The organism is Streptomyces sp. GESEQ-4 (assembly GCF_017948455.1).
GTDB lineage: Bacteria > Actinomycetota > Actinomycetes > Streptomycetales > Streptomycetaceae > Streptomyces.
Map to the genome: position 1 here is coordinate 112,052 of NZ_JAFFSU010000007.1, position 115,343 is coordinate 227,394.

Here is a 115,343-nt window from a genome sequence, read left to right on the forward strand (position 1 = left end):
CTCGACGGCGTGTACGCCAACGAGTTGGTGCCGTCCGAGCGGAACATTGCGATGGTCTTCCAGAACTTCGCGCTGTACCCGAGCATGACCAGCCGCGACAACATCGGCTTCCCGCTGCGCATCGAGGCGCCCGGCGCGGACCCCCGCCCGCGCGTGGACGCCACCGCCCGCATGCTGGGCATCGAGGACCTGCTCGACCGCTTCCCCGGCCAGCTCTCCGGCGGCGAACGCCAACGCGTCGCCATGGGCCGCGCCATCGCCCGGCACCCCTCCGCGTTCCTGATGGACGAACCGCTGTCCAACCTCGACGCCAAACTCCGCAACCACCTGCGGGCCGAAATATCCGCCCTCACCCGCGAGTTGGGCGTCACCACGGTGTACGTCACCCACGACCAGGCCGAGGCCATGTCGCTCGGCGACCGGGTCGCCGTCCTGCGCGGCGGCCGCCTCCAGCAGGTCGGCACCCCGCGCTCGGTGTACGCGCTGCCCCGCAACGTCTTCGTCGCCGCTTTCATCGGCATCCCGCGCATCAACCTGCTGCGCGGCCTGGTGCGCGCCCCGCTCGACGGCGCGATGACCATCAGCCTCGGCAAGCAGTATCTGCGGCTGCCCGAACCCCTGTCCCAGGACCACCAGTTGCTCCGTGTCCAGCAGGGCCGGGAGGTCATCGTCGGCCTGCGCTCGGAGGCGGTACGCATCGCCAAACCGGCGTCCGCCCGGCCCGGTGAGGCCGTGCTCACCGGTCTGGTCGAGCATGTCGAGTTCCAGGGCCACGAGGTCCTCGTCCACTTCAACACCGGCTCCCAGCCGGCCGTCGTACCCGATCTGGAGGCCCCGCGCCCGGCCCGCCCGGCCCGCCCGGTCCGGCGCCGGCGCCGCGAGGGCGGCACGGTCCTGGACCGCATCCGCGAGCGCGCGGGCGCGCGGCGCGCGGGACCGGTGGTGGTCCTGGACCACCCGGCGGACGCGGCCCCCGACCCGGCGCCGCCCGAGGGCCGGCTCCCCGGCGACCTCATCGTCCGCACCACTCCGGACATCGAACTCCGGCACGGTATGCAGGTCCCCCTCCTCGTCGACATCGCCCACCTGTTCGTCTTCGATCAGCACGGCGAGCGGATCTGCCCGGCTCCGGCGCGTTTGCCGGACTTGGACGAGTGAGGCCCGCGACGATGGGTGCATGAATCTCCAACTCACCCGCACCCAGGCCGCGTTCGCCGTGGCCGGGCTGCTGCTCGCCGTCGGCGCTCCGACCGCCTACGCCACCTTCGACGAGGGGACCTCCGCCGTGCCGCCGCGCGGAGAGCCGTACATCGAGACCCAGCTCTTCTTCGGCACCGCGCGCCCGGACGGCGGTCCGGCCGTCACCGACAGGCAGTTCATGGCCTTCATCGACAAGGAGGTCACGCCCGGCTTCCCGAACGGGCTGACCGTGCAGAGCGGGCGCGGGCAGTGGAAGGACATGAGCGGCACGATCGAGAAGGAGCGGTCGTACGAGCTGATCCTGCTGTATCCGGTGGCGGAGGCGGGCCCGAGCGACCGGAAGATCGAGGAGATCCGCCGGGACTACGAGAAGGCCTTCGGCCAGGAGTCGGTGGGCCGGGTCGACGACCGGGCCCGGGTCGACTTCTGACCGGTCCGTAAGCTCAGGCCCCCCTGGCGAGCAAAAACTAACATCGCTAGTTTGGTGCTCGGAGCACATGGTCCCGCCCGGGAGGAAGCACGATGAAGGCACACGACGGCATGTACATCGACGGCGGCTGGCGCCCCGCCGCCGGTCAGGACGCGATCGAGGTGGTGAACCCGGCCGACGAGCAGGTCATCGGCCGGGTCCCGGCCGGTATCGCCGAGGACGTCGACACCGCCGTACGGGCCGCCCGCGCCGCCCTCCCGGGCTGGGCCGCGACCCCGCCCGCCGAACGGGCCGCGCGCCTGACCGCCCTCCGGGACGTCCTCGTGGCCCGCAAGGACGAGATCGCCGAGACGGTCACGGCCGAGCTCGGCTCGCCGCTGAAGTTCTCCGAGAACGTCCACGCGGCCGTCCCGATCGCGGTCGCGGGCTCGTACGCCGAGCTGGCGGCGACGTACGCCTTCGAGGAGAAGGTCGGCAACTCGACCGTCTTCCACGAGCCGATCGGCGTGGTCGGCGCGATCACGCCCTGGAACTATCCGCTCCACCAGATCGTCGCCAAGGTCGCCCCGGCGCTGGCGGCGGGCTGCACGGTCGTGCTGAAGCCCGCCGAGGACACCCCGCTCGTCGCGCAGCTCTTCGCCGAGGCGGTCCACGAGGCAGGGGTTCCCGCCGGTGTCTTCAACCTCGTCACCGGCCTCGGCCCGGTCGCGGGCCAGGCGCTCGCCGAGCACCCCGGCGTCGACCTGGTCTCCTTCACCGGCTCCACGGCCGTCGGACGGCAGATCGGTGCGACGGCGGGCGCGGCCGTCAAGAAGGTCGCCCTGGAGCTGGGCGGCAAGTCCGCCAACGTCATCCTCCCGAGCGCCGACCTCGCCAAGGCCGTCAACGTCGGCGTCGCCAACGTCATGTCCAACTCCGGCCAGACATGCAGCGCGTGGACGCGGATGCTGGTCCACCGGGAGCAGTACGACGAGGCGGTGGAGCTGGCCGCCACCGCCGCCGCCAAGTACGGCGAGCGCATCGGCCCCGTCGTGAGCGCCAAGCAGCAGGCGCGGGTGCGCGGTTATATCGAGAAGGGTGTCGCGGACGGCGCGCGGATCGTCGCGGGCGGCGCGGAACCCCCGTACGAGCAGGGCTACTTCATCGCGCCCACGGTCTTCGCCGACGTCACCCCCGACATGACCATCGCCCAGGAGGAGATCTTCGGGCCGGTGCTGTCGATCATCCGGTACGAGGACGAGGACGACGCGCTGCGGATCGCCAACGGCACGGTCTACGGGCTCGCCGGCGCCGTGTGGGCGGGCGACGCGTCGGAGGCGGCGGCCTTCGCGCGCCGCATGGACACCGGGCAGGTCGACATCAACGGCGGACGTTTCAACCCCCGTGCCCCCTTCGGCGGTTACAAGCAGTCAGGTGTGGGCCGGGAACTCGGTGCGCACGGCCTGGCCGAGTACCTCCAGACCAAGTCCCTGCAGTTCTGAGGAGCCCGCACATGGTTCGCGCCGCCGTCCTTCCCGCCATCGGCTCCCCGCTGGAGATCACCGACATCGACCTGCCAGACCCCGGCCCGGACCGCATCCGCGTCCGCCTCGCCGCCGCCGGCGTCTGCCACTCCGACCTGTCCCTGTCCAACGGCACCATGCGGGTACCGGTCCCCGCCGTCCTCGGCCACGAAGGCGCCGGGACGGTCGTCGCCGTGGGCGAGGGGGTCACCCACCTCGCACCCGGCGACCACGTCGTCCTCAACTGGGCCCCGTCCTGCGGCAGTTGCCACGCCTGCTCGCTCGGTGAGGTCTGGCTGTGCGCCAACGCGCTGAACGGCGCCGCCGACGTCCACGCCCGGCGCACATCCGACGGCACCGACCTCCACCCCGGCCTGAACGTGGCCGCGTTCGCCGAGGAGACGGTCGTCTCCGCGTCCTGCGCCCTCCCGCTCCCCGAGGGCATCCCGCTCACCGACGCGGCCCTCCTCGGCTGCGCGGTCCTCACCGGCTACGGCGCCGTCCACCACTCGGCACGCGTCCAGCCGGGGGAGACGGTGGCGGTGTACGGCGTCGGGGGAGTGGGCCTCGCGGCACTCCAGGCGGCCCGTATCGCGGGCGCGTCGAAGATCGTGGCGGTCGATGTCTCCCTGGAGAAGGAGGAGTTGGCGCGGGCAGCGGGCGCCACCGACTACGTCGTCGCCTCCGACACCACGGCCCGCGAGATCCGCGCACTCACCGGCAAGCAGGGCGTCGACGTCGCCGTCGAGTGCGTGGGCCGTGCGACGACCATCCGCACGGCCTGGGACTCCACCCGCCGCGGCGGACGCACCACGGTCGTGGGCATCGGCGGCAAGGACCAGCAGGTCACCTTCAACGCCTTGGAGATCTTCCACTGGGGCCGCACCCTCTCCGGCTGCGTCTACGGCAACTCGGACCCCGCGAAGGACCTCCCGGTCCTCGCCGAGCACGTCCGCGCGGGCCGCCTGGACCTGGGAGCGCTGGTGACGGAGCGGATCGCGCTGGACGGGATTCCGGCGGCGTTCGAGAACATGCTGGCGGGGAAGGGCGGACGGGCGCTGGTGGTGTTCTGAGGCAGCGGTGAGCCCGGAGCCCCCTGGGTGCTCCGGGCAACCTTCGCGCACAACCGTTGACGGCATACCGTCCGGTCAGTACGTTCGCCGCCAACGTCCCCAGCACCCACCGGAGTGTGCACGCATGGACATGGCCCCCTCCGCCCACCCGCTCCCCACGACCACCGTCCCCACGGTCAACCGCCGCCGCGTAGCCACGGCGGCAGCGCTCGCCTCGGCCGTCGAGTGGTACGACTACTTCGTCTTCGGCATCGCCGCCGCCCTCGTCCTCGGCGACCTGTACTTCCCCGCCGGCAACTCCACCGCCGGAGTACTCGCCTCCTTCGCCACCTTCGCGGTCGGCTTCCTCGCCCGCCCCCTCGGCGGCATCGTCGCGGGCCAGCTCGGCGACAAGCGCGGCCGCAAACCCATGCTGGTCCTCGCGCTCACCCTGATGGGCGTCGCCACCACCGGCATCGGCCTGCTCCCGACGTACGAGACGATCGGCGTCGCCGCCCCGATCCTCCTGGTCCTCCTCCGCGTCGCACAGGGCGTCGCCGTCGGCGCGCAGTGGGGCGGCGCGATGCTGCTGGCCACCGAGTACGCCCCCGAGGGCAAGCGCGGCGTCTACGGCAGCGTCGTCCAACTCGGCGTCCCCATCGGCGTGGTGACCGCCAACACCGTCTTCCTGCTGGCCGGCGCCTTCACCTCCGAGTCGGCGTTCGCCGCCTGGGGCTGGCGCATCCCGTTCCTGATCGGCCTGTTCGTGCTCGCGCTCGCCTGGTACATCCACACGCGCGTCGAGGAGACCCCCGAATTCCGGGCGGCCGAACGGGAGTTGAGCGAGCAGGAAAAGTCGGAGCAGAAGCAGAACTCCCCGCTGCGCACGATCCTCCGCAACCACCTCGGCACAGTCCTCCTCGCCGGCGGCTCCTTCGCAGTGAACACCGCGACCTTCTACATCCTCATCACCGGCGTCCTCGACTACACGACCCGCGAACTCGACATGAAACGCAGCGCGGTCCTCACGGTCTCCCTCTGCGTCAGCCTCACCCAGCTGATCCTCATCCCCGCGTCCGCCGCCCTGTCCGACCGCGTCGGCCGCATCCGGGTCTACGCGTTCGGCGCGGCCGGCATCGCGCTGTGGGCCGTACCGCTGTTCCTGCTGATCGACACGGGTTCGCTGCTGTGGCTGGCAGTCGGCACGTTCGTCGCCAGCTGCTTCCTCAGCATCATGTACGGCCCCCAGGCCGCCCTGTTCGCCGAGCTGTTCACGGCCGAGATGCGCTACACCGGCGCCTCCCTCGGCTACCAGATCGCGGCCGTGTGCGGCGGCGGACTCGCCCCCTTCGTGATGGTGCTGCTCCTGGAAGCCACCGGCACGTCGATGGCGGTGTCCGCCTACATCATCGGGCTCTCCGTCATCGCCCTGCTGTCCATCAAGGTCCTTGCGGACAGGGCGCGTTCACGTTGATTCCGAGGCCCGCTCGGGCTGCGACGCCGGCGGCACCGCCTCCGGCGTCGCAGCCCGAGCGCGCGACCGCGACACCGCCACCCCGGCCAGGCACAGCGCCCCGCCCGCCAGCGTGAGCAGCTTCGGCACCTCGCCGAGCGCCAGCCACGACATCAGGACGACCAGTGCGGGGACGGCGTACGTAGTGGCGCCCATCTTGCTGGCCGTCGTACGGGACAGGGCGTAGGCCCACGTCGTGAAGGCCAGCGCGGTCGGGAACACGCCGAGATAGACCATGTTGAGCGTCGCCGACAGCGGCGCGTCCGCCGCGTCCGACACCAGCTGCCCGGCGAACGGCAGACAGGCCACCGCCCCGACCAGACACCCGAACGTCGTCACCTGGAGCACACTGGCATGCCCGAGCGTCGGCTTCTGCGCCACGACCCCGCCCGCGTAACCGACAGCCGCCAGCAGACACAGCACCACGCCGAGCACCGACGATCCGCCCCCGCCCGACATCGACAGCCCCACGGCCACCGCACCCGCGAACGACACCGCCATGCCCGCCAGCAGCCGCGGCGGCATCGCGTCACCGAGCAGCCGCGCGGCAAGCAGCGCCACCAGGATCGGCCCGATGTTCACGACCAGGGCGGCCGTCCCCGCATCCACCTGCTGCTCGCCCCAGTTGAGGGCGACCATGTAAAACCCGAACCACAACACCCCCGATATCGCGATCCCGGGCCACGCCGCCCGCGGCGGCCACCCCTCCCGCCGAACCAGACAGAAAATCCCCAACGTGAGGCCTCCCGCCAACAGCCGCCCGAGCGCCAGCGCACCCGGCGAGTACGACTCCCCGGCGCTGCGGATGGACACGAAGGCGGAGGCCCAGAGAACGACGGTGACGGTGGCGGCTCCGGCGGCGAGGAGATCGGTACGGCGGGCGGGGGAGGGGTTCATCATGCTCCAGAGGCTAGGAGGGGAGGACGGGGGAGGCTCGCGAATTTCGGACGGTGAGATGGGGGTGTCAGGGGCGGCCTGGGGGGCCTTGGTTCACACGGGTCACTGCAGCGCCCCGTTAGGGGCGCGGGGAACTGCGCGACCAGCCCCCACAAACCCGCACTCGCCAGACGACAGCAGCCACCTCACTGCAATGCCCCCGCCTCAATACCGAGCAATTCACCAAGCACCCGCTCCCCCGACGGAGTCACTTTCACAGCCCGCTCGGACCCGATCCGCACACACCAGCCGGCGTCCAACGCATGACGGCACAACGCCGCCCCCGCCACGCCCGCAAGATGGGATCGGCGTTCCGTCCAGTCGAGGCACCCACGGGCCAGCGGACGCCGTCCCTTGCGGTCGAGTCCTATGCCGACCGACTCGAACCACCGCAGCCCCGCCTCCGTGACCGCGAACCCGGTGTCCTGGCTGAGCAGTCCGCGCTCGAACAGCGCGTCGGTGAGCGTGATGCCGAGCCGCCCGGCGAAGTGGTCGTAGCAAGTGCGGCCGCGGGCCATCGCGGACCCGGCGGTCGACTCCCGGAGGGTACGCGGGCGCGCTGCCGCATCCGGCGAGACCTGTGCGGCCAGCTCCTCCAGCAGCTCCGCGACCTGTGGATCGGCGAGACGGACGTACCGATGCCGCCCCTGCCGCTCCTCCGCGAGCAGTCCGCCCGCGACGAGCCTGCCCAGGTGCCCGCTCAGCGTCGACGCGGCGACACCCGCGTGCCGGGCCAGCTCACCCGCGGTCCACGCCCGCCCGTCGAGCAGCGCGAGCAGACACACGGCCCGCGTTTCGTCGGCGACGAGTCCGGCCAGCCGGGCCAGTTCGGGGGCGCGGGCGTCCTTGGTGGTCATGCGTTCCAGGATGGGCCACTGATACTTCGGCCTGGACCGAACTGTGGGGTCGGGTGTCGTCTGCGGGTTTGTTGTGGCTGGTCGCGCAGTTCCCCGCGCCCCTAACGGGGCGCTGATGCTCAGGTCGTTTGTTTGATCTGCTCGTACTGGTGCACCAGGCCGTCCAGCAGTGCCGTCAGTCCCGTCTCGAAGGCCCGTTCGTCGATCTTCTCCTGCTGTTCGGCGAGGAGGTGCGCCTGGCCCAGGTGGGGATAGTCCGCGGGGTCGTACGCGCTCGCGTCGTCCACGAAGCCTCCGGCGAACGAGCCGAGGGCGGAGCCCATGATGAAGTACCGCATCAGCGCGCCGATCGAGGTGGCCTGCGCGGGGGGCCAGCCGGCCTCGACCATCGCGCCGTAGACGGCGTCGGCGAGGCGCAGTCCGGCGGGGCGGCGGCCGGGGCCCTGGGCCAGGACCGGGACGATGTTCGGGTGGTCGCGCAGGGCGGCCCGATAGGAGACGGCCCAGTCGTGCAGGGCGGTCCGCCAGTCCCGGACGTCCTCGAACATCGACAGATCGACCTGGGCGCTCACCGAGTCGGCGACCGCCTCCAGGATCTCGTCCTTGGTCCGGAAGTGGTTGTAGAGCGAGGGCCCGCTCACGCCCAGCTCGGCGGCGAGCCGGCGCGTCGAGACCGCGGCAAGCCCCTCCGCGTCCACGAGCGCCCGTGCAGCGTCGACGATCCGGTCGGTGCTGAGGAGGGGCTTGCGCGGTCGGGCCATGGCGCACATAGTAGGGCTGCGAGAGGGAAACTAGCAGTGCTAATTTAAATGTACGTCCTTCAAGTAGGGCCGACTTAGGGGTGACTTCGGCATGAACCTGGAGCTCAGCGAGGAGCAGACCGCTGTCCGGCAGCTCGCCCGGGACTTCGTGGACCGCGAGATCACCCCGAACGTCGTCGCCTGGGACCGCGCGGAGGACGTCGACCGGGCCATCGTGAAGAAGCTCGCCGAGGTCGGCTTCCTGGGGCTGACGATCGACGAGGAGTACGGCGGCAGCGGCGGCGACCATCTCGCGTACTGCCTGGTGACGGAGGAACTCGGCCGCGGCGACTCCTCCGTGCGCGGCATCGTGTCGGTCTCCCTCGGCCTGGTCGCCAAGACCATCGCCGCCTGGGGGAGCGAGGAGCAGAAGCGCCGCTGGCTGCCGGGGCTGACCTCCGGCGCGTACGTCGGCTGCTTCGGCCTCACCGAGCCGGGCACCGGCTCCGACGCCGGCAACCTCGCCACACGCGCCGTCCGGGACGGCGACGACTACGTCATCAACGGCACCAAGATGTTCATCACGAACGGCACTTGGGCCGACGTCGTCCTGCTCTTCGCCCGCTCCACGGACGCACCCGGCCACAAGGGCGTCTCCGCGTTCCTCGTACCGACCGCCACGCCCGGCCTCTCCCGCCGCACCATCCACGGCAAGCTCGGCCTGCGCGGCCAGGCCACCGCCGAACTCGTCCTCGAGGACGTCCGCGTCCCCGCCTCCGCCATGCTCGCGCCCGAGGGCAAGGGCTTCTCGGTCGCCATGTCGGCGCTGGCCAAAGGGCGGATGTCGGTGGCGGCGGGCTGCGTCGGCATCGCGCAGGCCGCGCTGGACGCGGCGGTGCGGTATGCGACCGAGCGGGAGCAGTTCGGCAGGACCATCGCGCACCATCAGCTCGTACAGGAACTGATCAGTGACATGGCGGTCGACGTCGACGCCGCCCGGCTGCTGACCTGGCGCGTCGCCGACCTCGTCGACCGCGGCCTGCCCTTCGCCACCGAGTCCTCCAAGGCCAAGCTGTTCGGCTCGGAGGCCGCCGTCCGCGCCGCCAACAACGCCGTCCAGGTCTTCGGCGGCTACGGCTACATCGACGAGTATCCGGTGGGCAAGCTGCTGCGCGACGCCCGCGTGATGACCCTCTACGAGGGCACCAGCCAGATCCAGAAGCTGGTGATCGGGCGGGCGTTGACGGGGGTTTCGGCCTTCTGAGTACGTCTCCGTACGTCTCTGAGTACCTCGGCGGATGTGGTGCGCCGCACGTCAGCCGACCCTTGTCCCCATGAGTGACACAGCGGGCAAGCAGCAGAACACGGCCGCCTTCTACGGGCAGGCGGTCGCCTCCTTCGTCGTCGCCATGGCCGCCACGGCGATCGGCATCTTCAAGCTGGAGGCCGACGTCTGGGTGCGGGCGTTCCTGGCGATCGCCGTCCTGTACCTCGTCACCTCCGCCTTCACCCTCGCCAAGGTGATCAGGGACCGGCAGGAGGCGGAGAACCGTGCGTACCACCCGTTCGAAAAGCTCTGAGCGGGCACGCTAAGCGCTCGCTCACCTTGAGCGGTATGGTGGTGGCCTTGTCGGTGAGAGGGGCGAACGAGCGATGAGTGCGGCGCAGGAGACGGTCGGCGGCGAACCGCAGGCGTGGGGCGAGGTCACGCCGGACGCGGCCCGGCGGCTGCTGATCGCCGCCGTGGAGGCCTTCGCCGAGCGCGGCTACCACGCCACCACGACCCGTGACATCGCGGGCCGCGCCGGTATGAGCCCGGCCGCGCTCTACATCCACTACAAGACCAAGGAAGAGCTGCTCCACCGCATCAGCCGGATCGGCCATGAGAAGGCGATCGACATCCTGCGTACGGCGGCGCAGCGCCAGGGCAGCCCGGCGGAGCGACTCGCCGATGCCGTGAGCTCCTTCGTGCGCTGGCACGCCGGGGGGCGCACCACCGCGCGGGTCGTGCAGTACGAACTCGACTCGCTCGGCCCCGAGGCCCGCGCGGAGATCGTCGCGCTGCGCCGGCAGTGCGACGCCGAGGTGCGCGGGATCATCGAGGACGGCGTGGCCGCGGGCGACTTCGACGTCCTCGACGTGAAGGGCACCACGCTCGCGGTGCTCTCGCTCTGCATCGACGTCGCCCGTTGGTTCAGCATCGACGGTCCGTGGACCCCGGACGAGGTCGGCGCGCTCTATGCCGACCTCGTGCTGCGGATGGTGGGGGCGAAGTAGCTCCCTGTGCGCCTCAGAGGTAGTAGCGGGACACCGACTCGGCGACGCACACCGGCTTGTCCCCGCCCTCGCGCTCCACGGTGAAGGCGACGGTCACCTGCACGCCCCCGGTCACCTCGTCGACGCCGCTGATCGTGGCGGTGGCGCGCAGCCGTGATCCGACCGGCACCGGCGCGGGGAAACGAACCTTGTTCGTCCCGTAGTTGACGCCCATCTTCACGCCTTCGACCTTGATGAGCTGGGGCCCGAAGAGCGGAAGCAGCGACAGCGTGAGATACCCGTGGGCGATGGTGGTGCCGAAGGGCCCGGTCGCCGCCTTCTCCGGGTCGACGTGGATCCACTGGTGGTCGCCCGTGGCCTCGGCGAACAGGTCGATCCGCTTCTGGTCGACCTCCAGCCAGTCGGTGTATCCCAGCTGCTCGCCCACCGCCGCCTTCAGTTCGTCGGCGGACGTGAAGATCCTCGGCTCTGCCATGTCCCGGCCCTCTCGCGTCGCAATGTGACCTGCCTAAGCAACTGCTTAGCATGGTAGGTGACGGTTCCCCTGTCAACGCACAGGAGCTCTCCGGACGCCGGGCGCCGCGGCGGGTCTTCGATGGGTAATCTTCGAGGGGTGCCCCAGATTCACGAGAAGGTCCACGAGCTCACGGTCGGCCAACTCGCCGCCCGCAGCGGCGCCGCGGTGTCCGCCCTACACTTCTACGAGTCCAAGGGCCTGATCACCAGCCGCCGTACCTCCGGCAACCAACGCCGCTACACCCGCGACACCCTCCGCCGAGTCGCCTTCGTCCGCGCCGCCCAACGCGTCGGCATCCCCCTCGCCACCATCCGCGAGGCCCTGGCCGAACTCCCCGAGGAACGCACCCCTACCAAGGACGACTGGGCCCACCTTTCCGAGGCCTGGCGCTCCGAACTCGACGAACGCATCAAGCAACTCAACCGCCTCCGCGACCACTTGACCGACTGCATCGGCTGCGGCTGCCTCTCCCTCGACACCTGCGTCCTCTCCAACCCCGACGACATCTTCGGCGAACACCGCACGGGCTCCCGCCTACTGGTGGAACGACGCGGCAGGAACGAGGAGTAACGGAGCAGGACAGCCAGCTGTGGGCAGGCTGGCGCGGGGCCGCAGCCTCGCCAAGCTGCGGCCCCCGTCCCGCCACCCAAGCTGCGGGCATGCGTGCCGCCTGGGGCGGCACGGGTGGGCGCAGGCGGCACCCCGTCAGCGCCGGGCTGCGCGTCCCACCTCACGGCGCCCAGCCCCGCGGCACCCCGTCAGCGCCGGGCCGCGCTACCCACCCCCGCCCAGCCCCCACCCCGGGTGCCACTAAGCCCACAATCACCCGGCACCGCTAAAGACCGGCACCGCTAAAGACACGCCCCGTACTCCCGAACCCCCGCCACCACCAACTCCGCATTGGATCGCGCCCGCCCCCCGTCCGGCAGGACAACCGTGTCCTCCATCCCGATCCGCGTAGCCAGCCCCAACCGCCCCGCCAGCCGCAGCACAGGCCACGCACCCCCGTCCTCCCCATGGAGCAACACCGGCCGGTCATGCGCAGAACCCAGGTCGGCCAACAGTGCCCGCGCGCTCTCCTCGGCCGTGTCCGGCGACGGATCCGTCACCTCCGCCAGCACTCGCAGGACCTGACCCCGGAGTGGCGAGCGCGCGAAGCGGCTCGCCGCGTCCGTCCCGGACCAGATCCCCGCCTCCACGCCGACCCCCCGCTCGATCAGCACGGCGGCGATCTCCTCGGCGCCCGGCTCATGCCAGTTGACCGAGGCGTGATCGGGCAGCACCGTCCACGCACGCACGCGCTCCAGCCGGGCCACCGGATCAGGCTCGGCCCACGCACCGGTGGTCACCCCGACCGGCACTGGCACCGGCACCCGCGCCCGTATCGCATCGAGCGTCGCCGCAACCACCCGCGGCGACAAGGAATCCTGCCCGCAAGGTGTCTTGGGATGAACATGAACGTCCGTCGCGCCGGCCGCGACGGCGAGCGCGGCCGACTCGGCCATCGCCTCCGGTGACAGCGGCACTCCGGCACCGTCGGCGGCCCCCCGGGGCCCGTTGAGACACACCTGCACCATGCCTAGATGGTGCCAGCCACCACTGACAACGCCCGTCGGCGCCGCAACTTGGCACCGCAGCTCATCACCCCAGCCCGGCACCGCAGCTCACCGCGTTCAATCGGGGGTGCGGCATCCCCGGCGCACCCCCGCCGTACCTATGCGGACGCGGACACCAGCAGCCGTCCGCGCCTGGCCGCGGCCAGCGCCTCCGGCGTCAGCACCGGACGCGGCACCACGATGCCGCAGTCCGTGCATACCGGGCCCGACGAGGGTTCATGGGCCAGGTTGTACTTCCAGATCAGACGCGCTCCGCCGCACACCGGGCAGTCGGACCCCGGTTCGCGTTCCAGGGCGGAGATCAGTCGGCGCAGTACCTCGGCCAGGGGCTCTCGCGGGTGGACCCGCGGATCGTCGCACCAGGCGACTCCGAAACCGCCCCAGGTCAGCCGGTGCCAGTCATCAACGCTGCCCGGCCTGCGCAGTCCGTCGTGCTTTTCCTTCTTGCGCCGCTCGGCGAACCCGACCTCGTAGGCCAGCCACACCGAACGCGCCTCTTCCAGCTCGTCCAACGCGGCCACGAGCCGCGCTGGATCGGGCGAACGGTCCTCGGGACCGAACCCTGCCCGGGAGCACAAATGGTCCCAGGTCGCCCTGTGCCCGTACGGAGCGAACCGCTCAAGGCACTTGCGGAGCGAATAGCGCCGTAGCGCCAGATCGCACCGTGGATCTCGCACCTGTCTCGCCAGACTCCGGAAACCGGCCATCGCCCTGCACCTCCGTCACACCTGCACCTGTACTTCGGTTACTTCGGCGTCGTCGTTCGGACGTTGTCGAATAGACGTATCGACACGCGATTCGGCTCCATCCTTTTTTCATGACCTCCAGAAGTTGACGCATGTTCACCTTCCATCGAGGGGATACCGGCGGTAACGTCCGGGCCCACCCCCGTCGGTAGGAGCTGCACATGGCACGGCGCACCCCACGCACCGCACTCGACACACTGAGAACTCCCCGTAGATTCCCCGGGTTCCTGAAGTCGGCTTCCGTATGCGTCCTGATTGCCGGTCTTTTGTCCCCGCTTTCCCAAGCGGCGGCGGCCGAGACCGCGGAGATCGACACGTCGGCGGCGGTCACCGACCATTGCGGCAGCCAGTGCTCCGAGATCCTCCCGGCCGGCCAGAACGGCAACGCCACCCTCGCCCAGATCATCCTGAACCAGGCCTTCGGCACCCAGCCCGCACACGCCGAGGACCAGCTCGGCCCGTACGCCAAGCTGGCCACCGGCTACTCCGGCCTCACCAACTCCACGATCAACTCGTTCTTCAACGACGCGTCGTTCGGGGTCCCCGCCGATCAAGTCGCCTCCACCGTCAAACCCGCCGGCCGCGGCGATGTGACGATCGTCCGCGACAAGAAGACGGGTGTGCCGCACATCACCGGTACCACTCGATACGGCACGGAGTTCGGAGCCGGCTATGCGGCAGCCGAGGACCGGCTGTGGCTGATGGACGTCTTCCGGCATGTCGGACGCGGCCAGCTGACCCCCTTCGCGGGCGGCGCGGCCTCCAACCAGGGCCTGGAGCAGCAGTTCTGGCGCACCGCGCCCTACACCGAGGCTGACCTCCAGGCGCAGATCGACAACGCGGTCGCCAGCAACGGCGAGCGCGGCCAGCAGGCCCTCGCCGACGTCAAGGCCTACATCGCCGGCATCAACGCCTACATCGACGCCTCCGACAAAGGCCGCTATTTCCCCGGCGAGTACGTCCTGACCGGCCACAAGGACTCCGTCACCAACGCCGGCACGATCCAGCACTTCAAGCTCACCGACCTGGTCGCGCTGGCCTCCGTCATCGGCGCCCTGTTCGGCTCCGGGGGCGGCGGCGAGGTCAACAACGCGCTCTCGCTGCTCGCCGCCCAGGAGAAGTACGGCGTCGCCGAGGGCACCAAGGTCTGGGAGTCCTTCCGCGAGCGCAACGACCCCGAGGCCGTCCTCACCCTCCACGACGGCAGCTTCCCGTACGCCTCGAAGCCCGACGACCCGCAGGGCGCCGCGATACCCGACGCCGGTTCGGTGGCCGAGGAACAGCTGGTGTACGACCGTACGGGCAGCGCCTCGACATCGAGTGCCGCCAGCACGTCGAGCACCGCGACCGACACCGCGCTCTCCTCCGCCAAGCGCGGTATGTCCAACGCCCTGGTGGTCAGCGGCGAGCACACCGCCAGCGGCAACCCGGTCGCCGTCTTCGGGCCGCAGACCGGCTACTTCGCGCCCCAGCTGCTGATGCTCCAGGAGATCCAGGGCCCCGGTCTCAGCGCCCGCGGCGCCTCCTTCGCCGGCTTGAGCATGTACGTCGAACTGGGCCGCGGCCAGGACTACGCGTGGAGCGCCACGACCTCAGGCCAGGACATCATCGACAGCTACGCCGTCGAACTGTGCCAGGACGACTACCACTACATGTACCGCGGCACCTGTACGGCGATGGAGAAGGTCGAGCAGAAGAACGCCTGGAAGCCGACCACCGCCGACGGCACGGCGGCGGGCTCGTACACGATGCGCGTCTGGCGCACCAAGTACGGCCCCGTCCAGTACCGCGCCACCGTCGACGGCAAGAAGGTCGCCTACACCACCCTGCGCTCGTCCTTCCTGCACGAGGCCGACTCGATCATCGGCTTCCAGATGCTCAACGACCCGGGCTACGTCGACAGCCCGCAGACCTTCCAGCGCGCGGTGCAGCACATCAACTACACGTTCAACTGGTTCTACGTCGACTCCGAGCACACCGCGTACTACAACAGCGGCAACAACCCGGTGCGGGCCACCGGCGTCGACGCCGAGTTCCCGGTGTGGGCGCGGCCGGCGTACGAGTGGAAGAACTGGAACCCGGCGACGAACACCGCCGACTACACGCCGCCGTCCGCGCACCCGAACTCCATCGACCAGGACTACTACATCTCCTGGAACAACAAGCAGGCCAAGGACTACACGACCGCGCCCTGGGGCGGCGGCTCCGTGCACCGCGGCAATCTGCTGGAGGACCGGGTGAAGAAGCTGGTCGCCGCCGGTGGGGTCACCCGGGCCTCGCTGACGAAGGCGATGGCCGACGCCGGGCTCGCCGATCTGCGGGCGGAGAACGTGCTGCCGGATCTGCTCAAGGTCGTCAACAGCTCGACGGTGACCGATGCCACGGCCAAGGCGGCGGTCGACAAGCTGTCCGCGTGGGTGACGGCGGGCGGCGGCAAGCGCACGGAGACGTCGGCCGGTTCGAAGACATACGCCCATGCCGACGCGATCCGCATCCTGGACGCGTGGTGGCCCCTGCTGGTGAAGGCCGAATTCGAACCCGGCCTCGGCAGCGAGCTGTACGGCGCCTTCACCGCCAACCTGCCGATCGACGAGACCCCCTCGGCCGCCCACGGCCCGACCGGCGCCCATGCCGGAAGCGCCTTCCAGTACGGCTGGTGGAGCTATGTCGACAAGGACATCCGGGCAGTGCTCGGTGAGAGTGTGCAAGGGCCGCTCGCCAAGAAGTACTGCGGCGGCGGCAGCCTCAGCGCCTGCCGGGACACCCTCATCAGCACGCTGAAGGAGGCGGCCGGCAAGACCCCGGCCCAGGTCTACCCCGGCGACGACCTGTGCGCGGCCGGCAACCAGTGGTGCGCCGACTCGATCAACCAGCGCACGCTGGGCGGCATCAAGCACCCCAACATCAGCTGGCAGAACCGGCCGACGTACCAGCAGGTGGTCGAGTTCACGTCACACAGGTGAGTTGAGGGGCGGCGGGTCAGGCGACACGGCCCGCCGCCAGCACCACCTGCGCCAACTCCCGGTGCGCGATGTCGCTGTGCGCGCCGGCCGGTGGGCCGCCGCGTTTGACCACGGCGGCCGCGTCGACGTTCACACACCCCGACGCGGGCAGCTTGCCCTTCTTCAGCGCGTCGGCGAGCTTCAACGCGCGCGTGCCCGGCACCGCCCGCATCCCCTTGTGTCCCATCGCCCCCCACTTGTCGCCGAGCATCCCCCCGACATTCAGGCCGAGGACCGTCCGATCGTCGTCCGCCATGCGTGAGGCCAGCGGATACATCGTGCCGAGGGCCGAGTCGTGGTGGGAGTGGCAGCACACCATGGGACCGTCGATGCGGTTCTGCTGGCCCTGGAGCACGCCTCCCGCGCGCGCGTCGTGCGGGAGCCGAGCAGCGAACGCGTAGTGCGAGAAGGCCCCTTGGAGCAGCGTCACCGACTTCACCGTGCGCACCCCCTCGGGCAGCCCGCGCAGCGCGAACGACACCAACCGCCCGCCGAAGCTGTGCCCGACGAGATGCACGCGCGCGTGCGGTACGTCCTTGGCCAGCTGCCCGACGACCCGGCCGAGCCCACGCTCCCCGACGGTTCCCGCGCGCCGCTTCATCGCGTAGTACGTCGCCTGCCGCAGCAGTTCCTGGGCACCCTTCCAGGGGTTGGGCAGGGAAAAGGACGCCGTGCCGCCCGGAGACTCGAGACCGGCCAGCGCCTGCGCGAACTCCTCGCAGGCCGTCGCCGCCGACCCGGAGAACATCCGCGGCTCGCTCTGCGGCACCCCCTCCGCCAGCGTGTCCGCCGCGAACAGCGCCTGCGGCCCCGGCGGTACGACCTCCACCAGCAGCCGCACCAGCCGGCCGAACTCCTCCAACTCGGCCTCCTCACGCGGCTGCTGGTCCAGCATGCGCGCGATCTGGTCGATCACGGTCGCCCGGCCGGGAAAGGTCTCCAGCAGCGAGTGCCGCGTGTCCTTGTCGAGCGCGGATTGCTGCGACATCTCGGCCGCCACCGACCGTGGGAAGTCGGGGATCGGCTCGTCGGAGAACCGCATCGACGGCCACAGCACACCCACGTACCCGAGCCTGGCCCCCGGCACGAGCTGGGGGAACGGTGCGAAGAAGCGGCTGTAGAGCCGGGTCGCGATCGAGCGGTCGTTGTTCCAGCCATGCGCGAAGACGATCAGGTCACCGACCTTCCGGTCCGCGACACCGGCGAGCAGCCGGTCCCGCTGCTTGCCGTTCACGTCGCCGTCCGCGTCGAACGTCAGCTCCCAGTAGGGAGTCACGCTCATCTCCGGATCCGTCATGCCGGGCCCCCTTGTCCCCCGATGTCACGTGATGCGTGGCATCGTCCTGCGCCCGGGCGGGGTTGGCCAGACGGCCGGAGTCATCTGTAGAGGAGATACTCCTTCCGGACCTTCCGGAACGCCGCCAGCTCCTGCTGCCAGCCCGCCACCACCTCGTCCGTGCCGGCTCCCGCGTCGATCGCCGTGCGCACCCGCGTGGAGCCGGTGAGCTTGTCGATCCAGTTGTCCGACCGCCACGCGAAGCCGCTCCACACCTTCTTGGCGGTCACCAGCAGCGCGATGCCCGTGCGCACGGGGTCGTACGCGGCCCGGTCGTGCACATGGAGCTGTACGCCGCCGATGGTCTTCCCCTGGAACTTGGAGAAGACCGGAGCGAAGTACGCCTCCCTGAAATGGACGCCGGGCAGACGGAGTTGATTCACCTCGGCGGCCCAGCGCCCGTCGATGCCCTCGGCGCCGAGCAGTTCGAAGGGGCGGGTGGTGCCGCGTCCCTCGGAGAGGTTGGTGCCCTCGAAGAGACACGTCCCCGAGTACACGAGGGCGGTGTCGGGGGTGGGCATGTTCGGGCTCGGAGGCACCCACGGCAGCCCGGACGCGTCGTAGAACTCCGACCGCTTCCACCCCGTCATCCGTACGGTGTCCAGCTCGACCGGGGTGGTCAGGAACTCCCCGTTGAACAGGCGCGCCAGCTCGGCGACCGTCATGCCGTGCGCCTGCGAGATCGGTTGCCGGCCGACGAAGGTCGCGAACTCCTTGTGCAGGACCGGGCCTTGGGCCTCGCGGCCCGTCACCGGGTTCGGGCGGTCGAGCACGACGAGGCGTTTGCCGGCGAGTCGGGCCGCCTCCATGCAGTCGTACAGCGTCCAGATGTACGTGTAGAAGCGGGCGCCGACGTCCTGGATGTCGAAGACGATCGTGTCGACGCCTGACGCGGTGAAGATGTCGGCGAGGGGGCGGCCGCTCTTGAGGTACGTGTCGTAGACGGGGAGGCCGGTTGCCGGGTCGTCGTAGCGGCCTTCGGAGCCGCCGGCCTGGGCGGTGCCGCGAAAGCCGTGTTCGGGGCCGAAGACGGCCCCTAGGTTCACTCGGTTGTCGTTGTGCATGACGTCGACGATGTGGCGGGTGTCTCTGGTGATGCCGGTGGGGTTGGTGACGATTCCGACTCGGTCGCCGTCGAGTGCCGCGTAGCCGTCTGCGGCCAGTCGCTCGAAGCCGGTTTGCCTGCGGCGCTGGGCCGCGGAGGCGGGGGGTGCGCTGGATAGTGCGGTTGCTGCCGTTGTCGCTGCGAGGAGGGCTCGTCTGGATAGGCGCATGGGGTGCACGGTATTGCTCCCGCCGGTTGTGTGGAAGCTGCTGGTAGTTCGTGGCTTGTCGCGCAGTTCCCCGCGCCCCTTACCGGCGATTTCCTTGCCCTTCCTCTAGCACATACCGACCGGTTAGTCTGGCCCTGCAGTGGAGCCGTAGTCGAAGGAGACCGATGGTGGAAGCCGTGCAGGACACCGGAGTAGTCGTCACCGGAGCTGGGGGCGGGATCGGGGCCGCGCTTGCGCGGCGGTTTGCTGCCGGAGGGGCCCGGGTCGTCGTCAACGATCTGGATGCCGATAAGGCCAAGGCCGTTGCCGATGAGATCGGGGGCATCGCGGTGCCGGGTGATGCCTCGGCCATTGTTGGCGAAGCCCGCGACGCTCTCGGTGGCGTCGTCGATGTCTACTGTGCCAATGCCGGGCTTCCCTCGGGTGGGTCCGAGGGGGCCGGTGAGCAGGTGTGGGCGTTGGCCTGGGATGTGAATGTGATGGCGCATGTGCGGGCGGCGCAGGAGTTGGTTCCGGGGTGGCTGGAGCGGGGGCGGGGGCGGTTCGTGTCCACCGTGTCGGCCGCGGGGCTGCTGACCATGATCGGGGCCGCGCCGTACAGCGTGACCAAGCACGGTGCGTACGCCTTCGCCGAGTGGCTGTCGTTGACGTATCGGCACCGGGGGATCAAGGTGCACGCGATCTGTCCGCAGGGTGTGCGGACGGACATGCTGGCCGGTACCGGGAGTGCCGGGGATCTGGTGCTGAAGCCGACCGCGATCGAGCCGGAGGATGTCGCGGACGCGCTGTTCAAGGGGATCGAGGAGGACCGGTTCCTGATCCTGCCGCATCCCGAGGTCGGCGGGTACTACCAGGCTCGGGCCACCGACCCGGAGCGCTGGCTGACGAACATGAACCACATTCAGCAGAAGTGGGAGGAGGCCGAGTGACCGGCTCCCGCTATGCCGAGCGGCCCTGGCTGGGGCTGCTGAACGACGCCCAGCGTGCGCCCATCGCTCCCGTCGACTCGCTTGTGCATGCGCTGCGTCGGGCCGTCGGCGAGACGCCGGACCGTATCTGCCTCGCCTACTTCGATGCCCGGCTGAGCTTTCGCGAGGTCGACGAGCTGAGCGACTCCGTCGCCGGGCATCTGGCCGCGCGGGGTCTGGAGCGTGGTGACCGGGTCGCGGTGTTGCTGCAGAACTCGCCGCACTTCGTGCTGGCGCTGCTCGGCGCCTGGAAGGCGGGCGCGGTCGTCGTGCCGGTGAACCCCATGTACAAGGCGGGGGAGGTCGGCCATGTGCTGCGGGACGGTGACGTGGCGGCGCTGATCTGCGCCGACCGGGCCTGGGAGTCGTATCTGCGCGAGACGGCACAGGGCTCGCCGGTGCGGATCGTGCTCACCGCCAGTGAGTTGGACTTCCAAACCCGTGACGACGCGCGCGTGCTGTCCTTCGAGCGGCTGCCGCAGGCCGCCGATGCCGATGATCTGACGGTGGTCGCCCGGCAGGGGGACAAGGCACCGGAGGGGCGTGAACCAGGGCCCTCGGACATCGCGCTGATCAGCTACACCTCGGGCACCAGCGGCACGCCCAAGGGCGCCACCAACACGCACGGCAACATCATGTACAACGCCGAGCGGCAGCGGACCGGGCTCGGGCTGCCCGAGGAGCCCGTCTACTTCGCGCTGGCGCCGCTGTTCCACATCACCGGGATGGTCTGCCAGCTCGGCGCGTGTCTCAACAGCGCGGGCACGCTGGTGCTGGCGTACCGCTTCGAGGCCGGGGTCGTGCTGGACGCGTTCGCCGAGCACCGGCCGTACTACACCGTCGGCCCGTCGACCGCCTTCATGGCGCTGGCGGCCCATCCGGACGTCACCCCGGACCACTTCTCCTCGTTCCGGATCATCTCCTCCGGCGGTGCTCCGCTGCCGCCCGCGCTGGTGGAGAAGTTCCGGGCGGGCTTCGGGCCGTACATCCGCAACGGGTACGGCCTCACCGAGTGCACCGCGCCCTGTGCGTCCGTGCCGCCGGGGCGGGAGGCGCCCGTCGACCCGGCGTCCGGGACGCTGGCCGTCGGGGTGCCGGGGCCGGACACGGTCGTGCGGATCGTCGACGACCGGGGAGCGGAGGTGCCGTTCGGGGAGCAGGGCGAGATCCTCGTACGGGGACCGCAGGTCGTCCCCGGTTACTGGCGCCGCCCCGACGCCACCGCCGAGACCTTCCCGGGCGGCGAGTTGCGTACCGGCGACATCGGCTTCATGGACGCCGAGGGGTGGCTGTACGTCGTCGACCGGAAGAAGGACATGATCAACGCGTCTGGCTTCAAGGTGTGGCCGCGTGAGGTCGAGGACGTGCTGTACACGCATCCGGCGGTGCGTGAGGCGGCTGTCGTCGGGGTGCCCGACGGGTACCGCGGAGAGACCGTCAAGGCGTACATCAGCCTCCGTCCCGGCGCCGACACGGACCCCGGTGCGCTGGCCGCGTACTGCAAGGAGAGACTGGCCGCCTACAAGTATCCGCGGCAGGTGGAGATCCTGCCCGAGTTGCCCAAGACGGCGAGTGGCAAGATCCTCCGTCGGGAGCTTCGTTCCCGGCCGCAAGACGGTCAGTGAAGAACAAGAGAACAGCAGACAGCTCGGAAAGGCAGGTGGCGGCAGTGCCCAGGACGACGGACGGAGACGGTACGCCCGTCCCGCAGCGGCTGCTGGCCGCCGCCACCCGGCTCTTCGCGGAGCAGGGCTACGACCGCACCTCGGTGCAGGAGATCGTCGAGTCGGCCGGCGTCACCAAGGGGGCGCTGTACCACTACTTCGGCTCCAAGGACGACCTCCTGCACGAGGTGTACGCGCGCGTGCTGCGCGTCCAGCAGGAGCGGCTCGACGCGTTCGCGGGCGCCGACGAGCCGATCGAGAAGCGGGTGCGGGACGCGGCGGCGGATGTCGTGGTGACGACGATCGAGAACCTCGACGACGCGATGATCTTCTTCCGCTCGATGCACCATCTGAGCCCCGAGAAGAACAAGCAGGTGCGCGCCGAGCGGCGCCTCTACCACGAGCGTTTCCGCGCACTCATCGAGGAAGGGCAGCAGGCGGGAGTCTTCTCGAAGGCGACCCCGGCCGACCTGGTGGTGGACTACCACTTCGGGTCCGTCCACCACCTGTCGACCTGGTACCGCCCCGACGGCCCGATGAGCCCTCAGGAGGTCGCCGACCACCTGGCCGACCTGCTCCTGCGGGCTCTCAGACCCTGAGTCACAGGTACTTCTTCAGCTCCCGTCGCGCCAGCGACCGCTGATGCACCTCGTCCGGGCCGTCGGCGATCATCAACGTCCGTGCGCCCGCGTACAGTTCGGCGAGCGGGAAGTCCTGGCTGACACCGCCCGCGCCGTGCAGTTGGATCGCCTTGTCGAGGATGCCGACGACCGTGCGCGGAGTGGCGATCTTGATGGCCTGGATCTCGGTGTGCGCGCCCCGGTTGCCGACCGTGTCCATCATCCAGGCCGTCTTCAGGACCAGCAGCCGCAGCTGCTCGACCGCGACCCGCGCGTCGGCGATCCAGTTGTGCACCACGCCCTGCTGGGCCAGCGCCTTGCCGAAGGCCTCGCGCGCGACGGCCCGGCGGCACATCAGCTCGATCGCCCGCTCGGCCATGCCGATCAGCCGCATGCAGTGGTGGATGCGGCCGGGGCCGAGGCGGGCCTGGGCGATGGCGAAGCCGCCGCCCTCCTCGCCGATCAGGTTCGACACCGGCACGCGCGCGTGGTCGAAGATCACCTCGGCGTGGCCGCCGTGGGAGTGGTCCTCGTAGCCGAACACCTGCATGGCGCGCTCGACGGTAACGCCCGGGGTGTCGCGGGGGACCAGGATCATCGACTGCTGGCGGCGGATGTCGGCGCCGTCCGGGTCCGTCTTGCCCATCACGATGAAGATCTTGCAGTCCGGGTTCATCGCCCCGGAGATGTACCACTTGCGGCCCGTGATGACGTAGTCGTCGCCGTCCCGCCGGATCAGGGTGGTGATGTTCGTGGCGTCCGAGGAGGCCACCTCCGGCTCGGTCATCGCGAACGCCGAGCGGATCTCACCGGCGAGCAGCGGCTCCAGCCACTGCTTCTTCTGCTGCTCGTCGGCGAACTGGGCGAGCACCTCCATGTTGCCGGTGTCCGGTGCGGCGCAGTTCAGCGCGGTGGGCGCCAACTGCGGGGAGCGGCCGGTGATTTCGGCGAGGGGGGCGTACTGGAGGTTGGTCAGTCCTGCGCCGTATTCGGAGTCGGGGAGGAAGAGGTTCCACAGGCCCTGCCGGCGCGCCTCGGCCTTCAGCTCCTCGACCACGGCCGGGGTGTCCCACGGGGAGGCCAGCCGCGCGCGCTGCTCCTCCGCGACGGACTCGGCCGGATAGACGTACTCGTCCATGAAGGCGAGCAGCTTGGCGCGCAGTTCCTCGGTGCGCGCGTCGAACGCGAAGTCCATGGCGGATCAGCCTTCCTGAAGGGTGGTGAGGCCGTGCTCGATGAAGACGGGGACCAGGTCGCCGATGCGGTCGAAGCCGGGGCCGACGGTCTGGCCCAGGGTGTAGCGGTAGTGGATGCCCTCGAGGATCACGGCGAGCTTGAACCAGGCGAACGCCGTGTACCAGGAGACCGCGGAGACGTCGCGCCCCGACAGCTCGGCGTACCGCTCGATCAGTTCGGCCGGCTTCGGGTGCCCCGCGGCCTCGGCGGTCGTGGAGACCGGGGAGTCGGACGTGCCGAGCGGTGTGCTGTACATCACCAGCAGGCCGAGGTCGGTGAGCGGATCGCCGAGCGTCGACATCTCCCAGTCGAGGATCGCCTTGATCCGGTCGTCGTCGCCGATCAGGACGTTGTCGAGCCGGTAGTCGCCGTGTACGACGGTCGGCGCGGGGGAGTGGGGGAGGTCGCGGCCGAGGGCGGCGTGGAGCTCGTCGATTCCCGCGAGCTCACGGTTGCGGGAGGCGTCCAGCTGCTTGCCCCAGCGGCGCAGTTGCCGGTCAAGGAAGCCCTCGGGGCGGCCGAAGTCCGCCAGTCCCACGGCGGCCGGGTCCACCGCGTGCAGCTCGACGAGCGTGTCCACCAGGGACAGCACCGCGCCGCGGGTGCGCTCCGGGCCGAGCGGGGCGAGCTGGTCGGCCGTGCGGTACGGGGTGCCCTCGACGAACTCCATGACGTAGAACGGCGCCCCGAGCACCTGCTCGTCCTCGCACATCAGCACCGGCCGCGGCACCGGTACGTTCGTCGGGTGCAGCGCGCTGATCACCCGGTGTTCGCGCTTCATGTCGTGCGCGGTGGCCAGGACATGGCCCAGCGGAGGGCGCCGTACGACCCAGCGGGAGGTGCCGTCGGAGACCGCGTACGTGAGGTTCGACCGTCCGCCCTCGATCATCCGGCCGGTCAGAGGGCCGTGGACCAAGCCGGGCCGCTCGCTGTCGAGCAGCCCGCGCAGCCGGTCGAGATCGAGACCTGGCGGGTGATCGGCGCTCATCGTTGCTCCTTTGCCGGCGCGAGAACGGGTCCTGACCATGATGCCGACCGGTCGGTATGCCGTCCAGTGCGGGGGGCGAACGTGATCGGGACCACGTGAGCGCTCCGCTGTCAGTGCCACGCTATGCCGTCGGTCGCCTGCGGTGTCGTCGTGGCTGGTCGCGCCGTGGCTGGTCGCGCCCACGCGGCGGAGCCGCATATCGATACAGCCCCGCGCCCCTTTGGGGCGCTGCCGCCAAGGGGCAGGGCTCAGAAGACCAGGGCTGCCGCGCACGCCGCCAGTGCGACCGTGCACAGGACCGCCGCCGTGGCCTGCCGGGGGGTGAGGGGCGCGGGGGCGTGGGTCGCAGAGAGGGTGCGGATGCGGCCGTGGGCGACCAGCAGGAAGCCCAGCCAGAGGGCCACGCACAGGGCGCAGACGAGGACGCCGCTCACTGTCGCGCCGCCGTGCAGCGCCGTCTTCACGGCGAGCACGGCGGCGGCGGTGCCCGAGAGTGTCGTACGCCGCCAGGCGAGCCGGGTGCGCTCGGGCTGCAGTCCGGGGTCCCTGGTCCGGCCGCCGGCCGGTTCGGCGGTCACCCTTCCCAGCCGACGAGTACGACGACGACCATCGCGACGGCCACGATCGCGACGACGAGGCTCAGCACCGCCGGGAACCGTGACACCGGCAGATCCTCGCCCTTGCGCATGGCCCGCTCGCAGCGGATCCAGTGGTTGACCGCGCGCAGCGAACACAGCACGCCCGCGGCGAGCAGCGCCAGCGCGAGGCCGACGCGCCAGCCCCACCGCAGGTCCGGCAGGAACTGGTCCACCGCGAAGCCGCCGCCGATCAGCGCGAGAGCGGTCCGCAGCCAGGCCAGAAAGGTGCGCTCGTTCGCCAGCGAGAAGCGGTAGTCGGGGGTCGTGCCCTCGTCGCGGATCTCCTGCGGGGCGAACCACAGACGGACGTTACGAGCGAAATCGATCACGCTCAGGACGATACCGGTCAGGAATCGCCCGACCTGTACGCCCTCAGCCGTTCATACGCCGCCAGCCCGTCCGGCACCCACTCCCACTCCGTCAGGCGTCGCTCCACCTCGGCCTCCGGCAGGAAATCGTGCCAGGCCACCTCCTCGGCCTGCGGTTGTACGGGGAGGTCGCAGCGGACCTCGTACACCGCGGACCACCAGCTCTGGCCGGCGCCGTTGTCGTAGAGGAACTTGAACAGGAACTCGGGCCGCGGGAGACCCGAGACGCCGAGTTCCTCCTCGGCCTCACGGAGGGCGGCGGTGTCGTAGGACTCGCCCGCGCCGACGACTCCGCCGACGAACATGTCGTAGAGGGAGGGGAACACCAGCTTGGTCGGGGTGCGGCGGTGGACGAAGAGACGGCCGGTGGTGTCGCGGGCCTGGATGAAGACGCAGCGGTGGCGCAGCCCGCGGGCGTAGGCCTCGCCGCGCGGGGACCGGCCGATGACCTGGTCGTTCTCGTCGACGATGTCGAGGATTTCGTCAGCAGCGCTCATGTCGCCAATAAATCATTCGTCGGCGGCGCTCATGCCGCCACTGCATCAGCTGAGTCAGCGCGCTCATGCCGCCGCTACATCAGCTCAGCCGGCTCGGCTGCAGATCCCCTGCCCGTTCCCGCACCGGCGCCCCGCACGGCATGGCCGGGTGCAGGCCCAGCAGGACGATCCCGACAACGATGGCCGCGAGGCCCGCCGATTCCCAGGCCAGCGCGCCCGGGTCGGTGCGCAGCCGGTCGCCGAGGAAGCCCACCCCGCAGGCGATCCCGGCCAGCGGCTGGGCGGCGGTCAGGGCGGGCAGGGACATCCGCAGGGACGCCGTCTCGAACGCGCTCTGCACTAGGACCAGGCCGGTGACGCCGAGCGCCAGCACGGCGTACGGCTGCCAGCCGGTCATCAGCTCGACGAAGCCGCCCTCGGAGAAGCGCTGGCCGCTCACCCGGGTCAGCGCGTCCTGCACGCCGTACAGCAGACCGGCGGCCACGGCGAGAAGCGCCGGGCCCGAGCTGAGCCGGGAGCGTTTCGCGTACGTCGTGAGCAGCAGCGCGGCTCCGACCATCACGCCGATGATCAGCCAGTGCCGCATCGGGTCGGTGATCGCGGCGCCGCCGGTCGGCTGCCCCGCCACGATGAAGGCGGTCACGCCGCCCGCGAGGAGGGCGAGCCCCGCCCAGCCCTGGCGGCCCAGCGGCTGCTTGGTCTGGTGGCGGGACAGGGCCATCGCGAACAGCAGGTTCGTCGCGAGCAGCGGCTCCACCAGGGATATCTCGCCCTGGCCCAGCGCGACCGCGCCGAGCGCCATGCCGGCCACCATGAGTCCGAGGCCGCCCCGCCAGCGCGGCACCTTCATCAGATCGAGGAGCAGGCGGGGGGAGAGGAAGTCGTTCAGGGGCGCCCGCTGGGCCGCGTTCTGCTGGAGGACGAAACCGAAGCCCAGGCAGCACGCGGCGCTCACGGCGAGAATCAGAACCTGAAGCGACACGCTGCGTACCTCGATCGTTCGGCCGGGCCGGGGGCTGCGTCCGGCCGACTGTAGTGGCCCAGGGCCCGGTGCGCCCCTGGGAGTGCCCGAACCGGACAGTGGACTCGGTCACGGCACCCCGTCGATCAAGGGCGGTCGCACGACCGTCACGCCATGCTGCGATGGCCGGGCGAGCAACGCTATGGCGTGCGACACAGTCAAGGGGCGCGGTGTGGTGATCATGCGGCGGTCTCGCAGGGCCGATGAACCTCAAGTGTCTCTCGTGTAGCAGAGGTTGACGCGTGTAACGACTTCGTGGGCCTTGACGTGATGTGTTGGCTGCGGGTTTGCTGTGCGTGATCGCTTGATGGCAAACCGAGACCGACGACTGCGCGCGTCCGACTGTGCGCGTCGCGTGAGGAAGTTCCCGCGGTGCCCCCACCTCCGCCACCCCTCGGCCGTGCCCGAAGACGCGCGGCCCAGGCCTTCGACTCTGCCCTCGACGACGCCGAACTCGCCGCCGCCCGCGCCGCGTTGGCCCAGGGGCGCTGGCAGGCGGCCCGCTCGCTGCTCGCGCACACCGGCGACGACTTCGACCGCCGCGGCCACCGCGTCACCGTTCTCGCCGAGGAGCCGTACAGCACCGCATGGGCCCGGGACTGGCTGCTCGCCGAGCCCGACTCCGCCGACGCCTGCGTCCTGCTGGCCCTCTCCCTGGTCCGGCGCGCGCTGCGGGGCAAGGAGAAGCCGGTCCGGGCCCGTGAGGCCTGTCATGCCGCCGCCGCGCTCGCGCCCGCCGACCCCACGCCGTGGCTCGGCCTGCTGATGCTGGAGCGCCGCTTCGGCGCCGAGGAGGAGGCGGTCCGGCTGTTCGCTGAGATCCGCGCCCGGTACGCCGACCACCATCACGCGCACCATCTGATGGTCGCCCGGCTCGCCGAGCGCCGCGCCGGGACGGGCCCGGACCCGCTGCACGAGGTCTACGAGTTCGCGGCCCACTGTGCCGAGCAGGCGCCCGCGGACTCGCCACTCGCGATCCTCCCGGTCGTCGCGCACGCCGAGCGCTACCGCGCGCTGGCCGCCGCCGGCCAGGTGCCCGCCGACCCGGCCGGCTCGGGGCACTGGTCCGGGCGCCGGGCCCGGCAGGTGATGAAGGCCGCCTTCGACTGGTGGCTGGAGTGGGAGCAGGAGGGCCATCCGCGCCGTCTGGTCGACCTGAACTTCCTCGCCCACGCCAAGGTCTGCGAAGGCCGCGGCGCCGAGGCCGCCGCCCTGTTCCACCGGATCGGCGAGCACGCCACCCCGGACCCGTGGTCGTACCCGGACCACGACCCGCACTCCGCGTTCCGAGCCGCACGCGCCACCGCGCTCGGCACGGCTTGACCCCCGCACCGCCGCATCCCTCGCCACCTGTGTCCCCACCCATGTCCCCACCAGGAAGGACGGCCCCGATGACGACGGGCAGTTCGCACACGAGCACCGCTCCCGACTCAGGCATCAGCACCTTCAGGGGACAGGAACGCGCCCTGCGCGCCGACCGCCTCGGCACCGGGGGCCTGCTGCTCTCCGTCCTCGCCGCGACCGCCCCTCTCATGGTGGTCGCGGGTGTCATGCCCACCACATTCGCGGTGATGGGCATCGTCGGACAGCCGCTGCTCTTCGTCGTGCTCGGAGTGGTCCTCGTCCTCTTCGGCATCGGATACGCCGAGATGAGCCGCCACGTCCACAACGCGGGCGCCTTCTACGCCTATATCTCCCGCGGCCTCGGCGGCACCGCCGGAGCGGCCGCCGCCCTGGTCGCGCTCGTCGCCTACAACGCCCTCCAGGTCGGCATCTACGGCATCTTCGGCTTCGAGGTCTCCGGCCTGTTCGCCACCTACGCCGAGGTCGAGGTCGCCTGGTGGATACCGGCGCTGGCGGCCGCCGCCGTCGTCGGCGCGCTGGGCTGGCTGAAGATCGACGTCAACGCGCGCGTGCTGGGCGTTCTGCTGATCGTCGAGGTGGCCCTGGTCGTCGTCTTCGACATCGCCGCCGTGGCCGACCCGGCGGCTGAAGGGCTGTCCCTGCACGCCTTCAACCCGGACACGCTCAGCGGCGCCGGAGTCGGCACCGCCCTGTGCTTCTGCATCGCCGCCTTCCTCGGCTTCGAGCAGGCGCCGGTGTACGCCGAGGAGACCAGCCGTCCGCATGTCCTCGTCCCGCGCGTGATGTTCCTCGCCGTCGGGGGTGTCGCCGTCTTCCTCGCGTTCAGCAGCTGGGCCCTGACCGTCGCCGCCGGACCGTCCGCGATCGTCGGCACGGCCCGGGAGCAGAGCGCCGGGCTGCTGTTCTTCCTGACCGAGGAACGGCTCGGCGGCACCTTCACCGACGTGCTGCACATCCTGTTCGTGACCGGCATGTTCGCGGCGATGCTCAGTTTCCACAACGTCGTCGCCCGGTACGCCTTCGCCATGGGCCGCGAGGGACTGCTGCCCGCCGCCTTCGGCCGCACCACCGGCACCAGCGGCGCCCCCGGCACCGGATCGCTGCTCCAGACCGCAGTGGCCGCCGTGATCGTCATCGCCTTCGCGATCGCCGACGACAAGCCGACCGGCGACCCGACCGCGCCTGTCCTGCACCTGTTCACCTGGTTCGGCAACGTCGGCGCCCTCGGCGTGATCGTGCTGATGGCGCTGGCCTCCCTCTCGGTGGTCGTCTTCTTCGCCCGCCGCGGCGCCGCCGGCACCCAGGCCTGGCGGCTGGTCACCTCCGTGCTGGCCGGGATCGCCCTGCTCGTGATCGCCGGCTACACCGTCAAGGACTTCGACGTCCTGGTCGGCACCGGCCCCGACTCGGCCCTGAGCTGGGCACTTCCGGGCATCATCGCCGCCGCCCTCGTCATCGGCCTCGTCCAGGGCCTGCTTCTGCGCTCCCGCTCGCCCGAGACCCACGCCCGCATCGGCCTCGGCAATCAAGCCTTCCAGCTGGACAAGGCGGCGGAGGCGGACGCGGACAACTGATTACGGAAACCTGACGAGCACCCGCGAACCCTGGTCCCGCAGGGCCCGCGGGTGCTCGAATGAACGGGTGACCCCCGAACAGCCCGAACAACCCGAGCGGCCGGAGCAGTACGAACAACCCGAGGAACGCGGCAAGCCGATCGGCCGCCGGGTCCTCCTCGGCACCCTCGGCCTGGGCGCGCTCGGCGTGGTCGCCGCGCCCACCCTCCAGCGCGGCCTGGAGTCCTTCCTCGGCAACGCGGCCGACAAGGACCCCACGGGCCTGACCGGCCTGCTCCCGAACGGCGGCGGCTTCCGCTACTACTCGGTCGCGTCCTCCGTCCCCCACAAGAACGCCGGGAACTACCGGCTCACCGTCGACGGGCTGGTCGACCGCCCGCAGACCTACACCCTGGCCGACCTGCGGGCCCTGCCGCAGACCCGGATGGTCAAGGACGTGCAGTGCGTCACCGGCTGGCGCGTCCCGGACACACCCTTCGAGGGGGTACGCCTGTCCCGGTTGCTGGACGCCGCGGGAGTGCGCCCCACGGCCGGGGCGGTGCGTTTCACCTGCTTCGACGGCACCTACACGGAGAGCCTCACCCTCGACCAGGCCCGCCGCGCGGACGTCCTGGTCGCCCTGCGCATGCAGGACAAGGACCTCGGCCACTCCCACGGCGGCCCGGTCCGCCTCTACGTCGCCCCCATGTACTTCTACAAGTCGGCCAAGTGGCTCTCCGGCATCACCCTCACCGACGAGGTGAAGCCCGGCTACTGGGAGGAACGCGGCTACGACATCGACGCCTGGGTCGGCCGCTCGAACGGACGCGACGATGAGCCTACGAGCTGAGGCGCCGCCGGCCGCGGAGGTCCGCCGGTTCAGCCGGGCCGAACGGTGGGTGCACCGGCTGACCGCCGCGCTGATGGGTATCTGCGTGGTCACGGCGGCCGTGCTCTACCTGCCCGAACTCGCCGAACTCGTCGGCCGCCGCGAGCTGGTGGTCCGTATCCACGAATGGGCCGGACTCGCCCTGCCCGTCCCGGTGCTGGCCGGTCTCGTCTCCCGGGCCTTCCGCGCCGACCTGCGCTTCCTGAACCGCTTCGGCCCGCACGACCGGGTCTGGCTGCGCGCCGCCCTGCGCCGCGACAAGCGGGCGGCGGCCCGTCCGGCGGGCAAGTTCAACGCCGGGCAGAAGATCTACTCCGCCTGGATCGCCGGCGCCACGCTGGTGATGCTGGGCACGGGCCTGATCATGTGGTTCACCCACCTCACCCCGCTGATGTGGCGCACCAGCGCGACCTTCGTCCACGACTGGCTCGCCCTCACCATCGGCATCGTCCTCGCCGGCCACATCGGCATGGCCCTGGCGGATCCGGAGGCCCGCCGCGGTCTGCGGACGGGTTCGGTGTCGCGGGAGTGGGCGGACCGGGAGCATCCGCTGTGGCGGCCGTGAACGCGGTCGCTCACGGGACGGGATCGCGGAGGACTCCGCCGGCGACGGGCCGGCGGAGCTTGTCGTACTGGGGGCGATGAGGGTGAAGGCGTCAGTTGCCGAAGTCGAGCAGCACCTTGCACGAGCGGCTCCGGTCCGCCGCGAGGGCGAAGGCCGATTCCGCCTCCCGTACCGGCACCACCGCACTCACCAGCCCGTCGAACGACGGCTCCACAGCGAGCCCGAAGGAGGCTGGGCCCGACCTGCGCCGTTTCGGCATCCCGAGAGGGGAACAGGAATTCCTGCCTCGAATGCGTGACCTTTGCGAGCGGGCCTCGTTGGACGCCATGACGGGGTCAACGGGGCGGGGGTGGGGAAGTGGGAGGGCTGCGGACGATCGCTGCGCCATTCGTGGCGTCCGCACCGGCCGCGGTCGCTGTCCGCACCCGGATCAAGCACCTCAGTGCGCAGGACGAGAAGGTTCTTGAGCTGGTCGGCGTGCATCTGGGCGCGCTCGCGTCGGGGGACCTCAAGGCGCGCTGCGCGGACGGACTGGAGCACTCCGCCGAGGCATGGGCGGCCCGCAAGCGGGGGTTGACGGCGGTTTCGTCGGCGCGCTGGGCCGGGACGATCACTAAGGCGTCGCACGACCAGTGGGCACTGGCACGGCGCGGCCAGCTTGCCCACATCCACGACCTGGAGGCTGGCATTGCCGCGATCACGCACCGGCTTTCCCTCCCGGTCGGGGCGAAGGGGACGAAGAAGGCGCCGGGGGGATACCGCTCGCGGCGCGAGTGGCACGCCAAGTCCCGTCGTTTGCAGGCCCTTCAGGACCGGCTGGAGAAGGAGCGGGCCGACCGCGAGGCCGGGGTGGTTCACGTGGTGCGCGGCGGCAAGCGCCTGGCCCGCACCCGCCACCATCTGGATTTGGCGCAACTGACCGAGGACCAGTGGCGCACACGGTGGCAGGCCGAGCGCTGGTTCCTCACAGCGGACGGCGAGTCCGGCAAGCGGTACGGCAACGAGACCATCCGCATCACCCCCGGCGGCGACGTGAGCATCAAACTTCCCGCCCCGCTGACGGGCCTGGCCAATGCCCCGCACGGCCGGTACGTCCTGACCGGCACGGTGCGCTTCGCCCACCGGGGCGGCGAGTGGGCCGACCGCGTCGAAGCCAACCGGGCCGTCGCCTACCGCCTCCACTACGACTCCGGGCGCGACCGCTGGTACGTGACCGCCTCCTGGCAGCTCCCGCCCACCCCGGCTATCCCCATCGAGGCCGCGCTCGCCGAGGGGGTGGTCGCGGTGGACACCAACACCGACCACCTGGCCGCCTGGCGCCTGGACGTGCACGGCAACCCGATCGGCGAGCCGCGCCGTTTCTCCTACGACCTGTCCGGCACCCGCGAGCATCGCGATGCCCAGGTCCGCCACGCCCTCACCCGGCTTCTGCACTGGGCCCGCACCTGCGGCGTGAAGGCGATTGCCGTCGAGGATCTGGACTTCACGGCGGAGAAGACCCGCGAGAAGCACGGTCGCAGGAAGTGGTTCCGGCGGCTGATCTCCGGCGTGCCCACGGCCCGGCTGCGGGCACGCCTCACCTCCATGGCCGACCGCATGGGCATTGCCATCATCGCCGTGGACCCGGCCTACACCAGCCGCTGGGGCGCCCAGCACTGGCAGAAACCCCTTACCAGCATCAACCGCAAGACGACTCGCCACGACGCGGCAGCCGTGGCGATCGGCAGGCACGCCCAAGGGCACCCGATCCGGCGACGGACGGCACCGCCCCTGCACGACCGGAGTGATCGTGTAGGGCATCGGACCGTCCAGGCCTCATCGGGGACCTCTTGGCGTGAGGAACCCCACCCCCGCATGCCCGGACCACGGACGAGATCCGTGCGGGCCGGATGCGGAGCGAACGCGGGGAACCAGGACGCCCAACACTGTTCGGGGCGTTCGGCTGAGCATGAGCCCTGGCACCAGGACTCACTCCCGCTCAGTCTCTAGGAACCGTGAGCCGTCATCGTCGTACGCCTCCTAAATCACCAGGGACAACAGCAGGACGATGCCGCCCGCGACCACCGAGATGATCGTCTCCATGACGGACCAGGTCTTGATGGTCTGGCCCACGGTCAGGCCGAAGTACTCCTTCACCAGCCAGAATCCGGCGTCGTTGACATGGCTGAAGAAGAGCGAGCCGGCGCCGATGGCGAGGACCAGCAGGGCGGTCTCCGTGGTGGACATGCCGGCCGCGAGCGGGGCGACCAGACCGGCCGCCGAGACCGTGGCCACCGTCGCCGAACCGGTCGCGAGCCGGATCGCCACCGCGATCAGCCAGGCCAGCAGCAGGGCCGGGATCGACCAGTCCTCGGAGATCTCCAGGATCATCTGGCCCACGCCGGAGTCGATCAGCGTCTGCTTGAAGCCGCCGCCCGCGCCGACGATCAGCAGGATGCCCGCGATGGGCGCGAGGCCCTTCTCGACCAGCCCGGAGACCCGCTCCTTGGCGAAGCCCGCGGGCCGCAGCAGCGTGAAGATGCCCAGCAGCACGGAGGCGAGCAGGGCGATCAGCGGGGAGCCTATGACGTCGAAGATGCGCTGCGTGGTGTTCTCGGGGTCGTCGATGACGATGTCGACGAGCGCCTTGGACAGCATCAGGACGACCGGCAGCAGGATGGTGGTGAGGGTCGCGCCGAAGCCGGGGCGGTTCTCCAACTCCTCGGAGGCGCGCTGCGGGATCATCTTGTCGGGGGCGGGGACGTCGACCCAGCGGGCCGCGTACCGCGAGAACAGCGGGCCGGCGATGATCACCGTCGGGATGGCGACGAGCACGCCGAGCGCCAGCGTGACACCCAGGTTGGCTTGGACCGCGTCGATCGCGACCAGCGGGCCGGGGTGCGGCGGCACCAGGCCGTGCATCACGGACAGGCCCGCGAGCGCCGGGATGCCGATGCGCATCAGGGAGTAGTTGCCGCGCTTGGCGACCATCAGCACGACCGGGATCAGCAGGACGACACCGACCTCGAAGAACAGCGGCAGACCGATCACGGAGGCGATCAGCACCATCGCCCACGGCATCGAACGGCCGCTCGCCTTCGCGAGGATCGTGTCGACGATCTCGTCCGCGCCGCCGGAGTCGGCGAGCATCTTGCCGAGGATCGCGCCCAGCGCGATCAGGACGCCCACGCCCGCGACCGTGGTCCCGAGTCCGGTGGTGAAGCTGGTGATCGCCTTGTCCAGCGGCGCCCCGGCGAACGCGCCGAGCGCCAGCGACCCGATGGTCAGCGACAGAAAGGCGTGCAGCTTGAACTTGGTGATGAGCAGGACGATGACGGCGATGCCCGCCAGGACGGCGATGCCCAGCTGAGCGTGGCCGGCCGAGGTGATGGGCTCGACGGTGTCCGCTGCCAGCAGCTCGGCGTTGAGTCTGGTCACGGGTGTTCCCTTGCAGGTACGGGGATGGGGGGAGGGGCGTGGGGGGCCCGGATCACCGGGAGAATCGGGGTTACTGCGTCGGCTCGGGGAGCGCCGCGAGGGCGGTCATGGCTCGCTCGGTGATCTCCTCGGGGCTGCCGGAGACGTCCACCGCGACGCCCGCCTCGTCCGGCTCCAGCGGCTGGAGCGTGGCGAACTGGGAGTCGAGGAGGGCCGTCGGCATGAAGTGGCCCTGGCGGTGTGCCATCCGGTCCTCGATGAGGGCACGGTCGCCGGTGAGGTGCACGAAGACGATGCCGGGAGCCGCGGCCCGCAGCCGGTCGCGGTACGACCGCTTCAGCGCGGAGCAGCTGACCGCCCCGCCGAGTCCCGCCCGCCCGTGCGCCCAGGAGCCGATGGCGTCCAGCCAGGGCCACCGGTCCTCGTCGGTGAGCGGGGTGCCGGCCGACATCTTGGCGATGTTGGCCGGCGGATGGAAGTCGTCGCCCTCGGCGTACGGGACACCGAGCCGGGCGGCGAGCAGGGGACCGATGGTGGTCTTGCCGGTGCCCGCGACACCCATGACCACGACGACATGGGGGGAACGCAGCTGCTTCATCGTGCTCTCACTGTCTGCATGCATGTCTCCGTCGACACGTGCCTCGAAAAATCTGAATGAACTGAAGCTCATTAGGTACGACGAATTCAAGAGTCTGTGACAAATAAGTCTGACTTTTTGATTCCGTGACCTTCCCCGTACGCTGAGTGCATGAGCGCACCGGGCCGGGGGCTGCACGGCCATGTACTGGAATCCCTCGGCCCCGCGATCACCGCGGGCGAGTACCCGCCGGGCAGTGTCCTGCGCACGGACGAACTTGCCCAGCGGTTCGACGTGTCACGCTCGGTGATGCGCGAGGCGGTCCGCGTCCTCGAGTCCATGCACCTGGTCGAGTCCCGCCGCCGCGTGGGCGTGACGGTCCGCCCCAAGGCGGAGTGGAATGTGTACGACCCTCAGGTCATCCGCTGGCGGCTGGACGGCGCCGACCGTCCCCGGCAACTGCGCTCCCTCACCGTGCTGCGTTCCGCGATCGAACCGGTCGCCGCGGGCCTCGCCGCCAAGCACGCCACCGCCGAGCAGTGCGCCGAACTCACCGAGTGCGCCCTCGGCATGGTCGCCCACTCCAAGGGCCACCAGCTGGAGGGCTACCTCCTCCACGACGTCGCCTTCCACCGCGTGATCCTCAACGCCTCCGGGAACGAGATGTTCGCCCGCCTCGGAGACGTCGTCGCCGAGGTTCTCGCGGGCCGCACCCATCACGACGTCATGTTCGACGACCCCGACCCGGCCGCCGTCACCCTGCACGTCCAGGTCGCCGAGGCGGTCCGCGCGGGCGACGCGGCCCGCGCCGAACACCTGACGAGGGAAATCACCGAGGGCGCCCTCCAGGAACTGGACATCCTCGCGCCCTAGTCGGCCAGGAACTCCCCGTCCACGTACACCCACGCCCCGTCCACCCGCTCGAACCGGCTGCGCTCGTGCAGTGAGCCGCCCCGGTACGAGGCGCGGAAGGTGACCGTCCCGCTGGAGTGGAACGCCGACCCTTCGCCCGTGCCGAGGATCTCCAGCCCCGTCCACTTCATCCCGGGATCGAACTCGACCCGCTCGGGCCGCGTCCGCGGATGCCAGGTGCGCAGCAGATGCGCCTCGTCCCGTTTCGTAAAAGCGCTGTAACGCGAGCGCATCAGCGCCTCCGCGGTCGGTGCCGCCGCGTCACCCCGATGAAACCGGCCACAGCACTTCTCGTACGTCTCCGCAAGACCGCACGGACAGGAACGTGTGTGCGCGGCGAAGGAAGCGCGTTCTGGCCGGTGAGCCGCGTTGCGTCGGGACATGCCTCCATTCTGCTGCAACACCGGGTGTGAAGAGATCGTGGAGCATCCGTTCCGACACGCGCACATCGTGTGCGAGTCATGTTCGGCACCCTCCATCGAACCTCCCTCAGGGCTGGCGTGAACACGCCTTGTATGCCAACTGCATACTCACCAAGGTGGGTTGCGCACATGAGCATCAGGAGTTACAAGCGCGCTGCTTGTCCTGGACGGCCGTCCGTCCGGGAACTGACGGGGGAAAGCTGATGCGGTGTCCGTGGACCGGCCGCGTAGTCACGCGCCGGGGTCTCCGCGTGCGCCGGAACGGAACTCACCCTCTGCCGCCTCTTGGTGCCTTTGACCGGTGCCTGAGAAGGGATTGGAGGGGGAATGCCGACGAATGCAGTGAGCGCCGCCAGGCCGACGTACCCGGGCGTCTACGTCGAAGAGCTTCCCAGCAGCACCCGCACGGTCTCCGCCGTGACCACTTCGGTGACCGCCTTCGTGGGTCACACGCGGCGCGGTCCGCTGAACGAGCCGGTGCGCGTCACCGGATTCGCCGAGTTCGAGCGCCGCTTCGGCGGACTCAGCTCGCAGAGCGCCGTCGCGTACGCGGTGCACCAGTTCTTCGCGGGCGGCGGTTCCGTCGCCGTGATCGTCCGGGTCGCCAAGGCCGGCAGCGGCAAGGCCGCATGCGTCGTCCTGGAGTCCACCGAGGGCCACAGCGAGTCCCGCGTCCTCGAAGTCCACGCCAAGGAACCCGGCGTGTGGGGCAACGGCCTGCGCGTCGCCGTCGACTACGACACGCCCCACCCCGACGAGACCTTCAACCTGCGGGTGTACGACGCCAAGGGCGACGCCCGCGAGAGCTTCACCGGCCTGTCCATGGACGCCTCGCACGGCCGGTACGCACCGACCGTGATCAACGCCGGCTCGAAGCTCATCCGCGTCGAGGCGGTCGGCGAGGGCCGCCCCGACCCGTCCGGCACCGTCTCCAAGCCGTTCGGCGACGAACTGCCGAACCTGGAGGTCGACCTCACCGTCAAGATCGGCGACGTGGAGCGCGAGTTCAAGCTCTACGACCCCGACTGCGACGGCGAAGCCCCGTGCAGCGTCGCCGAGTTGGCGCTGCTCCTCGAGCGCAAGCTGCGCGCGCTGCCCGACGCGCCCGGCAAGCACGCCTTCGCCGGCGCCGAGGTCACCGCCTTCGGCCGGCGTATCCAGGTCGTCGCGGGCTCCACCGACCCCGAGGACGTCGTCCGCTTCCTCGGCGAGTGCGCCAACGACCTGGGCCTGGAAGCCTCGGTCAACCCGCCGGTGTTCCCGCTGGAGGGCGGCGAGGACGGCGAGGCCCCCGGCCCGCGCGACCTCATCGGCTCCGAGGCCGACAAGACCGGCATCCAGGCGCTGCGCGGCGTCGCCGACGTCAACCTCCTCGCGCTGCCCGAGCTGGCGGCGTACGAGAACACCGAGGACATGGTCACCGTCGTCTCGGCGGCGCAGCGGCTGTGCCAGGAGCGGCGGATCTTCCTGCTGGTCGACGCGCCCAGCACCTGGGTCAGCGTGGACACCGCACGCGCCGGGCTCGCCGCGTTCGACGCCGTCCGCGGCAGCCACGCCGGCCTGTACTTCCCGCACATCCAGCTCACCGACCCGCTCACCGGGCGGCTGCGTGCCTTCCCGCCGTCCGGCGCGGTCGCCGGCGTCATCGCGCGCACCGACTCCGAACGCGGCGTGTGGAAGGCACCGGCCGGCACCGAGGCGCGGCTCGCGGGCGTGCGCTCGCTCACGGTCGAGCTGACCGACCGGGAGACCGGGCTGCTCAACCCGCTCGGCGTCAACTGCCTGCGCACCTTCCCGGTCACCGGCCCGACGGTCTGGGGCGCGCGCACGCTGGAGGGCTCCGACGCGCTGGACAGCGAGTGGAAGTACGTGCCCGTGCGGCGGCTCGCGCTGCACGTGGAGGAGAGCCTCCAACGCGGCCTGCAGTGGGTCGTGTTCGAGCCCAACGACGAGTCCCTGTGGCAGCAGATCCGCCTCAGCGCCTCCTCGTACCTGCACACGCTGTTCCGCCAGGGCGCCTTCAAGGGCAAGACGCCGCGCGAGGCGTACTTCGTCAAGTGCGACCACGAGACCACCACCGACGAGGACATCGCCAACGGCGTCGTCAACGTCCTGGTGGGCATTGCTCCGGTCCGCCCGGCCGAGTTCGTGATCGTCAGGATCCAGCAGACGTCCGGGCAGTTCGAGCTCTAAGGAATCCCGAGGACATTTCGATGGCAGAGTTCACGGTCAACGCCCATCGGTTCGACCCGTACAAGAACTTCAAGTTCCTGGTCCTCTGGGACGGTCGTGCGGTCGCGGGCATCAGCAAGATCAGTCCCCTGAAGCGGACGACGGAGGTCGTCAAGCACCGGCACGGCGGCGACCCGTCGTCGCCGCGCAAGTCACCCGGCCGCTCGGAGTTCGAGGGCATCACCCTGGAGCGCGGGGTCACCCACGACCCCGAGTTCGACCGCTGGGCCAACAAGGTCTGGCAGGTCGGGGCGGGTCTCGGTTCGGAGGTCTCCCTCGCGGACTTCCGCAAGGACATCGTCATCCAGGTGCTCAACGAAGCCGGGCAGGTCGCCGTCTCGCACAAGCTGTACCGGACCTGGCCCAGCGAGTACCAGGTGCTCGGCGAGCTGGACGCCAACGCCAACGCGGTGGCCATCCAGTCGCTGAAGCTCGAGTGCGAGGGCTGGGAGCGGGACTACGAGGTGCCCGAGCCTCAGGAGCCGTCGTTCCTCAACCCGGCCTGAACTGAAGGACCTTGGGGGAGTTGATGGCTGGGGCGGCTGATCTGCTGGCCACCTGGGAGGCCGGGCTCGGCGCGGCGCCGGCCGGGCGCGCGGTGCTGCTGCACCGCACCGCGCGCCCGGACCTCGACGCCGCCGCCCTGCCCCGGCTTCCGGTCGGGGAGCGCGAGTCGGACCTGTTCACGTTGCGCCGGGCACTGTTCGGCGAGCGGATGCAGGTACGGCTCGCGTGCACGGCGTGCGGCGAGGACATGGAGTTCGACCTGGACGCGGGGGAGTTCGCCGCGGGCCTCGGCGCGGGCGGCGACTCAGTCGTACGGGTGTCCGAGGGTGGCTGGGAGATCGAGTTCCGGCTGCCCGGTGTCGCCGACCTGACGGCGGCGGCCCGGGCCGCGGACCCGCGCGGGGAGCTGATCGCGCGGTGCCTGGTCTCGGCCGAGTACGCCGGTGAGGTCCGCCCCGCCGACGCGCTGCCCGCGCCCGTGCAGCACCGGATCGCCGAGGCGGTCGAGGCCGCCGACCCGGGGGCCGACGTGACGCTCAACGTGGCCTGCCCCGAGTGCGGGCAGGCCACCCGGGCCGAGCTGGACATCGCCTCGTACCTCTGGACCGAACTGGACGCCTGGGCACGGGACGTGCTGCTCGACGTCCACCTGCTCGCCACCGCCTACGGCTGGAGCGAGCCGGAGATCCTGGCGCTCAGCCCGCTGCGGCGCCGCTACTACCTGGAGCTGTGTGCGGATGTCTGACGCCGACGGGGCGCCGGCCCCCGACTTCCTCGACCGGCTGCTCGCCCGGCACGCCGCCCCGGCCGCGGCGCCACGGCCGGGCGTGGTGCGGGTACAGCCCCGGCTGCCCGGCCCGTTCGAGCGGATCGAGGCGGTACGGGCCGGAGCGCCGGAACCGGACGGCACCGACCTGCTGTGGCCGGCCTCGACCCCGACGGCCGACCCGACGCCGGACGTACCGCGCCCGGCGCCCGCCACAGCCGGACCGCGCACGGTACGCGAGCGGACGATCGTACGCACCGAACGGGCGCCCGCCGACCCGGTCGTACGCAGCCTGCCTCCCGTCGTCGCGGAGGCACCCCTGCTGCGCCCCGCCACGCCGGTCACCCCCGGCCCGCGACCCGCGCCGGACACCACCCGGCGCACGGCGGGCCCGGCCCGCTCGGACCAGAACACGTCCCGGACCGCGGCGTCCGCACCCATCCCCCCGGGCACGGACGCCGCCCCCCGCACCCCGGCACCGGGCCTGCGCCCCAGCGCCGCGGAAACGGCGGCGGCCCGCGAGGCCGTACGGCAGGCCGCGGCCCGGCGGCCGGGGCGGGCGGCCGAGCAGGTGGTGCAGGTGCAGATCGGGCGGCTGGAGGTCACGGCGGCGTCGCCCGCGGGCGGTGCCGGCCGGCGTACGGAGACGGCGGGGCGGCAGGGGGCGACCGTGAGCCTCACGGAGTACCTGGCGCGGGGGCGCGAGTGAGCGGGCTCAGCTGTTGTATCCGTCCGCGCTGTTGTAGCGAAGAGACCAGCGGGAACCGAGGAGTCGAGGAACCGACGTCATGAGCAACGCACTTGCCCTCGCCCATGTCACCACGGCTCTCGCCCTGTTGATCGAGGCCAATCTGCAGCCCGAGATCGACATGGCCGTCAAGGTCGAGCCGCGGAAGCCGCCGGCCGATCCGCCGACGGACCCCACCATCACCGTGTTCCTGTACCAGGTCACGCCCAACACCTCCCAGCGCAACAACGACCTGCCGACCCGCGCGTCCGACGGCACGCTGCTCAAGCGGCCCGCCGCGGCGCTGGATCTGCACTTCGTGATCAGCGCGTACGGCGAGGAGACGGAGCTGGTCGGCCAGCGGCTGATCGGTTCCGTGGTGCGCACGCTGCACGAGATACCCGTGCTGCCGAAGGACATCATCGAACTGGCCGGGGAGCGGCCCTACTTGGCGGGGAGCGACCTGGCCGAGGCAGCACAGCGGGTGCGGTTCGCGCCGACGGTGATGGACATCGACGAGACCTCGAAGCTGTGGGGGATGCTGCACCAGACCCCGTACTCGCTGTCGGTGGTGTACCAGGCGGCACTCGTCTTCATCGAGGGCCGCGAGACGCCGACTCCGGCGAAGCCGGTGGAGCGGCACACGGCACGGGTGCTGCCGTTCGGGGCGCCGGGGGCGCCGGTGCCGCCGGGAGGGGCGGAGGCGTCGCCGGCGGGTGAGAGCGGTGCGCCCGAGCCTGTTGGGGAAGAGGCATCTGCGAAGGCCGTCGGCAAGGCGCCCGCCGAGTCCGTGGCGAAGGGGCCTGAGAAGGCGCCGGCCAAGACAGTCGCGAAGGCACCCGCGAAGGCGCCCGCGAAAGCCGCCGCCAAGGCGCCTGCTCGCGCCCGTAAGGAAGCGCAGCCGGGGAAGACGGCGCAGGCGGGCAAGTCCGCGCGTGGCGCGGCCAAGCGCACGGGGGCCGTGACGTCCGGGGACTCGTCGTCGGAATCCTCTTCGGGTTCGGGCTCCTCTCCGGCAGGCGGCCCCGAGGGCGCGGAGAGCTGAGGCGGCGTGGGGACAACCGGGGCAGGTGAGGACATGGGGACGAACGAGACGGGCGCAGCGGACGCACCGGGTGGCAGCCCGACGCTGACCGCGGAGATCCGGCGTGTCCTGGCCCGTGTCGACGCACACGCGGCGCGCGCGGCCGGGCGGGGCACGGCCCCGCAGACAGATTCCGATGACGGCTCCCGCGACGGCGGCGGCGCCGTCGCCCCCGCACCGGACCCGGCCGCTCCCGCGACCGCGCCGCTCGACGCACTCGTCACCTGCTTCGGCCTCACTCCCTTCGAACGGGACCTCGTACTCCTTACCGCGGCCCACGAGTTGAACCCCACGACCGCTGCCCGGTGCGCCGCCGCGAGCGGTGATCCGGAGCGTGCGTACCCCACCTTCTCGCTCGCCCTGGCCGCGCTCGCCGAACCGCACTGGAGTGCCCTCACCCCGGTCGCGCCGCTGCGGCGCTGGCGCATCGTGGAACTGGAGGACGATTCGCGCCTCACGCTGTCCCGGCTGCGGCTCGACGAACGCATCCTGCACTTCCTGCTCGGCTCGCCCTACCTGGACGCCCGGCTGCACGGCCAGCTGCGCCGCACTCCGGTGCCGGACGAGCTGCCGCCGTCGTACGACCTGGCCGCGAGCCGGGTCGCCGGCGGCTGGACGACCGCCGCCCGCCCGGACGCGCCGATGCTCGTCGAGGTGGTCGGCGGCGATCTGCGCAGCCGGGCCGAGATCGCGGCGGCCGCGGCCGCGCGGTCCGGCCTCGGGCTGTACGCGATGAGCGCCGAGGACATTCCCACCGACGCGGCGGAGCGCGACCGGCTCGCCCGGCTGTGGCAGCGCGAGGCGATCCTGCTGCCCGCCGCGCTGCTCGTGGAGGTCGGCGAACTCGACCGCGACCAGCACGCCGCCACCGACGCGTTCCTGGCCGGGGCCGCCGTTCCCGTCGTCGTGTCGAGCGACGATCCGCGGCAGACGGACCGGTCGCGCGGCGAGCGGGTGACCGTGCCGCGCCTGGACGACGAGGAGCAACTCAGGCTGTGGGCAGCCGCGTTCGAGAACGTGGTCGACATCGAGGAGAGGCAACTGCGGTCCCTGGTCGCGCAGTTCCAGCTGCCGCCGCACGTCGTACGTTCCGCCGCTGCCGCCGTACGCCGTGATCTGCCCGGCGAGGACGAGCTGGACGCCGCCGGGCTCGCCTGGCGGGCCGGGCTGAACGAGGCCCGGATCGGGATGGACGACCTGGGCCGCCGCATCGAGCCCGAGGCGGGCTGGGACGACCTCGTCCTGCACGAGCGGCAGACGAGCGTGCTGCGCGAGATCGTCGCGCATGTGCGGCAGCGGGCCACCGTGCACCAGGAGTGGGGATTCGCGGCGACCCTGCGCCGTGGGCTCGGCGTCACCGCCCTGTTCGCGGGCGGCTCCGGCACGGGCAAGACGCTCGCGGCGGAGGTCATGGCCAAGGAGCTGGGTCTTGACCTGTTCATCATCGACCTCTCCCAGGTGGTCAGTAAGTACATCGGCGAAACCGAGAAGAACCTCCGCAAGGTCTTCGACGCCGCCGAACGCGGCGGCGCCCTCCTCCTGTTCGACGAGGCCGACGCCCTCTTCGGCAAGCGCAGCGAGGTCAAGGACAGCCACGACCGGTACGCGAACCTGGAGGTCAGCTACCTGCTGATGCGGATGGAGGCCTACCGGGGCCTCGCGATCCTCACCACCAACATGAAGAAGGCCCTGGACACGGCGTTCATGCGCCGTATCCGCTTCGTCGTCGACTTCCCCTTCCCGGCCGAGCACGAGCGAGCCGAGATCTGGCGCCGGGTGCTGCCGCCGCAGACCCCCACCAAGGGCATCGACCCCGAACTCCTCGCCCAACTCACCGTGGCGGGCGGCTCGATCCGCAACATCGCCCTGTCCGGCGCGTTCCTCGCCGCCGAGGAGGGTGACCGGCTGCAGATGCGGCACATGCTCGCTGCGGCCCGTACCGAATACCTCAAGCTGGAGCGCTCTTTGACGCCGGGGGAGGTCCGCGGGTGGGTGTGAACAGGCCACATCGACAGGGCGCGGCCGGTCGTCCGGAGCCGCGCGAGATCCGCGTCGACATCGGCGAGCTGGTTCTGGACGGCTTCGGTTCGTCCGTGGATCCGCGGCGCGTATCGGCGTCGTTCGAGCGGGAGTTGACCCGTCTCGTACGGGAACACGGGGTGCCGCTGGCCGCGGACGGTGCCGTGTCGGTGGACGGGGTGTCGGGACTGCCCCCGATGCCCGCCGGGTTGTCCGCGCGCCGTCTCGGCCAGGAGCTGGCCCGCGCGGTGCACGCGGGGCTCTCGGGCCGTGGGGAGGTGGCGCGATGACGACCTCCGCCTCTCAAGACTCCCAGGCGGCCGAGCAGGCCGCCGCCGAGCGCCGCCGCAAACGCAAGGAGCGCGCGGCGAAGAACCGCGCGCCGGAGCCGAAGAGCATCGTCAGCGGGGCCGGGCAGCCGCTCGACGCCGGTGTGCGCCGCGAGCTGGAGGAGCAACTCGGCCACGACCTGAGCTCCGTACGCCTGCACACCGACCGCGACGCGGGTGCTCTCACCGGCATGCTGGGCGCGGACGCGGTGGCGGTGGGCCAGGACATCTTCTTCGGCGAGGGCCAGTACCAGCCGGGCACGGAGCAGGGCCGCGCCCTTCTCGCGCACGAGCTGCTGCACACGATCCAACACCCGTTCGCGAGCGGCACGTTGGCGGCGGGCCGTGACCTGGGCCAGGTCAGCGCGGCGCACGAGGCGGCCGAGCGCGCCGCCGAGGACGCCGCCCAGGCCGTGGCGCGCGGCGAGCAGGCACCCGAGGTCGCCCCGGAGGCCAGCACTCCGGCGTGGATGCGCTACACCACCGTCCACGCCGACCGCAATCGGCTCGAGCACCTCGACCCCGCCACGCTGGTCGACCGCCTCGCCAACACGGTCATCCGGTCGCTCCGTAGCGACCCTACGGACAGCGCGCAGCGCGTCCGCGCTGCCCTGGCCCCGCTCTCGGAGGAGCTTCAGGAGCGCGTACTGGACCGGCTGGAGCACCGGCTGCTCACCTCCGAGCACGACTTCGTGGTGGACCTGGTCACGGAGATCGACGTGGAGGGCCAGGCGGAGAGCGAGGCCACCGCCCGGCAGCGCGGCCTCCTCGCCCCGGAGCTCGAGGAGGACACCGCCGAGGAGGTGATGGCGGAGCGGGAGAAGGAGCAGGAGGCCGCCCAGGAGGAGCAGCAGCGCACCGAGCGGACGGGTCCCGCTCCCGGCCCGGAGAAGCAGTCGGTGGACGGGGCCGGGTCCGGGTCCGGGGACACCGCTCCCGCCGCGGGCAGTACGCCGGAGAACGCGGGCGGCACCGTCCCGCAGGGCGGCACTCCGGGCGCGGACGCCGGGAAGGCGGAGGACGACAAGGAGTCCGACCCGCGGACGGGCGGGGACGCCTCCAGTCCGAAGGGGGACGGCGAGCAGCCGACTTCGCCCGCCGCGCAGTCCGAGCAGAAGCCGGGGCAGCAGGAGACCACGGCCGGCGGGAAGGCCGGAGCGCAGGCCGCTGGGAAGCAGGGCGAGAAGTCCGGCGCGGAGAAGAGCGGACAGCAGGGGCAGCAGCAGGACAAGGGAGACAAGGGGGACAAGGGCAAGCAGGGCGGCGGGAAGGACGGCGACCGGGCCGGAGCGAAGCAGGCCGAGGAGCAGGCCAAGAAGGAAGCCGGCCAGGCGGATGCGGCGGGTTCGCGCGCGGACGCCGAGGAGGAGGCCGCCAAGGCCCGCGAGAGCGCTGCCGCGGCCGAGGAGGCCAAGCAGGACGCGCCGGCCCGCGACGAGGGCAGCCCGACGGCCATGGCGAAGGACGACGGGTTCCCCGGCCGCGCCGGCACGCTGGACGGGGCCCGCGCCCAGGACCAGGAGGGCGAGGAGGAGCAGGAGGAGTCCCCCGGCCAGGGCGGCGACTCCGAGGTGGAGGTCGGTGGCGGGGAGCCGAGCGCCTGGGACATCAAACTCAGGCCGGAGGACTTCCTTCCCGAGCAGGACCTCGACGTGTCGAACGTACCGACCTCCGACCAGATCGACGAGTCCGCCGGGAACTCCACCCCGTCCATCCCCTCCTTCTCCGCCCCGCCGCCGACCAGGGCCGAAAAGGTGCAGGCACAGCGTCAGCAGGAGGACGAGGAGGACGCCGAGCGCGAGGCGGCGGCGGAGAAGGACGACCCGGGCACCGACGACTCCCCGCCCGTGCCGGGCGCCGAGGAGGAGGCGGCGGACCAGGCGCGTCGTACGGAGAGTGAGCTCGACCCCGAGGAGAAGAACGAGCCGAAACCCGCCCCGGGCGTCGCCTCCAAGGACCCCAAACAGGGTGACGACCCCAAGGCGGGCCCGGCCGCAGCCGAGGCCAACGTGCAGGAGGCCCACGACCGTTCGAAGGAGACGGGCGGCGATACGGCCGAGCAGGCCGCCAAGGACGAGAAGGGCACGCCCGCCGCGGGCGGCCCCGGCGACAAGTCCTCGGGCGGCGGGGAGAAGGGCTCCGCGCAGTCCCGCTCCGACACCTCGGCCAAGGAGTCCCCCTCGGACACCGCCAAGACGGGCGCCGAGGGGGAGAAGGCTGCCTCCGACGAAGGCGCCACGGGAGCGGCGAAGGCCGAGGAGTCCCCTGGCCCGCAGGAGTCGAAGGGACCCAAGGACCAGGGCACAAGCGGCACTTCGGACGGGTCCGCGTCCGGCGGCGGGACGACCGACTCCGACAGCTCGGCCGATACGGGTACGACACCCCAGCCTTCGGGCACCGACAACTCCGGCTCGGATTCGACTAGTTCAGGCTCGCGTACGGAGTCCAGCTCTTCCTCTCGTACGGAGAAGCCGAGCCCGAGGGCTCAGGAACCGCGTACGGAGAAGCCCAAGGAGCAGGCACCGCAGGCGGAGAGCAAGGCGGACAGCGCGGCCGACTCCGGCTCCCGGTCCGCTCCTGCGCCGGCACGCGGCGGTGGCGGTGGAGGCGGCGGTGGCGCCTCGAAGGGCGGCTCCACGGGCGGAGGCAAGGCCTCCGCGGCCAAGGCGAAGAAGGCGGCCAAGGCGGCGCCGGACCTCTCCGGTGGCTCTCCCGAGGAGGGCCTTGCCACCGCGTCGAACCTCAAGCCGCACCAGGCCGTCGAGGCGATGGACAGCGTCGGCGGCGCCGTGGACAAGGACGTCGGCAAGGAGCACAAGCAGCTGGCGTCCAAGCCGCCCGCCATGGACCGCCCCACCGGCGCCCCGAAGACCCTGCACGGCAAGCCGGACGCTGAGGAAGCGGCGCAGTACAACGAGGACAAGGCCGAGCGCGCCGAGGACGCCAAGGACGAGAAGGCCGAGGTCAAGGGCGAGAAGAAGCCCGAGGGCAAGATCGAGGCCGAGGAGATGGAGGAGCCCGACTTCTTCGACCAGGTCGGGATGATGGCGGGTTACGCCCTCGGCTGGGCGGGCGACCTGATCGGCCTCGATGTGACGGCGGAGGATCTCGCCGCGCAGTTCGCCGGGATGCCGACCAAGGACGAGGCCATGAAGCAGGCGCAGAACGGTACTGCGCCGGGCGTGGAGATGCAGGGCCAGGCCGACGACAAGGCCGAGGAGCAGGGCGGCAACACCGACGACAAGAGCCAGGAGGCCGCCGAGACCGGGGCCGACGACGCCGGTCGGAAGATGGGCGAGGACCAGGTCTATCCGGACGCGCCGAAGGAGCGCCTCGAGGGCAAGGTGCCGAAGGAGCAGGGCGGCAAGGCGCGCGTCGGCGGGGGCGGCGCGAACACGGGTGCCGTACCGCCCGAGGCGGCTTCGGAGGTCGCCGAGCACGAGCGCAAGCCGCAGTTCAAGAAGGCGCTCACCGACGGCCGCCAGGACATGGGCAAGGGGCGTCAGAAGAAGGAGCAGGACACCCGTAAGTCCGAGGCGCAGCACAAGCGGCAGGTCGACAAGGAAGTCCAGTCCAACACCAAGCAGCAGACGGGCAAGCGCGAGGGCGTCCTGACGGACGTGGACAAGCAGCGCGCCGACTGGACCAAGGAGCAGGACGACGAGCTGAAGAAGCTCGGAACGAAGAAGTCGGACCGGGAGAAGAAGGTCCGGGACGACGTCAAGAAGGAAGAGGAAGACACCGACAAGGACGTCGAGAAGGAGAAGGAGACCAGCGACAAGGACGTCAAGGACAAGGGTGAGAAGGCCGAGGAGGACGCGGAGAAGAAGAAAGAGGAGAAGACCGACGACTCCAAGAACTGGCTGTCCAAGGCGCTCGACTGGATCAAGGAACAGTTCATCGCGCTGCGGGACAAGATCGTCAAGATCATCAAGGACGCCCGTGAAGCGATCATCGGGGCCCTGAAGAAGTTCAAGGAGACGGTCGAGGGCTGGATCAACGCGGCCCGCGAGGGCATCGTCGAGATGATCAAGCAGTTCATCGAGGACCTGATCGAGTTCGTCACGTCCTTGGTGGAAGCGGTCATCGAAATCGCCCGCCGCATCCGCAAGTTCATCACGGACCTGATCAGCGCGGCGCTCGCGTTCGTCACCCAGCTCGCCAACGCGCTGAAGCAGATCATGAAGGATCTGCTGGAGTCCATCGCGAAACTTCTCAGCGACATCCTGAGCGTCCTGAAGAAAATGCTTCTCGACGTCCTGAAGGCCTGCAAGGACGCCCTCAAGGCGGTCCTCGACTTCGCGACGAAGTTCATCGCCGCCTTCGGCGAGTTCATGATGATCCTGGTCGACATCCTCTCGGACCCGGGCGGCTGGCTCAGCGGCGCGAAGAACTCCGCGTACGACGGCGCGAAGAACCACCTCTTCAACGAGGTCAAGAGCGCCGTGAAGCAGTGGTTCAACGACAAGGTCAAGGAAATCACCGGCCTGACCGAAGCCGTCTGGAACAAGCTCATGAAGGGCGGCTGGACCCTAGAGAAGATCGCCAAGGAGGTATGGGACGCGATCGTCCCTCAACTCCCCTTCATCATCGGCGAGATCGTCATCACCAAGGTCCTGGCCAAGCTGATCCCCGGCGCCGGCTGGGGCGCGGCCATCCTGGAGGCCATCCAGGCCGCGATCGGCTCCCTGGGCGAGATCCTCAAGGCCATCGGCGCGGTCATCACCTGGCTCAAGTCCGTACGCCAGGGCGGCGCGGGCGTCCTCTTCGCCAAGGCGATAGCGGCGGGCATCGTAGTCCTCCTCGAAATGGCCTACGAGTTGCTCCTCAGCGGCATCGGCAAGTACGTGTCGAAGGTCGGCACGCGACTCAAGGGCGTCGCCGCCAATATGGGCAAGGTCAAGGGCGGCGGCACGGACAAGGCCAAGGACGGGCAGGGCGGGGACGACAAGGGGCCCAACAAGGACGGCGACAAGGGCGCGCCGCCCTCGTCCACTCCGGCCAAGACGCAGACCTCCACGACTCCGCCGGGGAAGAAGCCCCAGGACACGCCGAGCAAGCCGAAGGGTCAGGACGGTCCGGGTAAGCCGAAGGAACAAGCCGGTCCTGGGAAGCCGAAGGACCAGGACGCGCCGGCCAAGCCGAAGGACCAGGCAGGGCCTGCGAATCCGAAGGGCCAGACGCCTCCCGGCAAGCCCAAGGACAAGGACGCGCCGGCCAAGCCCAAGGACACTCAGGCCCCGTCCCCCAAGCCCACGAAGCCCAAGGGCCCCACGAACAAGAACGACAAGACCGAGGGCAAGAACAACACCCCGAGCAACGAGTCGACCAAGCCGACGCCTCCCACGTCCAAGGACAAGAACGGCAACCCGAAGAACGAGAACAAGGACGACAAGAAGGACACCCAGCCGACACCGTCGCCGAAGCCCGCTACGCCCAATCCGAAGAAGACGGATGGCCCGGACGGTACCAAGAGGGACACCACCAAGGACGACACGGGCAAGGGCCAGGGGTCTGACAGCAACAAGGACAAGACTGACGCCGACAGCAAGAAGGACACGTCCGACTCCGACGGGAGCGGCAAGACGGACAAGTCAGACTCGGACGGCAGTAACAAGAACGACACCGACGGAAGCAGCAAGAAGGACACGGACGGCAAGAGCCACAAGAATCCGGACAGCGACGGCAAGGGCAAAGACGAGCCCGGGAGGCCGAAGAGCGACACCGCGAAAGATGAGAGGAAGAAGGAAGAGGAATCCGAGGAGTCCAAGGAAGCCCAGCTCCAGAAGATTCTCGCCCGTATCCGCGCCCGGCTCACCCCAAAGGTCGAAGACGGCACGCTGGAGAGTGTCATGGACGACATGCTGGACGGCATGCGGGTCTTTTACCGCCTCAAGAGCCTTCGAATCGTCGGCGATGACCGAGTGAACGTCATCGGAACCCTCAATCCATCGGGAAGTGCGCTGGAAGCGTTGCGCGAACAGCACTTGCGGCGGAAGTGGATCGTATTCGCACGCTCCAAGAACAACGAGCTGCCCCCGCCGATATTCCCGCCCTTCGGTACCGGCCAGGCTCCACCCACAACGACAGCACAATTCCTGAGTCGGAACGTCAGGGATACGGGCACGGAACCGGGCGACGCCTACAGCTGGCCACTCGGGTGGGACTACATAAAGAACAACAACATGACCGACAAGACTTCCCAGTCTCAGTGGGTGCGCATGCACCTGCTGCCCGACAGTCTCGGCGGTCTGGCCTCGAACAATAATCTGGTACCAGCTCGGAAATCGACGAACAACGCCATGCGCGACGGGGTGGAGAGACTGGCGTATAACGAGATACGCGACTCGGACAAGGTGATCTGGTACAAGTCAAAGGTCGACTTCCACAAGCCGCAGGACGACGTAAACGGAGACCTCCTGGAAGGTTTCCCTGAGTCCATAACATCCAGCTACGGGATGTATGACCACGTGCGAGGTACCGGCAAGAAGAGGAGCGATTGGAGGCGGCGGGACGCCGCGGTAAAGACGCACCCGATCTCAGGCATACCGCTTCCCTCTCCGGATGAGCACAGCAAGCTGATCATCAACTCCGCAGGGGCCGACTCCATTTGGGGCCTCTTGGGAGGGCCCAACAGCGGGTTCTCCAAGCAGATCCCCAGGTACATCGCAGGAAAAGACGCCGACGGCAAAAAGCGCGAGACCGTGAAGTATCGAGGCACCGGTGCAGAACAGACTGTGGTAGACGTACACCCCGTATACCGCAAGGTCTCCGACATTCGGCGCTACTTGGAAGAGCGGAAACGTGAGATGCCCCCGGGGTCAATGCGCGACCTCTACCGCGTCATCTCAAAGCTGAAGGAACTCGACAAGCAGGGGAAGATCGACTGGCTGAAGTGAGCACTGAAAGAGTACAGCGGGACAGGAAGGCGGGAACATGTCGAGTACCCAGCACAGCGACGCGCTAAGAGCAGTACAAGAACTTCGGTCCGCCGAGGGCATCGTTCTGCACAAGGATCACATCATTGAGAAGGGGTATCCTGCGCTCTCGCCGGAACAATCCGAATCCGTTCGGTCGATCATTGGTCTCGCACCGGGTACTCCCGTGGAGGACCATCGCCTCGGGGCAGTTTTCGTCCACGCGGCCTGGTTCACGGGAGACTATTCCATCGAAGGAGAGTTCCGGCTGCACGACATTTGGTGCTGCCTGCGCGGGAAGCAGTTGAACTTCACAGACCGGAATCTCGCCACGAGCGATAATGAAACGCTGCGGAAATTGAAAGTCCTCGACCAGTCCACGGAGTCGGGACGCCTCACCGGAATCCATGTTTCAGAATCCGGGGAAGGTCATGAACTTTGGTTCTACGACACCAACCACTCAACTCTGAAGCGCATGGAAATCGATTACCGGGGCTATGTGCAGAATTTGTTCATCATGAAGGGAGTTTCGGGGTGGCAGTATCTGTTTACCGACACTGACCTGTCCGGTGATGAGTTCGATGTCCTCTCCGGATACCTAAAGAATGCACTGAACAGCTTTCCTACTCTCTTCCCCCGGTACGACTACTCCGACATGCGTGCTCGCCTGGAGGCCCGCCTGTGACCCGCTACGCCGACATCCCCAAGCCCATCCGCTCCGGCATCGTCCTCGTCGACCCCGAACTAGGCACCCCCCAACGCGTCATCGTGCTCCAGTTCAACCCCGACACCCTGGAACGCAGCCTCTCGCCTCAGTCCGCAGGAGGCAGTGGTGATTCCGGCGGCGGAGGGAGTGGCAACGGAGACAGAAACGAGGCGCTTCGCCTCAAGGGGCCCGCCCAGGAGACCTGGAAGTTCACCGCCGAGATCGATGCCACCGACCAGTTCGAGATCGCCGCACCCGACGGCATCCACCCCCAACTGGCCGTGCTCGAAATGCTCGTGCAGCCGACCTCCTCCCAACTCCGCGAAGCCAGCCGGCAGTCGCAGAAGGGGACCATCGAGATCTCGCCGATCGAGATGCCGCTCACTCTCTTCACTTGGGGGAGCAAGAGGGTCATGCCCGTGCGGCTCACTGAGCTGTCCATCAACGAGTCCGCGTTCGATGTCAACCTCAACCCGATCCGGGCCTCGCTCAGCATCGGGCTGAAGGTGCTCACCGTGAGCGATCTGCCGATGGGGCACCCGGGTGCCGAGTTCTACTACGCGCATCTCGCGCAGAAGGAGCGCCTCGCCGCCGCCGCGCGCACCGCGGGGATCGGGTCGCTGGGGCTCGGCTCCGCCGGCATCGGAGTGGGAAGGGGCTGAGGGGCGAAACCATGGCTGAGATCGAGCCGTACGAGAACGCGCTGGACGCGATACCGGGGGCCCACCCGTACCCCCGGACGAGCCGGTACCACGACGCCGAGATAGGCGTGCACCGGCTGCCGGACGGGACCGAGGTCCGGTACGCCAAGCGGCGGTTGCTGCCTCCGATCGAGGAGGCGGGCGACGCCACGCAGACGCACACCGTCCGCACCGGTGAGCGCCCCGACCTGCTCGGGCAGCGCTACTTCGGCGACCCCGGCCAGTGGTGGCAGATCGCCGACGCCAACCCGGTGCTGGACCCGCAGGAACTCACCGACGAGCCAGGTCGCGAGGTCGACGTGCCGCTCGCCGGCCACTTCCCGCAGGGGCCGCAGGGAGTGAGGCGTGGCTGAACTGCCCGTGGGGCGCGGCCCCGTTCACATCACCCTGCACATGGGACCGAAGCTGGCCAAGCCCGTGCCCGCGGAGGTCGCCGAGGCGTTGCTCTCCGCCCAGATCACCGCCACCGCCGGCGAACGAAGCGGTTTCCAGCTCGCCTTCGACCTCACCAAGAACGGGCTCATCAGCCGCACCCTCCTGCCCGAGGGTTTCTTCGACCCGAAGACGCGGCTCATCGTGACCGTCACCGTCCGCGGCACCCCCGAGGTGCTCTTCGACGGGCTCGTCGTGCGCCAGGAAGTCGGGGCCAGCAACCAGCCGGGGCACTCCACGCTCACCGTGACCGGCGAGGACCTGAGTCTCCTGATGGACCTGGAGGAGCGCACCGACCGCTACCCCAACCTCCCTCCGTCCCAGCGCGTCCTCGCCATCCTGCGCCGCTACTCCGACTACGGCATCCGGCCCGACGTCTACACCGAGAAGGTCAGCCAGCCGCCGCACCAGGACCTCCGCGTCCACTACCAGACGAGCACCGATCTGCAGTACATCAACGAGCTCGCCCGCGCGAACGGCTACACGTTCTATCTGGAGCCGGGCCCCAACCCCGGCCAGTCCTCGGCCCGTTGGGGACCCGAAGTGCGCCTCGGCATCCGCCAGCACGCCCTCAACGTCAACATGGACGCCAACTCCACCGTCGACCAGCTCACGTTCGCCTACGACGGGACGGCCCGCGAGGAGCCGCAGGCCCGCTGGCAGGACCCCGGCACCCGGCAGTCCACCCTCCTGCCCCAGCCGCCGATCAGTCCGCTGCGCCCGCCGCTCGGCAAACGCCCCACCCCGGCCCTCAGGCGCAAGACCCTCTCCGGCACCGCCAAGCACCAGCGCGAACAGGCCGAGGCCGAACTCCTCGCGCGCGCGGCCGTGTCCGCCGACGTCGTCTCCGGTTCGGGCTCGCTCGACGTGAACCGGCACGGCTACATCCTGCAGCCGCGCCAGTTGGTGGGTGTGCGCGGGTCGGGCCGTACGTACGACGGCGACTACTTCGTCAAGTCCGTCACGCACATCCTGCGGCAGGGGTCCTTCCAGCAGAACTTCACGCTGTCGCGAGAGGGGCTCGAAGCGCGCAGCGCCTACGTCAGGCCCTGATCCCCCGAAGATCCCCCGAACCGACCATCACGACCAGTCAGACCAGGAGCAGTTCACATGGCGGCACCCAGCAATCGCTACCTCGGCAAGTTCCGCGGCCGAGTCGTGGACAACAACGATCCGCTGCACATCGGCCGGATCACTGTCGAGGTACCTGACGTTCTGGGTGACGAGCCGTCGACCTGGGCGCTGCCCTGTCTGCCGTTCACCGGGCCGCAGGCGGGCCATTTCGTGGTGCCGGCGCCGGGGGCCGGTGTGTGGGTCGAGTTCGAGCAGGGCGATCCCAGCTTTCCGGTGTGGACGGGATGCTGGTACGGGGAACAGGGCGAGCTGCCGCCCGATGCCCGCCGTCTCGTGCAGCCCGCGTCGCAGGCCAAGCCCGTCGTGGTGCAGACACCCGAGGCGCACAAGATCGTGATGAGCGACCCACCGGGCCCCGATCAGGGGATTCTGCTGCAGGCCCAGGGCGGGGCGTACATCCGCATCACCAAGGAAACCATCGTGATCTCCAACGGTCTCGGCGCGGAGGTCATCCTGCGCGGAGACCAAGTGGACGTGAACGAGGGCCAGTTGACCATCGCGTCCAAGCGATAAGAACCGGGGGAAGGAAGAACGTGTCCGGGACATCCGGGAGTCTGCTCGACGCCGACGCCGTGATCGGCTGCCCGCACGGCGGCCGCGTCACGGCCGCCGGCTCACCGTCCGGCGGCGTACGCATCGCGGGTGCCGCCGTCGCCACGGCCGCCCACAGTTACGTCGTCACCGGCTGCCCGCACACCGTCGACGGTGTGCCCTCGCCGTGCGTCTCGGTCCGCTGGACCGCCGGCAGCACCGGCATCACGGTCGACGGCGCGCCTGTGCTGCTCGACACCTCCGCGGCTCAGTGCCTCACGGCGGCCTTCGTCCCGCAGGGTCCGCCCGTCATGCAGACCGCCCAGCGCAAGGTCACCGTCCGATGAGCCGCCGGCTGAGCAGACCGATGGGTCACCGGACGTGCCGACGGACGTGCCGACGGATGAGCGGCCGCCCGAGCCGCCGTACGACAACCGCGCCTGGTCGTCGTACGACCAGCCGACCGAGTCGCCGCGCGACAACCGCGCCGAGCCGCCGTACGACCACCGGTCCGAGCCGCTGCACGACCACCGCGCCGAGTCGCCGCGCGACCACCCGGCCGAGTCGCCGCGCGAGCAGCCGTCCCACGAACCGCGAGATGAGCCGACGATGAGCCCACGCACCCGCCCCCGCACCGACATAGCCTTCCCCTTCCGGGCCGACCGCCGAGGCCGTACCGCGCACGCCCGGCACGGCGAGCACGTCCACGACCTGATCGAGCAGTTGCTGTTCACCAGCCCCGGCGAGCGCGTCATGCGTCCCGACTTCGGCTGCGGTCTGCTGGACCTGGTCTTCGCGCCGAACAGCCCCGAGCTGATGAGCACGCTCGAACTCTCCGTCCAGGCCTCCCTCCAGCGGTGGCTCGGCGACCTCATCGACGTCGAATCCCTCGACGTGGTCAGCGAGGACCACGTCGTCCGCGTGTACCTGTCGTACGCCCTCCGTTCCGACGGGACCCGCCGCGACGACGTCTTCGAAGGGAGGGCCACCGCATGACGCACACGACAACTCCCCGGCGGGCCAAGGTCAGAGCCGCGCAGCTGAACGGAGTCGACGCCGTCGAGGTCAGCGACGACGGGCTGCTGCTCACCGTCACCTTCCTCGGCAAGGCCCCGCACGGCCTCGGCCCGGAGAACGTCCGGATCGACGGCGGCCGTCGGATCACCGGCATCACCGCCGTCGACGTCAGCGTCGAACGCGAGGAGGACCCGGAGCTCGACGACCGGCTCTACGTCACCCTCGACCGGGCCGGCGACACCTCCCGTTACCGGTTCGCCCTCGTGGAGACGGACCCGTACGGCCGCCCGGGCACGGAGCCGTACCGCGGCTTCGACCAGCGCTACCACAGCGCGGCCTTCGCCTTCCGGCCCGACTGCCCAACGCCCTTCGACTGCAAGGAAGACGGCGACGAGGACCCGGGATTCCCGGCCGCCCCCGTCGTCGACTACACCGCCCGCGACTACGACACCATCCGCAAGCTCCTCCTCGACCGGCTCGCCCTCACCACCCCCGACTGGGTCGAGCGCAACCCCGCCGACCTGGGTGTGACCCTCGTCGAGCTGCTCGCGTACACCGGCGACCAGATCAGCTACCAGCAGGACGCGGTCGCCACCGAGGCCTATCTCGACACCGCGCGCCGCCGGGTCTCCGTACGCCGCCATGTCCGCCTCATCGACTACGCGATGCACGACGGTTGCGCGGCCCGCGCCTACGTCGCCGTGGAGACCGCGGGCGACCACACGCTCGCCCCGGGCACCTACCGCTTCGCCTCCGTCGACGTCCGCACCCTCGACCCGCACGACCGCCCCCAGCCCGGCACGGTCATCGGCGAGGCCGACCTCGGCGACCTCGACGAGCGCGGCTCGGTGGAGGTCTTCGAACCGGTCGTCACCGTCGACCCGCTGGAGCTGCGGGTCGCGCACAACGCGATCCGCCTGTGGACCTGGGGCGGCGAGGTGTGCACCCTGCCGAAGGGCGCCACTTCGGCCACGCTGAGGGACGAGTGGCAGGACCCGGAGACCTGCCGGGACCGCCAACTCCACCTGAAGCCGGGTGACTTGCTGATCCTGGAGGAAGTGAAGGGACCGCGCACCGGCACCCCCGGCGACCAGGACCCGGCCCACCGCCAGGCCGTACGCCTCACCTCCGTCACCCCGGCCGTCGACCGAATCGAGGACCAGCCGGTCCTGGAGGTCACCTGGGCCACCGAGGACGCCCTGCGCTTCCCGCTCTGCCTCACCACACGCGGCGGACGCGACTGTCTGCCCGTCGAGGACGTGAGCCTCGCGCGCGGCAATGTCGTCCTCGTCGACCACGGACGCTCCCTGACCGGACTCCCCGAGACGGTCACCGTGCCCCAGGACCCCGCCGTGGTCGCTCCCTGCGACCCTCCGGCCTTCGGCTGCCACGACCGCGAGGAAGGCAACGCGCCCGCGCGGCTCATCAACTCCCTCACGGACAAGACGGAAGAGGGTCAGGCCCTCACGCCCGACGACGTCCGCGAGCTGTTCGAGGTGGTCGGCGAGGCCGCCACCGTACGCGCCGGACTCGGTCTGGAGCGGGCCGGGCAGCGGCACGAGCGCGTCGTGCCCGGCACCGCGTACGCCCAGACCACCGCCCTGCGCACGCTGCTCGCCCAGTCCGTCTACCCGGGGATCCGGCCCCGCTTCCGGCCGGTCCTCGGCCGTACGCCCGTCACCCAGGCCGTCCCCTTCCCGGATCCGCGGACGGTGTCCGCAGGCCAGGCCGAGCGGATCGCCGCCATCCCCGGGCGGATACGGCAGCGGCTCGTCGAACTGTGGCGCAGCGCCCGGGACCGCGACGGGCTCGGCGACGACGAGATCGCCGAACTCGCCGTCGTCTACGGCCTGAAGATCCTCGAGCGCCTGGAACTCCGCCTGCATCCGGTCCGCGCCTTGCGGGAACTGCTGTACCGCAGCGACCAGTTGCTCGACGCCAAGCTGCAGCGCGTCGAGGTGCTCGCGGCACGGGCCCGTGCCGGCACGGTCCTCGACGGTCACATCGCCTGGGAGATCGCGCACAGTTGGGGCCCGTCGTACGCGGCCGGACTCCACCCGGACGAGCCGGTGCTCCGCGGCTCCGCGACCGCCGGGCTCGCACAGGATCCGCGCCGCGCGCTGCCCGCCGTACGCGCCCTCGAAGGCGACGAGACGGTGTGGGAGCCGCGCCGGGATCTGCTCGACAGCGGCTCCCGCGACCGGCACTTCGTCGGCGAGCTCGAGGACGACGGCCGTATCGCGCTGCGCTTCGGCGACGGACGGCACGGGGCGAAGCCGACCCCGGGATCGCGCCTCGCCCTGCACTACCGGATCGGCGGCGGCACCGCGGGCAACGTCGGCGCGGAGGCCGTCAACCACCTCGTCGTCCAGGACGACTGCGAGCCGCCCCCGGCCGCCGTGGTCCGCAACCCGCTGCCCGCCACCGGCGGCACCGAACCCGAACCCATCGAGCAGGCACGCCAGTTGGCCCCGCTCGACCTGCGCCGCACCCGGCAGCGCGCGGTCACCGCCGAGGACTACGCGGCCCTCGCCTCCGCCCTGCCCGGCGTACAGCGGGCCGCCGCGGAGATCCGCTGGACCGGCAGCCTCCAGGAGGCCCACATCGCGATCGACGCATACGGCGCCGGCGCCCCGTCGGCGACGCTGCTCGCCTCGGTCGAGCAGGCCCTCGAGCCGTACCGGCGCATCGGCCACGACCTCGTGGTCGGCCCGGCCCGCCTGGTCCCGCTCGACATCGCGCTGACCGTGTGTGCCAAGCCCGGTCACCAGCACGGGCAGATCCTGGCCGAGCTGTACCGGGTGCTGGGCAGCGGCCGTAACGGCTTCTTCCACCCCGACGCGCTCAGCTTCGGCGAACCCGTCCGGCTCAGCCGTCTGGTCGCCGTGGCCGCCGCCGTCGCAGGCGTGGAGAGCGTCCGGGTCACCCGGCTGCGGCGGCTGTTCGAACAGGACCGAGGAGAGAGGGAGGACGGCGTGCTGCGGCTCGGCCCGCTGGAGATCGCCACCTGCGACAACGACCCGGACCGGCCGGAGAACGGCCTGCTGGCGATATCCCTGGGAGGTGCCCGATGAGCGACGCGTGCTCCTGCGGCGGCGCATGCGGCGGCCACGACGAGCGCCTCGCCCCCGCCCCGCTCCACAACCCGCCCGGCCGCACCGCGCTGGACTACCGCGTCGGCGAGTACGGCTCCTTCCTGGCGGCGCTGCTCGACCGGCTCGCCTCACCCGCGTACCCGGCGCTCGGCGGCCTGACCGTCCGCACCCCCGACGACCCGGCGATCGGCCTGCTCGACGCCACGGCCGTCCTGGGCGATCTGCTCACCTTCCACTCGGAGCGGATCGCCGACGAGGCGTACGTCCGTACGGCGAACGAGCACCGGTCGCTGGTGCTGCTCGGGCGGCTCGTCGGCCACCGTCCGCGCCCCGGCGTCGCGGCGGCCACCCACGTCGCCTACACCCTGGAACGCGATCCGCGCGCCGAGACGCTGCCGGTGGTCATCCCGCGCGGCGCGCGCAGCCACAGCGTGCCGGCGTCCGCCGACGAGCAGTCCCAGACGTTCGAGACCAGCCGTGATCTGGTGGCGCGCTGGGACTGGAACGAGCTGAAGGTACGTCGGCGTCGGCCGACGCTGGTGACGCCGGCGGACCTGGAGCGCCGGTCGGAGTTGTTCGTCGAGGGAACGGCGAACTCTCTGCACACCGGTGACCAGTTGCTGTTCGTGTTCGGTGAACGGGCGGGTGGGGAGCGGATGTTGCTGCCGGTCGCCAAGACGCGGGTCGATCGTGACGATGAGATCACCGCGATTTCGCTGCCGAAGTCGGCGCCGCCGACGCTGAAGGAACTTGTCGATGAGGTACGGCGGTGGATCGCCGAGCCTGCGGTTCCGGGGGAGCCTGGTGATGAGCCGCCTACTCCGGAGGTTCCTAATCCGCGTCCGGTCAGTCGGCTGATCGAGGACTTCGAGGATCAGGTGCTTGCGCCGTTGCGGACGGATTTGGGTGCCGTGAAGACGCCGGAGCAATTGGCTGCGCGGCTGGATGAGCCGGTGGCGCGGCTTGGTGAGGCGCAGGTTCTGGCTACGCCGTATGAGGATGTGGCTGAGTGGTTTGCTCAGTTGGAGGCGGTGCTTGCGGAACTTGGTGAGCGAGCCTTGGGGTTGGCGCCTGCGCAGACGGTTGAGTCGGGTGGATTGGCGGGTGCGGCGCCGTTGGGGCTGGGCGCGCAGTTCCCCGCGCCCCTGAGCGGCGATTCTCGTACCGCTGCTCTTCAAGCCCTGGGCGCTGTGCTGCCCGCCCTGCGTTCCTCCGCCCCGGCCCCGAGCAGTGCTCCACGTCGAGCCGCCGATCCTGTTCGGCTGCTCTCCGCGCTCAATCCCGGGCTCTATCCGGCCTGGCGTACGGCCGCCGCTCCTGGCGCGCCCCAGCTTCTCCGTGAGCTCCTCGCGATGCGTGTCACCGCGGCCCCCTTCGGGGCCACCGCTCCGCTCAAGCCGGTGCAGGACGACCGGGGGCGGGTGATCCGTACGGCGGACTGGCCGCTGACCGGGGCGGCGCTGACCAGCATGCGCGTCGTGTACGACACGGCGGGGAAGGTGCCGGTCCGGGGGGAGTTCCAGTACGTCGAGGGGAGCAGCTCCGATCAGCGGGCCGAGAATCTGCCGGTGCCGCAGTTCGTGAACTTTCCGCTGGGGCCTGGGCAGGTCGAGCTGTCGGTCCGGGCCGGGCAGGACAGGGACCTGAGCTGGCTCAACCGGCGACCCGCCGACTCCCAGGAGCCGGGCGTCACAGTCCGGATGCACTCGGGTCTGCCCGAGCGCACCCTGCATGTGTCGCGTCCCGACAGCGACGGCCTCGTCCACGTCGGCATCAACAACGGCACGGCCGAGGAGGTCGCCCTGCGGCCGGGCGGCAGCGAGCAGTTCACCCACGGTGCGTACGAGGTGAGCGTGCGCTACACGGTGGGGAGCGCCGAGCCCAACGTCGAGGTGGTCATCGCCAGCAAGCCGCAGCCCATCAACCGCCGTGTGCTGCAGCTCGACTCGGTCCACACCGGCATCACGGTCGGCAGCTGGGTCGCCGTCCAGCGCCCGAAGAAGGGTGCCCAGGACGGTATCCCCGGCGACGCAAAGCTGGCGTTCGTCACCACCCAGGTGGCCGCCGTCCGCACGGCCGCGTACAGCAACTACGGCATCACCGGACGCGGCACCGAACTCACCCTCTGCGACCCCTGGCTGGACGAGTTCGACGTCCTGCTCTCGCACATCCGCGACACCACCGTGCACGCCGCGGGGGAGCCGCTGCGCCTGGCGGACGAGCCGCTCGCAGAGGACGTGTACGGCAACGAGATCGAACTGGGGCAGCTGTACGACGGGTTGCAGCCGGGGCGCACGCTGATCGTCACCGGCGAGCGCACCGACATCCCGGGCGTGGCCGGCGTCACCGCCACCGAGGTCGTCACCATCGCCTCGGCCGACCCGGCCGTCGACCTGCAGCTGCCCGGCGACCACGTCCACACCGCGCTGACGCTCACCGCCGACCTCGCCCACCGCTACCGGCGATCGACCGTCCGCGTCCTCGGCAACGTCGTCGAGGTCACCCACGGCGAGAGCCGCGAGGAGGCGATCGGCAGCGGCGACTCGGACCGGGTGAACCAGACGTTCGCGCTCTGGCAGACCCCGCTCACCTGGCTCGCCGACGACAACCCGCTCGGCGCCACGCCGGTGCTGGAGATCCGCGTCGACGGGGTGCTCTGGCACGAGGTCGACAGCCTCGCCGGACGTGGCCCGAACGAGCGGGTCTACATCACCGGCAGTACGGCGGACGGGCGGACGACCGTCACGTTCGGCGACGGCATCCACGGCGCCCGCCTGCCCAGCGGCCACGAGAACGTCCGCGCCCGCTACCGCTTCGGCACCGGCAAGGCCGCCAACGTCGCCGCCGACCGCATCACCCAGCCCCTCACCCGGCCGCTCGGCGTCACGGCGGTCACCAACCCCCGCCCGGCGACCGGCGGTTCGGACGCGGACGGGCCCGGCCTGACCCGTCGTACGATCCCCCTCGCTGTCTCGGCTCTGGACCGGCTGGTGTCCACGCCGGACTACGAGGACTTCGCCCGCTCCCGTGCCGGTATCGGCCGGGCCGCCGCACGGGAACTCTTCGACGGGCGGCGGCGCGTCGTGCATGTGACGGTCGCCGGCACGGACGACGTGCCGCTCGGCGACGAGACGCTCCGGCCGTTGCGCGCCGCCCTCACCGAGTACGGCGACCTGGGCCTGCCGGTCCGCGTCGACGTCCGCGAGCTGGTCCTGCTCGTCGTCGCGGCCAAGGTGAAGGTCGCTCCCGACCACGCCTGGGAGATCGTGGAGCCGCGGTTGCGTCAGGCACTGCTGCGCCGACTCGGCTACGAGGGGCGGGAGTTGGCGCAGCCCGCGCGGCTCTCCGACATCCTGGCCACGGCCCACACCGTGCCCGGCGTCGACTACGTGGACGTCGACGTCTTCACCGGCGTCCCCGCGTCCGCCACCCCGGCCCGGCTGACCGAGCTGCTCACCCGTCCCGGCGCCCCGCGGACGAGCGTGCCCGCGCACCCGGCGACGTACGACGAGACGGTCCACACCGTCCGCGCCGACGACGGCGAGACCCTGAGTGCCATAGCGGCTCGCTACGGCATCCCGCTCGCCGAACTCCTGCGCCTCAACCCCGACATCACCGACACCCGGCGCCTGCCGAAGGGCCGGTCGGTGTTCGTCTTCCGCGGTATCCGCCCGGCGCAGCTCGCGCTGCTGTCGCCGAGGGCCGCGGACACCCTGATCCTGACGGAGGTCAAGTGATGGCCGCGAACTCGGCGGATGTCCAGTTCGAAACGACGACCGCCCCGGCGACGTCCCGGGAGCCCGACGGGCTGGCCGCGCTGCTGCCCCGCTGGCACCTGCTGCGGGACGCCGAGGAGGGCGAGGCGCTGCGCGCGCTGCTGGCCGTGATCACCGAGCAGCTGGACCGGGTCCGCGACGGTGTCGAGCAGGGCTACGAGGACCTGTTCGTGGAGACCGCGGCGCCCTGGGTGCTGCCGTACCTCGGCGACCTCGTCGGGTATCGCACCCTGCCCGGCTACGAACGCGTCCTCACCACGGGCCTGCACGAGGGCGGCCGGGCGGCACTCGCCGAGGCCGTCGCCCCGCGCGCCGATGTGGCCGCGACCGTCGCGAGCCGCCGCCGCAAGGGCACCCTCCACCTCCTGGAGGAACTCTCCGAGCAGATCACCGGCTGGCCCGCCCGCGCCGTCGAGCTGTCCCGCCTGGTCGCCCACAACCAGCCCGTGAAGCTGCACGGCACCGCCGAGCGCGCCGTCCGCGGGCGCCTCGCCGACCTGCGGAACTCCTCCGAACTCGCCCTCGCGGGCGGCCCGTTCACCACATCGGCCCGCTCGGTCGACGTCCGCAGCGCCGACTCCCGCTACCGGCAGGGCGGCTGGACCCCGGCCGGCGTGGGCCTGTTCGTGTGGCGGCTCAAGGCGTACTCGCTGACGTCGTCCCCGGCGTACTGCATCGACCGCGCCCGCCACCTCTACACCTTCTCGATCCTCGGCAACGACAGCCCCCTGGTCACCAAGCCCGTTCCGGAGCCGTCGCCCACCCACATCGCCGCGGTCGACAACGTGCCCGCCTTCATCACCCGCCGCATGCTCCACGACCGGCTGGCCGACTACTACGGCCCCGGCAAGAGCTTCGTCGTCCGGCGCGACGGCGAGGACAAGCCCGTACCGCCGCAGGACATCGTCGTGGCCGACCTGTCCGAGTGGCGCTACCGTCCCAAGCGCGGGCAGGTGGCCGTCGACCCGGAGCTGGGCCGGATCGCGTTCGGCGCCCGGTCGGCGCCCCGGCAGGGCGTGTGGGTGGACTACCACTACGCGTTCGGCGCCGACATGGGCGGCGGCGAGTACGAGCGGAACCGGGAGCCGCGGCCCGACGCGGAGACGTATCGGGTCGGCCCCGGACAGCCGTACCGGCAGATCATGGACGCCTACCGGGCCTGGCAGCACGACCGCCGGGCCGACCGGACCGGGCCCGAGGGCATCATCGAGATCACGCACAGCGGTGCCTACCAGGAGCAGCTGGACTTCGACCTCGACCCGGGCGACCGCCTCGAACTGCGGGCCGCCGAAGGCACCCGGCCGGTGATCCGGCTGCTCGACTGGTACAGCAACCGCCCGGACGCCCTCAACATCCGTGCCGTGTCCCAGGACTGCGCCCCGCACGAGCGGCCCCGCCTCGTCCTCGACGGGCTCCTCGTCGCCGGCCGCGGCATCAACGTCACCGGCCCCATGGGCGCCGTCGTCGTCCGCCACTGCACGCTGGTGCCGGGCTGGTCGCTGGAGCCGGAGTGCGAGCCGCACTCGCCCGAGGAACCCAGCGTCGTCCTGGAACGCACCACCGCCTGCCTCCAGGTCGAGCACAGCATCCTCGGCACCATCGAGGTCATCGGCGACGAGGTCACGGAGGAACCCCTCGACATCCACCTGCGCGACAGCATCCTCGACGCCACCGGCGACGACCGTGAGGCCCTGTCCGCCCCGGACTGCCGGCACGCCCACGCCGTCCTCCATCTGCACCGGACGACGGTGATCGGCGAAATCCACACGCACGCCGTGGAGATCGTCGAGAACTCCGTCCTCACCGGGAAGCTGCACGTGGCCAGGCGCGGCATCGGCTGCATCCGGTACTCGGCCGTGCCCGCCGGCTCGCGCACCCCGCGACGTCACCGCTGCACAGCCGTACGGCCGTTGTTCGCCGCCGTCCGCTACGGGACCCCGTGGTACGGGCAGTTGGCCGACCGCGGTCCCGAGGAGATCCGCCGCGGAGCCGACGACGGCGCCGAGATGGGTGCCTTCCACGACCTGTACCGGCCGCAGCGTGAGGACGGTCTGCGCGCGCGGCTGGCGGAGTACACGCCCGCGGGCACGGACGCCGGGATCTTCTTCGTGACATGACCGGGATCTTCAAAGAGACATGAGCAGTGCCGCCGTACGCCCGACCCGCATTTTCCTGAACCAGGGGGACCCCCTTCATGCACGCTGACCTCTCCCGCTCCACCTTCCGCCCGGAGCGGCACTACTCCGCGGTCATCGCCCAGCAGGGCCGCGTCCAGCTCGACGCCGACGCCAACGAGCAGACCGCGATCGAGCTCCACCGGGCGCGTACCCTCGCCGCCGACCTGATCGGACAGCACGGCGGTCCGCGCGACGCCGCCGGCTTCCGGATCGAGTACATCGGCGGCAAGCACGACATCGACACCCTGCACATCCACGGCGGCCGCTACTACGTCGACGGCATCCTGCTCGACGCGAACCGCCCGGCGCCCGGCACGCCCGTCCCCGACGAGGACGCCGACGAGCAGGAGACCGCGCCGCCGCCCGCGTACTGGACGTACTGGGACCAGCCCGACGGCTTCCGTGACCGGGAGAAGCCCGGCGACCGGCTGCCCTCGCCCACCCAGTCGCCGTTCCTCGTCTATCTGAAGGTGTGGGAGCGCGCGGTCAGCGCCGCCGAGGACCCGGCGCTGCGCGAGGTCGCGCTCGGCACGGCGCTGCCGGACACCGCCGCCCGTGTGAAGGTCGTCTGGCAGGTCCTGCCGCTCTCGCTCGCCGCGCTGGAGATCGAGGACGTGAACCCGCCGAAGGAGGACGTCCGGTCCGCCTTCACCCAGTGGGCGCACAAGCAGTCCACCCCCACCGCCCGGCTCGCCGCCCGCAGCGAACGGCCCGACCACGCGGACGAGGACCCGTGCCTGGTCAAGCCCGACGCCCGCTACCGCGGCCCGGAGAACCAGCTGTACCGGGTGGAGATCCACGAGGGCGGCGAAGCCAAGGACGCCACCTTCAAATGGTCCCGCGAGAACGGCTCCGTGGTCTTCCCGGTCGACGAACTCGACGGCACCTGGGTGCAGTTGGCGACCCTCGGCCACGACGAGAAGCTGGACCTCGACGTCGGCGACCACGTCGAGCTCACCGACACCGCGTACGCCTCCCGCCTCGAACCCCTACCGCTGCTGCGGGTCGAGGAACTGGACCTGCCGGGCCGCCGGGTGCGGCTGTCCGCCGAGCCGGAGGGCCAGGTCGGGCGGCTGCCCCACCTCAATCCGTTCCTGCGCCGCTGGGACCACCAAGGGGGCCCGAAGCGCAAGGGCCGTACGGCAGCCCTCAAGGGCGGCGCGGTGCGGATCGAGGAAGGGGAGTGGCTGCCCCTGGAGGACGGGGTCGAGGTCTACTTCGCCAAGGGCGCCACGTACAGGACCGGTGACCACTGGCTGATCCCCGCCCGCACCGCCACCGGCAGCGTCGAGTGGCCCGCCGACCCGGCCCGCCGCCCGCTCCTCAAGGCCCCGACCGGCATCGTCCGCTCCTACGCCCCGCTCGCGCTGGTGAAGGGCGAGGGCGGCACAGTGGACCTGCGGCTCGCGTTCACCGCGCTGGCCAGCAGCATCCCGCCGGCGGACGAGGCGGCCCTGGCGGCCGAGGCGCAGGCCCGCCGGGAGGAACAGACGGCGGAGGATCCCTCGGGCGGCCGGTCGCAGACCACCGCGGATGCCGAGCGCGCGGCGGAAGGAGACGAGTGATGGCCAAGCCACTGAGCGCGTCCAAGATGGTGGAGATCCTGCGCGCGGAGGGCCTGACGGTCCACGAGGTCCGCAACTGGCGCCACCACAACCGCAACGGCAAGGGCCCCTGGGGTCCGGTCAACGGCGTGATGATCCACCACACCGTCACCTCCGGCACCAACGCCTCCGTCGACATCTGCTACGACGGCTACTCCAGCCTGCCCGGTCCGCTCTGCCACGGCGTCATCGACAAGAAGGGCCACATCCACCTCGTCGGCAACGGCCGCGCCAACCACGCGGGCCTCGGCGACAACGACGTCCTGCGGGCCGTGATCAACGAGACGAAACTGCCCCCCGACAACGAGGCCGACACCGACGGCAACCGCCACTTCTACGGCTTCGAGTGCATCAACCTCGGCAACGGCAAGGACCCCTGGCCCGAGGTCCAGAAGGAAGCCATCGAGAAGGTCTCCGCCGCGATCTGCCGCCACCACGGCTGGACCGAGCGCTCCGTCATCGGCCACAAGGAGTGGCAGCCCGGCAAGGTGGACCCACGCGGCTTCACCATGGACGGCATGCGCAAGCGCATCGCCCAGCGGTTGGCCGGCAAGGGCGGCGACACCGGCGGCAAGGAACCCGACCCCAAGCCGGCCCCGCCCAAGCCGACCTACGAGCCCTTCCCCGGCAGCGGCTTCTTCCACGTAGGCCAGAAGTCCCCCATCATCACCGCGATGGGCCGCCGCCTGGTCGCCGAGGGCTGCGGCCGCTACGAAGAGGGCCCCAGCCCCGAATGGACCGAGGCCGACCGCCGCTCCTACCAGGCCTGGCAACACAAACTCCGCTTCAAGGGCAAGGACGCGGACGGCATACCGGGAAAGGTGAGCTGGGACAAGCTAAAGGTCCCGCACAGCTAGGGGACTTGTAGACACGCGTGCAGGACCGCGCCCCGAAAGGGGCGCGGGGCTGTGTCGATATGCGGCTCCGCCGCGTGGGCGCGACAAGCCACAACGCACCCGCAGTCGCGACACAACCGCTCCGCCCGAGCTCTCAGGCGCTACCCGGCGGACGGCTGGGCCGCACAGGCACCCGGACATCCTGCTCCGGCAACGGCGGCAACGCCCCCTTCTGCAACCACGCCGTGAACAGGTCCCCCAACGGCTCCGAAGTGAACCGCCCCGCATGCGCGGTGAACACCGCCGTGCTGACCGCACCATTTCGGTGCAGCCCCGCCCACGCCCGCAGCATCCGGAAGAAGTCCGCGTCACCCATCGCGCACCGCAGCGCATGCACGGTGAGCCCGCCCCGCTGATACAGCCGGTCGTCGAACATCAACTTCCGCCCGGGATCGGCCAGTTTCAGATCCTGCGGCAACGAGGACAGCGACCGGTGAGCCGCGGTGGCGAGTTGCTGCGCCGTGGGCCCGCCCGACCGCTCCGACCACAACCACTCGGCATACTTGGCGAAGCCCTCGTTCAGCCAGATGTGCCGCCAGTCCGCGATGGTCACGCTGTTCCCGAACCACTGATGCGCCAGCTCATGCGCGACCAGCCGCTCCCAACCCCGCGCCCCGTCCACATGGTTGGCGCCGAACAGCGACAACCCCTGCGCCTCGACGGGCACATCGAGCTCCTCCTCCGTCACCACGACCGCGTACTCGTCGAACGGATAGGGCCCGAAGAGCTCCTGGAACAGCTCCATCATCGCGGGCTGCCGTGCGAAGTCCCGAGAGAACTCCGGTAGCAGATGCGCCGGAATGTGCCCGTGCTGCGGCACACCGCCCGGCCCCGGGTCGCCGAGCAGCACGGTCTGGTACTTGCCGATCGACAGCCCGACGAGATAGCTCGACGTGGGCGCGGCCTGCTCGTACACCCACGTGGTCGTCGACGCCTTGGTGGTCCGGGTCAGCAGCCGCCCGCCCGCGACCACCTGGTACGCCGACGGCGTCGTGATGGAGATCTGGTACGACGCCTTGTCCGCGGGCCGGTCGTTGCACGGATACCAGGACGGCGCCCCGATCGGCTGGCTCGCCACCAGCGCCCCGTCCTCCAGCTCCTCCCAGCCGAGCCCGCCCCAGGGACTGTTCACCGGCTTGGGGTTCCCCGACCAGTGCACCTCCACCGTGAACGCGGCCCCCGCACGGATCGGCTTGGCGGGCCGGATCCGCAGCCGGCCACCGCGATGCGTGTAGTGCGGCTGCCGTCCGTCCACCCGGACCCGGCCGACCTTGAAGTCGGCCAGGTTCAGCTGGAACTCGCCGACCGCCGAGCGGCCCGCTATGGCGTTGATCCGGGCCGTGCCGGCCAGCCGGTTCGGCCCCGGGCGGTAGTCCAGCGCGAGCTCATAGCGGTGCACCCGGTAACGGTGATCTCCGTTGTCGGGGAAGTACGGGTCCGGACCCACTGTCTGTTGAACCGCCACTGCTGCGTCTGCTCCCTGCGCTGCGCTCGTACGACGTCCCTCGCCCCACGACGTCGTAGGAGCCGCGCTCAGCGACGCCATGACTCGATCGGGTTGCCCAGCCAGCGCGTGTCGTCGGGAACGGATTCCCCGGCCATCACCAGTGACGCGGGACCCAGTGTGGTGCGGGCCCCGACCGCGCTGCCCGGCAGGACGATTCCGCCAGGACCCAGCGTCGCGCCCTCACGGAGGACAACAGTATCCGTCCGCAAGATCCGGTCGTGGAAGAGGTGCGTCTGCAGCACACAGCCCCGGTTCACGGTCGCCGCGTTCCCGAGCGTCACCAGATCCGTCTCCGGCAGCCAGTAGCTCTCGACCCACACGCCCTTGCCGATCCGCGCGCCCAGCCCCCGCAGCCACGCCGTCAGCACCGGCGTACCCGGCACCGACCCGGCCAGCCACGGTACGGCGACCACCTCGACGAAGGTGTCCGCCAGCTCGTTGCGCCACACGAAGGAGCTCCACAGCGGGTGCTCCCCGCTGCGGTGCCGCCCGACCAGCGCCCACTTGGCGACGATCGACAGCAGGCCCGCAAGCCCGCCTACCCCCAGCAGCACGACCCCGCCCAGCAGCCAGGCCCAGCCGCCCAGCGCGCTCAGCGCCGCCACCGTCAGCACGGCCAGCGCCGCCGAGCAGAACACCGGCACGATCCGGCACAGCTCCACCAGACCGCGCGCCCACAGCATCCGCGCCGGCGGGTCGTACGTCCGGCTCTGGTCGCCGTCGCTCGCGCTGCGCGGCAGCTTCACCGGCGGCAGCCCCAGATACGACGTGCCCTTCTTCGCCTTCTTCGGCGTCGCTGACAACACCCCGACCAGACCGCCGTCCGGCACGCTCCGCCCCGGCGCGGTCATCCCCGAGTTGCCGAGGAAGGCCCGCCGCCCGATCTCCGCGCGCCCGACCTTCATCCAGCCACCGCCGAGCTCGTACGGCGCGGTCAGCGTGTCGTCGGCCAGGAAGGCACCCTCACCGACGGTCGTCAGGCTCGGCAGCGCCAGCACGGTCGACACCTCGGCGCCCTTGCCGATCCGCATCCCCAGCAGCCGCAGCCACACCGGCGTGACCAGCCCGGCGTACAGCGGGAACAGCGTCTCCCGGGAGAGGTCCATCAGCTGCGTGATGGTCCACGCCTGCCAGCCGGTCCGGCTGTGCGTCGGATACGTGCCCGCACGCAGGCCCAGGCTCAGCAGCCTTACGGCGATCAGGATCAGCACCGCGTACGCCAGCCCGAAAGCCAGCGTCGCCGGGACCAGCGCGAGCGCGGCACCCCGCAGGGCCTCACCGAGCCCGGCGCCCGGCGTCACGAAGACGCCCGCGACCAGCAGGGCGGCGACCAGCGAGAGGACGGGCAGCAGTGTCAGGGCGATGCCCGTCATGCCGTACATCGCACGCCAGAACGTGCCGCGTCGCGGCCGGTCCTTGGGCCAGTTCCGCTTCGCCCTGCCGAGTTTGACCGCCGGCGCGCCCGCCCAGCGCTGACCGGTCGGAATCTGCCCCGCGACCGCCGAACCCGGCGCCACCTCGGACCGCTTGCCCACACGGGCACCCGGGAACAGCATGCTGCGCGTGCCGACCACGGCGTGCGCACCCACCTTCACCGGCCCGATCTCCAGCCGGTCACCGTCCAGCCAGTACCCGGACAGATCGACCTCGGACTCGACGGCGGCGCCCCGGCCCAGCTTGAGCATGCCGGTGATCGGCGGCAGCGAGTGCAGATCGACGTCCTGCCCGATCCTGGCGCCCAGCGCACGGCCGTACCGCTCCAGCCACGACCCGGTCAGCGAGGTCGCCCCACTGAACTCCGCGAGCCGCTCGGCGGCCCACAGCCGCAGATGCACGCTCCCGCCGCGCGGATACCGCCCGGCCGTCACGCCGCGCAGCAGCAGCCGCGCCCCGCCCGCGGCGATCGCGAGCCGTCCCGGCGGGCTGAACAGCAGCAGCGCCCCGGACGCGACCAGCCACCAAGGAGCGGTCGGCAGCCAGGAGTACGCGGTCAGCACGTTTCCCAGCGCGGCCAGGGGCACCATCCAGCGCAGCCCCAGCAGCGTGAACAGGGGGAGCAGGACCAGCAGCTGGATCACCTGGGCGCGCTTCGGCACCGGAGCGATCGTCCGCCGGGCGGTGTCGTCCTGGTTGGACTCCTCCAGGTGCCGGGCCAGCTTGCGCAGCGTCGGCTGCTGGTAGATGTCGAGGACGGCCGCGCTCGGGTAGCGGGTGCGCAGCCGCGTCGTCAGCTGGGCGGCGGCCAGGCTGCTGCCGCCGATCGCGAAGAAGTCGTCGGTGGCGCTGCCCACCGGGATGCCGAGGACTTCCGTCCACTGCTCGGCGAGCCAGGCCTCGGTGCCGTAGAGCTGCTCGGCCTTGCCGCCGGTCTCCATGCCCTCCAGGGGCCAGGGCAGCGCGTTGCGGTCGACCTTGCCGCTCGTCCGCGTCGGCAGGTCCTCGACCGGCGCGAGCAGCGGCACCAGGGCCGCGGGCAGCTCGGCCCGCAGCTTCTCGACGGCGGCCGCGTGGTCCCAGCCGTCCTGCGTGACGACATACCCGACGAGCAGCTGATTGCCGCTGCGGGCGGTGCGTACGGCCGCGGCGGCACCGGCGACACCGGGCAGCGCCTGCAACGCGGCGTCCACCTCGCCCAGCTCGATCCGCCGCCCGCCGAGCTTGATCTGCTCGTCGGCCCGCCCGAGGAAGACCAGCCCCTCGGGCTCCGCCTTGACCAGGTCACCACTGCGGTACGCCCGCTCCCAGCCCAGCGAGTCCAGCGGCGCGTACTTCTCCGCGTCCTTCTCGGCGTCCAGGTACCGGGCGAGCCCGACCCCGCCGATCACCAGCTGGCCGCTCTCGCCCATCCGCACGGGCTGCCCGGCCTCGTCGACGACGGCCAGCTCCCAGCCGTTCAGCGGCAGCCCGATCCGGATCGGCTCCTCGCCGCTCATCAGCGACGCACACGCCACGACGGTCGCCTCGGTGGGCCCGTAGGTGTTCCACACCTCGCGCCCCTCGGTCACCAGCCGCTGCACCAGCTCGGGCGGACAGGCCTCACCGCCGAAGATCAGCAGTCGTACGTCGTTGAGGGTCTCCGGCTCCCACAGCGCGGCCAGCGTCGGCACCGTCGACACGACGCTGATGTCCTGCTCGACCAGCCAGGGCCCGAGATCGGCACCGCTGCGGACCTGCGAGCGGGGGACGGGCACCAGGCAGGCGCCGTAGCGCCACGCGAGCCACATCTCCTCGCAGGACGCGTCGAAGGCGACCGACAGGCCCGCCATGACCCTGTCACCTGGACCGATGGGGTCGTCGGTGAGGAACAGCGCGGCCTCGGCGTCCACGAACGCGGCGGCGTTCTCGTGGGTGACGGCGACGCCCTTGGGCTTCCCGGTCGACCCGGAGGTGAAGATGATCCAGGCGTCGTGCTCGACCCCGGGCCGGCCGGCGGGAACGTCCGCCCTGCTGTGGGCGGTGATGACATGGTCGGCACCGATGACGGCCCGCACGTCGGCCTCGCCGAACACCAACTCGGCCCGCTCGTCCGGGTCCTCGGCGTCCACCGGAACGTATGCGGCGCCGGCGGCCAGTACGGCGAGGATCGCGACGTACAGATCATTGGTCCCGGACGGCACCCGCACGCCCACCCGGTCGCCGAGTCCGACCCCGGCGTCGGCGAGCCCGCGCCGCAGCGCCGCGACCTCGACGGCCAGCGCACGGTAGGTAAGGCGCCGTGTGCCGTCGTCCAGGGCGAGCTCGTCCGGGTAGGACCGGACGGATGCCTCGAAGATGTCGACAAGCGTCCGGGGAGAGGCGGCGGCCCCGCCCGAGAAACGCGCGGAACTACCGAATCGTTCGCGGATCTCTTCATCGAGCAGGCCGAGAGCACTGCTCTCGTGTATGGCTGCCATCGGGTCCTCGCGTCTCGATCCCGGAAGCCTCCGGGGCGCTGGTGGGCCCGCAGGTTTGCCTGGGGTTGTCCGGCTCCAGCTCCGACAAGCCGGAAATTTTAGTCCGACGTTAGTCTCCGCGTTACCTTGCGGCCACATGAGTGAGCTGTCCGGGGTGCCGGGGGGAGGGGTGGCCGGGTGCTGTGACCTCGGTGTCTGCCCGCCCGGCGAGAGATGGCACACACTTGATCGCGGAGCGTGTCCGGCAGCGGTGGCGGACAGCAGAAAACCCCACATGGAGTGGGGTTTTCAGAGTGTGTCCGAGGGGGGACTTGAACCCCCACGCCCGATAAAGGGCACTAGCACCTCAAGCTAGCGCGTCTGCCATTCCGCCACCCGGACAAGGTGTGTGTCGTGCGGGGGTTCCCCCGCGGCGACGAAGGAAACATTACCAGGCTCCGGAGGGTGGCCGATCACCCCCTGTCGCCGCGTGAACGGCGTGTGACGGGGCGGGCGGGGTCTTGGGGCGGACCGGCGGGGGAGGGAGGATGTGGGGGGACCACCAGCAGTGACAGTGGGAGGAAGCAGCGTGAGCGGGACGGACACGGCCAGCAGCGTCACCGGCGAGGACGAGGTCGTGGACCTCTGCCGCGAGCTCATCCAGATCGACACCAGCAACTACGGCGACCACTCGGGTCCCGGCGAGCGCAAGGCGGCCGAGTACGTCGCCGAGAAGCTCGCCGAGGTGGGGCTCGAACCGCAGATCTTCGAATCCCACCCGGGACGCGCGTCCACGGTGGCCCGGATCGAGGGCGAGGACCCCTCCCGGCCCGCGCTGCTGATCCACGGGCACACCGACGTCGTACCGGCGAACGCCCAGGACTGGACCCACCACCCCTTCTCCGGCGAGATCGCGGACGGATGCGTGTGGGGCCGCGGGGCCGTCGACATGAAGGACATGGACGCGATGACCCTCGCGGTCGTCCGCGACCGGCTGCGCAGCGGGCGCAAGCCGCCGCGCGACATCGTCCTCGCCTTCCTCGCGGACGAGGAGGCGGGCGGGACGTACGGCGCCAAGCACCTGGTCAAGCAGCACCCGGACCTCTTCGAGGGCGTCACCGAGGCGATCGGCGAGGTCGGCGGGTTCTCCTTCACCGTCAACGAGAAGCTGCGGCTGTATCTCGTGGAGACCGCCCAGAAGGGCATGCACTGGATGCGGCTCACCGTGGACGGCACGGCCGGTCACGGCTCGATGACGAACAACGACAACGCCATCACCGAGCTGTGCGAGGCCGTCGGGCGGCTCGGGCGCCACACCTGGCCGGTACGGGTCACGAAGACCGTACGGTCCTTCCTCGACGAGCTGTCCGACGCGCTCGGCACCGAGCTCGACCCCGAGGACATGGACGAGACGCTGGCCAAGCTCGGCGGCATCGCCAAGATGGTCGGCGCGACGCTGCGGAACTCGGCGGCGCCCACCATGCTCGGCGCCGGCTACAAGGTCAACGTCATCCCCGGCCAGGCGACCGCGCACGTCGACGGACGCTTCCTGCCCGGATACGAGGAGGAGTTCCTCGCCGACCTCGACCGGATCCTCGGCCCGCGGGTGAAGCGGGAGGACGTGCACGGCGACAAGGCGCTGGAGACGGACTTCGACGGCAAGCTCGTCGACGCCATGCAGAGCGCCCTCGGCGCCGAAGACCCGATCGCCCGGGCCGTCCCCTACATGCTCTCCGGCGGCACCGACGCCAAGTCCTTCGACGACCTCGGCATCCGCTGCTTCGGCTTCGCGCCGCTGAAGCTGCCGCCGGAGCTGGACTTCGCGGGCATGTTCCACGGCGTCGATGAGCGGGTGCCGGTGGAGGGGCTGAAGTTCGGGGTGCGGGTGCTCGACCGCTTCATCGACGCGTCATGACGGGTTGACGCCGTTATTCGCCCGCCCGTACGGAGATCGCCCAGGAAGGGTGAATGCGACCATAAGCTCGTAGCCCTATTAGTTCCTCCTCGTTACTGCTGATGTGATCCGCGACTTTGGATCGCATTGCCAACAAGGAGGAATAATGATCAAGAAGGTCGTCGCCGCTGCTGCCGCCACTGGTGGTCTGGTTCTCGCGGGTGCGGGCCTTGCCGTTGCCGACTCGGGTGCTCAGGGTGCCGCCGTGCACTCTCCCGGCATCCTTTCGGGCAACGTCGTTCAGGCCCCGGTTCACGTCCCGGTGAACGTCTGCGGCAACACGGTCTCCGTGATCGGGCTGCTGAACCCCGCCTTCGGCAACACCTGCGTCAACAAGTGACGCTGCCTCTCTGAGGTTCTCGTCCACACCGCCGGTCCCGGAGCGCGCATACCAGGCGCTCCGGGGCCGTCCGGTCTTTCCGCGTCGGTAACGCAGGGACAAGGCAGGTAAGCAGCAATGAGACAGGTCACCCGCAAAGGCCTGATGACCGTGGCGGCCGCGACCGGCGTGATCGCCGCCGCCGGCGGCCACGCACACGCCGACTCGGGCGCGAACGGCTCGAGTTCGCACTCGCCCGGCGTGCTGTCGGGCAACACGGTGCAGGCGCCGGTGGACGTGCCGGTGAACGTCTGCGGCAACACGGTCAACGTCGTCGGGCTCCTCAACCCGGCGATGGGCAACAAGTGCGTCAACCAGGGCGGGAACAGCGGTCACGGCGGCTCCGGCGGCGGGTCGCAGGCCGACGGCCACGCCAAGGACTCCCCGGGCATCGGCTCGGGCAACCACGTCCAGGCGCCGGTCCACGTCCCGGTGAACGTCTGCGGCAACAGCGTCGACATCATCGGCGTCGGCAACGGCACCAAGGGCAACGACTGCGCGAACAACGGCGGTTCCGGCGGTGGGCAGCCGAGCACACCTCCCGGCGGGGGTGGCCACGAGACGCCGCCGCCCGGGAATCCGGACGAGCCGGGCAACCCCGAGCAGCCCGGCGACCCCGGACAGCCGGGCGATCCCGGGCAGCCCGGCAACCCCGTGGAGCCCGGTACACCGCCGAGCGTGGACGACGAGACACCGGACGGCGGCAACGGCTCCGCGCGGGGCAACCAGCCCGGCGCCCAGTCGATCCCCCAGCCGCAGGGCAGCGCCCAGCTCGCTCACACCGGCGGTGACCTTCCCCTCGGCCTCGTCCTGCCGGTCGGCGCGGGAGCACTGCTGGCGGGCACGGTCCTCTACCGCAGGGCACGCGCCTCGGCGTAGCGGCACCGCACAGAAACGGAGCGGGCCCCGCCGTGGCGGGGCCCGCTCCGTTTTTCTCTGCCTCAGTTCACCACGTGGCGCGCACCTGGCGGATGATCCGTCGGCGCAACCGCACCCTGCGGCTTCCGTCCCGCAGCAGACTCAGGCGGTCCAACTCCCAGTGTCCGTACTCGGCATGGTCCGTCAGCAGGCGTGTGGCGTCCTTGCGAGATACCCCGCGCGGCACGTACACGTCGACAAATTCGTATTCCGGCATCGCATCTATTGTGCGGGCAGAGCCCCTGTACGGATAGCGTCTGCTCTATGTCTGATGCTGAGCAGCCCACCGCTGCCGAGGTACGCGCCGCCGCCGAGGCGGTCAAGACCGCGCTCGACCGCCACCTGGCCGCGGTCGAACGCCGGTCGGGGGAGGACGACCCGACCGTCTACGAGGCGTTCAACCAGCTCGCCGCGGCCGCCGAGGCGTACGACGAACTGCTCTACGACCGCTACGACGAGGTCACCCCCTTCGAGATCCCCGGTACCGAAGACGCGCTGCCGCCGTACGCGGGGCCCGAGGAGCCGAACGCGCTGAGCGTGCTGATCCGCCGCGACTACGCGGTGGTGGAACCGCAGCGGCTGCTGGCGCAGGCCCAGCGGGTCGAGGCGGCGGACGACGAGGGCAGGGACGGCCCGGGGGCATCCGGCACCGTGCACGGGGCGCTGGGCCTTCTGTTCGGCGAGTTCGAACCGGACGAGATCGCCTCACGGCACAAGGAGTTCGGCCTGGAGGAGGGCGACTCCACGCTCTGGGTGACCGCGGCGGACGACCCCGCCGAACCCGGCGAGTGGCTGGAGGCACCGTTCGAGGCGATCGACCCGCAGCAGGTGGTCTGCCGGTTCGACGTCAGTGCCGTCTTCGACGACGAGATCGAGGACGACGTGGACGACGACCTCGAGGACGAACTCGAGCCTGACGTGGTGGAGGACGAGGACCTGGAGCGGCTGGACGCGGACCGCTGACGGGCTGAACACCGTCCGGTACGACGGCGGTGGTCACGGAGGTCACGGCCTCCGCGGCCACCGCCGTCGTCCGTGTCGCGCGTGCGCGTGCCCGCGTCAGCCCGCCGCCGGAATCTGCGGGGCCAGCAGAACGGGCAGGCGGGTCGTCCTGGGCTTGGGCGGGACCTCGGCCACCGCGCGCGGGAGCGCCTGCTCGACGCCGTGGACCACCGACAGATGGCGCTCCGCCCGGCCGAAGGCGGTGTAGACCCAGGGCCGGCTGAGGGCCTGCGCGGCGTCGCCGGGCAGCACCACGACCACCGCGGGCCACCGGGCACCCACCGCCTGGTGCGCGGTCAGCGCCCACCCGTGCCGCACGGACTGCTCCACCCGCTCCTTCGGTACGACGACCGGGGCGCCCGCACACGACAGGTGCAGCCCGTCGGCGTCGGCCTTCACCACCTGGCCCGGCAGCGTACGGCCCGGCGCGGGGGAGTAGGCGATCCGGTCGCCGGGGTCGAAGCCGCCGAACCGGCCGGGGCCGGGGTTCAGCCGCTCCTTCAGTGCCGTGTTCAGCGCGCGCGTACCGGCGGCGCCGCCGTGGCCGGGCGTGATGACGACGGTCTGCTCGGCCGGCACGCCGATCGCCCGCGGCACCGAGTCCGCGACGAGCTGCACGGTCCGGTGCACGGCCTCGCCCGCGTCCCGCACCGGCACGATCACCAGCTCCTTGCCGGGGGAGTCCACCTGGTTCAGCTCGCCGATGCCGATCCCGGAGACCAGCTCGCCCAGCGGACCGGGGTCGGGCTGCCGGGAGGCGATCTGCGGGCAGACCCGCGCCGCCAGCAGATCCGCGAACACCCGCCCCGGACCCGCCGACCACAGCACCCCGGGATCCCCGGCCAGCAGCAGCCGCGCCCCGTCCGGCAGCGACTCCGAGAGCAGCGCCGCCGTCTCCACGTCCAGCTGCGGAGCGTCCAGCACCACGAGGAGGTCGAGGTCCAGAGCGCCGTCCGTGTCCCGGCCGGGGCCCTCGGCACCGGAGAGCAGGCCGGACACGGTGGTGACCCGGGAGCCGCCCGGCTCGCTCAGCAGCGCCGCGAACCGCGTGCAGCCCAGCGGGCTGTGGGTGGCGGCCCAGGCGCGGAGTCCGAGTTCGGAGGCCGCGCGCAGCAGCGCCGCCGGTTCGGTCAGGGACGCCTCGCCGCCCGTGTGCAGCACGAGACCGTGGGACGCGACCGCGCGGATCAACTCGCCCGCGGAGCCCGCCGCCGACGCGGCCCGCTCCCACGTGTCGGCCGAACCGTCCTGCTTGGGCACCGAGTTGATCAGCCGGGCCAGTCCGTCGGCGAGGCTCTCCTCGGCGAGGGCGTACCGCTCCAGGCCGACCAGGACCCGGACCGGCCGCTCCTCGTCGTCCTCGTCGGCCGTGTCGCTGCCCTTGTCGTCCAACGCGTCCTGGAAGGCCAGGGCCTCGCCCTCGGCGAGGGTGTTCTGTACGGCGGTGTCCGCGTCCGGCACGCCCCGCTGGGTCAGTGCGGCGGTGAGCGCCGGCAGCTCCAGGGCGGTGTGTCCCGCCAGGGCGGCCTGCTCCAGGAGCCACACGGTGAGCGCACGGCCGCGCCGCTCGTCGTCCGGGCCTGACTCGGCGCCGAGCAGCGCCCGCGCGAACCCGTCCGCCTGCTCGGGGCGCACCCCGGTGACCCGCAGCAACTGCCAGGGGTCCGCCCGCAGCACGTCACCCGCGCCCTCGCCGAGGGCCGCGGCGACCTGCGGGGCGAGCGTCTCCGGGGCGCCGCCGTCGGCCAGCACACCGCGCACGGCGTCGACGGCCTCGGCCGCGGGGGCCGTGGCCGTAACCGCTCCGTCCGCCTGGACCGCCTCGGTCTGCGGCCGGCGCACCGGCTCAGCGGCGGGGCGTCGAGGCGTCGGCTCCGGCTCGCTGAACACGGTGGCCGCGGGCTTCTCCCCGCTCTCCACGGCACGCACAGCCGCGAGCAGATCGGCAGCCGTTCCGCTGAGCTTCGCCCCAGCCGTAATAGGCGCCGCCTTCTCAGCCTTCCGACGCTCGATCCGCTCCCGCTCGATCCGCTGCGCGGCAAGCTCAGCCTCAGCCTCGGACAACTTGGCAGCGGTAGCGGCTTCATCGGCCTGACCTTGGTCCTCGCCCGCGTCGGCTGCGCCCAGGCCGCCGTCCGCGTCGGCCCCGGTCTTGTCCGCGCCGCCCCTCGCCGACCCGTCCTCCGTCGTCCCCGTCTCCCGGGTGGTGCCCTCCCGCGCGGCGTCCGGGGTCCCCGGGTCGGCGTGCGCGGCTTCATCCGTGGGCTCGGGGTCCGTGCTCACAGCATGCTCCAGTCGTGATCGGGATAGCGGTGCACGGGCGCTGACACATCGTCGAGCGCCCGGCAGATCTCGTCAGGAAGACTAAGGGCCTCCACTGACAATGCCGCCGTGAGCTGCTGCGCGTTGCGCGCGCCGACGATGGGCGCGGACACCCCGGGCCGGTCGCGGACCCAGGCGAGGGCCACCTGGAGCGGGGTCACCGCGAGCCCGTCCGCCGCCGTAGCCACCGCGTCCACGATCCGGCTCGCGGTGTCGTCGAGGTACGGCGCGACGAACGGCGCCAGATGCTCGGACGCGCCCCGCGAGTCGGCCGGCGTCGCGTTGCGGTACTTGCCGGTCAGGACCCCGCGGCCGAGCGGCGAGGAGGGCAGCAGGCCGATGCCGAGGTCGAGGGCGGCGGGCAGCACCTCGCGTTCGACGCCGCGCTGGAGCAGCGAGTACTCCAGCTGCGTCCCCGCCAGCCGGGTCCGTACCCCCGGCGCCGTCAGCTGCCACGTGGCCGCCTTGGCGAGCTGCCAGCCGCAGAAGTTGGAGACGGCCGCATAGCGAGCCCGGCCGCTGCTGACCGCCATGTCGAGGGCCTGCAGGGTCTCTTCGAGCGGGGTGAACGGGTCGTAGGCGTGGATGTGCCACAGGTCGACGTACTCCGTGCCGAGCCGGGCCAGCGAGGCGTCCAGCGCGGCGAGCAGATGGCCGCGTGAGCCGTCGACGCGGACGTCCGGGTCGGGCACGCTGCCCGCCTTCGTGGAGATGACCAGATCCCGGCGCGGGACCAGGCCTTCTATGAGTCGTCCGAGCAGATACTCGGCCTCCCCGTCGCCGTACACGTCGGCCGTGTCGATGAGCGTCCCGCCCGCTTCCCAGAACGTCTTCAAGAGGTCCGCGGCGTCGTGCTCGTCGGTGTCCCTGCCCCAGGTGAGGGTGCCGAGCCCGATGCGGGACACGCGCAGGCCGGTGCGGCCGAGATGCCTCTGCTCCATGGACGCCGAGATTACTGGCCACGACCTGTCATGTGGGGGCCTGTGGATGACCAGTTTCCCCACCCCCGCGCTATGGTCTCCGGACAAGGGACGTTACTGATCGGTAAGGGGAATCCGCCATGCAGCTCGGGATCAACCTCGGCTACTGGGGCGCCGGAATGGACGCGGACAATCTCGCGGTCGCGAAGGAGGCCGACCGGCTCGGGTACGCCGTCTGCTGGGCCGCCGAGGCGTACGGCTCGGACGCGGCCACCGTGCTGACCTGGGTCGCCGCCCAGACCGAGCGCATCGACGTGGGCTCGGCCATCTTCCAGATCCCGGCCCGGCAGCCGGCGATGACCGCCATGACCGCCGCCACGCTCGACTCGCTCTCCGGCGGCCGCTTCCGGCTCGGCCTCGGCGTCTCCGGGCCGCAGGTCTCCGAGGGCTGGTACGGCGTCAAGTTCGACAAGCCGCTCTCCCGGACCCGCGAGTACGTGGAGATCGTACGGAAGGCGATGACGCGGGAGCGGCTGTCGTACGACGGCGAGCACTGGACGCTGCCGCTGCCCGGCGGTCCGGGCAAGCCGATCAAGCTGACCGTGCACCCGGAGCGCGAGCACATCCCGCTGTACATCGCCGCGATCGGCCCCAAGAACCTGGAGCAGACCGGTGAGATCGCCGACGGGGCGCTGCTCATCTTCCCGTCCGCCGACCACCTCGAGGACACCGCGATCAACCATCTGCGGGCCGGGCGTGAGAAGGCCGGGAAGACCATGGACGGGTTCGATGTCTGCCCGACGCTGCCGCTCGCGGTCGGTGCCGACAAGGACGTGACCGCGCTGGCCGACGCCTTCCGCCCGTACACCGCGCTGTACGTCGGCGGCATGGGCAGCGCCAAGCAGAACTTCTACAACCAGCTCGCCCGGCGCATGGGCTACGAGCAGGCCGCCGCCGAGATCCAGGAGAAGTACCTCTCCGGTGACAAGCAGGGGGCGGCGGCCGCCGTACCGCACGAGCTGATCGACCGGACCACGCTGCTCGGCTCCGTCGATCGCATCGCTGACCGGATGAAGGCCTACGCCGCCGCCGGCGTCACCACCCTGTCCCTCAACCCGGCGGGCTTCACGCTGGACGAGCGGCTCGCCTCGCTGCGGGCCGGCACCGAGGCCCTGGAACGGGCCGGGCTGGCGTAAGGGGCGTAACACGGAGGGAAGTTCTACGGCCGTGGTGGGGGCTCGGGGGTCTTCCCCGCCACGGCCGTCACGCAGCACAACGCGCCGGAGCGCGCTCGGTTACGCCCACGGCTGAGCCCGGGGTCATCCTTTTGGCGGAGTTGTCCGACACAGCTGTTGCAGCGTCCCTCGCACCGCATTTGACTCGTTCTTTGCGGAATCCTGCAGAGAGGTGCGCACGATGCTTTCGGCCAAGAGTCTGTTCCAGGAGATCCTCGACAACGACGAGTCCTTCCGCCTGTTCTGCTCCATCGCCGCCAGCGGGGAGTCGCAGGGCGGGTGGGAGAACGCCCGTATCGCCGCGCTCGTTCCGGACAGCGAGCGCGCACTCGCCCCCAAGATCACCCGGCACGGCGCGGACGAGGACAAGCACGGGCGGATCTTCAACGCCCTGATGAAGAAGCGCGGCCTCGATCCCGTCCCCGTACCGCCCGAGACCGACTACACCATGCTCCTCGAGCAGAACGGCATCGGCCTCGCGCACGACAAGCTCAAGCGCGACGAGCCGCTCACCGTCCAGGACATCGTCACCTACCTCTCGCACAGCCGGGTCACCGAGCAGCGCGCCTCCGAGGAGATGGAGCTGCTGCGCAAGCACTTCGCCGACCACCCCGACCTCGGCCGGGCGGTGAAGATGATCTCCAACGACGAGGACAACCACCTCGCCTACTGCCACGAGGAACTGCTCCGCTTCGCCCGCGCCGGGCACGGCCGGGCCATCCAGCGGACGCTGCGGGAGTGCGCGCTCGCCGAGATCCGGATCTACCGGGACGTCAGCCTCGCCGTCATGTCCCACATGGGCCGCATTCTCGGCTGGCCGAAGCCGAAGGCCGCGCTGCTCGCCGCGGGCATCCACGCGATCTACGCCTACGAGCGGATCGCGGGCTGGCGCCGCATGGTCAGCCTGAAGATGCCGGAACGCCGCGACGCCCTCGGCGGCCCCGCCACCTCGGCCCCCGAGTTCGCCTGAGAACAGCGCCTACAGCCAGCCCCGGCTCTTGAACAGCCGGTACAGCAAGACCTCCAGGGCGGCCATGGCCAGGATCAGCGCCGGATACGACCACACCCAGCGCAGCTCCGGCATGTGGTCGAAGTTCATGCCGTAGATGCCCGCGATCATCGTGGGGACCGCGGCCATGGCCGCCCACGCGGAGATCTTCCGCATGTCGTCGTTCTGCCGGACGCTCATCTGGGCCAGATGAGCCGACAGGATGTCCGACACCAGCCGGTCCAGGCCCTCGACGGACTCGTTCACGCGCATCAGGTGGTCGTTGACGTCGCGGAAGAACGGCTGTGCCTTCTCCGACACGAAGGGCACCCGCAGACCGAACAGGCCGGTGCCCGCGAGCCGTTCCAGCGGCTGGGCCAGCGGACCGGTGGCCCGGCGGAACTCCAGGATCTGCCGCTTGAAGTTGTAGATACGGGACGCGGTGTGCCGGGTGCCGCCGCCGGTCGGCGAGAACACCTCCGCCTCCAGCTCCTCCAGATCGGTGCTCAGCTCGCCCGCCACGTCCACGTAGTGGTCGACGATCGCGTCCGAGATCGCGTACAGCACCCCCGTGGGGCCGTGCCGCAGCATCTCGGGCTCCGCCTCCAGCCGCTTGCGGACCGCCGTGAGCGGAGCCTCCTCGCCGTGCCGCACGGTCACCACGAACGAGTCGCCGATGAAGATCATGACCTCGCCGGAGGTGACGTCGTCGCTCTTGGGCTCGTACGCGACCGGCTTGAGGACCATGAACAGCGAGTCGTCGTACACCTCGAGTTTGGGGCGCTGGTGGGCGGTCAGGGCGTCCTCGACAGCCAGCGGGTGCAGCCCGAACTCCTCCGTCACCTGGTCGAACTCGCGCTCCGTCGGCTCGTACAGCCCGATCCACACGAACGCGTCCCCGCCCACCCGGCACTGTGCCAGGGCGTCGGAGAGATCCCGCGGCCCCTCCGTGCGCATCCCGTCCTGGTATATGGCGCAGTCGACGATCACGGAGCGTATTCTCCCGCCCGCAGCCCCGAAGCGCACGCTGACTTTTTCGCCTCCGGGCCGCCAAAGCCGGTGTCGAGAGCCCGACCGTGCTCGACCCTTCGGGCCTCCGCGCTCCCCCACTCTCGAATACGCTCGAGCGGGGGGACCCCCATGGGCTCTCGACACCGGCGCGGCCCTTCGGCGGGTGATGGACGCCTACCCTTGGCCGCATGCCCACGCTGATCCTCGTCCGGCACGGACGATCCACCGCCAATACCGAGGGACTGCTCGCCGGGTGGACGCCCGGCGTCGCTCTCGACGAGCGTGGCGCCGCGCAGGCCGCGGCGCTGCCCGGGCGGCTCGCCGAGCTGCCGATCTCCGAGGTCGTCACCAGCCCGCTGCAGCGCTGCCAGGAGACGATACGGCCGCTGCTGGACGCCCGGCCGGAACTGACCGCGCACACCGACGAGCGGATCGGGGAGTGCCACTACGGCGACTGGTCCGGGCGCAAGCTCGCCGAGCTGATGGACGAACCCCTGATGGAGGTCGTACAGGCGCATCCGTCGGCGGCGCAATTTCCCGGCGGTGAGTCGATGCGGGCGATGGCGACCCGTGCCGCCGAGGCGGTGCGCGAGTGGAACGCGCGCGTGGAGCGCGACCACGGCGCCGACGCCGTCTATCTCATGTGCTCGCACGGCGACATCGTCAAGTCCCTCGTGGCGGACGCGCTCGGACTCCATCTCGACCTCTTCCAGCGGATCTCCGTAGAACCGTGTTCCATCACCGCGATCCGTTACACCCGCCTCAGGCCGTTTCTCGTTCGCCTCGGTGACACCGGGGATTTCGCCTCCCTTGCGCCGCGCGCGGAACCCCCGTCAGGTGACGCCCGGGTCGGGGGCGATGCGGGCGCACCGTGATCGTCAACCGCAGTAGGGTGAAGCGGTCGAGGCGGCCCTGACGCAAGTTCCGGTGGCCGCAGCGGCCGGTCCCGATGTCGATTCCAATGGAGACAGGACGTGTCCCGTCAGGTGTTCCTCTACGATCCGCCGGACCGCTTCGTGGCCGGTACGGTCGGACTGCCCGGGCGCCGTACGTTCTTCCTCCAGGCCATCGCAGGATCCCGGGTGACCAGCGTGGCTCTGGAGAAGACCCAGGTCGCCGCGCTCGCCGAGCGCATGGACGAACTGCTCGACGAGGTGGTACGACGCAGTGGCGGCAGCGCCGCCGTCCCTGCCGTGGCGCCCACCGAGGTCGCCGACACGGCCCCGCTGGAAGCCCCCGTCGAGGAGGAGTTCCGCGTCGGCACCATGGCCCTCGCCTGGGACGGCGACGAACAGCGCATGATCGTCGAGGCGCAGGCCCTCGTGGAGCTGGACGCCGACTCCGAGGAGGACCTCGCCGAGGCCGAGGAGCGGCTGCTCCAGGACGAGGAGAACGGGCCCCCGATGCTGCGGGTCCGGCTCACCGGCGCCCAGGCCCGCGCGTTCGCCAAGCGCGCCCTGGATGTCGTCAACGCCGGGCGGCCGCCGTGCCCGCTGTGCAGCCTCCCGCTCGACCCGGAAGGACACGTATGTCCGCGCCAGAACGGATACCGCCGCGGAGCGTGACCACGGCCCAGCTGCTCACCCGGGGTGAGCTCACGGTCCGCGGGCAGATCCGGGACGCCTCGAACGCGGTGCTGTACTGCTCCGTCTCCCACGAGGGGGAAGAGGCCCACTGCGTCTACAAGCCCGTCCGCGGCGAGCGCCCCCTCTGGGACTTCCCCGACGGCAACCTCGCCCGCCGCGAGGTCGCCGCGTACGAGGTCTCCGAGGCCACCGGATGGGGCCTGGTGCCCACCACCGTGCTGCGCGACGGGCCTTACGGCGAGGGCATGGTCCAGCTGTGGATCGAGGCCCAACCGGAGGAGAGCGAGCTGCTCGCCCTCGTCGACGGTGAGGAGCCGGAGGAGGGCTGGAAGGCGATCGGCTTCGCCGAGGTCGGCGACGGAAAGACGGCGCTGCTGGTGCACGCCGACGACGCACGGCTGCGGCGCCTCGCCGTCCTCGACGCCGTGATCAACAACGCGGACCGCAAGGGCGGCCATCTGCTGCCGGCCGCCGACGGCCGGCTGTACGGCATCGATCACGGCGTGACCTTCAACACCGAGAACAAGCTGCGCACGCTGCTGTGGGGGTGGGCGGGCGAGCCGCTCACGGGCGAGGCCGTCGACGTCCTCAAGGGCCTCAAGGACGCCTTGGGGGACGGCGGAGCACTGGCGGAGCGTCTGGCCGGGCTGATCACCGGCGCCGAACTCGCCGCCACGCGCGCGCGTGTGGACGCGTTGCTCACCTCGGGGGTCCATCCGGCGCCGAGCGGCGAGTGGCCTGCCATTCCGTGGCCGCCCGTGTAGGGGTCGCCGGTGCAGGGGGAACAACGGGCACGGCCGACGGCGTTCCGCAAGAGTGCGCCACCGGCCATCCGGCCTGGTCCGGTTCGAATATGGAACTTCCGTCCGGTTAGGCTCATGACATGCATGCCTGGCCCGCTTCCGAGGTCCCCGCCCTGCCTGACAAGGGCCGCGACCTGAGGATCCACGACACAGCGACCGATGGGCTCGTCACCCTCGACCCCGGTCCCGTCGCCCGTATCTACGTCTGCGGCATCACCCCGTACGACGCGACCCACATCGGTCACGCGGCGACCTACAACGCGTTCGACCTCGTGCAGCGCGTGTGGCTCGACACCAAGCGGCAGGTTCACTACGTCCAGAACGTGACCGACGTCGACGATCCCCTGCTGGAACGCGCGCAGCGGGACGACATCGACTGGGTCGCCCTCGCCGAGAAGGAGACGGCCCTCTTCCGCGAGGACATGACCGCCCTGCGGATGCTGCCGCCGCGGCACTACATCGGCGCGGTCGAGGCGATACCCGGCATCGTGCCGCTCGTCGAGCGACTGCGCGACGCGGGCGCCGCCTACGAACTCGAAGGAGACATCTACTTCTCCGTCGAGTCCGACCCGAACTTCGGCAAGGTCTCCCGCCTCGACGTGGCCGCCATGCGGCTGCTGTCCGCGGAGCGCGGCGGCGACCCCGACCGGCCGGGCAAGAAGAACCCGCTGGACCCGATGCTGTGGATGGCCGCCCGCGAGGGCGAGCCCAGCTGGGACGGCGGTTCGCTGGGCCGCGGACGGCCCGGCTGGCACATCGAGTGTGTCGCCATCGCCCTGGACCACCTCGGCATGGGCTTCGACATCCAGGGCGGTGGCTCCGACCTCGCCTTCCCGCACCACGAGATGGGCGCCTCGCACGCCCAGGTGCTGACCGGCGAGTTCCCCATGGCCAAGGCGTACGTCCACGCCGGCATGGTCGCGCTGCACGGCGAGAAGATGTCGAAGTCCAAGGGCAACCTGGTCTTCGTCTCCACCCTGCGCCGCGAGGGCGTCGACCCGGCCGCGATCAGGCTGGCCCTGCTCGCCCACCACTACCGGGCCGACTGGGAGTGGACCGACCAGGTCCTCCAGGACGCCCTCGCGCGCCTCGACCGCTGGCGTGCCGCCGTCTCCCGCCCCGACGGACCGCCCGCCGAGACGCTGGTCGCACAGATGCGCGAGGCCCTGGCGAACGACCTGGACGCCCCGGCCGCCCTCGCCGCCGTCGACCGCTGGACGGCGCTCCAGCAGGAGCGGGGCGGCACGGACGAGGGCGCCCCCGGCGTCGTATCGCGCGCGGTGGACGCTCTGCTGGGCGTGGCCCTGTAAGCACGCGGAAGGGCCGCTTCCTCATCGAGGGAGGAAGCGGCCCCATTTCTCACATGCGCGTCAGATCCGCTGGATCCGTACGCTGCGCAGCACGTTCGGTGACTGGGTGTCCCAGGAAGATCTGGTGCGGCTGCTCCTGGAGCGGGTGGACGATGTCGATGAAGCCGTTCGCCACACCGGAGGTGAGGGCCTGCACCTGCTGGACGACCTGCTGCACCGCCGACAGCGCGACCTGCTGGAGCTGCTCCAGCGTGCCGCTCATGCCCATGCCGTACGGCTGTTGCTGGTACGGCGACGTGCTGGGGAACTGCTGGCCTTGCTGTAGTCCCATGTGACTCATCTGCGGGGTGGTGCTCATACGGGTGTCACCTTCCCTTGATGTGATGGGCTGCGTCAGCCGGTGATCACCAGGCCGACGATCTCGCCGTCCGAGAACCACACTCGGACATCGGGCCGTCCACCCGCGACGGCGGTGTGCACCGCCTGGCGGATCTCGGGGGACGGGTGGTTCAGGTTGCGCCAGGCGCCGGCCACGAACAGCCGGAGCCGCGGCGGGAGTTCACAGGGGTAGGGGAGCAACTCGTCCCAGTACCGTTCGGCCCGGCCGAGCGGACGCCCGAGGCCCCGGCACGCAGCCGGACCTCGGGCGGATTCCTGGCTCACGCCGCCTGACCGCTCAACGAGGGATCGGGTCTTACGCGATCGACACCAGCCGGGTTGGAACCAGCCCGGTTGACGTGAACGTCAATGAGACAGTGCGCGCTTGGTTCTCGCAACGCACCGTGTGCAATCGGCGTGAAAGAGATGTCCCGTAACAATCCGGCCAGAAGCTGTCTACTGGCTGTCGAGGGACGGGGGAGAGCTGCGGAGCCCTCCGCCATGTGATGGGGTGGACGCGTCAGTTGACCGTTGGACCAGCCAGTCGGCCGGTCCCTCCGCGGAAGGACGCACAGTGGCACCCACGCATCGCTCCTTCGCACATGGCCCCACCCGCCGCAGACTCCTCACGGCCGGTGCCGCGACCGCCGGTGCCGTGCTCGCCGGGGCCACGACGGCCTCGGCCTCCGGGAAGTCCTGGCCGACCGTGATCCCGCTGCCCGACGGCTTCCGCCCGGAGGGCATCACCATCGGCGGCGGGCCCTACGCCTACCTCGGCTCGCTCGGCGACGGCTCGATCTACCGGGCCGACCTGCGCACCGGCAAGGGCGGCATCATCTCGACCGGGCCCGGCACGCCCTCCGTCGGCCTCAAACTCGACGACCGGGGACGGCTGTTCGTCGCCGGACGCGGCCAGGGCGCCCGGGTCGTCGACGCCCGCAGCGGCGCGATCATCGCGTCGTACGTCCTCACCACGGCGACCCCGACCTTCGCCAACGATGTGTTCCTGACCCCCCGCACGGCCTGGTTCACCGACTCCTACCAGCCCGCGCTCTACGCCCTGCCGCTCGGCCGGCGCGGCGCGCTGCCGGACGCGGACGACATCGTGACGCTCACACTGAGCGGCGACTGGAGCCAGGTCCCCGGCGAGGTCGTCAACGCCAACGGCATCACCCGCACCCCCGACGGCTCGGCCCTGCTGGTCGTGCAGTCCGGGGTCGGCGCCCTGCACCGGGTGGACCCGAAGACCGGCGTCACCAAGATCGTCGACCTCGGCGACGCGGCCCCGCTCACCAACGGCGACGGCCTGCTGCTGCTCGGGCGGACGCTGTACGTCGTCCAGAACCGGCAGAACGCGATCGACGTGTTCACGCTCGCGCCGGACGGCACCAGCGGAGTCTTCCGGCGCCGCATCACCGACCCGGACTTCGACGTGCCGACCACGGTCGCCGCGTACCGGGACCGGCTCTACCTGCCCAACGCACGGTTCACGACGACTCCGACGCCGACGACCACGTACGACCTGGTCGCTGTGGCGCGCTGAGAACGTCAGGGGCGGTACGGCTCTCCCGTACCGCCCCTTCTGTGTCTCAGTCCTCGGACGAATCCTCTTCGTCCGTCTCCGTCTCCGGCTTCGGAGGCTTCGGCGGCTTGGCACGACCGCCGGGGCCATCACCCCGGTCCTTGAGGAACGGCGTGCCCTCTCCGCCCTCCGTGGCATGGCCGCCCGGAGTGTCCCGGCGCCGCAGATACCGCTCGAACTCGCGGGCGATCGCCTCGCCCGAAGCCTCCGGCAGCTCGGCGGTGTCCCGCGCCTCCTCCAGCGTCTGCACGTACTCGGCGACCTCGGTGTCCTCGGCGGCCAGCTGGTCCACGCCCACCTGCCAGGCGCGCGCGTCCTCGGGCAGCTCGCCCAGCGGGATGCGTACGTCGATCAGGTCCTCCAGGCGGTTGAGGAGGGCCAGCGTCGCCTTCGGGTTGGGCGGCTGCGACACGTAGTGCGGGACGGCCGCCCACAGCGACACGGCCGGCACACCGGCGTGGGTGCACGCCTCCTGGAGGACGCCGACGATGCCCGTGGGGCCCTCGTACTTGGTCTCCTCCAGGTCCATCCGCCGGGCCAGGTCGGCGTCCGACGTGGTCCCGCTGATCGGGACGGGACGCGTGTGCGGGGTGTCGCCGAGCAGGGCGCCCAGGATGACCACCAGCTCCACGCCCAGTTCGTGGGCGAAGCCGAGAATCTCGTTGCAGAACGAGCGCCATCGCATGGACGGTTCGATACCGCGGACGAGAACGAGATCGCGGGGTTTTTCACCGCCGATCCGCACCACCGACAACCTTGTCGTCGGCCACGTGATCTTGCGCACTCCGGCGTCCATCCACACGGTGGGGCGGTTCACCTGGAAGTCGTAGTAGTCCTCGGCGTCCAGCGCCGCGAACACCTCGCCCTTCCACTCCCTGTCCAGATGCGCGACCGCGGTGGAGGCGGCGTCGCCGGCATCGTTCCAGCCCTCGAACGCGGCCACCATGACCGGGTCGATCAGCTCGGGAACCCCCTCGAGCTCGATCACCCAGCGCCTCCTTCCGACGTGCCCTCGCCTGACGTCCCAACCTTACGGCGTGCGACGGGGGTGCCCGCAGCCCCCTTGCACGGGGGAGTGAACGGATCAATGCCCTGTTCGCCACCCCAAAACACCCTTGGGCTCTCACTCGGGCCAGTGGACCAACCTAGGGGCGCGGGGAACTGCGCGACCAGCCACGACGAACCGGCACTCTCAAGACGACAAGCACCCCTACGGCGCCCCCCGGCCAAACTCACAACGTGGACCGCAACCACTGCTCCACGCTCGCGATATGCACCGTCGCCCACGACCTCGCCGCCTCCGCGTCCCGATCCCGCAGGGCCGCGAGGATCATCCGGTGCTCGTGCAGCGTGCGGCTGACCGCGTCCTCCTGGGTCAGCCCGCGCCAGATACGGGCGCGGGTGGTGGGACCCGAGAGGCCGTCGAGGAGCGAGCAGAGCACCGAGTTGCCCGAGCCCTGCACGATGCCCCGGTGGAAGTCCAGGTCACTCGCGACCAGTTCCTCGACCGACGGCGCGTCGCCGAGCTTGTCCAACTGGGCCGACAGTGCGTCCAGTTGCTGCTCGCTGACCCGGGAGGCCGCCATCGCCGTCGCGGCCGGCTCCAGGATGCGGCGTACGGCCAGGAACTCGAGGACCGTGTCGTCGCGGTGGAAGTCGACGACGAAGCTCAGCGCCTCCAGGAGGAGTTGCGGATCGAGGCTGGTGACGTACGTGCCGTCGCCCTGGCGCACGTCCAGGATGCGGATCAGGGACAGGGCGCGTACGGCCTCCCGCAGGGAGTTGCGGGACAGCCCCAGCTCGGAGGCGAGCTCGCTCTCCTTGGGCAGCCGGTCGCCCGGGCGCAGCGCGCCGGAGACGATCATGCCCTTGATCTTTTCGATCGCCTCGTCGGTGACTGCCATGGCCGGCCTCCCTGTCGTTCAGACATCCGATGTCTCACGCCATTATGGGGGTTCACCATGCTGAACGGGACGCCGAATGCGCAGATCAGGGCAACTGCCCCGCCAGCAGCCGCAGCGCCTCCAGGGATACGACGGCACCTCTTTCCACGCCCGCCGCCACGACCTTTCGGTGGGGGTCGTATCCGCCGGTGCCCTGTTCGTCGACGAGTTCGTCCGCGTTGGCACCGTCCACGACCAGCACGCCCCCGGCCACAAGCCCGCGCAGCGAGGCCGTCACCAGCAGCGCGGACAGCTCCATCTCGATCGCCGAGAGCCCCGCGCCGCCGTACGGGAAGAGGGGCAGCAGCCCCGGCTGGAACGCGGCCCGCGTCCACACGATGCCCCGGTGGTGCGGGGCGCCTGCCTCGCGTGCCGCGCGCTGGAGGGCGAACACCGCCTCGGGGGAGGAGACCGCCGGGTACTCGGGCGGCAGCAACTGGTGGGTGACCCCGTCGTCGCGTACGGCCGCCTCGGCGATGACCAGATCGCCGTCGCCGATGCCCGGCTTCATCGCGCCCGCCGTACCGAACCGTAGAAGGGTGTGCACGCCCGCGTCGGCCAGCTCCTGGAACAGCAGGATCGCGCCCGGAGCGCCCACCCCGTGCGAGGCGACGGTGACGGGCAGGCCCTTCCAACTCCCGCTGAAGACACGGTATTCGCGGTGGTACGAGACCTCCTCGGCGCCGTCGAGCAGTGCGGCGACGAGCGCCGCGCGTGCCGGGTCGCCGACGACGATCGCGTGCGCGGGGAGCCCGGTGCGGGGTATTCGGGTGACGGGCAGCAGATCATGGGGCATGTGGTGACGTTACCCAGGGGGAGGCCGGGTGCGGCGTACCGCACCCGGCCTCGGGGAGGTGACCGCTGTCAGCCGAAGGCCTTCACGGCCTGGTAGTACGTCCAGGCCGTGCTGTTGCAGGCGTTCTTCGTGCTGCCGCTGTAGTTGTTGCACACGCGCTTGAGGTCCTCGTAGAAGGCGCTGTCGAGGCGGGCCTTGTTGGCGTCGAACGCGCCCGCGGCCTTGTAGTTGCGGTAGCCGAAGTCGTGCCGGGCGCAGGACATGGCGAAGGGGAAGCCGAAGGGGTTGTCGGGCGAGGAGGAGCAGTAGTCGGTGGACCAGTTGAACTCGTAGGCGGCCCAGGCGGACTGGTTCGCGCGGGCGGCGGCCCACGTGTTGTAGCTCGACGCGCTGGTCTGGGTCCAGTTGGAGAGGACCTGGGGCTTGTCGGCGGGAACCGCGGTGGCGGTGGCGGCAGTTGCGGTGACGGTGATCAGGGCAAGGGCCGAAGCGGCGAGACCGGTGGTGAGTCTGCGGTGCATCCCACACCTCCATGAGGCCGCGATCCGTCCGTCGGATCGCAGGTTCATGACAAGATGATTGATCCACCATCAGGCCCTTCACACCTCTTGTGCCTTAATGGTCCGTTAACGGCATGCGAAAGGGGCGGCTCCGTCGGCGTGGAGCCGCCCCTTCCGTGTCGTAACGCCTACTTCTTGACGCCTACTTCTTGTCGAGCAGGTCCTGAACCTTCGCCCGGACGTCGTCCGTGGCCAGCCCTCGGATCGTCAACGTCGTACGGCGCCGCAGCACATCGTCCGTCGTCTGAGCCCACTCGTTGTCCCGCGCGTACACGACCTGCGCCCAGATCTCCGGGGCGTCCGGGTGGACCCGCTCACCCAGTTCGGGGCTTTCGTTCGCCAGCCGGGCGATGTCGAAGGCCAGGGAACCGTAGTGCGTCGCCAGGTGCTTCGCCGTGTCCGCACCCATCCGCGGGCCCGGCGCCGGCCGGTCCGTCAGCAGCCGGTGCGCTATCGCACGCGGGTTGGCGACGCCCGGCAGCGGCAGCTTCTTCGGCAGGGAGGCGATCGGCTCGAAGTCGTCGCCGAGCGGGTGCCCCGGAAGCGCCTCCAGCTTCTTCATGACCGTACGGCCGATGTGTCGGAACGTCGTCCACTTGCCGCCCGCGACCGACAGCATCCCGCCCCGGCCCTCGGTGACGACGGTCTCGCGCTTGGCCTTGGCCGTGCTGCCGGGGCCGCCCGGCAGCACCCGCAGGCCCGCGAAGGCGTAGGTGATCAGGTCACGGTCGAGCTGCTGGTCGCGGATGGAGAACGCGGCCTCGTCGAGGATCTGGGCTATGTCCTTGTCGTTGACGGCCACGTCCGCCGGGTCGCCCTCGAACTCCTCGTCCGTCGTACCGAGCAGCAGCATGTCCTCCCAGGGGAGGGCGAAGGTGATCCGGTACTTGTCGATCGGGGTCGCGAGCGCGGCCTTCCAGGGCGAGGTCCGCTTCAGGACGAGGTGCGCGCCCTTCGACAGCCGGATGGACGGCGCCGCGTTCGGGTCCTCCATCTTGCGCAGGTGGTCGACCCAGGGACCGGTGGCGTTCAGCACGAGACGGGCGCTGACGCCGAACTCGTCGCCGCTCGTGCGGTCCTTCAGCTCCGCGCCCGTCACCCGGCCCTTGGTGAAGCGCAGCCCGGTCACCTCGGCGTGGTTGAGGACGACCGCGCCCGCCTCGGCGGCCGCGCGGACCGTCATCAGCGCCATGCGGGCGTCGTTCATCTGGTCGTCGCCGTACACGGCCACGGCCCTGAGGTTCTCGGTGCGCAGCTCCGGCACGTCCTGCTGGGCCTTGGCGGGGGAGAGCAGATGGCCGACGCCGTCGCCGAAGGCGGAGAGCGCCGAGTACGCGAACACGCCCGCACCCAGCTTGGCCGCGCCGTGCGGGCCCCCCTTGTACACGGGGAGGTAGAAGGTGAGCGGGTTCGCCAGGTGGGGGGCCACCTGGCGGGAGACCGCACGGCGCTCGAAGTGGTTCTCCGCCACCAGCTTCACCGCGCCGGTCTGCAGATAGCGCAGACCGCCGTGGAGCAGCTTGGAGGAGGCGGAGGACGTGGCGCCGGCGAAGTCGCCGGCGTCGACCAGCGCCACCCTGAGCCCGGACTGCGCGGCGTGCCAGGCGGTGGAGATGCCCAGGATGCCGCCGCCGATCACGAGAAGGTCGTACGACGCCTTGGCGAGCTGCTCCCGGGTCTCGGCTCGGCTCGGGTTGAAGCCGGAGGCCGGGCGCGTCCCGAGGGCAGGCACGGACTGCAGGGTGGACTGACTGGTCATTTCGGGTTCTTACTCCTCATCAGAGTTCGAGAGCTGGCGGCTGTCGTCAGTTCTCGTCGTCCTCGATCCAGCCCATGGTCCGCTCGACGGCCTTGAGCCAGCTCTTGTACTCACGGTCGCGGGTGTCCGCGTCCATACGGGGGGTCCACTCGGCGGCCCGCCGCCAGTTGGCGCGCAGCTCGTCGGTGCCGGCCCAGAAGCCGACGGCGAGACCGGCGGCGTAGGCGGCGCCGAGGCAGGTGGTCTCGGCGACCATCGGGCGCACCACGGGGGCGTCCAGGAAGTCCGAGAGGGTCTGCATCAGCAGGTTGTTGGAGGTCATGCCGCCGTCGACCTTGAGGGCCACCAGCTCGTCGCCGGAGTCCTTGACCATGGCGTCGGCGATCTCCCGGGTCTGCCAGGCGGTGGCCTCCAGGACGGCGCGCGCGAGGTGCGCCTTGGTGACGTACCGGGTCAGACCGGCGATCACACCGCGGGCGTCGGACCGCCAGTGCGGGGCGAACAGGCCGGAGAAGGCCGGCACGAAGTAGGCCCCGCCGTTGTCCTCGACCGAGAGCGCGAGCGTCTCGATCTCGGCGGCGGTGGAGATCAGGCCCATCTGGTCGCGCATCCACTGCACCAGCGAGCCGGTGACGGCGATCGAGCCCTCGAGGGCGTAGACGGTCGGCTGCTCACCGATCTTGTAGCCGACGGTGGTCAGCAGTCCCGCGTACGAGTTGATGATCTTGTCGCCGGTGTTCATCACCATGAAGGTGCCGGTGCCGTAGGTCGACTTGACCTCGCCCTCGGAGAAACAGGTCTGGCCGAACAGGGCCGCCTGCTGGTCGCCGAGCGCGGACGCGACCGGGATGCCGCCGAGCAGGTCGCCCAGCTTGCCGCCCTTGATCTCGCCGTAGACCTCGGAGGAGGAGCGGATCTCGGGGAGGATCGCCAGCGGGACTCCGATCGACTCGGCGATCTTCTCGTCCCACGCCATGGTGTGGAGGTTCATCAGCATGGTGCGGGAGGCGTTGGTGACGTCGGTGACGTGATGGCCGCCGTTCACACCGCCGGTCAGGTTCCAGATGACCCAGCTGTCCATGGTGCCGAAGAGGATGTCGCCCGCCTCGGCGCGCTCCTTCAGGCCCTCGACGTTGTCGAGCAGCCAGCGGGCCTTGGGCCCGGCGAAGTAGGAGGCGAGGGGGAGGCCGGTCTCGCGGCGGAAGCGGTCCTGGCCGACGTTGCGGCCGAGCTCCTTGCAGAGCGCGTCGGTACGGGTGTCCTGCCAGACGATGGCGTTGTGGACGGGCTCACCGGTGTTCTTGTCCCACAGCACGGTCGTCTCGCGCTGGTTGGTGATGCCGATGGCCTTGATGTCGTCACGGGTGATGCCGGCCTTGGAGACGGCTCCGGCGACGACCTCCTGGACGTTGGTCCAGATCTCGGTGGCGTTGTGCTCCACCCAGCCCGGCTTCGGGAAGATCTGCTCGTGCTCCTTCTGGTCGACGGAGACGATACGGCCGTCCCGGTCGAAGACGATGCAGCGGCTGGAGGTGGTGCCCTGGTCGATGGCGGCGATGAACGGGCCGGCGGTGTGCGCGTCGGTCACGGTGTGCTCCTGGGGTTCCGTAGGAAGAGGCTGTCTGTACGGCGCGATGGCTGAATCGTGCTCTAAGCGAAAGCGACGTTGTAGATGCCTGCCGCGATGGCGCCGCCGATCAGCGGACCGACCACCGGGATCCAGGCGTAACCCCAGTCGGAGCCGCCCTTGTTGGGCAGGGGCAGGAGCGCGTGCGTGATTCGCGGACCGAGGTCACGGGCCGGGTTGATCGCGTAGCCGGTCGGGCCGCCGAGGGACAGACCGATCGAGACGACCACCAGCGCGGTGATCAGGGCGCCCAGCGTGCCGAGGCCGTCACCTTCGGCGTTCAGGCCCTGGGTGAGGATGGCCAGCACCAGCACGACGGTGCCGATGATCTCCGTGGCGAGGTTCTGCCACACCACCCGGATCTCCGGGCCGGTGGAGAAGATGCCCAGGACCGGTCCTGCGCCCTTCTCGCGGGCCTCGACGGCCTTGGCGGTGGTGGCCTGCGCGCCCGGACCGCCGACGATCTCCTTGTCGGTGAGGTGCGCGTGGAACTGGCCGTAGTAGGCGACCCACACCAGCGCCGCGCCGATCATCGCGCCGAGCAGCTGTCCGCCCCAGTAGGTCGGAACGTTGCTCCAGTCGTCGTCCTTGATCGCGAGCGCCAGGGTCACGGCCGGGTTGAGGTGGGCGCCGGAGAGCGGCGCAGAGGTGTACACGGCGGTCAGTACGGCGAAGCCCCACCCGAAGGTGATGGCGAGCCAGCCGGCGTTACGGGCCTTGGAGGCCTTGAGCGTGACGGCGGCGCAGACGCCACCGCCCAGCAGGATGAGTATGGCGGTACCGATGGTCTCGCCGATGAAGATGTCGGAGCTGGACACCCGCGACTCCTTTGTCCTTCGTCCAGGGGGAGAACTGCCGGCCCTTGGCGTCGTCACACTGTAACGCCTGTTGCCGGTCGGTGTTCGACAATGTCGACCGATGGACGGGAGTCTTGCCCTGGCGTTACAGGTGCGTCAAGAGTTCTGTTATCGAAAACACGATCGTTATTGATCGCGGTGAGCTATCGATCAGACGTCTTGCCAAACCAAGACAACGCCTACCAAGGCATGACAACAACCGGAGCGCCCGATGGTGCCCCGGTTTGCTGGATGTACTTGTCGGACGTGCTTGTGGGATGCGTTTGCCGGCGTACGGCGCTCAGAAGCGCCCGGCGCCCAGATCCCGGGAGACCGCGCGGGCGCAGTCCCGCACCGCCGCGATCAGCTCGGGCCGCACCTCGCCGTCCCGGCACAGCCGTTCCACGGCGCCGGCGACACCGACCGCGCCGACCGGCATGCGCCGCCGGTCGTGGATGGGAGCGGCGATGGAAGCGACGCCCTCCCAGGTCTCCTCGACGTCGGCCGCATATCCACGCGCGCGGGTCACGTCGAGGATCTGCTCGAAGCTGTCGAGCTCGCACACCGTCCGGTCCGTGAACGCCTTGCGGTCGGCCTCCAGCACCTCGCTGTGCGCGACCGGGTCGTAGGCCGACAGGACCTTGCCCAGGGCCGTGGAGTGCAAGGGCTGCATGGCGCCGATCTCCAGGACCTGGCGGCTGTCGTCGGGCCGGAAGACGTGGTGCACGATCAGCACGCCCTGCTGGTGCAGCACGCCCAGATAGACGCTCTCGCCGCTGGAGCGGGCCAGGTCGTCCGCCCACACCAGGGCGCGGGCCCGCAGTTCGTGCACGTCCAGGTAGGTGGTGCCCAGGCGCAGCAGCTCGGCGCCCAACTGGTAGCGCCCGGAGTTGTCGTCCTGCTCGACGAAGCCCTCCTGCTGGAGGGTGCGCAGGATGCCGTGGGCGGTGCCTTTGGCGAGGCCCAGGGACGAGGCGATGTCCGACAGGCCGAGCCGTCGCTCGCCGCCCGCGAGCAGCCGCAGCATCGCGGCCGCCCGTTCGAGCGACTGGATGTTCCGTGCCATCCCCGTCCTGCCTCCGTCCCCTTCGACCGTCGACCCGCGACGTCCGCTGCCGCCGTTCGGCAATGCCGAACACTACCGGTCCATGCCGACCCGCCGCCAATGGTCTGCGAGAACCCGTCGCGCACCCGTTCCTGCCGTGTCCCGCACTCGTATCCCGTTCGGGGCCCGCCCGTCATCTCGCGTCCGTCCCGTGGACCGTCTGACCATCCCGCCATGGACCCGGTTACGCTGGCTGCCGTGCGCCTACTGTGGAACGTCCCACGGGTTGCGCAAAGCCGACAGCCGTCGCACCAAAGGGAGCCCCTTAATGGCCTCGTCGCCGCTGACCCCTTCCGCCGACAGCCGGACCCGCGTGTCCGCGCTCCGTGAGGCGCTCGCCACCCGTGTGGTGGTCGCCGACGGGGCGATGGGCACCATGCTGCAGGCGCAGGACCCCACCCTCGAGGATTTCGAGAACCTCGAGGGCTGTAACGAGATCCTGAACGTCACCCGCCCGGACATCGTCCGCTCCGTCCATGAAGCGTATTTCGCGGTGGGCGTGGACTGCGTGGAGACGAACACGTTCGGCGCCAACCACACGGCCGCGGCGGAGTACGACATCGCCGACCGGGTGCACGAGCTGTCGGAGGCGGGCGCCCGTATCGCCCGCGAGACCGCCGACGAGTACGCCGCCCGCGACGGCCGGCAGCGCTGGGTCCTCGGCTCGGTCGGCCCCGGCACCAAGCTGCCCACCCTCGGCCACATCGACTACCGCACGATCCGCGACGGCTACCAGGCCAACGCCGAGGGCCTGCTGGCCGGCGGCGCCGACGCGCTGATCGTCGAGACCACCCAGGACCTGCTGCAGACCAAGGCCTCCGTGCTGGGCGCCCGCCGGGCCCTGGAGGCGACCGGCGCCGACGTGCCCCTGCTGGTGTCGATGGCCTTCGAGACCACCGGCACGATGCTGCTCGGCTCCGAGATCGGCGCCGCGCTCACCGCGCTGGAGCCACTCGGCATCGACATGATCGGCCTGAACTGCTCCACCGGCCCCGCTGAGATGAGCGAGCACCTGCGCTACCTCACCCGGCACTCCCGCATCCCGCTGCTGTGCATGCCGAACGCCGGTCTGCCGATCCTCACCAAGGACGGCGCGCACTTCCCGCTGGACGCCGAGGGCCTCGCGGACGCGCAGGAGAACTTCGTCCGCGACTACGGCCTGTCCCTGATCGGCGGCTGCTGCGGTACGACGCCGGAGCATCTGCGCCAGGTCGTCGAGCGGGTGCGGGACCTCACGCCGAGCGAGCGCAGCCCGCGCCCCGAGCCGGGCGCCGCCTCCCTCTATCAGACCGTGCCGTTCCGCCAGGACACCGCCTATATGGCGATCGGCGAGCGCACCAACGCCAACGGCTCGAAGAAGTTCCGCGAGGCCATGCTGGACGGCCGCTGGGACGACTGCGTGGAGATGGCCCGCGAGCAGATCCGCGAGGGCGCGCACATGCTGGACCTGTGCGTGGACTACGTCGGCCGCGACGGCGTCGCCGACATGGAGGAACTCGCCGGCCGCTTCGCCACCGCCTCCACCCTGCCGATCGTCCTGGACTCCACCGAGGTCGACGTCATCAAGGCCGGCCTGGAGAAGCTCGGCGGCCGCGCGGTGATCAACTCGGTGAACTACGAGGACGGCGACGGCCCCGAGTCCCGCTTCGCCAAGGTCACCAAGCTGGCCCAGGAGCACGGCGCCGCGCTGATCGCGCTGACCATCGACGAGGAGGGCCAGGCCCGCACCCCGGAGCACAAGGTCGCGATCGCCGAGCGGCTGATCGCGGACCTGACCGGCAACTGGGGCATCCACGAGTCGGACATCCTCATCGACACCCTGACCTTCACCATCTGCACCGGCCAGGAGGAGTCCCGCAAGGACGGCATCGCCACCATCGAGGCGATCCGCGAGCTCAAGCGCCGCCACCCGGACGTGCAGACCACGCTGGGCCTGTCGAACATCTCCTTCGGCCTGAACCCGGCCGCCCGCATGCTGCTCAACTCCGTCTTCCTGGACGAGTGCGTCAAGGCGGGCCTGGACTCGGCGATCGTCCACGCGTCGAAGATCCTCCCGATCGCCCGCTTCACCGAGGAAGAGGTCCAGACGGCCCTCGACCTGATCTACGACCGCCGCGCCGAGGGCTACGACCCGCTGCAGAAGCTGATGGCCCTGTTCGAGGGCGCCACCACCAAGTCCCTGAAGGCGGGCCGCGCCGAGGAACTGGCCGCCCTGCCGCTGAACGAGCGCCTCAAGCGCCGCATCATCGACGGCGAGAAGAACGGTCTCGAGCAGGACCTGGACGACGCACTGGCGGAGCGCCCGGCGCTGGACATCGTCAACGAGACGCTCCTGGACGGCATGAAAGTCGTCGGCGAGCTGTTCGGCTCCGGCCAGATGCAGTTGCCGTTCGTGCTGCAGTCCGCCGAGGTCATGAAGACGGCGGTGGCCTACCTCGAGCCGCACATGGAGAAGACGGACGACGAGGGCAAGGGCACCATCGTGCTGGCGACCGTGCGCGGCGACGTGCACGACATCGGCAAGAACCTCGTCGACATCATCCTGTCCAACAACGGCTACACCGTGGTCAATCTCGGCATCAAGCAGCCCGTCTCCGCGATCCTGGAGGCCGCCGAGGAACACCGGGCCGACGTCATCGGCATGTCCGGCCTCCTGGTCAAGTCCACGGTGATCATGAAGGAGAACCTGGAGGAGCTCAACCAGCGCAAGATGGCCGCCGACTACCCGGTCATCCTCGGCGGCGCGGCGCTCACCCGCGCCTACGTTGAGCAGGATCTGCACGAGATCTACGAGGGCGAAGTCCGCTACGCCCGCGACGCGTTCGAGGGCCTGCGCCTGATGGACGCCCTCATCGGCGTCAAGCGGGGCGTGCCCGGCGCGAAGCTGCCCGAGCTGAAGCAGCGCCGGGTGCGGGCGGCCACCGTCCAGGTCGAGGAGCGCCCGGAGGAGGGGCACGTCCGCTCCGACGTCGCCACCGACAACCCCGTGCCCACGCCGCCGTTCTGGGGCACCCGCGTCATCAAGGGCATCCAGCTCAAGGAGTACGCCTCCTGGCTCGACGAGGGCGCTCTCTTCAAGGGCCAGTGGGGCCTGAAGGAGGCCCGCACCGGGGACGGGCCGTCGTACCAGGAACTCGTCGAGACCGAGGGCCGCCCGCGCCTGCGGGGCCTGCTGGACAAGCTGCAGACCGAGAACCTGCTGGAAGCGGCCGTCGTCTACGGCTACTTCCCGTGCGTGTCCAAGGACGACGACCTGATCCTCCTGGACGACGACGGCAACGAGCGCACCCGCTTCACCTTCCCGCGCCAGCGCCGCGGCCGGCACCTGTGCCTGGCGGACTTCTTCCGCCCGGAGGAGTCCGGCGAGAGAGACGTCGTAGGCCTCCAGGTCGTCACCGTGGGCTCACGGATCGGTGAGGAGACCGCGAAGCTGTTCGCGTCCGACTCCTACCGCGACTACCTCGAACTGCACGGGCTGTCCGTGCAGTTGGCGGAGGCGCTCGCCGAGTACTGGCACGCGCGCGTGCGGTCCGAGCTGGGCTTCGCCGGTGAGGACCCGGCCGATGTCGAGGACATGTTCGCCCTGAAGTACCGGGGCGCCCGCTTCTCGCTGGGCTACGGCGCCTGCCCGGATCTGGAGGACCGCGCCAAGATCGCCGAACTCCTTGAGCCGGAGCGTATCGGCGTCCGGCTCTCCGAGGAGTTCCAGCTGCACCCGGAGCAGTCCACGGACGCCATCGTGATCCACCACCCGGAGGCGAAGTACTTCAACGCCCGCTGACGCGTCGCCGCCGTACCCGCTGACCTGCGGGTTCAGGCATCCTCGAGGACGATCGGGCACGCTGATCGAAGAAGTCGTACACTGGTCGGTCCACCGCAGGCCGGCTCCCTTCCCGGGAGCCGGCCTGATCGTCCCTCAAGGAGGTAGGCCGGATGACCAGCACGGTCCCCGCGCTCGGAACCCGAACGGCCGAAGGGTCGGCACTTCAGGCCGTGCTCCTCGACATGGACGGCACCTTGGTGGACACCGAGGGCTTCTGGTGGGACGTCGAGGTCGAGGTCTTCGCCGGCCTCGGCCACGTCCTCGACGACTCCTGGCGCCATGTCGTGGTCGGCGGCCCGATGAGCCGCAGCGCGGGGTTCCTGATCGAGGCCACCGGCGCCGACATCACCCTCGCCGAGCTCAGCGTCCTGCTCAACGAGGGCTTCGAGGACCGTATCGACCGCGCCCTGCCGCTGATGCCGGGCGCTGCCCGGCTGCTGGGCGAGTTGTCGGCGTACGGGATCCCGACCGCCCTGGTCTCCGCCTCGCACCGGCGCATCATCGACCGGGTGCTCACCTCGCTGGGCGCCCACCACTTCGCCCTGACGGTCGCCGGGGACGAGGTGCGGCGCACCAAGCCGGACCCGGAGCCGTACCTGTTCGCGGCGGCCGGGCTCGGCGTGGATCCGGCCAGATGCGCGGTCATCGAGGACACCGCGACCGGTGTCGCGGCGGCCGAGGCCGCCGGCTGCCAGGTCGTGGCCGTGCCCTCGGTGACACCCATCGCCGCGGCCGCCCGGCGCACGATCGTGACCTCCCTGGAAGAGGTCGACCTGGCATTTCTGCACGGGCTGATGACGGAAATGGGCTAGGCGTTCACCGAGCGTGCGGCGCTGATAGCGAGGGAATTCCATACGGGCTCCGGTAAAAGAATTCACACGGCGCCGGATGGCCGAATTCAGGCCCTCGCACCGACCGTTCAGACTGTGACGTTCCCCACGGTTCGGGGGGTCGACAGGGGCGTCGACGTGTGCCGCTCGCCCCCGATTCGACGGCTGAGACGGGGTCTTGTGTCCCGATTGAGTGGATGCTGCACGAATCCTTCCACTGTCGGGTTTTCGGTGCGTCCACAGCCGGTTTCACTGCGTGATGGGGCCTCAACTCCGGGTGCGGCCAAGCCTTGTGCAGGTGCGGACTAATCTCGTCGCGAGAACATCGCCACTACCCCCGTGCCCCGCTGCGACACCCCTGCATGCCGGGTACACGGACTCACAGCTCTGGAGAAACTCGAGCATGAACCGCAAGACTTTGGTGCTGCCGGCCGTCATCGGCCTGCTCGCGCCCGTGCTCGCAGCCTGCGGCACGTCGGGCAGCGGCAGCGGCAGCGGTGACGCGATCGTCGTCGGCACCACCGACCGGTTCAACGCCTCGACGGAAGCACCCGCGCCCCTCGACCCGGCGTACGCCTACGACGTCGGCACCTGGAACGTCCTGCGCCAGACCGTGCAGACGCTGATGATCCAGCCCCGCGGCGAGGGCGAACCGGTGCCCGAGGCCGCCCAGAAGTGCGGCTTCACCGACACCGGCAACGAGCGCTACGCCTGCACACTCCGCGAAGGCCTCAAGTTCGCCAACGGTGACGCCGTCACGGCGGCCGATGTGAAGTACTCCATCGAGCGCGCCCGCTCCATCCAGGCCGACAGCGGTGTGTTCGCGCTGCTGTCCACCATCGACACCGTCGAGACGCAGGGCGACCGTGAGGTGATCTTCCACCTCAAGACCGCCGACGCCACCTTCCCGTTCAAGCTGTCGACGCCGGTCGCCGGCATCGTCAACCCCGACGACTACGAGAAGAACAAGCTGCGCGACGGTTTCGCGATCGACGGCTCCGGCCCGTACACCTTCGCGTCCGAGGTCAAGAACGACGAGCTGGTCAAGGCCGTGTTCACCAAGAACCCCAATTACAAGGGGACGTTGAAGGTGAACAACGACAAGGTCGAACTGCGCTCCTTCGCCGACGCCGGCGAGATGGGCACCGCGCTCGACGACGGTGACATCGACGTGATGACGCGCACCATGTCGCCCAAGCAGATCCAGAAGCTCTCCACGGCCGCCGCCGGCACCGACGAGGACCTCGTCGAGATGCCCGGCCTGGAAATCCGCTATCTCGCCTTCAACACCGACGCCCCGACGGTGAAGACCAAGGCCGTGCGCCAGGCGATGGCCCAGATCATCGACCGCGCCGCCCTGGTCTCCAAGGTCTACGGCGACCAGGCGGAGCCGCTCTACTCGCTGGTCCCGGCCACCATCACCGGCCACACCAACGCGTTCTTCAACAAGTACGGCGACCCGGACGTGGCCAAGGCCAAGGCCATGCTGACCAAGGCCGACATCACCACGCCGGTGAAGCTGACCCTCCACTACACGACCGACCACTACGGCTCGGCCACCAAGGAGGAGTTCGAGCTGCTCCAGAAGCAGCTGAACGCCAGCGGCCTGTTCGACGTCCAGATCAAGGGCGCCCTCTGGGAGACCTTCCGCCCGGCCGAGCAGAAGGGCGAGTACGACGTCTACGGCATGGGCTGGTTCCCGGACTTCCCGGACGCCGACAACTACCTCGCGCCGTTCCTCGACAAGGACAACTTCCTCGGCTCGCCGTACGACAACAGCCAGATCCGCAGCGCGCTGATCCCCCAGTCGCGCCGGGAGGCCGACCGGCTGTCCGCCGTCAAGAGCCTGACGGAGATTCAGGACATCGTCGCCGACGACGTGCCCATGCTGCCGCTGTGGCAGGGCAAGCAGTACGTCGCCGCCCGCGACGACATCACGGGCACCGCCTACGCTCTCAACGCCTCCTCCACGCTTCAGCTGTGGGAGCTCGGCCGCGGAGTCAGCGGCTGACCACTCCCGCCTCCGGGGCCGCGGACGACGGCCCCGCAATCGAGAACCGACGACAAGGCACCTGCACGTGAATATGCGTAACCAGTGGCCAGTCCTGCCGATCGTGGCGGGACTGGCCTCCGGACTGCTGACCGGATGCGGAACGGAAAACGGGGACTCGGGGAGCGAAGGCTCCTCCGTGGTCATGGGGATGTCCGACGACGTCCTGGCCACCGACCCCGCCTCCGGCTACGACCCCGGATCCTGGCTGTTGTTCAACAACGTCTTCCAGTCGCTGCTGAGCTTCCCCAAGGGAGCCACCGAACCGCAGCCGGAGGCCGCCGAGGAGTGTGCCTTCACGGACACCTCGACCAGGGTCTACCAGTGCACGCTGAAGGACGGCCTGAAGTTCAGCAACGGTGACGCGCTCACCTCCGAGGACGTGAAGTTCTCCTTCGACCGCATGCTGAAGATCAACGACGAGGCCGGCCCCGCGATCATGTTCCCCATGCTCGACAAGGTCGAGACGCCGGACGAGAAGACGGTCGTCTTCCGCCTCAACACCGCGGACGCCACCTTCCCCAGCAAGATCGCCTCCGGCGCCGGCTCCATCGTCGACCAGAAGTCGTACGAGGCGAGCGGCCTGCGCAAGGACGGCGAAGCGGTCGGCTCCGGCCCGTACAAGCTCGACTCCTTCAGCGAGGACGAGGCCGTCTTCTCGGTCAACGAGCACTACAAGGGCACCGCCGAGGTGCGGAACTCCGGAGTCACCCTCAAGTTCTTCCACGGCGACCAGACCGCGCTGAAGACGGCCCTGCTCGACAAGAAGGTCGACATCGCCTACCGAGGCCTCGCCGCGAGCGACATCGCCGACATCGAGAAGGCCGACCCCGGCTCGGGCGTCGAGATCGTCGACGGCAACAGCGCCGAGGTCCAGCACCTGGTCTTCAACATGGACGATCCGGTCACCTCAAAGCCCGGCGTCCGCAAGGCCATCGCCCACCTGCTCGACCGCGACGCCCTGATGGAGGACGTCTACAAGGGCACCGCGACCCCGCTGTACTCGATCATCCCGGCCGGTATCGCCGGCCACAACACGGCCTTCTTCGACACCTACGGCGCCAAGCCCGACAAGACCAAGGCAGCCGCCGCCCTCAGCGCCGACGGCATCACCGACAAGGTCAAGCTGACCCTCTGGTCGACCCCGTCCCGCTACGGCCCCGCCACCGACGACGAGCTCAAGGCGATCGCCGGCCAGCTCAACGCCAGCGGCCTGTTCGACGCCGACGTCAAGTCCGTGGCGTTCGACCAGTACGAGAAGGACATCGCCGACGGCAAGTACGGCGTGTACGTGAAGGGCTGGGTCCCGGACTATCCGGACGCCGACAACTTCACCGGCCCCTTCTTCGGCGAGGGCAACGTGCTGAGCAACAACTACACCAACAGCACGATCACCGGCACGCTCATCCCGCGCACCGCGTCCGAGAGCGACCGCGCGGCGACCGACTCCGACTACGGCCAGCTCCAGGACATCGTCGCCGAGGACGTGCCCGTGCTGCCGCTGTGGCAGGGCAAGCAGTACGCCGTCACCCGCGACAACGTCTACGGCCTCGAGTACTGCCTCGACGCCTCGACCGTGTTCCGGTTCTGGGAACTCACCAAGGACTGACCCGCATCGGCACGAACACCGAGGGCGCCCCTTCCGGCGAAGGGGCGCCCTCGGTGTCGTAGGACACCCGGCTACTGCGCTCCCGGGCGCACCAGCCCGCTCTCGTACGCGTACACCGCGGCCTGCACCCGGTCACGCAGCCCCAGCTTCGTCAGGACGTGCCCGACATGCGTCTTGACCGTGGTCTCGCTGACGAACAGGTCTGCCGCGATCTCCGCGTTCGACAGCCCGCGCGCCACCAGCTTCAGCACCTCCACCTCACGCTCGGTGAGCGTGTGCAGCGTGTCCGGCACGGGCTCCTCGCCGGACGGCAGATGCGTGGCGTACTTGTCGAGCAGCCGGCGCGTGATGCTCGGCGCGAGCATCGCCTCGCCCGCCGCGACCACCCGGATCGCCTGCACCAGCTCATTGGCCGGGGCGTCCTTCAGCAGAAACCCGCTGGCCCCCGCCTTCAGCGCCTCCACCACATACTCGTCGAGGTCGAAAGTGGTCAGCACCAGCACCTTCGCCGGTCCGTCCCGCCCCGGCCCGGTGATCTGCCGGGTCGCCTCCACACCGTCCATCCGCGGCATACGGATGTCCATCAGAACCACATCGGGCTGCAGGGCCCGCACCTGGTCGAGAGCCTGGAGGCCGTCTCCGGCCTCACCGACGACCGCGATGTCCTGCTCGGCCTCCAGAATCATCCGGAAGCCGGTACGCAGCAGCGGCTGGTCGTCGACCAGTAGGACGCGGATGGCCACGTAAGTCTCCTTCGCTAGTCCGGCCCCATTCTGCCCTGCGGGCCGGCGCCGGACTCGCCCGCCCCGACAGGCAGCGACCACGCTGCCCGCGACCTCCGGTCGGCGACCCGCACCCGCGGCGGCTACGCCCCCTGGGAAGCACCCTCCGGCCCGTCGGCCGAACCCTGCCCGGTCACCTTCACCTGCAAGGGATACGGCGGGGGAGTGCCGCCGAATTCCGGGCAGTGGGCCTGGTGGTCGCACCAGCCGCACAGCTTCGTCGGCCGCGGCCGCCAGTCACCCGTCTCCGTCGCCAGCCGGATCGCCTCCCACAGCGCCAGCAGCTTGCGCTCCACCCGCTCCAGATCGGCGAGGACCGGGTCGTACGTCAGCACATCACCGCTGCCGAGATAGACCAGCTGCAGCCGCCGCGGCACGACCTTCTTCAGCCGCCACACCACCAGCGCGTAGAACTTCATCTGGAACAGCGCACCCTCGGCGTACTCGGGCCGGGGCGCCTTGCCCGTCTTGTAGTCGACGATCCGCACCTCACCCGTCGGCGCCACATCCACCCGGTCGATGATCCCGCGCAGCCTGAGCCCCGAATCCAGCTCCGCCTCGACGAACAGCTCCCGCTCGGCCGGCTCCAGCCGCGTCGGATCCTCCAGCGTGAACCAGCGCTCCACCAACTGCTCCGCCTCACCCAGCCAGCGGGCCAGCCGCGCGCCCTCCGGATCGTCGGCGAACAGCTCCACCACCTCCGGCCGGCTCTCCCGCAGCCGCTCCCACTGCCCCGGCACCAGCGACTTCGCCCGCGGCGCCGTACGCTCCGCGGCCGGGGCGTCGAACAGCCGCTCCAGCACCGCGTGCACCAAGGTGCCCCGCGTCGCCGCCTCACTCGGCTTCTCGGGCAGCCGGTCGATCACCCGCAGCCGGTACAGCAGCGGGCACTGCATGAAGTCACTGGCGCGCGAAGGGGAGAGGGAGACCGGGGGCGTGGCCTCGCGGACGGGCGGGGAGGCGGCCGCCCCCGCGGGCGACCCGGCCGGCGGCACCGCGGGCTCGGCAGGCACGGAGAGGGGCGGCTCGGCGGGCGCGGTGCCGGGTGGCTCGGCCTGCGGTCGCGCATGCGGTATGGCCGCGACCGCCGCCTCGGCCGCCGCCGTCCTACCGCCGCTGTGGGCCTCCGCCGCGTCCTCGGTGCTCGTCTCCATGACCACAGACCCTACGGCCCACCACTGACAGTGACCCCGTCACGGTCGTGAACGCCGCGACGGCAGTGCGAACACAGGGGGTGCCGGGGCGAACGCGTCCCGACGGCCGCATACCATCGACCCGAGACCTTCCGCCCGGCAGGAGCGGGAGACGCTGCGAACGAGGGGACACCGTGGACGAGAGCGGCGGGAGCGGGCAGCCGCGGTCCGGCAACGAGGAGCCGACCGAGCGCCACCGGGGTCGTACGACCCCGGCCACGGACCCCGCACGCCCCGATCCGGCCGACGAACAGGCCACGGAGGCACGGCACTCGGACCCGACAACGCCCCCGGACAGCGCCGCCACCGACGACCAGGACAGCCGGTCCGCGGACGCGGCCCCCGGCGGCGACGCACAACCCGGAACCCCGCCCTCCAGCGGCGGCGACACGAAACTGGGAACCCCGCCCTCCAACGCCGAGCGCCCGCCCGCGAGCCCCGCGCACCACCCCGCGCACACCGCCCAGGACCACGCCGACCGACCCCTCGCGCACACCGACGCCGGCAAAGCCCCCCAGCCCCCGCGCCCCCGCGACCCCAGAGGCGGGCTGCTGATGGGACGCCCCTTCGGTGTCCCCGTCTACGTCGCGCCCAGCTGGTTCCTCGTCGCCGCACTGATCACCTGGGTGTTCGGCGGCCAGCTCGACCGCGTACTCCCCGAACTCGGCGCCGCCCGCTACCTCGTCTCCCTCTTCTTCGCCGTCGCCTTCTACGCCTCCGTACTCGTCCACGAACTCGCCCACACCGTCGCCGCCCTCCGCTTCAAACTCCCGGTCCGCCGCATCCAGCTCCAGTTCTTCGGCGGCGTCTCCGAGATCGAGAAGGAAGCCGAGACCCCCGGCCGCGAATTCATCCTCGCCTTCGTCGGCCCGCTGCTCTCCCTCGTCCTCGCGGGCCTCTTCTACCTGGCCCTGCAACCCGTCGAGCCCGGCACCGTCCCCGGCGTCCTGCTGGCCGGCCTGATGATCTCCAACCTCATCGTCGCCGCCTTCAACCTGCTCCCCGGCCTGCCCCTCGACGGCGGCCGCATGCTCCGCGCCGTCATCTGGAAGATCACCGGCAAACCCATGAGCGGCACCATCGCCGCCGCCTGGGTCGGCCGCGCCCTCGCCGTCTCCGTCCTGATCGGCCTGCCCCTGCTCACCCAGTCAGGTGCACTCGGCCGCGACGCCGTGGACAACGTCGGCATGGACACCGTCATGGACGCCCTGCTCGCCGCGATCCTCGCCGCGATCATCTGGACCGGCGCCGGCAACAGCCTCCGCATGGCCCGCCTGCGCGAACACCTCCCCGAGCTGCGCGCCCGCAACCTCACCCGCCGCGCCGTCCCCGTCGAGACGGACACCCCCCTCTCCGAGGCCCTGCGCCGCGCCAACGAGGCCGGAGCCCGCGCCCTCGTCGTCGTCGACCCCGATGGCCAGCCACTCTCCCTCGTCCGCGAGGCCGCCATCGTCGGCGTCCCCGAACACCGCCGCCCCTGGGTCGCCGTCAGCGGCCTCGCCCAGGACCTCACCGACGGCATGCGCGTCTCCGCCGAACTGTCCGGCGAAGACCTCCTGGACGCCCTGCGCGCCACCCCCGCCACCGAATACCTCGTCGTCGAGGACACCGGCGAAATCTACGGCGTCCTGTCCGCCGCCGACGTGGAACGCGCCTTCGTGAAGGCGATGGCACGGCCCTCCTAGTGGTCGGCGCCGCAGATAAACGCCGGTAGGCTGGTCACATGTCCGAACCGACCGGTGCCGCCCGCCGACGCGGGCCCTTCAAGGTCGGGGACCAGGTACAGCTGACCGATCCCAAGGGCCGTCACTACACGTTCACGCTCGAAGCCGGGAAGAACTTCCACACCCACAAGGGTTCCTTCCCGCACGACGAACTGATCGGTGCACCCGAAGGCAGCGTCGTCCGCACCACCGGGAACGTCGCCTACCTCGCGCTGCGCCCCCTGCTCCCCGACTACGTCCTGTCCATGCCCCGCGGCGCCGCCGTGGTCTACCCCAAGGACGCGGGGCAGATCCTGTCCTTCGCCGACATCTTCCCCGGCGCACGCGTCGTGGAAGCGGGCGTGGGCTCCGGCTCCCTCAGCAGCTTCCTGCTGCGCGCCATCGGCGACCAGGGCATGCTGCACAGCTACGAACGCCGCGAGGACTTCGCCGACATCGCCCGGCAGAACGTGGAGCGCTACTTCGGCGGCCCCCACCCCGCCTGGCAGCTCACCGTCGGCGACCTCCAGGACAACCTCAGCGACGCCGACGTCGACCGCGTCATCCTCGACATGCTCGCCCCCTGGGAATGCCTGGAAGCCGTCTCCAAGGCCCTCGTCCCCGGCGGCATCCTCTGCTGCTACGTCGCCACCACCACCCAGCTCGCCCGGACCGTCGAGTCCATCCGCGAGATCGGCTGCTTCAACGAGCCGACATCCTGGGAGTCGATGATCCGCAACTGGCACGTCGAAGGCCTCGCCGTCCGCCCCGACCACCGCATGATCGGCCACACCGGCTTCCTGCTCACCGCCCGCCGCCTCGCCGACGGAGTCGAACCTCCCATGCGCCGCCGCCGCCCCGCCAAGGGCGCCTACGGCGAGGACTACACCGGCCCCAACGCCGACGGAGGCACCGCGCGCTAAGCGCTCCGCCTCAGGGCGGCCCTGTGCCGCAATCAACGTACGAACAACGTGGCCGAGTTCCCGGGAACACTCCGGAACTCGGCCACGACGCCTTTGCGTTGACACCGGGACAGGACGCGACGGCCAAGAGCACAACCAGCGGCAAACGGCACAACATCCGCCCACCCCCGCCGTTCCCCCGCACTGTGACGTGTGGCACCATGCTGGCCACCCCCACCGGCACAGCCCTCACAGGAGACACTCCTAGTGCAGCAATCCGCCGTTCCGGAACTCGCGCACACGCACACCCGCCCGATCCACTGGCTCGCCACCGCGACCGCCCTCGCTGGCGTCGTCGCCCTTTCCTCGATCCTCCAGCCCGACGCGGCCACCGCCGCCCAGGCCGCCGGCCCGGACTCCAAGACCGGCCGGGCGACCGCCCCCGCGCCCAACCCCGCCCACGCCGACTTCCCGATCGAATGCGGCCCCGTGAAAGCCGTCGTGGTGAAGAAGGCCTCCGGGGACCTCGACGGCGACGGCAACCCCGAAACCGTCGCCGTCGTGCACTGCGACGCCCCCATGGGCACCCCGCCCGACGGCCTGTACGTCCTCACCACCGACGCCGACACCGGCAAGGCGCGCGTCGTGGCCACGCTCGTCGACCCCAAGGACCGCACCATCGTCAGCGGCATCGCCCTACAGGACGGCACCGTCCTCGGCACCCTGCTCGGCTACTCGTCGTCCGACGTGCCCCGTTGCTGCCCCGACGTCAAGGACAGCGCGAAATGGCAGTGGAAGAACGGGACGTTCGAGCGCTCCAAGCCCTCCGAAGCCCGCAGCGTCTGAAACCCGCGCGGCCCCGGGACATCAGGCGCGGGTGACGCAACGCACCCGCGCCGTCACTCCACGTCGGGACCGAAGACCTCCACCCGGTCCGTCACCCGACGCACATGGATGCACTCACCCGGACACTCCCGCGCCGAGTCGACCACATCCGTGAGAAGCGGCAGCGGTACGGGTGTTGTGGCGCCCTTGGCCTGCAGCAGCTCGTCGCCCGAGCCCTTCACATAGGCCAGACCGTCGATGTCCAGCTCGAACACCTCAGGCGCATACTGGACGCAGATGCCGTCGCCGGTACAGAGATCCTGATCGATCCAGACCTCCAGAGCCTCACCGTCGACCCCGGCCTCCTGCTGCACGCTCATCGCTCCCGCCGTCTCCTGCGCCCGGTGTTGGACCCTCCCGACCCTACCTCCGCCCGAAGAGCGACCACGGTCGAGACGAAGTCCAGCACCGCTCGACAGCCGCCCCAGACCCCCGATCTCTCAGGGCGAACACGATCTTCCCGAGCCGCCTTCCATGTGACTCCAGCCACCCCTCACCGCCACGCTGAGTCAACGCCCGCGACGCCGCTCCCAACGCCCATCCAGACCCTCCGCGACCACCGCAGCGCCCCACCGCCCAAGCGCCGCAAGCCCTCCGACGACCGACGACACCGGCAACTCGCGCCCAGCGCGAAGGATTTTGACCACTCCACACTTGGAACAGGCCGCTTCTGAATCGCGTTGATTGGGTATCCACACGGCGTGAGGGAGAGCGCTGGGTGACCGACGACACACCTTGACAGTCTTTGTGATCTAGGGGTTTCAATCGACACCCACCCAGGTAGGGTCTGGAAGCGTCCAGCTCCCCTTGGAGGAGGTGAGGACCGTGGCAGCCCACGACGACGACATGAACCGCGGCATCCGCCCGGGACGAGGGTCCGACGACCCGGCCGGGCAGATTGCCTACCTTGAGCAGGAGATCGCCGTCCTGCGACGCAAGCTCGCCGACTCTCCGCGGCACACGAGGATTCTCGAAGAGCGGATCGTCGAGCTGCAGACCAACCTGGCCGGAGTGTCCGCCCAGAACGAGCGACTCGCCAACACGCTCCGTGAGGCCCGCGACCAGATCGTGGCCCTCAAGGAGGAAGTCGACCGGCTCGCACAGCCGCCGGCCGGCTTCGGAGTCTTCCTCACGGCGAACGAGGACGGCACCGCCGACATCTTCACCGGCGGCCGCAAACTCCGCGTGAACGTCAGCCCGAGCGTCGAACTCGACGAACTCCGGCGCGGCCAGGAAGTAATGCTCAACGAAGCGCTCAACGTGGTCGAAGCCATGACGTACGAGCGCGTCGGGGACATCGTCACCCTCAAGGAAATCCTTGAGGACGGCGAACGCGCCCTGGTACTCGGGCACACCGACGAGGAACGAGTGGTACGGCTCGCCGAGCCACTGCTGGACGTCAACATCCGGCCCGGCGACGCCCTGCTCCTCGAACCCCGTTCCGGCTACGTCTACGAAATCGTTCCGAAGAGCGAGGTCGAGGAACTCGTCCTCGAAGAGGTTCCCGACATCGGCTACGAGCAGATCGGCGGTCTGGGCGGCCAGATCGAGATGATCCGCGACGCCGTCGAGCTCCCGTACCTCCACCCCGACCTCTTCAAGGAGCACGAACTGCGGCCGCCCAAGGGCGTCCTGCTGTACGGGCCCCCCGGATGCGGCAAGACACTCATCGCCAAGGCCGTCGCCAACTCGCTGGCCAAAAAGGTCGCCGAAGTCACCGGCCAGGCCACCGGCAAGAGCTTCTTCCTCAACATCAAGGGCCCCGAGCTCCTCAACAAGTACGTCGGCGAGACCGAACGGCAGATCCGCCTGGTCTTCCAGCGTGCCCGTGAAAAGGCCAGCGAGGGCACGCCCGTCATCGTCTTCTTCGACGAGATGGAATCCCTCTTCCGCACCCGCGGCTCCGGTGTCAGCTCGGACGTGGAGAACACCATCGTCCCCCAGCTGCTCGCCGAGATCGACGGCGTGGAAGGCCTGCAGAACGTCGTGGTCATCGGCGCCTCCAACCGCGAGGACATGATCGACCCCGCCATCCTGCGCCCCGGCCGCCTCGATGTGAAAATCAAGATCGAGCGCCCGGATGCCGAAGCCGCCAAGGACATCTTCGCCAAGTACCTCACCGAACGCCTCCCGCTGCACCCCGAGGACGTCGGCGAGCACGGCGGCGACAAGTCCTCCACGGTCCAGGGCATGATCCAGACCGCGGTCGAGCAGATGTACGCCGAAACCGAGGAAAACCGCTTCCTCGAGGTCACCTACGCCAACGGAGACAAGGAAGTCCTCTACTTCAAGGACTTCAACTCCGGCGCCATGATCGAAAACATCGTCGGACGCGCCAAGAAGATGGCGATCAAGGACTTCCTCGAGCACAAGCAGAAGGGCCTCCGCGTAGCCCACCTCCTCCAGGCCTGCGTGGACGAGTTCAAGGAGAACGAAGACCTGCCCAACACCACCAACCCGGACGACTGGGCCCGAATCTCCGGAAAGAAGGGCGAACGGATCGTCTACATCCGTACCCTCATCACCGGAAAGCAGGGCGCCGACACCGGACGCTCCATCGACACGGTGGCGAACACCGGTCAGTACCTGTAAAAGACAGGGCGGCTGCGGGTGCCCTCACCGGGTACCCGCAGCCGACTGCTTTTCAGGCCACGGCTGGAGCAAGGCAATGACGCAAATGATCTCCCCACCAGCGCAAAGGCGTTCTAGGCTCTTCGGTACCGCCGAGTCGCGCAGTGCGGGGACGGGCACCGCACACGCACCGGAGCGCCAGCGGTACTTGAGCAGCGTCCCCGACCGAGGACGCCGCCGGGCAAGGAGGGCCGCATGACCGTACGGCGAGTAATGGGCATCGAGACGGAGTACGGGATCTCCGTCCCCGGCCACCCCAACGCCAATGCCATGCTCACCTCGTCCCAGATCGTCAACGCCTACGCGGCGGCGATGCACCGGGCCCGGCGGGCCCGATGGGACTTCGAAGAGGAGAACCCGCTGCGGGACGCGCGAGGCTTCGACCTCGCCCGCGAGTCCGCCGACGCCAGCCAGCTCACCGACGAGGACATCGGCCTGGCCAACGTCATCCTCACCAACGGCGCACGCCTCTACGTCGACCACGCACACCCCGAATACAGCTCCCCCGAGGTCACCAACCCCTGGGACGCCGTGCTCTGGGACAAGGCCGGCGAACGCATCATGGCCGAAGCCGCCGAACGAGCCGCCCAGCTCCCCGGCGCCCAGCCCATCCACCTGTACAAGAACAACACCGACAACAAAGGCGCGTCCTACGGCACCCACGAGAACTACCTGATGAAGCGGGAAACCCCCTTCTCGGACATCGTGCGCCACCTCACGCCCTTCTTCGTCTCCCGACAGGTCTTCGCCGGAGCGGGCCGCGTCGGCATCGGCCAGGACGGACACGAACACGGCTTCCAGCTCAGCCAGCGCGCGGACTACTTCGAAGTCGAGGTAGGCCTCGAAACCACGCTCAAGCGCCCCATCATCAACACCCGCGACGAACCCCACGCGGACGCGGAGAAATACCGCCGACTCCACGTGATCATCGGCGACGCGAACCTCGCCGAGATCTCCACCTACCTGAAACTCGGCACGACGTCCCTGGTGCTGTCGATGATCGAGGACGGCTTCATCGCGGTCGACCTCGCCGTCGACCAGCCCGTCCGCACCCTCCACCAGGTCTCCCACGACCCCACCCTCAAGCGCCTGGTCACCCTCCGCAGCGGCCGCACACTCACCGCGGTCCAGCTGCAAATGGAGTACTACGAGCTCTCCCGCAAATACGTGGAGGAGCGCTACGGCGCCGACGCC

General features: G+C 70.4%; 95 protein-coding genes, 1 tRNA gene and 1 pseudogene (2 of these 97 running past the window's edge). 59 read left to right on the top strand and 38 right to left on the bottom strand.

Features of this window, described 5'->3' with window-relative positions; genetic code table 11:
• From KCH48_RS16100 to KCH48_RS16120, 5 genes are all read left to right on the top strand, one after another.
• Positions 1-1,158 carry the 3' portion of an ABC transporter ATP-binding protein gene (locus tag KCH48_RS16100; RefSeq protein ID WP_210574738.1) on the top strand. 189 nt of this gene lie to the left of the window's left edge, so the window shows 1,158 of its 1,347 coding nt (coding positions 190-1,347); its start codon lies off the left edge, out of view; its stop codon occupies positions 1,156-1,158.
• Positions 1,159-1,177: 19 nt separating this feature from the next.
• The gene (locus tag KCH48_RS16105) at positions 1,178-1,630 is read left to right on the top strand and encodes a DUF3574 domain-containing protein (RefSeq protein ID WP_210574740.1); all 453 of its coding nucleotides are present in this window, start codon (positions 1,178-1,180) and stop codon (positions 1,628-1,630) included.
• 92 nt (positions 1,631-1,722) lie between these two features.
• Complete coding sequence (locus KCH48_RS16110) at positions 1,723-3,111, top strand: aldehyde dehydrogenase family protein (protein WP_210574742.1); 1,389 nt, start codon at positions 1,723-1,725, stop codon at positions 3,109-3,111.
• Positions 3,112-3,122: 11 nt separating this feature from the next.
• On the top strand, positions 3,123-4,205 hold the full coding sequence (locus KCH48_RS16115) for a Zn-dependent alcohol dehydrogenase (RefSeq protein ID WP_210574744.1): 1,083 nt from the start codon (positions 3,123-3,125) through the stop codon (positions 4,203-4,205).
• A 124-nt stretch (positions 4,206-4,329) separates the two neighbouring features.
• Positions 4,330-5,658 carry an MFS transporter gene (locus KCH48_RS16120; RefSeq protein WP_210574745.1) on the top strand — a complete coding sequence of 443 codons (1,329 nt, stop codon included), beginning with the start codon at positions 4,330-4,332 and terminating at the stop codon, positions 5,656-5,658.
• Here KCH48_RS16120 and KCH48_RS16125 read toward each other — a convergent pair.
• From KCH48_RS16125 to KCH48_RS16135, 3 genes are all read right to left on the bottom strand, one after another.
• A complete protein-coding gene (locus KCH48_RS16125) occupies positions 5,650-6,597 on the bottom strand; it encodes a DMT family transporter (RefSeq protein ID WP_374104686.1) in 948 nt (315 codons plus the stop codon). The genes KCH48_RS16120 and KCH48_RS16125 overlap by 9 nt on opposite strands.
• 182 nt (positions 6,598-6,779) lie before the next feature.
• Positions 6,780-7,490 (bottom strand): helix-turn-helix transcriptional regulator, encoded by a 711-nt coding sequence (locus tag KCH48_RS16130; RefSeq protein WP_210574746.1) that lies wholly within the window; start codon positions 7,488-7,490, stop codon positions 6,780-6,782.
• Between the two features lie 119 nt (positions 7,491-7,609).
• A complete protein-coding gene (locus tag KCH48_RS16135) occupies positions 7,610-8,251 on the bottom strand; it encodes a TetR/AcrR family transcriptional regulator (RefSeq protein ID WP_210574747.1) in 642 nt (213 codons plus the stop codon).
• A gap of 91 nt (positions 8,252-8,342) precedes the next feature.
• Between KCH48_RS16135 and KCH48_RS16140 the strand changes: the two genes are divergently transcribed.
• From KCH48_RS16140 to KCH48_RS16150, 3 genes are all read left to right on the top strand, one after another.
• Complete coding sequence (locus KCH48_RS16140) at positions 8,343-9,494, top strand: acyl-CoA dehydrogenase family protein (RefSeq protein WP_210574748.1); 1,152 nt, start codon at positions 8,343-8,345, stop codon at positions 9,492-9,494.
• Between the two features lie 70 nt (positions 9,495-9,564).
• Positions 9,565-9,810 (top strand): YiaA/YiaB family inner membrane protein, encoded by a 246-nt coding sequence (locus tag KCH48_RS16145; RefSeq protein WP_210574749.1) that lies wholly within the window; start codon positions 9,565-9,567, stop codon positions 9,808-9,810.
• A gap of 73 nt (positions 9,811-9,883) precedes the next feature.
• A complete protein-coding gene (locus KCH48_RS16150) occupies positions 9,884-10,507 on the top strand; it encodes a TetR/AcrR family transcriptional regulator (RefSeq protein WP_210574751.1) in 624 nt (207 codons plus the stop codon).
• A 13-nt stretch (positions 10,508-10,520) separates the two neighbouring features.
• Here the strand turns inward: KCH48_RS16150 and KCH48_RS16155 are convergent, their stop codons facing one another.
• Positions 10,521-10,982: a MaoC family dehydratase gene (locus KCH48_RS16155; protein ID WP_210574753.1), complete on the bottom strand. Its 462-nt coding sequence runs from the start codon at positions 10,980-10,982 to the stop codon at positions 10,521-10,523.
• 138 nt (positions 10,983-11,120) lie between these two features.
• On the opposite strand from KCH48_RS16155, the gene soxR reads away from it, so the two are divergent.
• Complete coding sequence (gene soxR / locus KCH48_RS16160) at positions 11,121-11,594, top strand: redox-sensitive transcriptional activator SoxR (RefSeq protein WP_307840893.1); 474 nt, start codon at positions 11,121-11,123, stop codon at positions 11,592-11,594.
• A gap of 281 nt (positions 11,595-11,875) precedes the next feature.
• Here the strand turns inward: soxR and KCH48_RS16165 are convergent, their stop codons facing one another.
• Positions 11,876-12,601: a 3-keto-5-aminohexanoate cleavage protein gene (locus tag KCH48_RS16165; RefSeq protein ID WP_210574756.1), complete on the bottom strand. Its 726-nt coding sequence runs from the start codon at positions 12,599-12,601 to the stop codon at positions 11,876-11,878.
• 137 nt (positions 12,602-12,738) lie between these two features.
• A complete protein-coding gene (locus KCH48_RS16170) occupies positions 12,739-13,347 on the bottom strand; it encodes a hypothetical protein (RefSeq protein ID WP_210574757.1) in 609 nt (202 codons plus the stop codon).
• A gap of 200 nt (positions 13,348-13,547) precedes the next feature.
• Between KCH48_RS16170 and KCH48_RS16175 the strand changes: the two genes are divergently transcribed.
• A complete protein-coding gene (locus KCH48_RS16175; RefSeq protein WP_210574758.1) occupies positions 13,548-16,349 on the top strand; it encodes a penicillin acylase family protein in 2,802 nt (933 codons plus the stop codon).
• A gap of 16 nt (positions 16,350-16,365) precedes the next feature.
• On the opposite strand, the gene KCH48_RS16180 is transcribed toward KCH48_RS16175, so the two are convergent.
• Positions 16,366-17,685: a serine-threonine protein kinase gene (locus KCH48_RS16180; RefSeq protein ID WP_210574759.1), complete on the bottom strand. Its 1,320-nt coding sequence runs from the start codon at positions 17,683-17,685 to the stop codon at positions 16,366-16,368.
• A gap of 80 nt (positions 17,686-17,765) precedes the next feature.
• Positions 17,766-18,998, bottom strand: a complete 1,233-nt coding sequence (locus KCH48_RS16185) for an exo-beta-N-acetylmuramidase NamZ domain-containing protein (RefSeq protein ID WP_210574760.1) — start codon at positions 18,996-18,998, stop codon at positions 17,766-17,768.
• 164 nt (positions 18,999-19,162) lie between these two features.
• Between KCH48_RS16185 and KCH48_RS16190 the strand changes: the two genes are divergently transcribed.
• Genes KCH48_RS16190 through KCH48_RS16200 form a run of 3 tightly spaced genes read left to right on the top strand, consistent with a single transcriptional unit; the run spans position 19,163 to position 22,229 of the window.
• On the top strand, positions 19,163-19,927 hold the full coding sequence (locus KCH48_RS16190) for an SDR family oxidoreductase (RefSeq protein WP_210574761.1): 765 nt from the start codon (positions 19,163-19,165) through the stop codon (positions 19,925-19,927).
• On the top strand, positions 19,924-21,591 hold the full coding sequence (locus tag KCH48_RS16195; protein WP_210574763.1) for a class I adenylate-forming enzyme family protein: 1,668 nt from the start codon (positions 19,924-19,926) through the stop codon (positions 21,589-21,591). Before KCH48_RS16190 ends, KCH48_RS16195 begins: the two co-directional genes overlap by 4 nt.
• A gap of 44 nt (positions 21,592-21,635) precedes the next feature.
• Complete coding sequence (locus tag KCH48_RS16200) at positions 21,636-22,229, top strand: TetR/AcrR family transcriptional regulator (protein WP_210574765.1); 594 nt, start codon at positions 21,636-21,638, stop codon at positions 22,227-22,229.
• 1 nt (position 22,230) lies between these two features.
• Here the strand turns inward: KCH48_RS16200 and KCH48_RS16205 are convergent, their stop codons facing one another.
• The 6 genes from KCH48_RS16205 to KCH48_RS16230 all read right to left on the bottom strand — a co-directional run bounded on the left by KCH48_RS16205 (position 22,231) and on the right by KCH48_RS16230 (position 26,959).
• A complete protein-coding gene (locus KCH48_RS16205; protein ID WP_210574767.1) occupies positions 22,231-23,445 on the bottom strand; it encodes an acyl-CoA dehydrogenase family protein in 1,215 nt (404 codons plus the stop codon).
• 6 nt (positions 23,446-23,451) lie between these two features.
• On the bottom strand, positions 23,452-24,474 hold the full coding sequence (locus KCH48_RS16210; protein ID WP_210574768.1) for a phosphotransferase family protein: 1,023 nt from the start codon (positions 24,472-24,474) through the stop codon (positions 23,452-23,454).
• A gap of 248 nt (positions 24,475-24,722) precedes the next feature.
• Positions 24,723-25,052, bottom strand: a complete 330-nt coding sequence (locus KCH48_RS16215) for a DUF202 domain-containing protein (protein WP_210574769.1) — start codon at positions 25,050-25,052, stop codon at positions 24,723-24,725.
• Positions 25,049-25,441: a YidH family protein gene (locus KCH48_RS16220; RefSeq protein ID WP_210574770.1), complete on the bottom strand. Its 393-nt coding sequence runs from the start codon at positions 25,439-25,441 to the stop codon at positions 25,049-25,051. The genes KCH48_RS16215 and KCH48_RS16220 overlap by 4 nt, the downstream gene beginning before the upstream one ends.
• Positions 25,442-25,458: 17 nt before the next feature.
• Entirely contained in the window at positions 25,459-25,977 is a 519-nt protein-coding gene (locus tag KCH48_RS16225) for an NUDIX hydrolase (protein WP_210574771.1), read from the bottom strand.
• A 79-nt stretch (positions 25,978-26,056) separates the two neighbouring features.
• Entirely contained in the window at positions 26,057-26,959 is a 903-nt protein-coding gene (locus tag KCH48_RS16230) for a DMT family transporter (RefSeq protein ID WP_210574772.1), read from the bottom strand.
• A 411-nt stretch (positions 26,960-27,370) separates the two neighbouring features.
• Here KCH48_RS16230 and KCH48_RS16235 point away from each other — a divergent pair, with 411 nt between their 5' ends.
• The 4 genes from KCH48_RS16235 (at position 27,371) to KCH48_RS16250 (ending at position 31,370) form a co-directional block, all read left to right on the top strand.
• The gene (locus KCH48_RS16235) at positions 27,371-28,321 is read left to right on the top strand and encodes a hypothetical protein (protein ID WP_210574773.1); all 951 of its coding nucleotides are present in this window, start codon (positions 27,371-27,373) and stop codon (positions 28,319-28,321) included.
• 68 nt (positions 28,322-28,389) lie between these two features.
• A complete protein-coding gene (locus KCH48_RS16240; RefSeq protein ID WP_210574774.1) occupies positions 28,390-29,937 on the top strand; it encodes an APC family permease in 1,548 nt (515 codons plus the stop codon).
• A gap of 67 nt (positions 29,938-30,004) precedes the next feature.
• Positions 30,005-30,766 (top strand): molybdopterin-dependent oxidoreductase, encoded by a 762-nt coding sequence (locus KCH48_RS16245; RefSeq protein WP_210574776.1) that lies wholly within the window; start codon positions 30,005-30,007, stop codon positions 30,764-30,766.
• Positions 30,750-31,370 carry a cytochrome b/b6 domain-containing protein gene (locus tag KCH48_RS16250; RefSeq protein WP_210574778.1) on the top strand — a complete coding sequence of 207 codons (621 nt, stop codon included), beginning with the start codon at positions 30,750-30,752 and terminating at the stop codon, positions 31,368-31,370. The genes KCH48_RS16245 and KCH48_RS16250 overlap by 17 nt, the downstream gene beginning before the upstream one ends.
• A 91-nt stretch (positions 31,371-31,461) precedes the next feature.
• Here KCH48_RS16250 and KCH48_RS16255 read toward each other — a convergent pair.
• Positions 31,462-31,590 (bottom strand): annotated as a pseudogene (locus tag KCH48_RS16255) (L-idonate 5-dehydrogenase); the annotation flags it as partial.
• A 137-nt stretch (positions 31,591-31,727) separates the two neighbouring features.
• Between KCH48_RS16255 and KCH48_RS16260 the strand changes: the two are divergent.
• Positions 31,728-33,359: a transposase gene (locus KCH48_RS16260; protein ID WP_210574780.1), complete on the top strand. Its 1,632-nt coding sequence runs from the start codon at positions 31,728-31,730 to the stop codon at positions 33,357-33,359.
• 30 nt (positions 33,360-33,389) lie between these two features.
• Here the strand turns inward: KCH48_RS16260 and KCH48_RS16265 are convergent, their stop codons facing one another.
• Together KCH48_RS16265 and KCH48_RS16270 are read right to left on the bottom strand one after the other, a co-directional pair.
• Entirely contained in the window at positions 33,390-34,787 is a 1,398-nt protein-coding gene (locus KCH48_RS16265) for a GntP family permease (RefSeq protein WP_210574782.1), read from the bottom strand.
• 70 nt (positions 34,788-34,857) lie between these two features.
• Positions 34,858-35,376 (bottom strand): gluconokinase, encoded by a 519-nt coding sequence (locus tag KCH48_RS16270; RefSeq protein WP_210575044.1) that lies wholly within the window; start codon positions 35,374-35,376, stop codon positions 34,858-34,860.
• 159 nt (positions 35,377-35,535) lie between these two features.
• Here KCH48_RS16270 and KCH48_RS16275 point away from each other — a divergent pair, with 159 nt between their 5' ends.
• Positions 35,536-36,237, top strand: a complete 702-nt coding sequence (locus tag KCH48_RS16275) for a FadR/GntR family transcriptional regulator (RefSeq protein WP_210574784.1) — start codon at positions 35,536-35,538, stop codon at positions 36,235-36,237.
• On the opposite strand, the gene KCH48_RS16280 is transcribed toward KCH48_RS16275, so the two are convergent.
• Positions 36,234-36,659 carry a YchJ family protein gene (locus KCH48_RS16280; protein ID WP_210574786.1) on the bottom strand — a complete coding sequence of 142 codons (426 nt, stop codon included), beginning with the start codon at positions 36,657-36,659 and terminating at the stop codon, positions 36,234-36,236. The genes KCH48_RS16275 and KCH48_RS16280 overlap by 4 nt on opposite strands.
• Positions 36,660-37,025: 366 nt before the next feature.
• Here KCH48_RS16280 and KCH48_RS16285 point away from each other — a divergent pair, with 366 nt between their 5' ends.
• From KCH48_RS16285 to KCH48_RS16380, 20 genes are all read left to right on the top strand, one after another.
• Positions 37,026-38,891 (top strand): phage tail sheath subtilisin-like domain-containing protein, encoded by a 1,866-nt coding sequence (locus KCH48_RS16285; RefSeq protein WP_210574787.1) that lies wholly within the window; start codon positions 37,026-37,028, stop codon positions 38,889-38,891.
• A 20-nt stretch (positions 38,892-38,911) separates the two neighbouring features.
• Positions 38,912-39,436, top strand: coding sequence for a phage tail protein (locus tag KCH48_RS16290; protein WP_210574788.1), 525 nt, complete (start codon positions 38,912-38,914; stop codon positions 39,434-39,436).
• A gap of 23 nt (positions 39,437-39,459) precedes the next feature.
• On the top strand, positions 39,460-40,182 hold the full coding sequence (locus tag KCH48_RS16295) for a hypothetical protein (protein ID WP_210574789.1): 723 nt from the start codon (positions 39,460-39,462) through the stop codon (positions 40,180-40,182).
• Positions 40,175-40,912, top strand: a complete 738-nt coding sequence (locus KCH48_RS16300; protein ID WP_210574790.1) for a hypothetical protein — start codon at positions 40,175-40,177, stop codon at positions 40,910-40,912. Before KCH48_RS16295 ends, KCH48_RS16300 begins: the two co-directional genes overlap by 8 nt.
• A gap of 79 nt (positions 40,913-40,991) precedes the next feature.
• Positions 40,992-41,975, top strand: coding sequence for a DUF4255 domain-containing protein (locus tag KCH48_RS16305; RefSeq protein WP_210574791.1), 984 nt, complete (start codon positions 40,992-40,994; stop codon positions 41,973-41,975).
• 33 nt (positions 41,976-42,008) lie between these two features.
• On the top strand, positions 42,009-44,012 hold the full coding sequence (locus KCH48_RS16310) for an ATP-binding protein (RefSeq protein ID WP_210574793.1): 2,004 nt from the start codon (positions 42,009-42,011) through the stop codon (positions 44,010-44,012).
• Complete coding sequence (locus tag KCH48_RS16315) at positions 44,009-44,323, top strand: hypothetical protein (protein WP_210574795.1); 315 nt, start codon at positions 44,009-44,011, stop codon at positions 44,321-44,323. Before KCH48_RS16310 ends, KCH48_RS16315 begins: the two co-directional genes overlap by 4 nt.
• A complete protein-coding gene (locus KCH48_RS16320) occupies positions 44,320-51,261 on the top strand; it encodes a DUF4157 domain-containing protein (protein ID WP_210574797.1) in 6,942 nt (2,313 codons plus the stop codon). Before KCH48_RS16315 ends, KCH48_RS16320 begins: the two co-directional genes overlap by 4 nt.
• Before the next feature lie 37 nt (positions 51,262-51,298).
• The gene (locus tag KCH48_RS16325; protein ID WP_210574799.1) at positions 51,299-51,964 is read left to right on the top strand and encodes a hypothetical protein; all 666 of its coding nucleotides are present in this window, start codon (positions 51,299-51,301) and stop codon (positions 51,962-51,964) included.
• A complete protein-coding gene (locus tag KCH48_RS16330) occupies positions 51,961-52,647 on the top strand; it encodes a hypothetical protein (protein ID WP_210574801.1) in 687 nt (228 codons plus the stop codon). The genes KCH48_RS16325 and KCH48_RS16330 overlap by 4 nt, the downstream gene beginning before the upstream one ends.
• Before the next feature lie 11 nt (positions 52,648-52,658).
• Entirely contained in the window at positions 52,659-53,039 is a 381-nt protein-coding gene (locus KCH48_RS16335) for a hypothetical protein (protein WP_210574803.1), read from the top strand.
• Positions 53,032-54,171 (top strand): hypothetical protein, encoded by a 1,140-nt coding sequence (locus KCH48_RS16340; protein WP_210574804.1) that lies wholly within the window; start codon positions 53,032-53,034, stop codon positions 54,169-54,171. Before KCH48_RS16335 ends, KCH48_RS16340 begins: the two co-directional genes overlap by 8 nt.
• Before the next feature lie 57 nt (positions 54,172-54,228).
• The gene (locus tag KCH48_RS16345) at positions 54,229-54,765 is read left to right on the top strand and encodes a phage baseplate assembly protein V (protein ID WP_210574805.1); all 537 of its coding nucleotides are present in this window, start codon (positions 54,229-54,231) and stop codon (positions 54,763-54,765) included.
• A gap of 20 nt (positions 54,766-54,785) precedes the next feature.
• Positions 54,786-55,130, top strand: a complete 345-nt coding sequence (locus KCH48_RS16350) for a hypothetical protein (RefSeq protein ID WP_210574806.1) — start codon at positions 54,786-54,788, stop codon at positions 55,128-55,130.
• 262 nt (positions 55,131-55,392) lie between these two features.
• Positions 55,393-55,779 carry a GPW/gp25 family protein gene (locus tag KCH48_RS16355; protein WP_210575046.1) on the top strand — a complete coding sequence of 129 codons (387 nt, stop codon included), beginning with the start codon at positions 55,393-55,395 and terminating at the stop codon, positions 55,777-55,779.
• Positions 55,776-58,874, top strand: coding sequence for a putative baseplate assembly protein (locus KCH48_RS16360; RefSeq protein ID WP_210574807.1), 3,099 nt, complete (start codon positions 55,776-55,778; stop codon positions 58,872-58,874). The genes KCH48_RS16355 and KCH48_RS16360 overlap by 4 nt, the downstream gene beginning before the upstream one ends.
• Positions 58,871-62,632: a putative baseplate assembly protein gene (locus KCH48_RS16365; protein ID WP_210574809.1), complete on the top strand. Its 3,762-nt coding sequence runs from the start codon at positions 58,871-58,873 to the stop codon at positions 62,630-62,632. Before KCH48_RS16360 ends, KCH48_RS16365 begins: the two co-directional genes overlap by 4 nt.
• Positions 62,632-64,788 carry a hypothetical protein gene (locus KCH48_RS16370; protein ID WP_210574811.1) on the top strand — a complete coding sequence of 719 codons (2,157 nt, stop codon included), beginning with the start codon at positions 62,632-62,634 and terminating at the stop codon, positions 64,786-64,788. Before KCH48_RS16365 ends, KCH48_RS16370 begins: the two co-directional genes overlap by 1 nt.
• A gap of 77 nt (positions 64,789-64,865) precedes the next feature.
• Positions 64,866-66,413, top strand: coding sequence for a DUF6519 domain-containing protein (locus KCH48_RS16375; RefSeq protein ID WP_210574813.1), 1,548 nt, complete (start codon positions 64,866-64,868; stop codon positions 66,411-66,413).
• Positions 66,413-67,309: a peptidoglycan-binding protein gene (locus tag KCH48_RS16380; protein ID WP_210574815.1), complete on the top strand. Its 897-nt coding sequence runs from the start codon at positions 66,413-66,415 to the stop codon at positions 67,307-67,309. Before KCH48_RS16375 ends, KCH48_RS16380 begins: the two co-directional genes overlap by 1 nt.
• Before the next feature lie 133 nt (positions 67,310-67,442).
• Here the strand turns inward: KCH48_RS16380 and KCH48_RS16385 are convergent, their stop codons facing one another.
• From KCH48_RS16385 to KCH48_RS16395, 3 genes are all read right to left on the bottom strand, one after another.
• A complete protein-coding gene (locus KCH48_RS16385) occupies positions 67,443-68,813 on the bottom strand; it encodes a M1 family metallopeptidase (protein WP_210574817.1) in 1,371 nt (456 codons plus the stop codon).
• Positions 68,814-68,881: 68 nt separating this feature from the next.
• On the bottom strand, positions 68,882-72,748 hold the full coding sequence (locus KCH48_RS16390) for a Pls/PosA family non-ribosomal peptide synthetase (protein ID WP_210574818.1): 3,867 nt from the start codon (positions 72,746-72,748) through the stop codon (positions 68,882-68,884).
• A 296-nt stretch (positions 72,749-73,044) separates the two neighbouring features.
• Positions 73,045-73,129 (bottom strand) — tRNA-Leu (locus tag KCH48_RS16395).
• Positions 73,130-73,316: 187 nt separating this feature from the next.
• Between KCH48_RS16395 and KCH48_RS16400 the strand changes: the two genes are divergently transcribed.
• The 3 genes from KCH48_RS16400 (at position 73,317) to KCH48_RS16410 (ending at position 75,939) form a co-directional block, all read left to right on the top strand.
• Positions 73,317-74,642: a M20/M25/M40 family metallo-hydrolase gene (locus tag KCH48_RS16400; protein WP_210574819.1), complete on the top strand. Its 1,326-nt coding sequence runs from the start codon at positions 73,317-73,319 to the stop codon at positions 74,640-74,642.
• 145 nt (positions 74,643-74,787) lie between these two features.
• Entirely contained in the window at positions 74,788-75,021 is a 234-nt protein-coding gene (gene chpH, locus KCH48_RS16405; RefSeq protein ID WP_210574820.1) for a chaplin ChpH, read from the top strand.
• Positions 75,022-75,138: 117 nt separating this feature from the next.
• Entirely contained in the window at positions 75,139-75,939 is an 801-nt protein-coding gene (locus KCH48_RS16410; RefSeq protein ID WP_210574821.1) for a chaplin, read from the top strand.
• A 67-nt stretch (positions 75,940-76,006) separates the two neighbouring features.
• On the opposite strand, the gene KCH48_RS16415 is transcribed toward KCH48_RS16410, so the two are convergent.
• On the bottom strand, positions 76,007-76,195 hold the full coding sequence (locus KCH48_RS16415) for a DUF5703 family protein (RefSeq protein ID WP_005485166.1): 189 nt from the start codon (positions 76,193-76,195) through the stop codon (positions 76,007-76,009).
• Between the two features lie 47 nt (positions 76,196-76,242).
• Here KCH48_RS16415 and KCH48_RS16420 point away from each other — a divergent pair, with 47 nt between their 5' ends.
• Positions 76,243-76,941: a hypothetical protein gene (locus KCH48_RS16420; RefSeq protein WP_210574822.1), complete on the top strand. Its 699-nt coding sequence runs from the start codon at positions 76,243-76,245 to the stop codon at positions 76,939-76,941.
• Positions 76,942-77,037: 96 nt separating this feature from the next.
• Here KCH48_RS16420 and KCH48_RS16425 read toward each other — a convergent pair whose 3' ends face one another.
• Together KCH48_RS16425 and KCH48_RS16430 are read right to left on the bottom strand one after the other, a co-directional pair.
• On the bottom strand, positions 77,038-79,263 hold the full coding sequence (locus KCH48_RS16425; protein WP_210574823.1) for a helix-hairpin-helix domain-containing protein: 2,226 nt from the start codon (positions 79,261-79,263) through the stop codon (positions 77,038-77,040).
• On the bottom strand, positions 79,260-80,243 hold the full coding sequence (locus KCH48_RS16430; RefSeq protein ID WP_210574824.1) for an aldo/keto reductase: 984 nt from the start codon (positions 80,241-80,243) through the stop codon (positions 79,260-79,262). The genes KCH48_RS16425 and KCH48_RS16430 overlap by 4 nt, the downstream gene beginning before the upstream one ends.
• A gap of 119 nt (positions 80,244-80,362) precedes the next feature.
• Here KCH48_RS16430 and KCH48_RS16435 point away from each other — a divergent pair, with 119 nt between their 5' ends.
• Together KCH48_RS16435 and KCH48_RS16440 are read left to right on the top strand one after the other, a co-directional pair.
• The gene (locus tag KCH48_RS16435; RefSeq protein ID WP_210574825.1) at positions 80,363-81,418 is read left to right on the top strand and encodes an LLM class F420-dependent oxidoreductase; all 1,056 of its coding nucleotides are present in this window, start codon (positions 80,363-80,365) and stop codon (positions 81,416-81,418) included.
• 220 nt (positions 81,419-81,638) lie between these two features.
• Positions 81,639-82,427 (top strand): ferritin-like domain-containing protein, encoded by a 789-nt coding sequence (locus KCH48_RS16440; RefSeq protein ID WP_210574826.1) that lies wholly within the window; start codon positions 81,639-81,641, stop codon positions 82,425-82,427.
• Between the two features lie 9 nt (positions 82,428-82,436).
• On the opposite strand, the gene corA is transcribed toward KCH48_RS16440, so the two are convergent.
• Positions 82,437-83,435: a magnesium/cobalt transporter CorA gene (gene corA / locus KCH48_RS16445; RefSeq protein ID WP_210574827.1), complete on the bottom strand. Its 999-nt coding sequence runs from the start codon at positions 83,433-83,435 to the stop codon at positions 82,437-82,439.
• A 209-nt stretch (positions 83,436-83,644) separates the two neighbouring features.
• On the opposite strand from corA, the gene KCH48_RS16450 reads away from it, so the two are divergent.
• The 4 genes from KCH48_RS16450 to mshC all read left to right on the top strand — a co-directional run bounded on the left by KCH48_RS16450 (position 83,645) and on the right by mshC (position 87,155).
• Positions 83,645-84,331, top strand: a complete 687-nt coding sequence (locus KCH48_RS16450) for a histidine phosphatase family protein (RefSeq protein ID WP_210574828.1) — start codon at positions 83,645-83,647, stop codon at positions 84,329-84,331.
• Between the two features lie 99 nt (positions 84,332-84,430).
• Entirely contained in the window at positions 84,431-85,021 is a 591-nt protein-coding gene (locus tag KCH48_RS16455) for a DUF3090 domain-containing protein (RefSeq protein WP_210574829.1), read from the top strand.
• Positions 84,985-85,806 (top strand): SCO1664 family protein, encoded by an 822-nt coding sequence (locus KCH48_RS16460; RefSeq protein WP_210574830.1) that lies wholly within the window; start codon positions 84,985-84,987, stop codon positions 85,804-85,806. The genes KCH48_RS16455 and KCH48_RS16460 overlap by 37 nt, the downstream gene beginning before the upstream one ends.
• Before the next feature lie 119 nt (positions 85,807-85,925).
• Positions 85,926-87,155: a cysteine--1-D-myo-inosityl 2-amino-2-deoxy-alpha-D-glucopyranoside ligase gene (gene mshC / locus KCH48_RS16465; protein ID WP_210574831.1), complete on the top strand. Its 1,230-nt coding sequence runs from the start codon at positions 85,926-85,928 to the stop codon at positions 87,153-87,155.
• 49 nt (positions 87,156-87,204) lie between these two features.
• Here mshC and KCH48_RS16470 read toward each other — a convergent pair whose 3' ends face one another.
• Both KCH48_RS16470 and KCH48_RS16475 read right to left on the bottom strand, forming a co-directional pair.
• Positions 87,205-87,513, bottom strand: a complete 309-nt coding sequence (locus tag KCH48_RS16470; RefSeq protein WP_246885377.1) for a hypothetical protein — start codon at positions 87,511-87,513, stop codon at positions 87,205-87,207.
• A gap of 35 nt (positions 87,514-87,548) precedes the next feature.
• Entirely contained in the window at positions 87,549-87,818 is a 270-nt protein-coding gene (locus KCH48_RS16475) for a hypothetical protein (protein WP_246885378.1), read from the bottom strand.
• Positions 87,819-88,107: 289 nt separating this feature from the next.
• Between KCH48_RS16475 and KCH48_RS16480 the strand changes: the two genes are divergently transcribed.
• A complete protein-coding gene (locus KCH48_RS16480; RefSeq protein WP_210574833.1) occupies positions 88,108-89,076 on the top strand; it encodes an SMP-30/gluconolactonase/LRE family protein in 969 nt (322 codons plus the stop codon).
• 46 nt (positions 89,077-89,122) lie between these two features.
• Here the strand turns inward: KCH48_RS16480 and KCH48_RS16485 are convergent, their stop codons facing one another.
• From KCH48_RS16485 to KCH48_RS16520, 8 genes are all read right to left on the bottom strand, one after another.
• On the bottom strand, positions 89,123-90,103 hold the full coding sequence (locus tag KCH48_RS16485; protein WP_210574835.1) for a PAC2 family protein: 981 nt from the start codon (positions 90,101-90,103) through the stop codon (positions 89,123-89,125).
• Positions 90,104-90,347: 244 nt separating this feature from the next.
• Positions 90,348-91,019, bottom strand: coding sequence for a FadR/GntR family transcriptional regulator (locus tag KCH48_RS16490; protein WP_210574836.1), 672 nt, complete (start codon positions 91,017-91,019; stop codon positions 90,348-90,350).
• Between the two features lie 85 nt (positions 91,020-91,104).
• Positions 91,105-91,854, bottom strand: a complete 750-nt coding sequence (locus KCH48_RS16495) for a nucleoside phosphorylase (RefSeq protein WP_210574837.1) — start codon at positions 91,852-91,854, stop codon at positions 91,105-91,107.
• A 68-nt stretch (positions 91,855-91,922) separates the two neighbouring features.
• Positions 91,923-92,375 (bottom strand): phospholipase, encoded by a 453-nt coding sequence (locus tag KCH48_RS16500; RefSeq protein ID WP_210574838.1) that lies wholly within the window; start codon positions 92,373-92,375, stop codon positions 91,923-91,925.
• 181 nt (positions 92,376-92,556) lie between these two features.
• On the bottom strand, positions 92,557-94,173 hold the full coding sequence (locus tag KCH48_RS16505; RefSeq protein ID WP_210574839.1) for a glycerol-3-phosphate dehydrogenase/oxidase: 1,617 nt from the start codon (positions 94,171-94,173) through the stop codon (positions 92,557-92,559).
• 46 nt (positions 94,174-94,219) lie between these two features.
• The gene (gene glpK, locus KCH48_RS16510) at positions 94,220-95,761 is read right to left on the bottom strand and encodes a glycerol kinase GlpK (protein ID WP_210574840.1); all 1,542 of its coding nucleotides are present in this window, start codon (positions 95,759-95,761) and stop codon (positions 94,220-94,222) included.
• Positions 95,762-95,823: 62 nt separating this feature from the next.
• Positions 95,824-96,618 carry an MIP/aquaporin family protein gene (locus KCH48_RS16515; RefSeq protein ID WP_210574841.1) on the bottom strand — a complete coding sequence of 265 codons (795 nt, stop codon included), beginning with the start codon at positions 96,616-96,618 and terminating at the stop codon, positions 95,824-95,826.
• Between the two features lie 319 nt (positions 96,619-96,937).
• On the bottom strand, positions 96,938-97,702 hold the full coding sequence (locus KCH48_RS16520) for an IclR family transcriptional regulator (RefSeq protein ID WP_210574843.1): 765 nt from the start codon (positions 97,700-97,702) through the stop codon (positions 96,938-96,940).
• Positions 97,703-98,009: 307 nt separating this feature from the next.
• Here KCH48_RS16520 and metH point away from each other — a divergent pair, with 307 nt between their 5' ends.
• The 4 genes from metH (at position 98,010) to KCH48_RS16540 (ending at position 106,053) form a co-directional block, all read left to right on the top strand.
• Positions 98,010-101,522: a methionine synthase gene (metH, locus tag KCH48_RS16525; RefSeq protein WP_210574845.1), complete on the top strand. Its 3,513-nt coding sequence runs from the start codon at positions 98,010-98,012 to the stop codon at positions 101,520-101,522.
• 152 nt (positions 101,523-101,674) lie between these two features.
• The gene (locus KCH48_RS16530; RefSeq protein WP_210574848.1) at positions 101,675-102,376 is read left to right on the top strand and encodes an HAD family phosphatase; all 702 of its coding nucleotides are present in this window, start codon (positions 101,675-101,677) and stop codon (positions 102,374-102,376) included.
• A 421-nt stretch (positions 102,377-102,797) separates the two neighbouring features.
• A complete protein-coding gene (locus KCH48_RS16535) occupies positions 102,798-104,405 on the top strand; it encodes an ABC transporter substrate-binding protein (RefSeq protein ID WP_210574850.1) in 1,608 nt (535 codons plus the stop codon).
• Positions 104,406-104,472: 67 nt separating this feature from the next.
• Positions 104,473-106,053, top strand: a complete 1,581-nt coding sequence (locus tag KCH48_RS16540; RefSeq protein WP_210574851.1) for an ABC transporter substrate-binding protein — start codon at positions 104,473-104,475, stop codon at positions 106,051-106,053.
• Between the two features lie 71 nt (positions 106,054-106,124).
• On the opposite strand, the gene KCH48_RS16545 is transcribed toward KCH48_RS16540, so the two are convergent.
• On the bottom strand, positions 106,125-106,796 hold the full coding sequence (locus KCH48_RS16545) for a response regulator transcription factor (protein ID WP_210574852.1): 672 nt from the start codon (positions 106,794-106,796) through the stop codon (positions 106,125-106,127).
• A 122-nt stretch (positions 106,797-106,918) separates the two neighbouring features.
• Positions 106,919-107,989, bottom strand: a complete 1,071-nt coding sequence (locus tag KCH48_RS16550; RefSeq protein WP_210574853.1) for a RecB family exonuclease — start codon at positions 107,987-107,989, stop codon at positions 106,919-106,921.
• Positions 107,990-108,162: 173 nt separating this feature from the next.
• On the opposite strand from KCH48_RS16550, the gene KCH48_RS16555 reads away from it, so the two are divergent.
• The 3 genes from KCH48_RS16555 (at position 108,163) to KCH48_RS16565 (ending at position 111,479) form a co-directional block, all read left to right on the top strand.
• Complete coding sequence (locus tag KCH48_RS16555) at positions 108,163-109,713, top strand: site-2 protease family protein (RefSeq protein ID WP_210574854.1); 1,551 nt, start codon at positions 108,163-108,165, stop codon at positions 109,711-109,713.
• Between the two features lie 38 nt (positions 109,714-109,751).
• Entirely contained in the window at positions 109,752-110,654 is a 903-nt protein-coding gene (locus tag KCH48_RS16560) for a tRNA (adenine-N1)-methyltransferase (RefSeq protein ID WP_210574855.1), read from the top strand.
• 246 nt (positions 110,655-110,900) lie between these two features.
• Positions 110,901-111,479 (top strand): hypothetical protein, encoded by a 579-nt coding sequence (locus KCH48_RS16565; protein WP_210574856.1) that lies wholly within the window; start codon positions 110,901-110,903, stop codon positions 111,477-111,479.
• A 53-nt stretch (positions 111,480-111,532) separates the two neighbouring features.
• Here the strand turns inward: KCH48_RS16565 and KCH48_RS16570 are convergent, their stop codons facing one another.
• On the bottom strand, positions 111,533-111,838 hold the full coding sequence (locus KCH48_RS16570; RefSeq protein ID WP_210574857.1) for a ferredoxin: 306 nt from the start codon (positions 111,836-111,838) through the stop codon (positions 111,533-111,535).
• Positions 111,839-112,343: 505 nt separating this feature from the next.
• Between KCH48_RS16570 and arc the strand changes: the two genes are divergently transcribed.
• Both arc and dop read left to right on the top strand, forming a co-directional pair.
• Entirely contained in the window at positions 112,344-114,110 is a 1,767-nt protein-coding gene (arc, locus tag KCH48_RS16575) for a proteasome ATPase (RefSeq protein ID WP_210574858.1), read from the top strand.
• Positions 114,111-114,344: 234 nt separating this feature from the next.
• Positions 114,345-115,343 carry the 5' portion of a depupylase/deamidase Dop gene (dop, locus tag KCH48_RS16580; protein ID WP_210574860.1) on the top strand. 513 nt of this gene lie beyond the right edge of the window, so only the first 999 of its 1,512 coding nucleotides appear in the window; it begins with the start codon at positions 114,345-114,347; the stop codon falls past the right edge of the window.

Bases quoted from the DNA above. Each gene is read 5' to 3' on its own strand.
- KCH48_RS16105 (WP_210574740.1), top strand. From the start codon at position 1,178: ATGAATCTCCAACTCACCCGCACCCAGGCCGCGTTCGCCGTGGCCGGG.
- KCH48_RS16110 (WP_210574742.1), top strand. From the start codon at position 1,723: ATGAAGGCACACGACGGCATGTACATCGACGGCGGCTGGCGCCCCGCC.
- KCH48_RS16115 (WP_210574744.1), top strand. From the start codon at position 3,123: ATGGTTCGCGCCGCCGTCCTTCCCGCCATCGGCTCCCCGCTGGAGATC.
- KCH48_RS16120 (WP_210574745.1), top strand. From the start codon at position 4,330: ATGGACATGGCCCCCTCCGCCCACCCGCTCCCCACGACCACCGTCCCC.
- KCH48_RS16125 (WP_374104686.1), bottom strand. From the start codon at position 6,597: ATGATGAACCCCTCCCCCGCCCGCCGTACCGATCTCCTCGCCGCCGGA.
- KCH48_RS16130 (WP_210574746.1), bottom strand. From the start codon at position 7,490: ATGACCACCAAGGACGCCCGCGCCCCCGAACTGGCCCGGCTGGCCGGA.
- KCH48_RS16135 (WP_210574747.1), bottom strand. From the start codon at position 8,251: ATGGCCCGACCGCGCAAGCCCCTCCTCAGCACCGACCGGATCGTCGAC.
- KCH48_RS16140 (WP_210574748.1), top strand. From the start codon at position 8,343: ATGAACCTGGAGCTCAGCGAGGAGCAGACCGCTGTCCGGCAGCTCGCC.
- KCH48_RS16145 (WP_210574749.1), top strand. From the start codon at position 9,565: ATGAGTGACACAGCGGGCAAGCAGCAGAACACGGCCGCCTTCTACGGG.
- KCH48_RS16150 (WP_210574751.1), top strand. From the start codon at position 9,884: ATGAGTGCGGCGCAGGAGACGGTCGGCGGCGAACCGCAGGCGTGGGGC.
- KCH48_RS16155 (WP_210574753.1), bottom strand. From the start codon at position 10,982: ATGGCAGAGCCGAGGATCTTCACGTCCGCCGACGAACTGAAGGCGGCG.
- KCH48_RS16165 (WP_210574756.1), bottom strand. From the start codon at position 12,601: ATGGTGCAGGTGTGTCTCAACGGGCCCCGGGGGGCCGCCGACGGTGCC.
- KCH48_RS16170 (WP_210574757.1), bottom strand. From the start codon at position 13,347: ATGGCCGGTTTCCGGAGTCTGGCGAGACAGGTGCGAGATCCACGGTGC.
- KCH48_RS16175 (WP_210574758.1), top strand. From the start codon at position 13,548: ATGGCACGGCGCACCCCACGCACCGCACTCGACACACTGAGAACTCCC.
- KCH48_RS16180 (WP_210574759.1), bottom strand. From the start codon at position 17,685: ATGACGGATCCGGAGATGAGCGTGACTCCCTACTGGGAGCTGACGTTC.
- KCH48_RS16185 (WP_210574760.1), bottom strand. From the start codon at position 18,998: ATGCGCCTATCCAGACGAGCCCTCCTCGCAGCGACAACGGCAGCAACC.
- KCH48_RS16190 (WP_210574761.1), top strand. From the start codon at position 19,163: ATGGTGGAAGCCGTGCAGGACACCGGAGTAGTCGTCACCGGAGCTGGG.
- KCH48_RS16205 (WP_210574767.1), bottom strand. From the start codon at position 23,445: ATGGACTTCGCGTTCGACGCGCGCACCGAGGAACTGCGCGCCAAGCTG.
- KCH48_RS16210 (WP_210574768.1), bottom strand. From the start codon at position 24,474: ATGAGCGCCGATCACCCGCCAGGTCTCGATCTCGACCGGCTGCGCGGG.
- KCH48_RS16225 (WP_210574771.1), bottom strand. From the start codon at position 25,977: ATGAGCGCTGCTGACGAAATCCTCGACATCGTCGACGAGAACGACCAG.
- KCH48_RS16240 (WP_210574774.1), top strand. From the start codon at position 28,390: ATGACGACGGGCAGTTCGCACACGAGCACCGCTCCCGACTCAGGCATC.
- KCH48_RS16250 (WP_210574778.1), top strand. From the start codon at position 30,750: ATGAGCCTACGAGCTGAGGCGCCGCCGGCCGCGGAGGTCCGCCGGTTC.
- KCH48_RS16275 (WP_210574784.1), top strand. From the start codon at position 35,536: ATGAGCGCACCGGGCCGGGGGCTGCACGGCCATGTACTGGAATCCCTC.
- KCH48_RS16280 (WP_210574786.1), bottom strand. From the start codon at position 36,659: ATGTCCCGACGCAACGCGGCTCACCGGCCAGAACGCGCTTCCTTCGCC.
- KCH48_RS16285 (WP_210574787.1), top strand. From the start codon at position 37,026: ATGCCGACGAATGCAGTGAGCGCCGCCAGGCCGACGTACCCGGGCGTC.
- KCH48_RS16290 (WP_210574788.1), top strand. From the start codon at position 38,912: ATGGCAGAGTTCACGGTCAACGCCCATCGGTTCGACCCGTACAAGAAC.
- KCH48_RS16295 (WP_210574789.1), top strand. From the start codon at position 39,460: ATGGCTGGGGCGGCTGATCTGCTGGCCACCTGGGAGGCCGGGCTCGGC.
- KCH48_RS16300 (WP_210574790.1), top strand. From the start codon at position 40,175: ATGTCTGACGCCGACGGGGCGCCGGCCCCCGACTTCCTCGACCGGCTG.
- KCH48_RS16305 (WP_210574791.1), top strand. From the start codon at position 40,992: ATGAGCAACGCACTTGCCCTCGCCCATGTCACCACGGCTCTCGCCCTG.
- KCH48_RS16310 (WP_210574793.1), top strand. From the start codon at position 42,009: ATGGGGACGAACGAGACGGGCGCAGCGGACGCACCGGGTGGCAGCCCG.
- KCH48_RS16320 (WP_210574797.1), top strand. From the start codon at position 44,320: ATGACGACCTCCGCCTCTCAAGACTCCCAGGCGGCCGAGCAGGCCGCC.
- KCH48_RS16325 (WP_210574799.1), top strand. From the start codon at position 51,299: ATGTCGAGTACCCAGCACAGCGACGCGCTAAGAGCAGTACAAGAACTT.
- KCH48_RS16335 (WP_210574803.1), top strand. From the start codon at position 52,659: ATGGCTGAGATCGAGCCGTACGAGAACGCGCTGGACGCGATACCGGGG.
- KCH48_RS16345 (WP_210574805.1), top strand. From the start codon at position 54,229: ATGGCGGCACCCAGCAATCGCTACCTCGGCAAGTTCCGCGGCCGAGTC.
- KCH48_RS16355 (WP_210575046.1), top strand. From the start codon at position 55,393: ATGAGCCCACGCACCCGCCCCCGCACCGACATAGCCTTCCCCTTCCGG.
- KCH48_RS16360 (WP_210574807.1), top strand. From the start codon at position 55,776: ATGACGCACACGACAACTCCCCGGCGGGCCAAGGTCAGAGCCGCGCAG.
- KCH48_RS16365 (WP_210574809.1), top strand. From the start codon at position 58,871: ATGAGCGACGCGTGCTCCTGCGGCGGCGCATGCGGCGGCCACGACGAG.
- KCH48_RS16370 (WP_210574811.1), top strand. From the start codon at position 62,632: ATGGCCGCGAACTCGGCGGATGTCCAGTTCGAAACGACGACCGCCCCG.
- KCH48_RS16375 (WP_210574813.1), top strand. From the start codon at position 64,866: ATGCACGCTGACCTCTCCCGCTCCACCTTCCGCCCGGAGCGGCACTAC.
- KCH48_RS16380 (WP_210574815.1), top strand. From the start codon at position 66,413: ATGGCCAAGCCACTGAGCGCGTCCAAGATGGTGGAGATCCTGCGCGCG.
- KCH48_RS16390 (WP_210574818.1), bottom strand. From the start codon at position 72,748: ATGGCAGCCATACACGAGAGCAGTGCTCTCGGCCTGCTCGATGAAGAG.
- chpH (WP_210574820.1), top strand. From the start codon at position 74,788: ATGATCAAGAAGGTCGTCGCCGCTGCTGCCGCCACTGGTGGTCTGGTT.
- KCH48_RS16410 (WP_210574821.1), top strand. From the start codon at position 75,139: ATGAGACAGGTCACCCGCAAAGGCCTGATGACCGTGGCGGCCGCGACC.
- KCH48_RS16415 (WP_005485166.1), bottom strand. From the start codon at position 76,195: ATGCCGGAATACGAATTTGTCGACGTGTACGTGCCGCGCGGGGTATCT.
- KCH48_RS16420 (WP_210574822.1), top strand. From the start codon at position 76,243: ATGTCTGATGCTGAGCAGCCCACCGCTGCCGAGGTACGCGCCGCCGCC.
- KCH48_RS16430 (WP_210574824.1), bottom strand. From the start codon at position 80,243: ATGGAGCAGAGGCATCTCGGCCGCACCGGCCTGCGCGTGTCCCGCATC.
- KCH48_RS16435 (WP_210574825.1), top strand. From the start codon at position 80,363: ATGCAGCTCGGGATCAACCTCGGCTACTGGGGCGCCGGAATGGACGCG.
- KCH48_RS16440 (WP_210574826.1), top strand. From the start codon at position 81,639: ATGCTTTCGGCCAAGAGTCTGTTCCAGGAGATCCTCGACAACGACGAG.
- KCH48_RS16450 (WP_210574828.1), top strand. From the start codon at position 83,645: ATGCCCACGCTGATCCTCGTCCGGCACGGACGATCCACCGCCAATACC.
- KCH48_RS16460 (WP_210574830.1), top strand. From the start codon at position 84,985: ATGTCCGCGCCAGAACGGATACCGCCGCGGAGCGTGACCACGGCCCAG.
- mshC (WP_210574831.1), top strand. From the start codon at position 85,926: ATGCATGCCTGGCCCGCTTCCGAGGTCCCCGCCCTGCCTGACAAGGGC.
- KCH48_RS16470 (WP_246885377.1), bottom strand. From the start codon at position 87,513: ATGAGCACCACCCCGCAGATGAGTCACATGGGACTACAGCAAGGCCAG.
- KCH48_RS16490 (WP_210574836.1), bottom strand. From the start codon at position 91,019: ATGGCAGTCACCGACGAGGCGATCGAAAAGATCAAGGGCATGATCGTC.
- KCH48_RS16495 (WP_210574837.1), bottom strand. From the start codon at position 91,854: ATGCCCCATGATCTGCTGCCCGTCACCCGAATACCCCGCACCGGGCTC.
- KCH48_RS16500 (WP_210574838.1), bottom strand. From the start codon at position 92,375: ATGCACCGCAGACTCACCACCGGTCTCGCCGCTTCGGCCCTTGCCCTG.
- KCH48_RS16505 (WP_210574839.1), bottom strand. From the start codon at position 94,173: ATGACCAGTCAGTCCACCCTGCAGTCCGTGCCTGCCCTCGGGACGCGC.
- KCH48_RS16520 (WP_210574843.1), bottom strand. From the start codon at position 97,702: ATGGCACGGAACATCCAGTCGCTCGAACGGGCGGCCGCGATGCTGCGG.
- metH (WP_210574845.1), top strand. From the start codon at position 98,010: ATGGCCTCGTCGCCGCTGACCCCTTCCGCCGACAGCCGGACCCGCGTG.
- KCH48_RS16530 (WP_210574848.1), top strand. From the start codon at position 101,675: ATGACCAGCACGGTCCCCGCGCTCGGAACCCGAACGGCCGAAGGGTCG.
- KCH48_RS16535 (WP_210574850.1), top strand. From the start codon at position 102,798: ATGAACCGCAAGACTTTGGTGCTGCCGGCCGTCATCGGCCTGCTCGCG.
- KCH48_RS16550 (WP_210574853.1), bottom strand. From the start codon at position 107,989: ATGGAGACGAGCACCGAGGACGCGGCGGAGGCCCACAGCGGCGGTAGG.
- KCH48_RS16560 (WP_210574855.1), top strand. From the start codon at position 109,752: ATGTCCGAACCGACCGGTGCCGCCCGCCGACGCGGGCCCTTCAAGGTC.
- KCH48_RS16570 (WP_210574857.1), bottom strand. From the start codon at position 111,838: ATGAGCGTGCAGCAGGAGGCCGGGGTCGACGGTGAGGCTCTGGAGGTC.